Annotated in this window: 102 protein-coding genes and 11 tRNA genes (2 of these 113 only partly in view); 104 read left to right on the forward strand and 9 right to left on the reverse strand. The window is 63.6% G+C overall.

Going from position 1 to position 115,343, the window contains the following annotated elements; genetic code table 11:
• The 58 genes from flgK to DFS21_RS16440 form a co-directional block, all read left to right on the forward strand.
• Positions 1-1,488 carry the 3' portion of a flagellar hook-associated protein FlgK gene (gene flgK / locus DFS21_RS16155; RefSeq protein WP_110702410.1) on the forward strand. The gene continues 552 nt to the left of window position 1, outside the view, so 1,488 of the gene's 2,040 nt are visible here — the last part of the coding sequence; its start codon lies off the left edge, out of view; the stop codon is at positions 1,486-1,488.
• A 12-nt stretch (positions 1,489-1,500) separates the two neighbouring features.
• Positions 1,501-3,063: a flagellar hook-associated protein 3 gene (locus tag DFS21_RS16160; RefSeq protein WP_110702412.1), complete on the forward strand. Its 1,563-nt coding sequence runs from the start codon at positions 1,501-1,503 to the stop codon at positions 3,061-3,063.
• Positions 3,064-3,347: 284 nt separating this feature from the next.
• A complete protein-coding gene (locus DFS21_RS16165; protein WP_110702414.1) occupies positions 3,348-4,277 on the forward strand; it encodes a ketoacyl-ACP synthase III in 930 nt (309 codons plus the stop codon).
• 300 nt (positions 4,278-4,577) lie between these two features.
• A complete protein-coding gene (locus DFS21_RS16170) occupies positions 4,578-5,990 on the forward strand; it encodes a flagellin (protein ID WP_111532655.1) in 1,413 nt (470 codons plus the stop codon).
• Positions 5,991-6,065: 75 nt separating this feature from the next.
• Positions 6,066-6,416 (forward strand): flagellar protein FlaG, encoded by a 351-nt coding sequence (locus DFS21_RS16175; RefSeq protein WP_110702418.1) that lies wholly within the window; start codon positions 6,066-6,068, stop codon positions 6,414-6,416.
• Between the two features lie 83 nt (positions 6,417-6,499).
• On the forward strand, positions 6,500-7,888 hold the full coding sequence (gene fliD, locus DFS21_RS16180; RefSeq protein ID WP_111532675.1) for a flagellar filament capping protein FliD: 1,389 nt from the start codon (positions 6,500-6,502) through the stop codon (positions 7,886-7,888).
• Positions 7,889-8,016: 128 nt separating this feature from the next.
• On the forward strand, positions 8,017-8,418 hold the full coding sequence (fliS, locus tag DFS21_RS16185) for a flagellar export chaperone FliS (RefSeq protein ID WP_028692784.1): 402 nt from the start codon (positions 8,017-8,019) through the stop codon (positions 8,416-8,418).
• Positions 8,419-8,437: 19 nt separating this feature from the next.
• Positions 8,438-8,734, forward strand: coding sequence for a flagellar protein FliT (gene fliT / locus DFS21_RS16190; RefSeq protein ID WP_110702422.1), 297 nt, complete (start codon positions 8,438-8,440; stop codon positions 8,732-8,734).
• A 166-nt stretch (positions 8,735-8,900) separates the two neighbouring features.
• Positions 8,901-10,376, forward strand: coding sequence for a transcriptional regulator FleQ (gene fleQ / locus DFS21_RS16195; protein WP_110702424.1), 1,476 nt, complete (start codon positions 8,901-8,903; stop codon positions 10,374-10,376).
• Between the two features lie 435 nt (positions 10,377-10,811).
• On the forward strand, positions 10,812-11,582 hold the full coding sequence (rfbF, locus tag DFS21_RS16200) for a glucose-1-phosphate cytidylyltransferase (RefSeq protein ID WP_110702426.1): 771 nt from the start codon (positions 10,812-10,814) through the stop codon (positions 11,580-11,582).
• Positions 11,573-12,640, forward strand: a complete 1,068-nt coding sequence (gene rfbG / locus DFS21_RS16205) for a CDP-glucose 4,6-dehydratase (protein WP_110702428.1) — start codon at positions 11,573-11,575, stop codon at positions 12,638-12,640. Before rfbF ends, rfbG begins: the two co-directional genes overlap by 10 nt.
• Positions 12,633-13,955, forward strand: a complete 1,323-nt coding sequence (gene rfbH / locus DFS21_RS16210; protein ID WP_110702430.1) for a lipopolysaccharide biosynthesis protein RfbH — start codon at positions 12,633-12,635, stop codon at positions 13,953-13,955. Before rfbG ends, rfbH begins: the two co-directional genes overlap by 8 nt.
• On the forward strand, positions 13,955-14,647 hold the full coding sequence (locus tag DFS21_RS16215) for a sugar phosphate nucleotidyltransferase (RefSeq protein ID WP_110702432.1): 693 nt from the start codon (positions 13,955-13,957) through the stop codon (positions 14,645-14,647). The genes rfbH and DFS21_RS16215 overlap by 1 nt, the downstream gene beginning before the upstream one ends.
• Positions 14,644-16,008 (forward strand): CBS domain-containing protein, encoded by a 1,365-nt coding sequence (locus tag DFS21_RS16220; RefSeq protein ID WP_110702434.1) that lies wholly within the window; start codon positions 14,644-14,646, stop codon positions 16,006-16,008. The genes DFS21_RS16215 and DFS21_RS16220 overlap by 4 nt, the downstream gene beginning before the upstream one ends.
• Positions 16,005-17,900 carry an N-acetylneuraminate synthase family protein gene (locus DFS21_RS16225; protein WP_110702436.1) on the forward strand — a complete coding sequence of 632 codons (1,896 nt, stop codon included), beginning with the start codon at positions 16,005-16,007 and terminating at the stop codon, positions 17,898-17,900. The genes DFS21_RS16220 and DFS21_RS16225 overlap by 4 nt, the downstream gene beginning before the upstream one ends.
• 11 nt (positions 17,901-17,911) lie before the next feature.
• Positions 17,912-19,114: an FkbM family methyltransferase gene (locus tag DFS21_RS16230; protein ID WP_158539553.1), complete on the forward strand. Its 1,203-nt coding sequence runs from the start codon at positions 17,912-17,914 to the stop codon at positions 19,112-19,114.
• A complete protein-coding gene (locus DFS21_RS16235; RefSeq protein WP_214500415.1) occupies positions 19,068-20,912 on the forward strand; it encodes a thiamine pyrophosphate-binding protein in 1,845 nt (614 codons plus the stop codon). The genes DFS21_RS16230 and DFS21_RS16235 overlap by 47 nt, the downstream gene beginning before the upstream one ends.
• Position 20,913: 1 nt before the next feature.
• Positions 20,914-21,795, forward strand: coding sequence for a sugar phosphate isomerase/epimerase (locus DFS21_RS16240; protein ID WP_111532656.1), 882 nt, complete (start codon positions 20,914-20,916; stop codon positions 21,793-21,795).
• Entirely contained in the window at positions 21,792-22,847 is a 1,056-nt protein-coding gene (locus DFS21_RS16245) for a Gfo/Idh/MocA family protein (RefSeq protein ID WP_110702442.1), read from the forward strand. Before DFS21_RS16240 ends, DFS21_RS16245 begins: the two co-directional genes overlap by 4 nt.
• On the forward strand, positions 22,840-23,670 hold the full coding sequence (locus DFS21_RS16250) for an SDR family oxidoreductase (RefSeq protein WP_111532657.1): 831 nt from the start codon (positions 22,840-22,842) through the stop codon (positions 23,668-23,670). Before DFS21_RS16245 ends, DFS21_RS16250 begins: the two co-directional genes overlap by 8 nt.
• Positions 23,664-24,533: a class I SAM-dependent methyltransferase gene (locus DFS21_RS16255; RefSeq protein ID WP_110702446.1), complete on the forward strand. Its 870-nt coding sequence runs from the start codon at positions 23,664-23,666 to the stop codon at positions 24,531-24,533. Before DFS21_RS16250 ends, DFS21_RS16255 begins: the two co-directional genes overlap by 7 nt.
• Positions 24,534-24,571: 38 nt before the next feature.
• Positions 24,572-25,600 (forward strand): NAD-dependent epimerase/dehydratase family protein, encoded by a 1,029-nt coding sequence (locus tag DFS21_RS16260; RefSeq protein WP_158539554.1) that lies wholly within the window; start codon positions 24,572-24,574, stop codon positions 25,598-25,600.
• A 12-nt stretch (positions 25,601-25,612) separates the two neighbouring features.
• Complete coding sequence (locus DFS21_RS16265; protein WP_110702476.1) at positions 25,613-26,566, forward strand: FkbM family methyltransferase; 954 nt, start codon at positions 25,613-25,615, stop codon at positions 26,564-26,566.
• An 81-nt stretch (positions 26,567-26,647) separates the two neighbouring features.
• Positions 26,648-30,178 carry a glycosyltransferase gene (locus DFS21_RS16270; protein ID WP_111532658.1) on the forward strand — a complete coding sequence of 1,177 codons (3,531 nt, stop codon included), beginning with the start codon at positions 26,648-26,650 and terminating at the stop codon, positions 30,176-30,178.
• A gap of 165 nt (positions 30,179-30,343) precedes the next feature.
• Entirely contained in the window at positions 30,344-31,561 is a 1,218-nt protein-coding gene (locus DFS21_RS16275) for a PAS domain-containing sensor histidine kinase (protein ID WP_110702452.1), read from the forward strand.
• Positions 31,558-32,934 (forward strand): sigma-54 dependent transcriptional regulator, encoded by a 1,377-nt coding sequence (locus tag DFS21_RS16280; RefSeq protein ID WP_110702454.1) that lies wholly within the window; start codon positions 31,558-31,560, stop codon positions 32,932-32,934. The genes DFS21_RS16275 and DFS21_RS16280 overlap by 4 nt, the downstream gene beginning before the upstream one ends.
• 107 nt (positions 32,935-33,041) lie before the next feature.
• Positions 33,042-33,374 (forward strand): flagellar hook-basal body complex protein FliE, encoded by a 333-nt coding sequence (gene fliE, locus DFS21_RS16285; protein ID WP_023630998.1) that lies wholly within the window; start codon positions 33,042-33,044, stop codon positions 33,372-33,374.
• A 15-nt stretch (positions 33,375-33,389) separates the two neighbouring features.
• Entirely contained in the window at positions 33,390-35,168 is a 1,779-nt protein-coding gene (gene fliF / locus DFS21_RS16290; protein WP_110702456.1) for a flagellar basal-body MS-ring/collar protein FliF, read from the forward strand.
• Positions 35,161-36,180 carry a flagellar motor switch protein FliG gene (fliG, locus tag DFS21_RS16295; protein WP_023631000.1) on the forward strand — a complete coding sequence of 340 codons (1,020 nt, stop codon included), beginning with the start codon at positions 35,161-35,163 and terminating at the stop codon, positions 36,178-36,180. Before fliF ends, fliG begins: the two co-directional genes overlap by 8 nt.
• Before the next feature lie 105 nt (positions 36,181-36,285).
• Positions 36,286-37,059, forward strand: coding sequence for a flagellar assembly protein FliH (gene fliH / locus DFS21_RS16300; RefSeq protein ID WP_110702458.1), 774 nt, complete (start codon positions 36,286-36,288; stop codon positions 37,057-37,059).
• On the forward strand, positions 37,049-38,404 hold the full coding sequence (fliI, locus tag DFS21_RS16305) for a flagellar protein export ATPase FliI (protein WP_038706560.1): 1,356 nt from the start codon (positions 37,049-37,051) through the stop codon (positions 38,402-38,404). Before fliH ends, fliI begins: the two co-directional genes overlap by 11 nt.
• A 6-nt stretch (positions 38,405-38,410) precedes the next feature.
• A complete protein-coding gene (gene fliJ, locus DFS21_RS16310) occupies positions 38,411-38,863 on the forward strand; it encodes a flagellar export protein FliJ (RefSeq protein ID WP_110605508.1) in 453 nt (150 codons plus the stop codon).
• A gap of 79 nt (positions 38,864-38,942) precedes the next feature.
• Complete coding sequence (locus tag DFS21_RS16315) at positions 38,943-39,248, forward strand: STAS domain-containing protein (RefSeq protein WP_104445088.1); 306 nt, start codon at positions 38,943-38,945, stop codon at positions 39,246-39,248.
• Positions 39,249-39,256: 8 nt separating this feature from the next.
• The gene (locus tag DFS21_RS16320) at positions 39,257-40,948 is read left to right on the forward strand and encodes a fused response regulator/phosphatase (RefSeq protein WP_110702460.1); all 1,692 of its coding nucleotides are present in this window, start codon (positions 39,257-39,259) and stop codon (positions 40,946-40,948) included.
• Between the two features lie 69 nt (positions 40,949-41,017).
• Positions 41,018-41,356, forward strand: a complete 339-nt coding sequence (locus DFS21_RS16325; RefSeq protein ID WP_110702478.1) for an Hpt domain-containing protein — start codon at positions 41,018-41,020, stop codon at positions 41,354-41,356.
• Positions 41,357-41,424: 68 nt separating this feature from the next.
• Positions 41,425-42,759: a flagellar hook-length control protein FliK gene (locus tag DFS21_RS16330; RefSeq protein WP_110702462.1), complete on the forward strand. Its 1,335-nt coding sequence runs from the start codon at positions 41,425-41,427 to the stop codon at positions 42,757-42,759.
• Between the two features lie 146 nt (positions 42,760-42,905).
• On the forward strand, positions 42,906-43,403 hold the full coding sequence (gene fliL / locus DFS21_RS16335) for a flagellar basal body-associated protein FliL (protein ID WP_110702464.1): 498 nt from the start codon (positions 42,906-42,908) through the stop codon (positions 43,401-43,403).
• A gap of 10 nt (positions 43,404-43,413) precedes the next feature.
• Positions 43,414-44,382: a flagellar motor switch protein FliM gene (gene fliM, locus DFS21_RS16340; RefSeq protein WP_023630491.1), complete on the forward strand. Its 969-nt coding sequence runs from the start codon at positions 43,414-43,416 to the stop codon at positions 44,380-44,382.
• 46 nt (positions 44,383-44,428) lie between these two features.
• Positions 44,429-44,893, forward strand: a complete 465-nt coding sequence (gene fliN, locus DFS21_RS16345; protein WP_110702480.1) for a flagellar motor switch protein FliN — start codon at positions 44,429-44,431, stop codon at positions 44,891-44,893.
• A gap of 12 nt (positions 44,894-44,905) precedes the next feature.
• The gene (fliO, locus tag DFS21_RS16350) at positions 44,906-45,349 is read left to right on the forward strand and encodes a flagellar biosynthetic protein FliO (RefSeq protein ID WP_110702482.1); all 444 of its coding nucleotides are present in this window, start codon (positions 44,906-44,908) and stop codon (positions 45,347-45,349) included.
• Positions 45,349-46,104, forward strand: a complete 756-nt coding sequence (fliP, locus tag DFS21_RS16355) for a flagellar type III secretion system pore protein FliP (protein ID WP_038706557.1) — start codon at positions 45,349-45,351, stop codon at positions 46,102-46,104. Before fliO ends, fliP begins: the two co-directional genes overlap by 1 nt.
• Before the next feature lie 21 nt (positions 46,105-46,125).
• Positions 46,126-46,395, forward strand: a complete 270-nt coding sequence (gene fliQ / locus DFS21_RS16360; protein WP_023630488.1) for a flagellar biosynthesis protein FliQ — start codon at positions 46,126-46,128, stop codon at positions 46,393-46,395.
• Positions 46,396-46,402: 7 nt separating this feature from the next.
• Positions 46,403-47,179 carry a flagellar biosynthetic protein FliR gene (gene fliR, locus DFS21_RS16365; RefSeq protein WP_110702466.1) on the forward strand — a complete coding sequence of 259 codons (777 nt, stop codon included), beginning with the start codon at positions 46,403-46,405 and terminating at the stop codon, positions 47,177-47,179.
• A 2-nt stretch (positions 47,180-47,181) separates the two neighbouring features.
• Entirely contained in the window at positions 47,182-48,324 is a 1,143-nt protein-coding gene (gene flhB / locus DFS21_RS16370; protein ID WP_110702468.1) for a flagellar biosynthesis protein FlhB, read from the forward strand.
• A 964-nt stretch (positions 48,325-49,288) separates the two neighbouring features.
• Entirely contained in the window at positions 49,289-51,418 is a 2,130-nt protein-coding gene (flhA, locus tag DFS21_RS16375) for a flagellar biosynthesis protein FlhA (protein ID WP_110704101.1), read from the forward strand.
• Between the two features lie 11 nt (positions 51,419-51,429).
• Complete coding sequence (gene flhF, locus DFS21_RS16380) at positions 51,430-52,743, forward strand: flagellar biosynthesis protein FlhF (protein ID WP_111532659.1); 1,314 nt, start codon at positions 51,430-51,432, stop codon at positions 52,741-52,743.
• 114 nt (positions 52,744-52,857) lie between these two features.
• On the forward strand, positions 52,858-53,691 hold the full coding sequence (fleN, locus tag DFS21_RS16385) for a flagellar synthesis regulator FleN (RefSeq protein WP_023630864.1): 834 nt from the start codon (positions 52,858-52,860) through the stop codon (positions 53,689-53,691).
• Positions 53,688-54,428, forward strand: a complete 741-nt coding sequence (fliA, locus tag DFS21_RS16390; RefSeq protein WP_038706555.1) for an RNA polymerase sigma factor FliA — start codon at positions 53,688-53,690, stop codon at positions 54,426-54,428. Before fleN ends, fliA begins: the two co-directional genes overlap by 4 nt.
• 104 nt (positions 54,429-54,532) lie before the next feature.
• A complete protein-coding gene (locus tag DFS21_RS16395) occupies positions 54,533-54,907 on the forward strand; it encodes a chemotaxis response regulator CheY (RefSeq protein WP_023630863.1) in 375 nt (124 codons plus the stop codon).
• Positions 54,908-54,926: 19 nt separating this feature from the next.
• Positions 54,927-55,715: a protein phosphatase CheZ gene (locus DFS21_RS16400; RefSeq protein WP_046854691.1), complete on the forward strand. Its 789-nt coding sequence runs from the start codon at positions 54,927-54,929 to the stop codon at positions 55,713-55,715.
• Between the two features lie 12 nt (positions 55,716-55,727).
• Positions 55,728-57,932: a chemotaxis protein CheA gene (locus DFS21_RS16405; protein ID WP_110704105.1), complete on the forward strand. Its 2,205-nt coding sequence runs from the start codon at positions 55,728-55,730 to the stop codon at positions 57,930-57,932.
• A gap of 45 nt (positions 57,933-57,977) precedes the next feature.
• A complete protein-coding gene (locus DFS21_RS16410; protein ID WP_110704107.1) occupies positions 57,978-59,102 on the forward strand; it encodes a chemotaxis response regulator protein-glutamate methylesterase in 1,125 nt (374 codons plus the stop codon).
• Complete coding sequence (locus tag DFS21_RS16415) at positions 59,102-59,842, forward strand: flagellar motor protein (protein WP_023631606.1); 741 nt, start codon at positions 59,102-59,104, stop codon at positions 59,840-59,842. The genes DFS21_RS16410 and DFS21_RS16415 overlap by 1 nt, the downstream gene beginning before the upstream one ends.
• 3 nt (positions 59,843-59,845) lie before the next feature.
• Complete coding sequence (motD, locus tag DFS21_RS16420) at positions 59,846-60,703, forward strand: flagellar motor protein MotD (RefSeq protein WP_111532660.1); 858 nt, start codon at positions 59,846-59,848, stop codon at positions 60,701-60,703.
• A 78-nt stretch (positions 60,704-60,781) separates the two neighbouring features.
• On the forward strand, positions 60,782-61,570 hold the full coding sequence (locus tag DFS21_RS16425) for a ParA family protein (RefSeq protein WP_046854695.1): 789 nt from the start codon (positions 60,782-60,784) through the stop codon (positions 61,568-61,570).
• Complete coding sequence (locus DFS21_RS16430) at positions 61,570-62,490, forward strand: CheW domain-containing protein (protein ID WP_110704112.1); 921 nt, start codon at positions 61,570-61,572, stop codon at positions 62,488-62,490. Before DFS21_RS16425 ends, DFS21_RS16430 begins: the two co-directional genes overlap by 1 nt.
• Positions 62,491-62,557: 67 nt before the next feature.
• Positions 62,558-63,037, forward strand: a complete 480-nt coding sequence (locus tag DFS21_RS16435) for a chemotaxis protein CheW (protein WP_023630607.1) — start codon at positions 62,558-62,560, stop codon at positions 63,035-63,037.
• Between the two features lies 1 nt (position 63,038).
• Entirely contained in the window at positions 63,039-63,434 is a 396-nt protein-coding gene (locus DFS21_RS16440) for a DUF2802 domain-containing protein (RefSeq protein ID WP_110704114.1), read from the forward strand.
• 131 nt (positions 63,435-63,565) lie between these two features.
• On the opposite strand, the gene DFS21_RS16445 is transcribed toward DFS21_RS16440, so the two are convergent.
• The 3 genes from DFS21_RS16445 to DFS21_RS16455 form a co-directional block, all read right to left on the reverse strand.
• A complete protein-coding gene (locus tag DFS21_RS16445; RefSeq protein WP_111532661.1) occupies positions 63,566-66,277 on the reverse strand; it encodes a dermonecrotic toxin domain-containing protein in 2,712 nt (903 codons plus the stop codon).
• A gap of 70 nt (positions 66,278-66,347) precedes the next feature.
• Positions 66,348-66,689, reverse strand: coding sequence for an EscU/YscU/HrcU family type III secretion system export apparatus switch protein (locus tag DFS21_RS16450; protein ID WP_110704118.1), 342 nt, complete (start codon positions 66,687-66,689; stop codon positions 66,348-66,350).
• Positions 66,686-68,254, reverse strand: coding sequence for a flagellar hook-length control protein FliK (locus tag DFS21_RS16455; protein WP_110704120.1), 1,569 nt, complete (start codon positions 68,252-68,254; stop codon positions 66,686-66,688). Before DFS21_RS16455 ends, DFS21_RS16450 begins: the two co-directional genes overlap by 4 nt.
• Before the next feature lie 133 nt (positions 68,255-68,387).
• Here DFS21_RS16455 and ccmA point away from each other — a divergent pair, with 133 nt between their 5' ends.
• The 13 genes from ccmA (at position 68,388) to DFS21_RS16520 (ending at position 78,090) form a co-directional block, all read left to right on the forward strand.
• On the forward strand, positions 68,388-69,020 hold the full coding sequence (ccmA, locus tag DFS21_RS16460) for a cytochrome c biogenesis heme-transporting ATPase CcmA (RefSeq protein WP_110704122.1): 633 nt from the start codon (positions 68,388-68,390) through the stop codon (positions 69,018-69,020).
• On the forward strand, positions 69,017-69,685 hold the full coding sequence (ccmB, locus tag DFS21_RS16465) for a heme exporter protein CcmB (RefSeq protein WP_111532677.1): 669 nt from the start codon (positions 69,017-69,019) through the stop codon (positions 69,683-69,685). Before ccmA ends, ccmB begins: the two co-directional genes overlap by 4 nt.
• 46 nt (positions 69,686-69,731) lie before the next feature.
• Positions 69,732-70,499: a heme ABC transporter permease gene (locus tag DFS21_RS16470; protein ID WP_102685090.1), complete on the forward strand. Its 768-nt coding sequence runs from the start codon at positions 69,732-69,734 to the stop codon at positions 70,497-70,499.
• A complete protein-coding gene (gene ccmD / locus DFS21_RS16475) occupies positions 70,496-70,672 on the forward strand; it encodes a heme exporter protein CcmD (RefSeq protein ID WP_046854700.1) in 177 nt (58 codons plus the stop codon). Before DFS21_RS16470 ends, ccmD begins: the two co-directional genes overlap by 4 nt.
• A complete protein-coding gene (gene ccmE / locus DFS21_RS16480) occupies positions 70,669-71,124 on the forward strand; it encodes a cytochrome c maturation protein CcmE (protein ID WP_023632021.1) in 456 nt (151 codons plus the stop codon). Before ccmD ends, ccmE begins: the two co-directional genes overlap by 4 nt.
• A gap of 11 nt (positions 71,125-71,135) precedes the next feature.
• A complete protein-coding gene (locus DFS21_RS16485; RefSeq protein ID WP_178082034.1) occupies positions 71,136-73,109 on the forward strand; it encodes a heme lyase CcmF/NrfE family subunit in 1,974 nt (657 codons plus the stop codon).
• Positions 73,106-73,642 (forward strand): DsbE family thiol:disulfide interchange protein, encoded by a 537-nt coding sequence (locus tag DFS21_RS16490; RefSeq protein WP_110704126.1) that lies wholly within the window; start codon positions 73,106-73,108, stop codon positions 73,640-73,642. The genes DFS21_RS16485 and DFS21_RS16490 overlap by 4 nt, the downstream gene beginning before the upstream one ends.
• Entirely contained in the window at positions 73,639-74,115 is a 477-nt protein-coding gene (locus tag DFS21_RS16495; RefSeq protein ID WP_110704128.1) for a cytochrome c-type biogenesis protein, read from the forward strand. The genes DFS21_RS16490 and DFS21_RS16495 overlap by 4 nt, the downstream gene beginning before the upstream one ends.
• Entirely contained in the window at positions 74,108-75,295 is a 1,188-nt protein-coding gene (gene ccmI / locus DFS21_RS16500) for a c-type cytochrome biogenesis protein CcmI (protein ID WP_110704130.1), read from the forward strand. The genes DFS21_RS16495 and ccmI overlap by 8 nt, the downstream gene beginning before the upstream one ends.
• Positions 75,296-75,308: 13 nt before the next feature.
• Positions 75,309-75,734, forward strand: a complete 426-nt coding sequence (locus DFS21_RS16505) for a hypothetical protein (protein WP_038706546.1) — start codon at positions 75,309-75,311, stop codon at positions 75,732-75,734.
• A gap of 53 nt (positions 75,735-75,787) precedes the next feature.
• Positions 75,788-76,726 (forward strand): 2-hydroxyacid dehydrogenase, encoded by a 939-nt coding sequence (locus DFS21_RS16510; RefSeq protein WP_111532662.1) that lies wholly within the window; start codon positions 75,788-75,790, stop codon positions 76,724-76,726.
• Positions 76,727-76,775: 49 nt separating this feature from the next.
• Entirely contained in the window at positions 76,776-77,564 is a 789-nt protein-coding gene (locus DFS21_RS16515) for a PhzF family phenazine biosynthesis protein (RefSeq protein ID WP_111532663.1), read from the forward strand.
• Positions 77,565-77,673: 109 nt separating this feature from the next.
• Entirely contained in the window at positions 77,674-78,090 is a 417-nt protein-coding gene (locus DFS21_RS16520) for a cupin domain-containing protein (protein ID WP_110704134.1), read from the forward strand.
• Positions 78,091-78,144: 54 nt separating this feature from the next.
• Here the strand turns inward: DFS21_RS16520 and DFS21_RS16525 are convergent.
• Together DFS21_RS16525 and DFS21_RS16530 are read right to left on the reverse strand one after the other, a co-directional pair.
• Positions 78,145-78,220, reverse strand: a tRNA-Asn gene (locus DFS21_RS16525).
• A 61-nt stretch (positions 78,221-78,281) separates the two neighbouring features.
• Complete coding sequence (locus DFS21_RS16530; protein WP_094012465.1) at positions 78,282-79,478, reverse strand: amino acid aminotransferase; 1,197 nt, start codon at positions 79,476-79,478, stop codon at positions 78,282-78,284.
• 288 nt (positions 79,479-79,766) lie between these two features.
• Here DFS21_RS16530 and uvrB point away from each other — a divergent pair, with 288 nt between their 5' ends.
• Entirely contained in the window at positions 79,767-81,782 is a 2,016-nt protein-coding gene (gene uvrB, locus DFS21_RS16535; protein WP_110704136.1) for an excinuclease ABC subunit UvrB, read from the forward strand.
• Positions 81,783-81,943: 161 nt separating this feature from the next.
• Here uvrB and DFS21_RS16540 read toward each other — a convergent pair whose 3' ends face one another.
• Entirely contained in the window at positions 81,944-83,434 is a 1,491-nt protein-coding gene (locus DFS21_RS16540; protein WP_178082035.1) for an MDR family MFS transporter, read from the reverse strand.
• Between the two features lie 49 nt (positions 83,435-83,483).
• Positions 83,484-84,539, reverse strand: coding sequence for an HlyD family secretion protein (locus DFS21_RS16545; protein WP_111532664.1), 1,056 nt, complete (start codon positions 84,537-84,539; stop codon positions 83,484-83,486).
• A 141-nt stretch (positions 84,540-84,680) separates the two neighbouring features.
• Here DFS21_RS16545 and gltX point away from each other — a divergent pair, with 141 nt between their 5' ends.
• The 12 genes from gltX to DFS21_RS16605 all read left to right on the forward strand — a co-directional run bounded on the left by gltX (position 84,681) and on the right by DFS21_RS16605 (position 90,832).
• Positions 84,681-86,162 carry a glutamate--tRNA ligase gene (gene gltX / locus DFS21_RS16550; protein WP_046854712.1) on the forward strand — a complete coding sequence of 494 codons (1,482 nt, stop codon included), beginning with the start codon at positions 84,681-84,683 and terminating at the stop codon, positions 86,160-86,162.
• A 292-nt stretch (positions 86,163-86,454) separates the two neighbouring features.
• A tRNA-Ala gene (locus tag DFS21_RS16555) sits at positions 86,455-86,530 on the forward strand.
• 72 nt (positions 86,531-86,602) lie between these two features.
• A tRNA-Glu gene (locus DFS21_RS16560) sits at positions 86,603-86,678 on the forward strand.
• Between the two features lie 53 nt (positions 86,679-86,731).
• Positions 86,732-86,807, forward strand: a tRNA-Ala gene (locus DFS21_RS16565).
• A gap of 42 nt (positions 86,808-86,849) precedes the next feature.
• Positions 86,850-86,925, forward strand: a tRNA-Glu gene (locus DFS21_RS16570).
• A 67-nt stretch (positions 86,926-86,992) separates the two neighbouring features.
• Positions 86,993-87,068: transfer RNA gene (locus DFS21_RS16575), tRNA-Ala, on the forward strand.
• Between the two features lie 42 nt (positions 87,069-87,110).
• Positions 87,111-87,186: transfer RNA gene (locus tag DFS21_RS16580), tRNA-Glu, on the forward strand.
• 170 nt (positions 87,187-87,356) lie between these two features.
• Entirely contained in the window at positions 87,357-87,896 is a 540-nt protein-coding gene (locus DFS21_RS16585; RefSeq protein ID WP_102685389.1) for a TetR/AcrR family transcriptional regulator, read from the forward strand.
• A 24-nt stretch (positions 87,897-87,920) separates the two neighbouring features.
• Positions 87,921-88,754: an alpha/beta fold hydrolase gene (locus DFS21_RS16590; protein ID WP_102685390.1), complete on the forward strand. Its 834-nt coding sequence runs from the start codon at positions 87,921-87,923 to the stop codon at positions 88,752-88,754.
• Between the two features lie 44 nt (positions 88,755-88,798).
• Positions 88,799-89,233: a thioesterase family protein gene (locus tag DFS21_RS16595; protein WP_110704142.1), complete on the forward strand. Its 435-nt coding sequence runs from the start codon at positions 88,799-88,801 to the stop codon at positions 89,231-89,233.
• Between the two features lie 52 nt (positions 89,234-89,285).
• The gene (locus tag DFS21_RS16600) at positions 89,286-90,257 is read left to right on the forward strand and encodes a tRNA-dihydrouridine synthase (RefSeq protein WP_110704144.1); all 972 of its coding nucleotides are present in this window, start codon (positions 89,286-89,288) and stop codon (positions 90,255-90,257) included.
• Between the two features lie 131 nt (positions 90,258-90,388).
• Entirely contained in the window at positions 90,389-90,832 is a 444-nt protein-coding gene (locus DFS21_RS16605; protein ID WP_031315058.1) for an Hsp20 family protein, read from the forward strand.
• A 75-nt stretch (positions 90,833-90,907) separates the two neighbouring features.
• Here DFS21_RS16605 and DFS21_RS16610 read toward each other — a convergent pair whose 3' ends face one another.
• Together DFS21_RS16610 and DFS21_RS16615 are read right to left on the reverse strand one after the other, a co-directional pair.
• Complete coding sequence (locus DFS21_RS16610) at positions 90,908-94,204, reverse strand: PAS domain S-box protein (RefSeq protein ID WP_102685393.1); 3,297 nt, start codon at positions 94,202-94,204, stop codon at positions 90,908-90,910.
• A gap of 62 nt (positions 94,205-94,266) precedes the next feature.
• The gene (locus tag DFS21_RS16615) at positions 94,267-95,145 is read right to left on the reverse strand and encodes a LysR family transcriptional regulator (protein WP_110704146.1); all 879 of its coding nucleotides are present in this window, start codon (positions 95,143-95,145) and stop codon (positions 94,267-94,269) included.
• A 130-nt stretch (positions 95,146-95,275) separates the two neighbouring features.
• Between DFS21_RS16615 and leuC the strand changes: the two genes are divergently transcribed.
• From leuC to DFS21_RS16715, 20 genes are all read left to right on the forward strand, one after another.
• A complete protein-coding gene (gene leuC / locus DFS21_RS16620) occupies positions 95,276-96,709 on the forward strand; it encodes a 3-isopropylmalate dehydratase large subunit (RefSeq protein WP_110704148.1) in 1,434 nt (477 codons plus the stop codon).
• Positions 96,706-97,347: a 3-isopropylmalate dehydratase small subunit gene (gene leuD / locus DFS21_RS16625; RefSeq protein ID WP_110704150.1), complete on the forward strand. Its 642-nt coding sequence runs from the start codon at positions 96,706-96,708 to the stop codon at positions 97,345-97,347. Before leuC ends, leuD begins: the two co-directional genes overlap by 4 nt.
• Before the next feature lie 114 nt (positions 97,348-97,461).
• On the forward strand, positions 97,462-98,544 hold the full coding sequence (gene leuB, locus DFS21_RS16630) for a 3-isopropylmalate dehydrogenase (RefSeq protein ID WP_110704152.1): 1,083 nt from the start codon (positions 97,462-97,464) through the stop codon (positions 98,542-98,544).
• A gap of 63 nt (positions 98,545-98,607) precedes the next feature.
• On the forward strand, positions 98,608-99,720 hold the full coding sequence (gene asd / locus DFS21_RS16635; protein WP_110704154.1) for an aspartate-semialdehyde dehydrogenase: 1,113 nt from the start codon (positions 98,608-98,610) through the stop codon (positions 99,718-99,720).
• 1,027 nt (positions 99,721-100,747) lie between these two features.
• Positions 100,748-101,755 (forward strand): aspartate-semialdehyde dehydrogenase, encoded by a 1,008-nt coding sequence (locus tag DFS21_RS16640; RefSeq protein ID WP_110704550.1) that lies wholly within the window; start codon positions 100,748-100,750, stop codon positions 101,753-101,755.
• A 71-nt stretch (positions 101,756-101,826) separates the two neighbouring features.
• Complete coding sequence (locus tag DFS21_RS16645; protein WP_110704552.1) at positions 101,827-104,463, forward strand: FimV/HubP family polar landmark protein; 2,637 nt, start codon at positions 101,827-101,829, stop codon at positions 104,461-104,463.
• A gap of 135 nt (positions 104,464-104,598) precedes the next feature.
• Positions 104,599-105,453 carry a tRNA pseudouridine(38-40) synthase TruA gene (gene truA / locus DFS21_RS16650; protein ID WP_110704554.1) on the forward strand — a complete coding sequence of 285 codons (855 nt, stop codon included), beginning with the start codon at positions 104,599-104,601 and terminating at the stop codon, positions 105,451-105,453.
• Between the two features lie 59 nt (positions 105,454-105,512).
• Positions 105,513-106,133, forward strand: a complete 621-nt coding sequence (locus DFS21_RS16655) for a phosphoribosylanthranilate isomerase (RefSeq protein WP_110704556.1) — start codon at positions 105,513-105,515, stop codon at positions 106,131-106,133.
• 207 nt (positions 106,134-106,340) lie between these two features.
• Complete coding sequence (gene accD / locus DFS21_RS16660) at positions 106,341-107,234, forward strand: acetyl-CoA carboxylase, carboxyltransferase subunit beta (protein ID WP_028690439.1); 894 nt, start codon at positions 106,341-106,343, stop codon at positions 107,232-107,234.
• Positions 107,234-108,541: a bifunctional tetrahydrofolate synthase/dihydrofolate synthase gene (gene folC / locus DFS21_RS16665; RefSeq protein ID WP_111532665.1), complete on the forward strand. Its 1,308-nt coding sequence runs from the start codon at positions 107,234-107,236 to the stop codon at positions 108,539-108,541. Before accD ends, folC begins: the two co-directional genes overlap by 1 nt.
• Positions 108,525-109,205, forward strand: a complete 681-nt coding sequence (locus DFS21_RS16670; RefSeq protein ID WP_111532666.1) for an SPOR domain-containing protein — start codon at positions 108,525-108,527, stop codon at positions 109,203-109,205. Before folC ends, DFS21_RS16670 begins: the two co-directional genes overlap by 17 nt.
• A gap of 178 nt (positions 109,206-109,383) precedes the next feature.
• A complete protein-coding gene (locus DFS21_RS16675) occupies positions 109,384-109,938 on the forward strand; it encodes a CvpA family protein (RefSeq protein WP_038706536.1) in 555 nt (184 codons plus the stop codon).
• Positions 109,939-109,980: 42 nt separating this feature from the next.
• Positions 109,981-111,486, forward strand: coding sequence for an amidophosphoribosyltransferase (purF, locus tag DFS21_RS16680; RefSeq protein WP_102685386.1), 1,506 nt, complete (start codon positions 109,981-109,983; stop codon positions 111,484-111,486).
• A 15-nt stretch (positions 111,487-111,501) separates the two neighbouring features.
• On the forward strand, positions 111,502-112,713 hold the full coding sequence (locus tag DFS21_RS16685; protein ID WP_111532667.1) for an O-succinylhomoserine sulfhydrylase: 1,212 nt from the start codon (positions 111,502-111,504) through the stop codon (positions 112,711-112,713).
• A complete protein-coding gene (locus DFS21_RS16690; RefSeq protein WP_111532668.1) occupies positions 112,710-113,483 on the forward strand; it encodes an SDR family oxidoreductase in 774 nt (257 codons plus the stop codon). The genes DFS21_RS16685 and DFS21_RS16690 overlap by 4 nt, the downstream gene beginning before the upstream one ends.
• A 235-nt stretch (positions 113,484-113,718) precedes the next feature.
• Positions 113,719-113,794: transfer RNA gene (locus DFS21_RS16695), tRNA-Val, on the forward strand.
• Between the two features lie 81 nt (positions 113,795-113,875).
• Positions 113,876-113,952: transfer RNA gene (locus tag DFS21_RS16700), tRNA-Asp, on the forward strand.
• A gap of 83 nt (positions 113,953-114,035) precedes the next feature.
• Positions 114,036-114,112 (forward strand) — tRNA-Asp (locus DFS21_RS16705).
• A 139-nt stretch (positions 114,113-114,251) separates the two neighbouring features.
• Positions 114,252-114,328, forward strand: a tRNA-Asp gene (locus DFS21_RS16710).
• A 197-nt stretch (positions 114,329-114,525) separates the two neighbouring features.
• Positions 114,526-115,343, forward strand: the 5' portion of a protein-coding gene (locus DFS21_RS16715) for a DUF2242 domain-containing protein (protein ID WP_110704568.1). Its footprint extends 70 nt past the window's final position; 818 of the gene's 888 nt are visible here — the first part of the coding sequence; its start codon is at positions 114,526-114,528; its stop codon lies beyond the right edge, outside the window.

Genomic DNA, 115,343 nt, shown 5'->3' on the forward strand with positions numbered 1-115,343 from the left:
CTGTCGGCGTCCGGCGCCTCGCCGAACAACCTGCTGGATGCGCGCAGCGAAGCGGTACGCCAGCTCAATGAGCTGGTCGGCGTCACCGTGCAGGAGCGCGACGGCAACTACGACGTGTACCTGGGCAATGGCCAGTCGCTGGTTACCGGCAACCGCGCCAACACCCTGAGCGCGGTGCCGAGCGCTGCGGACAACAGCCAGTACAGCCTGCAGATCAACTACCCGACCTTCTCCTCCGACGTCACGTCGGTGGTCGCCGGCGGGCAGATGGGCGGCCTGCTGCGCTATCGTCAGGACGTGCTCAATCCGTCGATGAACGAGTTGGGCCGTGTAGCCCTGGTGGTGGCCGACAGCATCAACAGCCAGTTGGGGCAGGGCCTGGATGCCAACGGGCAGTTCGGCAGCGCGCTGTTCTCCAGCATCAACAGCGCCATGGCGGTCAGCCAGCGCAGCCTGGCGGCTGCGGGCAACAGCGCAGGCTCCGGCAATCTGGATGTGACCATCGCCAACAGTGGCGCGCTCACAACCTACGATTACGAAGTCAAGTTCACCGGCCCCAACCAGTACAGCGTGCGCCGTTCCGACGGCACCGACATGGGCAATTTCGACCTGACCACCACGCCACCACCGGTGATCGATGGCTTCACCCTCAAGCTCAATGGCGGCGGCCTCGCCGCCGGTGACAGCTTCAAGGTAAGCCCGACCCGCACGGCGGCGGGCTCGATCAATACCGTGCTCACCGATGCCAACAAGCTGGCGTTCGCCGGCCCGATCAATGGCGTCGTCGGCAGCGGCAATAAAGGTTCCGGCACCATCACCCCGCCGAATCTCGGTGCCAATCTGGATATCTACGGTGGCGCCGACACTGCGCTGATCCAGGATTCGATCAAGCATTCGATGCCGGTGCGCATGGTGTTCCAGGCGGCCAGCGGTGGCACGCAGGCTTACGAGCTGTTCGATGCCAAGGGCAACTCCATCGGTACCGGCACCATCGTGCCGGGCCAGGACAACAAGCTGACGATCAATGTGCCGATGCTAGATGCCGCCGGCGCGCCGATCCTCGATGGCAGCGGCAACCCGCGTACCTTCAGTGTCGAGACCTCGGTGGGCGGAAGCCCGGCCGCCAATGACAGTTTCAGCTTCGGCTTCAATGCCGACGGCAAGTCCGATAACCGCAACGCCCAGGCGCTGCTGGGCCTGCAAACCAAATCCACGGTCGGCATGAACTCTGGTAGCGGTACCAGCTTCACATCGTCCTACGCCTCGCTGGTCGAGCGCGTCGGTGCCAAGGCCAACCAGGCCAAAATCGATACCGTTGCGACCACGGCCGTGCTCAATGCGGCCAAGGAGAGCCGCAACGGGGTTTCCGGTGTCAACCTGGACGATGAGGCGGCCAACCTGATCAAGTTCCAGCACTACTACACCGCGTCGTCGCAGATCATCAAGGCGGCGCAGGAAACCTTCAGCATTCTGATCAACGCCCTTTAAGGAGTAGCCATCGTGCGTATTTCCACCGCTCAGTTCTATGAGTCGAGCGCCAGTAGCTACACCAAGAACTTCGCCGACCTGATGAAGAGCAAGACGCAGATCGACAGCGGCGTGCGCATCCAGACCGCCGCCGATGATCCGGTCGGTGCCGCACGCCTGTTGCTGCTGCAACAACAGCAGGCACTGCTCAAGCAGTACGACGGCAACATGACCACGGTGAACAACGCGCTGCTGCAGGAAGAGAGCGTGCTCTCTACCATCAACGATGCCATGCAGCGCGCTAGCGACCTGGCCATCCGCGCCGGTGGCGCCGGGGTGAGCGATGCCGATCGCGTGTCCATCAGCAGCGAGCTGAAAGAGATCGAGGCCAATATCTTCGGCCTGCTCAACTCGCGCGATGCCAACGGCGACTACATGTTCGGTGGCACCAAGACTTCGTCGCCACCCTATGTGCGTAATGCTGATGGCAGCTACAGCTACCAGGGCGACCAGACCCAGTTGAGCCTGCAGGTGTCCGACACCTTGAGCCTGGCGACCAACGACACTGGTTTCAGCATCTTCGATTCGGCCAAGAACAAGAGCCGTACCGAATCCACTCTGGTGGCGCCGGCGGTCGATGATGGCAAGGTTGCGCTGTCGCCGGGGCTGATGACCTCGAACAACACGTTCAACAGCAGTTTTACCGCCGGCCAGCCGTACAAGATCACCTTCACCAGCGCCACCCAGTACACGGTGACCGATGCCCTGGGCAACGACATCACCGCCGAAACAGCGACCAATGGCACTTTCGACAGTAAGACCGAGGGCAGTAACCGTATCGCCTTGCGTGGCGTCGAGTTCGAAGTCACGGCATCGCTTAAAGAAGGCGATGATGCCAATGCCGTCTTCGCCGGTCGTGAGTTCAGCGTACAGGCGCGTCCCGATTCGCTGACCAGTGTGCGTGGCGCCGGCAACCCGTCGAGCGCACAGGTGACCGGCAGCGCCGTGACCGACCAGGCAGCCTACAGCAGCACCTTCCCGAGCAATGGCGCGGTGATCAAGTTCACCGGGGCCAACACCTACGAGTTCTATGCCCAGCCATTGACCGCAGACAGCAAGCCGGTTGCCAGTGGTACCTTCACCGCGCCGGCGTTGACGGTGGCAGGGGTGACCTATCAGGTGTCCGGTGCGCCGCAGGCGGGTGACCAGTTCGCCATCAATGCCAACAACCACCAGAACCAGAGCGTGCTGGAAACCCTCAGCCAGCTGCGTTCCGCGCTGGATGCGCCGCCTGGCAATGACGGCAACAACAATGCGATCAAGAACGCCGTTGCCTCGGCGGTCGCCAACCTAGCCAGTGCTCGCGAGCAGGTAGATATCACTCGCGGTTCCATTGGTGCGCGAGGCAATTCGATCGATATCCAGCGCCAGGAAAACACTAGCCTGACCACGGCCAACAAGATCACCCAGGACGCCATCGGCAACACCGACATGGCCGAGGCGTCGATCATGCTGACCCTGCAGCAAGCCATGCTCGAAGCTTCGCAGCTGGCCTTCTCGCGCATCTCGCAGCTGAGCCTGTTCAACAAGCTCTGAGTACGCGTCCACCCAAAAGCCCCGGCCAGCGCCTCGCTGCCGGGGCTTTTTCGTGCCTGGCCGCTTGCTGCGAGAGGTGTCTGGCGAGAATTGACTGTGACTAATGAGTCAAATCGTGCATCTTCCCTGTATTCTATGCGGCAGCTGCTGCAGCATTTTGTTACCGGTGCGCAGAAGGGCAGGCCAGATGTCGGCCTGGCCAAGGCCTGTTGCCCTCGTCCCGGTAGTTGGCGCCCTCAATTCATCGAGTGGCGGTCTTTGGCTGTTTTCATTGGGAAGCCAGAATGATTGGCATCAAAAGTATCGCGAGTTACGTGCCCACCGCTGGCCTGGACAACTATGTCCAGGGTGCGAAGTTCGGCAAGGACGAAGAGTTCATGTTCGGCAAGATCGGCGCCTCCTTCCTGCCGCGCAAGGCCGAGGAGCAGGAAACCTCCGACCTGTGCGTGGAGGCGGCCCGGGCGCTGTTCGCCAACAACCCCGAGCTCGATCCGCAGTCGATCGATGTGTTGATCGTGGTCACCCAGAACGGTGACGAAGAAGGGCTGCCGCACACCGCGGCTATCGTCCAGAACAAGTTGGGCCTGTCGACTCGCGTGGCGGCCTTCGATGTTTCGCTGGGCTGCTCCGGCTATGTGTACGGCCTGTACGCCATCAAGGGCTTCATGCAGGCGGCAGGGCTCAAGAACGGCCTGCTGATCACCGCCGACCCGTATTCGAAGATCGTCGACCCGGAAGATCGCAACACCACCATGCTGTTCGGCGATGCCGCCACCGCCACGTGGATGGGCGAAGACGCCGTGTGGCAGTTGGGCGAGGCGCGTTTCGGCACTGACGGCTCGGGTGCCGAGCACCTGAAGGTCAGTGATGGTACCTTCTTCATGAACGGTCGCCAGGTATTCAACTTCGCCTTGGTCAAGGTGCCGGCGCACCTGCATGAGTTGCTCGCGGCCAGTGGCCTGCAGTCCGCGGATATCGATGCCTTCTGCATTCACCAGGGCAGCGCGGCGATCGTCGATGCCGTGGCGCGAAGGTTTGAGGAGCAACACCCGGAGAAGTTCGTCAAGGACATGCTCGAGACCGGCAATACCGTGTCTTCCAGCGTGCCGCTGCTGCTGCAGAAGCACATGTTCGACAGCAGCTGGCAGCGTGTGGCCATCAGTGGTTTCGGTGTTGGGCTGTCGTGGGGTTCGGCGATTCTCTATCGCGCTTGATTAGAGATGGCCGCGAAAAGAACGCCTGGCGTACTCCGCCAGGCGTTTTTTTATGCGTGGAAGGTGGGGTGGTTCCTGTGGGGCTGAGTCGCGATGGGCTGCACGGCAGACCATGATCGTCCACCGCCGAATCGATAAACCCCTGATTTCATAGGGGTGGCGGGGTGATGGCATTTTTTTTTCGAAAATGCCCTCAAGCAACCCACGCAGACGACGATAACCATTACGAAGGTTCTCTAGGCCATACCCGGCGGATGCCAGGGCCGGAAGCCGCAGTACCCATCCAACGAGGATTTCGTCATGGCTTTAACTGTAAACACCAACATTGCTTCGGTTACTACTCAGGTTAACCTGAACAAGGCCAGCACTGCCCAGACCACTTCGATGCAGCGCCTGTCTTCCGGCCTGCGCATCAACAGCGCCAAAGACGACGCTGCCGGCCTGCAGATCGCCAACCGTCTGACCAGCCAGATCAACGGCCTGGGCCAGGCAGTTAAGAACGCCAACGACGGTATCTCGATCGCCCAGACCGCCGAAGGCGCGATGCAGGCTTCGACCGACATCCTGCAGAAAATGCGTACCCTGGCCCTGTCCTCGGCCACTGGCTCCCTGAGCCCCGACGACCGTAAGTCGAACAACGACGAATACCAGGCTCTGACCGCCGAACTGAACCGTATCTCGGAAACCACCACCTTCGGCGGCCAGAAGCTGCTGGACGGCTCGTACGGCACCAAGGCCATCCAGGTCGGCGCCAACGCCAACGAAACCATCAACCTGAGCCTGGAAAACGTTGCTGCCAGCAACATCGGTTCCCAGCAGGTCAAGAGCACCGCGATCGTCCCATCCTCGGGTGGTCTGGCTTCTGGCAGCCTGGCTGTTACCGGTAACGGCCAGACCGCCACTGTCAACTACGCTGCTGGTGCTTCCGCCAAGCAAATCGCCAGCAACCTGAATGGCTCGATCGGTGGTCTGAGTGCAACCGCCAGCACTGAAGTCAAGCTGGACGTTACCGCTGCCACTCCATCCAACTTCAAGCTGGCTGTCGGTTCCAGCGGTACTGTTGACATCGTTGGTGTGACCGACCAGAAAGGCCTGGCTGAGCAGCTGAAATCCAACGCCGCCAAACTGGGCATCAGCGTCAACTACGACGAAGCCAAAGGCACCCTGAGCATCAAGTCGGACACCGGCGAGAACATCAAGTTCTCGGCTGCTGACACCAACGCCCAGGCGAACATCTCGATCGCCGCCAAAGACGGCTCCGGCAACTTCGCTACTGGTGCTGCTCTGGGTGGTGCTGCCATTCAGGTCACCGGCCAGGTCTCGCTGGACTCGGCCAAGGGCTTCTCGCTGGGCGGCGCTACTGCTCTGTTCGGTGCTGCGACCGTTACCTCCGCCAAGACCACCATCTCGGAAACCGACGTTACCGATGCCACCAAGGCCCAGAACGCCCTGGCCGTTATCGACAAGGCCATCGGTTCGATCGACAGCGTCCGTTCGGGCCTGGGTGCTACCCAGAACCGTCTGACCACCACCGTTGACAACCTGCAGAACATCCAGAAGAACTCCACCGCTGCCCGTTCGACCGTGCAGGACGTGGACTTCGCTTCGGAAACTGCAGAGCTGACCAAGCAGCAGACCCTGCAGCAGGCTTCGACCGCGATCCTGTCGCAGGCCAACCAGCTGCCGTCCTCGGTCCTGAAACTGCTCCAGTAATTCAGGCGCCTGAGTAAGAGGTGGAAGGGCGCGTTTACGTGCCCTTTCGCTTTTTTGACATGAGGAGTTCGAAGCATGGACATGAGTGTCAAGCTGAGCCAGGTGTATCCTCCGGTGCAGCCCCAGGCAGTGGCGACCGCCAAGGATCCGCTGGTGCCTGCCAAGGTGCCGGAAGCCGCAGCTGTCGATGACAAGCCGCACACCCGCGAGGACCTGGAGAAGGCGGTTGGCGAAATCCGCGATTTCGTCCAGTCGAGCCAGCGCAAGCTGGATTTTTCAATTGATGATTCCACTGGCCGGGTCGTAGTCAAGGTGATCGCCACCGAATCCGGTGATGTCATCCGCCAGCTCCCGTCGGAAACGGCGCTGAAGCTGGCACAAAGCCTCAGCGAAGCTGGCAGCCTGCTGTTTGACGGCAAGGCTTAAGCTGGCATGATTTTTGTTGCTGTCGGTCATTTGATGCGTGTAGTCGTCAAGGACCCGGCAGCTACCGAACAAGGAGAGCAATGATGGCAGGTTCAACAGTCAGCGGTATCGGTTCGGGCATCGATACCCAGGCGATTGTGAAGTCCCTGGTGGACGCGCAGAAGGCGCCGAAACAGGCACAGATCAACACCCAGACACTGAAGGCAACCACCACGTTGTCCTCGATCGGCAAGATCCAGGCGGCCCTGGATGCCTTCCGTGGCGCGTTGGCCACCATGGGCAAGGACAACAGCTTCGGTGGTCTGGCGTTGAAGTCGTCGGATGAAAAGGTTGCGACCATCACCGCGGGCGCGGGCGCGGCCAATGGCTCGTTCAACCTGCAGGTGGAGCAGTTGGCTTCTGCGTCCAAAGTGTCCACCCGGGTATATGCCGGTGGTGCGAATGCCGTGGTCAATCCCGGGACCACCAGTACCAAACTGACCATTACCCAGGACGGCAAGGCTCACGATGTCAGCATCCCGCCGGGCGCTACGCTGCAGCAGGTGCGCGAGGCGATCAACAGTCAGTTCGGCACCGCGGGCCTGAGTGCCAACGTCATGACTGATGCCTCGGGTTCGCGTCTGGTGATCACTTCCACCAAGATGGGTGTGGGGTCCGATATCACCTTGTCGGGGAATTCGGGCATCGATACCGGGTACACGGTTGTGGATCCGCCCAAGAATGCCAAGTACGTGCTCGATGGCATCTCCATGGAGTCCAAGAGCAACGATATCAGCGATGCGATCAGCGGGTTGAATATCAAGCTGGTGGGGGTTTCCGCCAAGGACAAGGATGGCGGCGACTTCATCAAGACCAACCTGTCGTTGACCACCAGCGCCACCGCGTTGAAGTCGGGCCTGAAAGGCTTCATCGACACCTACAACGCGCTGATCACGACAGTCAATGCCGAGACCAAGGTGACAAAGAACGCCAACGGCACCATGACTGCCGCTGCGCTCACTGGTGATGCGTCCATGCGCGCATTGATGTCTTCGATTCGTGAAGAAATGAATGCGCTTTCTGGCAGCGGCACGATGAAGTCGCTCGCCGCGTTTGGCGTCACATCGTCCCAGGATGGCGGCACGCTCAGCCTGGACGACAAGAAGTGGGACAAGGCTGCGGCCACCAACGCCGCCGACCTGACCAGCATCTTCAATGGCAAGGATGGCCTGCTGGCACGCCTGCAGACCGCGACCGAGCCTTATGCCAAGGCAGCCACCGGCACCCTGGCCGAGCGCTCCAAGGTGTTGAGCGAGAGCCTGACCAAGCTCAAGGCCGAGCAGGACACCCTGGATACGCGTATGGAAGCCCTGCGCGTCAGCCTGCAGGACAAGTACAACAGCATGGATACCCTGGTCTCTCAGCTGCGCCAGCAGCAGAACAACGTGCTGGGCACGCTCAACGCGCTGAACAATGCCAAGAACGACAAATAATCCGTGAAGGTCCCGTGAAGTCCGGGCATGATGTCCGGCTTCACGTCGGCGACAGGTAAAGTTTTCCGCCGCCGGCCCGATACAAGGACTATGAAACCAGTCGTTTTTGCCCGCTACGAGGTCGCAAGATGAATCCCATGAGAGCCCTTCGGCAGTACCAGAAGGTCAATTCCCATGCCCAGATTTCCGAAGCAACGCCCCATCGTCTGGTGCAGATGCTGATGGAGGGTGGGCTCGATCGCATGGCCCAGGCCAAAGGTGCGCTGGCCCGCGGCGATATCGCCGAAAAAGGCCTGATGCTGGGCAAGGCCATCGACATCATCATCGGCCTGAACGATGGCCTGGATGCGCAGAAGAGCGCGGACCCTGCCTATATCGAGCAGCTGTCGAGCCTCTACGCCTACATGACCAATCGCCTGATGCAGGCCAATATCGACAACGACCCGGCGATCATTGACGAGGTCGCGCAATTGCTGATCACCGTCAAGAGCGGCTGGGACGCGATCGCCGAAGCGCAACAAGCCGGCTGAGCCGGGCAGGGAGAGCAAGGTGAGCAGCGAACTGCAACGATTCGACGAGACCCGCGACGCACTGCTGAGCGCCCTGAGTGCCAAGGACTGGGATGCCATCGGCAGGCTCGACGAGAACTGCCGCACCTGCATCGACGACATGCTTGGCGCGCCGACGCTGGACGAGGATGTGGTCAAGGAGCGCCTGGAAGGGTTGCTGCAGGTCTACCGCGAGCTGCTCGACGCGACCATCGGCGAGCGCCAGGCCATCGCCGATGAAATGACCCAGATCAATCAAGCAAAGAATGCTTCGAAGGTTTACCATTTGTTCAGTTAAGATGCACCGGACTGAGCAAAAGGCGCCATAAATTTGACTGTGCAGGCCTTTTTGACTTTACTAGTGGCTGTTTTCGAAATTCAGACGTCCGAACACTGACCATTCAGTCGGAATGATGTCGTGCACGCCCTCTGGGCGCCGATATGACTAGGGAAGTTGCTATTGCATGTGGCGTGAAACCAAGATTCTCCTGATCGATGACGACAGCGAACGCCGCCGCGATCTGGCGGTGGTCCTGAATTTTCTCGGCGAAGAAAACCTTTCTTGCTCCAGCCAGGACTGGCAGCAGGTGGTCGAGGGTTTGTCTTCCAGCCGTGAAGTGCTGTGTGTCCTCATCGGCACAGTAAATGCCCCGGCAAGTGTGCTGGGGCTCCTTAAGACAGTGGCTGGGTGGGATGAGTTCCTTCCGGTTCTGCTCTTGGGCGAAATTTCTTCCGCGGAGTTCCCCGAGGACTTGCGTCGTCGCGTGCTCTCCAACCTGGAGATGCCGCCGAGCTACAGCCAGCTGCTCGACTCCCTGCACCGTGCCCAGGTCTATCGCGAGATGTACGACCAGGCCCGCGAGCGCGGTCGCCAGCGCGAGCCCAACCTGTTCCGCAGCCTGGTGGGCACCAGCCGTGCCATCCAGCATGTGCGGCAGATGATGCAGCAGGTGGCTGACACCGACGCCAGCGTGCTGATCCTCGGTGAGTCCGGCACCGGCAAGGAGGTGGTGGCGCGTAACCTGCACTACCACTCCAAGCGTCGCGAAGCGCCGTTCGTGCCAGTCAACTGCGGGGCGATCCCGGCTGAGCTACTGGAGAGCGAGCTGTTCGGACACGAGAAGGGCGCCTTCACCGGGGCTATCACCAGCCGTGCCGGGCGTTTCGAGCTGGCCAACGGCGGCACGCTGTTCCTCGACGAGATCGGCGACATGCCGTTGCCGATGCAGGTCAAGCTGCTGCGCGTGTTGCAGGAGCGCACCTTCGAGCGCGTCGGAAGCAACAAGACCCAGAGCATCGATGTGCGCATCATCGCCGCGACGCACAAGAACCTGGAGACCATGATCGAGGACGGGACCTTCCGTGAGGACCTGTACTACCGCCTCAACGTCTTCCCTATCGAGATGGCGCCACTGCGCGAGCGGGTGGAAGACATCCCGCTGCTGATGAACGAGCTGATCTCGCGCATGGAGCACGAGAAGCGCGGTTCGATCCGCTTCAACTCCGCCTCGATCATGTCGCTTTGCCGTCACGGCTGGCCGGGCAACGTCCGCGAGCTGGCCAACCTGGTGGAGCGCATGGCGATCATGCATCCCTACGGTGTGATTGGCGTCGCGGAGTTGCCGAAGAAGTTCCGTTATGTGGACGACGAAGACGAGCAGCTGGTCGACAGCCTGCGTAGCGACCTCGAGGAGCGCGTGGCGATCAACGGGCATGCGCCGAGTTTCGCCAGTCATGCCATGCTGCCGCCTGAAGGCCTGGACCTGAAAGACTACCTCGGCAGCCTCGAGCAAGGGCTGATCCAGCAGGCGCTGGATGACGCCAACGGCATCGTTGCGCGCGCGGCCGAGCGTTTGCGCATTCGCCGTACCACTCTGGTCGAGAAAATGCGCAAGTACGGCATGAGCCGCCAGGGCGGCGAGGATCAGGCGGAGGATTGACGCCTGGTGCTAGGCCTGTGCCGGCCTGTTCGCGGGTAAACCCGCTCCCGCAAAGGGCGGCGGGTTTCGAGCTTTGCATTAACCCTGTAGGGGCAGGTATTGCGGCGAACATGTCAGCGCAGGCGGCCCAATCCACGGCTATTGCGCAAAGTTTGAGCCTTGCGCCAATCCCTGTGGGAGCGGGTTTACCCGCGAAGAGGTCGGTACCGTCAATCCAAGTCCTCGGTTGCTGAACAGGCTCGAGCTCCGCGCTGGTCCTGCGTTGGGGCTTTGCTCGCCAATCGGCCAAGGCAAGTGTCGAGAGCAATCCCCAGCGACAAGGCCGTTTGCGCAGGAGCGCCTTCATAAAGCAGGCATGCGTTTTGCTTTGTCCAGCATAAAGGGCCAGGGGCCAGTTTTTTGTCGCTCCTCCGACCAATGCGGACAAACAGCACAATGAAAGCAGTCATTCTGGCCGGTGGGCTGGGCACGCGCATCAGCGAAGAATCCCACCTGCGCCCCAAGCCGATGATCGAGATAGGCGGCAAGCCGATCATCTGGCACATCATGAAGATCTACTCGCACTACGGCATCAACGACTTCGTCATCTGCCTGGGTTACAAGGGCTACGTGATCAAGGAGTACTTCGCGAACTACTTTCTGCATATGTCGGACGTGACCTTCGACATGGCGGAAAACCGCATGGATATCCACAACCGCCACGCCGAGCCTTGGCGAGTGACGCTGGTGGATACCGGGGAAAACACCGCCACGGGTGGTCGCTTGAAGCGTGTCCGCGATTATGTCGGCAATGAAACCTTCTGCCTGACTTATGGCGACGGTGTGTCCGATGTCGATATTCCGCGCCTGATCGATTTCCACCGCCAGCACGGCAAGATGGCCACGGTTACCGCCGTGCAACCGCCGGGCCGTTATGGCGCGCTGGACGTGCAGGGCAACCAGGTTTGCGGCTTTCAGGAAAAGCCGGCGGGCGACGGTGGCTGGATCAATGGCGGCTTCTTCGTGCTGGAGCCGGCTGTGCTTGAGTACATCGAGGGCGATGCCACTACCTGGGAGGACGAGCCCCTGCGCCGCCTGGCCGAGGACGGCCAGCTCATGAGCCATCTGCACCGTGGTTTCTGGCAGCCGATGGATACACTGCGTGATCGCAACCTGCTCGAGGCACACTGGAAAAACGGCGAAGCAGCATGGCAGCTATGGCGCTGACTCCGGCATTCTGGGCGGGGCGCCGCGTCCTGCTGACCGGGCATACCGGCTTCAAGGGTGGTTGGCTGGCCGTATGGCTGCGTCAGCTTGGCGCCGACCTGCGTGGTTTCGCCTTGCCTGCCGCAACCACGCCATCGCTGTGGCAGGTCGCGCAGTTGCAACAGCAGGTCCCCGGCGATTTCGCCGATATCCGCGATGCCTCGGCCCTGACCCGTGCCCTGCATGATTTCCAGCCCGAACTGGTGCTGCATCTGGCGGCTCAGCCGCTGGTGCGCGAATCTTACCGTGCGCCAGGCGACACTTACGCAACCAACGTCATGGGTACGCTCAACCTGCTGGAGGCGGTGCGTGCCACGCCTTCGGTACGCGCGGTGCTGGTGGTGACCACTGACAAGTGCTACGACAACCGCGAGTGGCCCTGGCCCTACCGCGAGCAAGATGCCTTGGGCGGCTTCGATCCCTATAGCAGCAGCAAGGCCTGTGTCGAACTGCTGTGCGCGAGCTACCGCGATTCGTTCCTGCGCGCCGCCGGTGTGGCCTTGGCCACGGCGCGCGCTGGTAACGTGCTGGGGGGCGGGGACTGGTCCGCCGAGCGCTTGCTGCCGGATATCTTTCGCGCCTGGCAGGACGGCCAGGAGGTGATCCTGCGCTATCCCGATGCGACGCGTCCCTGGCAGCACGTGCTCGATCCGCTGATGGGCTACCTGCAACTGGCGCAGGGCTTGCTCACCGACCCCGAGCAACACGCCACCGCCTGGAACTTCGGCCCTGACAGCGCAGGGTTGGCCACCGTCGGCGAGATCGTACGACGCCTTGCCGAACGCTGGCCAGGCGAGGCGCGCTGGTCGGTTGCCGGCGATGCCCAGCCGCACGAAGCCGGTCTGCTGGCGCTGGACTCCAGCAAGGCGCGGCACAAGCTTGGCTGGACGCCACGCTGGTCTTTGGATGACACCCTGAAACATACCCTGGACTGGCATCTGGCTTGGCGTGCAGGGCGTGACATGAAACTCGTTACCCGCGAACAGATCGCGGTTCATCAAGGCGAAACCCATGAGTGACAGTACGGCGCAGCAGTTGCGCCAACAGATTGCCGAGCTGGTCGGACGCTATGCCGAGCTGCAGATGGCGCCTAAACCCTTCGTGGTGGGGCAGAGCAGCGTTCCGCCTTCCGGCAAGGTGATCGGTGCCGGTGAGTTGCAGGCGATGACCGAGGCCGTGCTGGATGGCTGGCTGACCACCGGACGCTTCAACGAAGCATTCGAGAAGCGCCTGGCCAAGTACCTGGGCCGTCGCTGCGTACTCACCACCAACTCCGGCTCTTCGGCCAACCTGCTGGCGTTTTCCGCCTTGACTTCGCCCCGCCTCGGCGACCGGGCAATCAAGCCAGGCGACGAGGTGATCGGCGTCGCCGCCGGTTTCCCGACCACCGTCAACCCGATCCTGCAGTTCGGCGCGGTACCGGTGTTCGTTGATGTCGAGATGGGTACCTACAACATCGATCCGGCGCTGATCGAAGCGGCCATCGGGCCGAAGACCAAGGCCATCATGCTGGCCCACACCTTGGGCAACCCCTTCGACCTGGGCGCGATCCGTGCCCTGTGCGACAAGTACGGCCTGTGGTTGATCGAGGACTGCTGCGATGCCCTGGGCTCCACCTACCAAGGACGCATGGTCGGCACCTTCGGCGATATCGGCACCCTCAGCTTCTACCCGGCACATCACATCACCATGGGTGAGGGCGGTGCCGTGTTTACCGACTCGCCGTTACTCAAGCGCATCATCGAGTCGTTTCGCGACTGGGGCCGCGACTGCTACTGCGCGCCCGGCGAGGACAACACCTGCAGCAAGCGCTTCTGCTGGCAAATGGGTGATCTGCCGCAAGGCTACGATCACAAGTACACCTACTCGCACCTGGGCTACAACCTGAAGATCACCGATATGCAGGCGGCCTGCGCGCTGGCGCAGATGGACCGGGTCGATGATTTCGTTGCCGCGCGCAAGCGCAACTTTGCCTGGCTCAGTGAGCGGCTGGCCGGTTGCGCGGACAAACTGATCCTGCCGCAGGCCACCCCCAACAGTGACCCTTCCTGGTTCGGCTACCCGATCACCCTGCACGATGGCTGCGGAGTAAGTCGCGTGGAGCTGGTGCGCTACCTGGACGAACAGGGCGTGGGTACGCGTCTGCTGTTCGCCGGCAACCTGACCCGCCAGCCCTACATGCAGGGGCTGAACTATCGGGTTTCCGGCGAGCTGCCAGTCACCGACAAGATCATGAACGACACGTTCTGGATCGGCCTGTGGCCAGGCTTGAGCGACGACCATCTGGAGCATGCGGCACGCAGCCTGGAAACCTACCTGCAGAGGCTGTGCTGATGCGCGCTTATGTCCTGTGTGGCGGTTTCGGCACGCGGCTGCGCAGTGTCACGGACTCGCAGAAGGCTCTGGTTCCCGTTCACGGTGAACCCTTTCTGGCACGTGTCCTGAGCCAGTTGGCCGCTGCAGGTATCAGCGAAGGTGTGCTTTGCGCGCATTACCGCGCCGAGCAGGTGGCCGAGCAGCTTGCCGAGCTGTCGCGTCAATCCGGCCTGCCACTGTCGATGGTGGTGGAGGAGAGCCCATTGGGTACGGGCGGTGCACTGCTCAATGCACTGCGCGAGCAACCTGCACATGGGCGCTATCTGGTCCTTAATGCCGACACCTTTGTGGACGCGCAAGGTTATCGGCAGATGGTGCTGGGCGCGGGCAATGCCGTGCTGGCAGCGCGGGTCGATGACCGCAGCCGTTATGGCAGCCTAGCGCTGAATACCAGCGGGCACCTGGCTGCGCTGCAGGAAAAGGGCGTGCAGGGACCAGGCCTGATCAACGCGGGGGTTTATGCTTTCACCGCGTCGGCCTTTACCGCCACCCCCGTTCGCGCATGCTCGATGGAGCACGACCTGTTGCCCGCGTTGCTCCAGCAAGAGGTAGTTACCGTGGTCGATTACAGCGGGCGCTTTATCGATATCGGCACGCCAGAGTCGCTTGCGCGCTACACCCACGAATTTCTTCCGGATACTTCACTATGAACCTGCTTGTGCAGACCCTCAGCATTGGCGAGCGCCAGAGCATTCTCGATGCGGTCAAGTGTATCGAGGCGGGCGCATTGCAGATCGCCTTCGTGATTGCCGACGACCGCCGTCTGCTGGGGGTGGTGACCAACGGCGATGTACGTCGCCACCTGTTGCAGGGGGGGCAGACAGACCTGCCGGTAACGACCTGCATGAACAGCCAGTACCGCTGCGTTGAGGCCGGGGCGTCGCGAGAGGAGTTGCTCAAGGCTTTCGATCTTGGATTCAACGCCATCCCGGCCGTGGACGAGCAGGGGCGCCTGGTAGAGGTCTATACCCGGCTGATGGCGGCCAGTCCGGAGGTGCCAGTGCTGGCACGGGCCCGCGCACCGGTGCGCATGAGCTTCTGTGGCGGCGGTGCCGACCTGACCTACTTCTTTATCGACCATCCGGCAGCGGTGCTCAGCTGTACCGTCGGGCTTTATGCCCATGCCACGCTGGTGCCACGGGATGACCGAGGCATCCGCATTTTCTCCGAGGATCTGGGGCGCGAGGAGGAATACGACTCCCTGGCGGACCTGCTGGCCGCCAGTGACAAAAGCTTGCTGGCGACCATCGTTTCGGTGATCAAGCCAGGGTACGGCTTTGATCTTTACCTACGTTCGGACTTCCCCGTGGGGTCCGGGCTGGGCGGCTCTTCCGCTGCAACCACGGCTACCATCGCGGCATTCAACGAGCTGCGCCAGGACCGCTGGAGCACCTATGAAATTGCCGAACTGGCGTTCCAGGCCGAGCGCCTGTGCTTCGGCATCGCCGGTGGCTGGCAGGATCAGTACGCCTCGGCCTTCGGCGGCTTCAACCTGATCGAATTCGAGAACCAGCGCAACCTGGTGCACCCGATTCGTCTGGAAGAGGCGATCCGCAATGAGCTGGAGTCCTGCCTGGTGTTATGCGATACCGGCATTTCTCACGACTCTGGCCGCCTGCACGAACTGCAGCGCGAGGAGATGCAGGCCGAGTCTTCGCAAACCGACCTGCTTCACGCCAGCGTGGCGCTTTGCCGACGCATGCACCGCTATCTGATTCGCGGCGAGCTGCGTGATTTCGGCCTGTGCATGGACGAAGCCTGGCGCCTGAAAAAGCGTTTTTCCTCGGCCATCAGCCATGGCCACCTCGACCAGATCTATGCCGCGGCGCTGGCAGCCGGCGCGCTTGGCGGCAAGCTGCTGGGCGCTGGTGGCGGTGGTTTCTTCCTGTTCTACGTACAGCCTCAGCATCGCCAGCGCGTGGTGCAGGCGGTGCGCGCACTGGGCTGCCAGACTCAAGGCTTCCGCTTTGAGTCCTGCGGTGTAACTTCCTGGCGGACAAAAATCCAATGACTCCGATTCTTCTCGACGGCATCGCCCTGGGTGGCGAGCGTGTCTATGTCATTGCCGAAGTCGGCAACAACCACAACGGCTCGCTGGCATTGGCCAGGCAACTGGTGGATGCCGCCATTGCGGCGGGCGCCGACTGCGTCAAGTTCCAGCTGCGCAATCGCGAAGCGCTGTACCGGCGCAAAGCCGATGGCTCGCGCGCCGAAGACCTTGGCGTGGAGTACATCCAGGACCTGCTGGACAAGGTCGAGCTGAGCCTCGACGAGCACCGTCAGGTGCGCGCCTACTGCGCGCAGAAAGGCATCACCTACCTGTGCACCCCCTGGGATGAGCCCAGTGTCGACGCCTTGGCGGAGTTCGACGTGGCGGCCTTGAAAATCGCCTCGGCGGACCTGTGCAACCCCTACCTGATCGCCAAGGCCGCCAGCCTGGGCAAGCCGCTGATCCTGTCCACCGGCATGTCCTTCGAGCACGAAATCATCCGGGCAATCGAACAGCTCGATGCGCTGGGTACGCCCTTCGCATTGCTGCACTGCAACAGCGCCTACCCGGCGCCGGAAGGGGATATCCAGCTTGGCTACTTGCGCCGCCTGCAGCAGTTGCACGGCCTGATCGGCTACTCCGGCCATGAGCGCGGTACTGCCATCACCCTCGGCGCCGTGGCCCTGGGTGCCAAGCTTGTTGAGCGCCACATCACCCTGGATCGCAACATGGAAGGCCCGGATCACCTGGCCAGCCTGGAACCTGCCGAATTCCGCCAACTGGTGGATGGCATCCGCCAACTGGAACTGGCGCTGCCCTGGCAAGGTCCCGGCCGCCATGCCAGCCAGGGTGAATTGCTGAACCGCGAGAACCTTGGCAAAAGCGTGATCGCTGCCCGCGATATCCCCCGTGGCGCGGTATTGGAGCAGGGCATGCTGCGCATCGCCAGCCCTGGCCAGGGACTGGCGCCGTACCGCCTGCCGGAGCTGCTGGGCAAGCCGGCCCAACGCGACATCGCCCAGGGTGACTTCCTGTTCGAGAGTGACCTGCAGGAGCAGCAAGCCGAGCAGAAGCTGGCGTTCGACATGCCGATCCGCTGGGGTGTGCCGGTGCGCTACCACGACTTCCGTGACTACCATCGGCGCATCGGGCCGGACCTTTTCGAGTTCCATCTGTCGTACCGCGACCTCAGTCTGAAGCCACAGCCATTCCTGGCCGAGGTGGCGTGTTCGCGCCTGGTGGTGCACGCCCCGGAGCTGTTCGAGAGCAGCGAGTTGCTGGACCTGGTTGCGGACGATCCGGCCTACCGCCGGCGCTCCATCGACAACCTGCAGCGCGTGGTCGATGCCACCCTGCAGATCGGCGAGTTCTTCCCCGCAGCCGATGCCCGGCTGATCGTCGCCAACATCGGTGGTTTTTCTGCCGACGCGCCACGCCCGCTGGCCATGCGCCCCGAACTCTACGAGCGTTTCCATGACGCCTGCCGCCAGGTGGATTTCGCCGGCACCGAGCTGATCCCGCAGAACATGGCGCCGTTCCCCTGGCACTTCGGCGGCCAGCGCCACCAGAACATTTTCATGATGCCCGACGAACTGGCGGCCCAGGCCCGCGAGCACGGCCTGCGCTTGTGCCTGGACCTGTCGCACCTGCAGATGACTTGCTTCCACTTCGGCCTCGACTTCCAGGCCGCGCTGGCGCTGCTGCTGCCGCATTCGGCGCACCTGCACGTGGCCGACGCCAAGGGCACCAACGGCGAAGGCGTGCTGATGGGCACCGGCGACATCGACTGGCCGGCCGCCTGGGCACAGATTCGCCAACATCCCGAGGTCAGCTTCATTCCTGAAGTCTGGCAAGGGCACAAGGATCATGGTGCCGGCTTCTGGTCGGCGCTGACCTATCTGCAGTCACTATGAGGAATCCGGCCATGACCAATTCGAGCCTGAGTAATCGGCTGGAAACCCTGCTGGGCGAGCCGTTGGCATCCATTCGAGAGCGTCAGAACCATACACTGGAGCGGCTGATCGGTGGGCTGGAGCAACCCTTCGCTTTGTTTGGTGCCAGCCATCTAGGGCGCAAGACGCAAACCGTGCTGAAGCAAATGGGTTTTTCGCCTTGCGCGTTTATCGACAACAATCCGGCATCCTGGGGAACCCATATCGATGCGGTGCCGGTCATGAGTCCTGCTCAACTGGCGGAGCAGTACGACGGCAAGCTGCCTTCGATCATTTGTACCATCTGGAGTGGACACATCAGTGACCGGATGACCGATCGCCTGGCGCCTCTGCGCAAACTGGGGTTTGAGCGTATCGCACTGTTCGGCCATCTGGCCTGGCGCTATCCCGAGCATTTCCTCCCGCACTATTCCCTGGATCTGCCGGAGAAAGCCGCCGCCGAGGCCAAGGATATTCGCCGGGCGTTTGCCCTGATCGACGATGAGGCCTCGCGTCAGCTGTTCGTTGATCATGTCGAATGGCGTCTTACCCTGGACCACGACCTGTTGCCTCCCGCATCGCCCTTGTCCATCTATTTCGACGCTCATTTCAGCAGCGACTGCGCGGACGAAGTGCTCTATGACATTGGCGCATTCAATGGCGACTCGGTAGTGGAGTATCTCGAAAGTGGGCGAAGCTATCGCGAGATCCATTCCTTCGAGCCCTCTCCAGCCAACTTTGCCGAATTGAGCAGCAACCTCAGCCAACTTGAGGCAGATCAGGGCCGAAAGCTGTTCGCTCATGCCCTGGCGGTCGGCGACAGCAACGGCGAGATTCTCATCGAAGATGGCAGCGGCGCAGCAAGTCGTGTGGGGCGCGGCAGCCAGCAGGTGATGATCACGACGATTGACGATCTGGCCTGCCGGATCGCTCCGGCGAGTTTCATCAAGATCGACATCGAAGGCTTCGAGCCACAGTGCCTGGCGGGTGGGCGCAAGCTGATCAGCGAGCGTCATCCGGTGGTCGCCGTTTGCGTCTACCACGAGCAGAACCATCTGTGGAGTGTTTTGCTGCAGTTGCACGAGTATTACCCGCATTACCACTTCACGCTCTGTCCGCATCTGGCCGAGGGCTGGGATCTGGTGCTCTATGCCGTCCCTGCCGATCGCCTTCCCCAGCATTCCATCGCCGAGTAACGACTTCATGCGTGTCGCCGACTATATCTTTGAGTTCATCGCCAACCAGGGCGTCGGGCATGTGTTCTTCCTGCCCGGCGGCGGAGCCATGCACCTGAACAACGCGCTGTTCCGCCAGCCGCGGCTGAGCGCCGTAAGCATGCTCCATGAGCAGGGCGCAGCCATTGCGGCGGAGGGCTATGCGCGCACCTCCGGCAAGTTCGGCGCCTGCCTGGTGACCTCCGGCCCTGGCGCTACCAACGCCATCACCGGCCTGGCCGGCGCCTGGTTCGAGTCCACCCCGGCGCTGTTCGTCTCCGGCCAGGTCAAGCGCGCCGACCTCAAGGGCGAGAGTGGCCTGCGCCAGCTGGGTACCCAGGAGCTAGACATTGTCAGTGTGGTCACGCCGCTGACCAAGTACGCCGTTTGCCTGCTGGACCCGCAGCGAGTGCGCTATGAGCTCGAGAAGGCTCTCTATCTGATGCTCACCGGCCGCAAAGGCCCGGTGTGGATCGACGTACCGCTGGATGTGCAGGCGACCGAGGTCGACCCCAGCGAACTGGAAGGCTATGTGCCGCAAGCCACTGACCTGCCGGTCGTACCAGATGCCGAGGCTCTCGATGTGCTGGTAACGCGGTTGCGCCAGGCCGAGCGCCCGGTGCTGCTGGTGGGCAACGGCGTACACGCCGCAGGGGGCGAGGCGGCGATGCGCGAGCTGATCGAGGCTTTGGGTATTCCTACACTGACCACCTGGATCGGCGCAGACTTGCTGGAACATGAGCATCCGCTCTATGTCGGACGCTGCGGCACGGTCGCCCAGCGCGGCGCCAATTTCAGTGTGCAGAACGCCGACCTGGTGCTAGCCATCGGTTGTCGGATGGACTTTTCCATCACTGGGTTCAATCGCACGCACTTTGCCCGCAAGGCCGACATCGTGGTGGTGGATATCGACCCGGCAGAGGTCGCCAAGCTTGGCGACATGCCGGATCAGCATTTCATTTGCGATGCTCGGGTGTTCATGGAGCAACTGCTTGCCGCCTGCGGCGATCAGGTTCTGGGTTGCCAGGCGTGGCGAGAGCGTTGCCGCGCCTGGAAAGCGGCCTACCCGGTGGTGCTACCGGAATATCGACAGCCTGGCGACTACGTCAACACCTATGTGTTCAGCGAATCCCTGTCCGAGGCGTTGGCTGAAGGCGACCAGATCATCCCGGGCAGCTCCGGCGCGGCGCTCGATACCTTCTGGCTATCGGTGCGCCTCAAGCGGGGCCAGCGCGCAGTAGCCACCGGTGGCCTGGGCTCCATGGGCTACGGTCTGCCAGCTTCGATTGGCGGCTGCCTTGGCAGCGGCGGCCGACGTACCGTGTCGGTGGATGGCGACGGTGGCTTCGTGATGAATATCCAGGAGCTGGAAGTGGTTCGCCGGTTGCACCTACCGATCAAATACTTCGTCCTGAACAACAACGGATATGCCTCGATTCGTGCGTCTCAGGGGGGGTACTTCAAGCAAACCATTGGTTGCGACCCGGATTCCGGCCTGACGCTTCCAGACATTAGCGCCTTGGGCGCAGCTTTTGGTCTGCCAGTACGGCGTATCGACGGCAAGAGCGACCTGCGTCAGGCCATCGACGAGGCGCTGGCACTGGATGGCCCGGTACTGTGCGAGGTGATGGTGGAGTTTGACCAGGCCATCGGCCCGCGCATCACTTCGAAAATCGGCCAGAACGGTGCAATGGTCTCCAGCCCCCTGGAAGATCTCTTCCCCTTCCTCGAGCGCGACGAATTGCGCGCAAATATGCTGATTCCGCTGTTGGATGATTGATATGAGTGACTACCTGAGCCAATACGCCGATGCCGGCTTGTACACCATGCAGGGCCGTTTGGGTGCGCCGCAGGATGGCCGCTTCCAATCCTTCCCGCGCCAAGGCTGGCGCCTCGAGATAGAGCGCGCAGCAGAAATCGGCCTGCGCGGCATCGAGTGGATCTACGACCTCTTCGGCGAAGGAGCCAACCCTCTGGAGACCCCTGCCGGTCGTGAGGAGCTGCGCGGGCTGCTGGCGCAGCACGGCGTATCAGTGGTGTCCATCTGCGCGGACTACTTCATGGATCGTCCGCTGTTGCGGTGTAGTGCAGCCGAGAACGCAGAGCTGCTCCAGCGACTGAAGTGGCTGCTGGAGCTATGCCCGCAGATGGGCGTGGGCCGAGTCGTGCTGCCGTTCGTTGATGCTTCGCGCATGCGTGACGCTGCCGAGATGGACCAGGTGGTGGACAACCTTCGTCAGGTGCTGCCTACGGCCGAGCTTCACGGCGTCGAACTGCATCTGGAGACCGACCTGGCGCCGCAGGCCTTCCGTGAGTTGCTTGAGCGCCTTGAGCATCCCTTGGTGAAGGTCAACTACGACGCCGGCAACAGCGCTTCCCTGGGCTACTGCCCGCAAGAGGAATTTGCCGCCTACGGAGAACGCATCGGCAGTTTCCACATCAAGGATCGCCGCCTGGGTGCAGGTACCGTGCCCCTGGGGCAGGGCGATACCGATTTTTGCAGCTTGCGCGAACAGTTGCTGCGCGTTGGCTACCGGGGCGACTTCGTGCTGCAGGTCGCCCGTGGCGAGGCTGGCGATGAGCCGCGTTGGCTCGCCGGCATGGCTGCGTTGGCAGCCGACTGGCTGCGTGGTGGTGCACTCAACGGGAGAAAAGCATCGTGAAAATCCTGTTCTGCGGTCTGGGCGGCATCGGCCAGCGGCATCTGCGTAACCTGCGCCAACTGCTCGGCGATGAGCTGGAGGTGCATGCCTACCGGGTACGCGGCCAGCGTATCAAGCTACGTGACAATCTCACCGTCGACGAAGGCGCCGACCTTGAGCAGGCGTATGGGATACGGGTTCACCACGACCTGGACGAGGCGCTCGCCGAGAGTCCGGCAGCGGCCTTCATCTGCAACCCCAACGCGCTGCATGTGCCGGTGGCACTGAAATGTGTGCGTGCCGGGGTGCCGGTGTTCATGGAGAAGCCGCTGGCCAGCGATCTGGCAGGCATTGACCAACTGCTCAGCGAAGTGCAAGCACGCAACCTGCCGTTTCACGTGGGCTACAACTTCCGTTTCCACCCCGGCCTGCAACGCCTGAAGGTGCTACTGGAGGAGGGCTTCTTCGGCCGTCTGCTGAGCGTTCGTTCGGAGATCGGTGAATACCTGCCCAACTGGCACCGTTATGAGGATTACCGGCAGATGTATGCCGCCCGTGCCGACCAGGGCGGCGGCGTGATTCTGTCGCAGATCCACGAGATGGACCTGATCTACTGGTTCTTTGGTTTGCCACGCAGCATCGTCACCCACGGAGGTCAGCTCAGCAAGCTGGAGATCGACGTCGAAGACACTGCTTCCTCATTGATGCGTTGCGATGGTGCTGACGGCAGTTTCCCCATTCTGCTGCATCAGGACTATCTGCAACGTCCGCCGGTGCGTCGCTTCAAGATCGTCGGTGACAGTGGCTACGCTGAGATCGATCTGCTGGCCAATCACTTGAGCATCTATGGCGCCGAGGGCGAATTGCACGAGCAGAACGACTATCCCGACTTCGCCCGTAATGACATGTTCCTGGCTCAGGCCCGCCACTTCCTCGACTGCCTGGATGGCAGCGCCAGACCGGCGGTGAGCCTGCACGACGGGCTGCAGAGCCTGCGCCTGGCCTTGGCTGCATTGCGTTCCCTGAAAGAGGGGCGAGAGGTCGCACTCGACGAGGTGAATGTGCATGGCTAGTGTGCAATCCCTGTTTCGTCTGGACGGCCGGGTGGCGGTCATTACCGGCGGTGCCGGTCTGTTGGGCTACCAGCACGCGGCCACCATCGCCGGGCTCGGTGGCGTGCCGGTGCTGTTGGATATCGATGCGCAAGCCCTGGCGAGCAACGCCGCGACGCTGGCTGCAGAAACCGGCTGCCAAGCGTTGACCCTGGTGGCTGACATCACTGATCTGGCTGCCCTGACGGCGGCCTTCGAGCAACTGATGGCCCGCTACGGTCGGGTGGATATTCTGATCAACAATGCCGCGCGCAACCCCAAGATGGAAAGTGCCGGCGACAAGGATTTCTCCCGCCTCGAACATTTCCCCTGGGAGCAATGGCGGCTGGACCTGGACGTGGGCCTGGGCGGCGCGTTCAACTGCGCCAAGGTGTTCGGAGCGCAGATGGCCCGGCAGGGAGGCGGGGTGATCGTCAATATTGCCTCGGACCTGGGCGTGATCGCTCCGGACCAGCGTCTGTACCGGGTGGAGGGCCGTGAGGCCGAGCAGCAGCCGGTCAAACCGGTGACCTATTCGGTGGTCAAGCATGGCCTGATCGGACTGACCAAGTACCTGGCTACCTACTGGTGCGAACAAGGTGTGCGCTGCAATGCCTTGTCTCCTGGCGGCGTCTATGCGGGGCAGAATGACGTGTTCGTCAGCAAGCTGGCCCAATTGATCCCGCTCGGGCGGATGGCCGACGCCGATGAGTACCGTGGCGCCATCGCCTTCCTCTGTTCGGATGCTTCGTCCTATATGAACGGTTCCAACCTGATAGTGGACGGGGGGCGTAGTACATGGTGAGTCACGAACTGATCGCCAGGCGTTGCATCTGCTGTGATGGTGATCAACTGCAGCGCTCGCCCGCTGTGCTGATGCCTTTTGTTGCCCTGCGCGTATTCGGCCATGAACCGGTGGAAATCACGGCAGATTGGGGGCTGCGTGACTTGCGTCAGGGTATGGCATATACCCTGTGCAACTCGCTGCAGTGCCAGGAATGTGGTGGCCTGTTCCTCGACTACCGCTTTACCGACGAGCAGATGGCTGCCCTCTACCACAACTATCGTGATGAGCTGTACAACACCCAGCGCACCCGTTTCGAACCGGGCTATGCCAACGTCGTGGGGCATTATCACCAGCGTGCCGCCTACCTGGACGAGGTTGAGCAATGGCTGGCGCCACATCTGCCCGAGGCTCCGGCGGTACTGGATTGGGGGGGGGACAGCGGTATCAATAGCCTCTTCCGAGCGCGCAATCGCCTGCTGCATATCCACGATATTTCGGGTGTGGAGTTGGTGCCTGGTGCCGAGCGTGTCGATCTCCAGCGGGTAGGCCAGACCCATTACGACCTGGTGTGCTGTAGCCAGGTATTGGAGCATGTGTCTTACCCCCGGCAATTGGTGGAGCGGATGCTGCCTGCCGTCGGCACTGACACACTGCTGTATCTGGAGGTTCCACACGAGGCTCTGGTTCGTGAGCATCCAGGCAGCCTGGAACTGGCGCCCCTCAAGCGACACTGGCACGAGCATGTCAACTTCTTCACCGACACCGCCATGCGCCGCCTGCTGCAGCGCGTGGGTCTGGAGGTTGTTGATATCCTGCGACTACCCGTGGAACTGGGATGGACGCGCAGTGAGGTACTGGGCGTGCTGGCGAGGCGAGTTTGAGAATGGCTCATCCTATTGGCGACTCGCGTCGCAATCCCGTGATCAGCGAAGACCTGGAGCTGATTTTTTCCCGCCCTGAAGACTGGCAGCGCTTTGCCGGCAGGCATGTGCTTATTGCCGGTGCGACCAGTTTTCTGGCGGCCTACCTGGTTGAGTTCTTTGCTTCGTTGAGCGAGCGCTGGCCAGAGCAGCCGGTGGTTATCCACGCCCTGGCGCGTGACCCGCAGAAGCTGCAATTGCGCTTTCCCCATCTGTTCGGGCGCGACTGGTTCCGGCCAATCATCCAGGATGTCTGTGATCCGCTGCCTGCGCTGGAACAGGTTGACTTCATTGTCCATGCGGCGGGCGCCGGCAGCCCCAGGCAGTACCTTGCCGACCCTATAGGCACTGTGCGCTCCAACGTGCTGGGCATGTTCAACCTTCTGGAGTTGGCCAGGCAGCAACGGGCGCGGCTGCTGTTCATGAGTAGCGGCGCGGTTTATGGCCATGGCGAGAGTGACAAGGCTATCGCCGAAAGCGATTACGGCACCCTTGACCCGCTGGATGTTTCTGCCTGCTATGGCGAAGCAAAGCGGATGGCCGAAACCTTGTGTGCCGACTATTACCGGCAGCATGGTGTGGCAGCGATCATGGCGCGGATTTCCCATACCTACGGGCCGGGTATCGCGCTGGACGATGGCCGTTCGTTTGCTGATTTCGTTGCCGATGCCTTGGCTGGACGGGACATTGTGCTCAATAGCGATGGTTCGGGCAGTCGTCCCTTCTGCTACGTGGCTGACACCACCGCGGCTTTCCTGATCCTGTTGCTCAGAGGAGAGGGCGGGAACGCCTACAATGTGGGGCTCGATCAGGAAATTACCATTCTTGAACTGGCGAAGTTGATCGCGCGGCTTTCTCCGAAACCGGGTCTGCAAGTCAAACACCTGCCACCCAACCCTGAGCGGCAAGCCCTGTTCCGCGCAGGTGGCCATTTTGACCTTGCCAAGATGGAATGCCTGGGCTGGCGGCCGACCATCCTGCCCGAAGCGGGGTTCGAGCGGACCTTGCGCTATTTCCTCCAGCCCTGAACGGTAATGACCATGGAAAAAAATCAACAGAATCGTCTCATTCTGGCCCGAGAAAAGTTCAAGGCCGGTGAGATCGACAAGTTCCAGTACGCCGAATACCTGAATGAGCAGCACCGTGGGTTGTTCGACTACCCGGCGTTGCTGGCAGGCACGGATGTAGCAGAAGTTCGCCTCACCGGCGAGGGCGTTTCGGTACGCTCTGCGGCCCATGATATTTCCATGCTGATAGACGCAGTAGATCTGCATGCAACGCCCTACGCGTTGCTGGACTTTGGTAGCTACGAAACTGCTGAAACAGACTTCCTCAAGTCGGTGTTCCGAGAGGGTGATGTGTTCATCGATGTAGGTGCCAATCTTGGTTGGTATTCCCTGGTGCTGGGGCGTAGCTGTCCGAGCGCGCAGATCTACGCCTTTGAGCCGATCCCGTCTACCGTCGAGACGCTGAAGAAAAATATCGGCCTTAACCGCTTGGTCAATGTCGAGGCTATTTGCATGGGCATGTTCGACAAGGAGGGAGAGTTCGACTTCCTCTTTGCGCCTGATGTTTCAGGGGCAACATCCCTGAAGATGGTGGGGCAGTCCAGAGGCGAGGGGACAGTTCGCAATGTGGCGTGCAAGGTTACAACGCTGGACGCGTTTTGCAGCAGTCGCAGTATTACGCCTGCATTGATCAAGATTGACGTTGAAGGTGCAGAGTTGATGGTGGCTCAAGGGGCCGAGCGCGTCTTGAATAGCACGCCGATCATCCTGATGGAGTTGCTGCGCAAATGGTCTAGAGCATTCGGTTATCACCCGAATGATGTGCTGGATTTGCTCAGTGGCTACGGTTACAGCGCCTGGGCTTTCAATGAACAAGGCAAACTTGAGGCGTGCGCCCGAATTACCGAAGAAACCACGCAGACCAATTTTGTTTTCATGCATCCGCTTAAGCATGCGGATGCCATTCAGCAGTGGCAGCAGTCGTGAGCATGGGTCTTTCTATTCAAGGATATATGCTGCAATTGCTTGTGCAAAAGACATGGCCTAATGAAGCCGGAGACAGAGTCAATGCGTGAACTGCTCGCCAAACGCCCGCAGCCTTATTACATCTATGCACCGGACTATCGGCGTAGTTCCTCCGGCATTCGTGTTCTGCACATGCTGTGTGATGCGCTTATTCGCTCTGGGCATGAAGCCTATGTTACCGCCCGGCAGCTGTGCCCGGAGTTCATGACGCCGCGCCTGACGGATGATGTCATCGATGCGCATCGATCTCAGGGTGTTGAACCTATCGTCGTGTATCCGGAAATTGTGGATGGAAACCCCTTGCAAGGGGGCGTGGTGGTTCGTTATATCCTGAATCGGCCTGGTTTTATCGAGGGGGAAGGGCGCTTTGCTGAGGATGATATCCTCTACGCTTATTCACGCGATCTCGTGCAGGAGAACATGCCTGGTGATCGCGTCATGCTCTTGCCGCCCTTTGATCGTCGGGTTTTCTGTTTGCCGGATAATCCTGAAAAACGCATTCCCGGCAAAGTCTGTTATTACCAGGGGCGACGAGGCGAGCTTTCGGTAGATCTTTCCTTGTTGCCGCCGGATGCAGTGGAAATCACTCCGCAATGGCCTGCGTCCTGGGCCGATCTGGCCGATCTGTTCCAGCAGTGTGAAACCTTCTATTGCTGTGGCTCGTCCGCCCTGGCGACCGAGGCGGGCCTGTGTGGCTGTCTGACCGTGGTTGTCGTCGAGAAGGATGCGCCAAGGATTGGAATCACCGAGACACAGAGCCCTGGCGCCGCGTGGGGAACTTCACCGGAAGAACTCGACAGGGCACGTCAGACGTTGCCTTTCGTTCACGATACATGGCAACAGCTCGAAGACAATTTCTGGCCTGCACTGGATCACTTCATTGAGGTCACCCAAGCTGCCGCCACTATACGTGCCGCCCAGAGCGGCCGGCGCCAATTGCTCCCATGGCTGGCCGAGCGTGTTCCCAGTGGCGTTCAGCAGCGTCTGATCGCCGAACATCTGGCCGTCAGTGGCGAACCTGCATTCACGGTGCTGGTGCTGGACCGTGAAGGTGACAGCAAGCTTCTGGCCCGGACGATCAAGAGCCTGGGCAAGGAGCACAACCGCTATGCCCCTGTGCATGTCCTGGTGCTTACTACTAATGCGGTGGCGCCGACCGCCAGCGATGCCGCGATACGTAGCCTGAGCCTGGATCCCGCTCAGCCTTTGCGCAGCATCGAGCAGGCGTTGCGGGGGGTTGAGACTGATTGGTTCATGCTGGTCGAGGCAGGGGGCGAGTTCACTCAGAGCGGGCTGCTGACGACTGCGCTGGATCTGCTGGCAGCGCCTGGCTGCCGGGCAGTGTATAGCGATGAGGTGGTGCGTGAGCAGAGTGGTGAGATGGGCGCAGTGCTGCGTCCGGACCTCAATCTCGACCTGCTGCTGAGCCTTCCTGCCGTTTTATCGCGCCATTGGCTGTTCAACCGGCAGATGTGGCTGGATATGGGCGGCTTCCGACAGGAGGCGGGTCGAGCTTTCGAGCTGGATTACATCTTGCGCCTGATTGAGTCCAACGGTTTCGAGGGGCTGGGGCATATCAGCGAGCCGTTGTTGATCAGCGATGCCCGGCCGATGCGTGACTGCTCGGACGAGCGCGGGGTCATTCAGCGCCATCTGCATGCGCGCGGCTTTGCGCAGGCTCGCGTCGAGTCTCGTCTTCCTGGGCGTTATGAGTTGATTTATGGCGCTCCTGACAACGTTCCCATCAGCATCCTGATCCTGCTCCAGGGCGAAAGCACGGAACGGGCGCAGCGTTGCATGGAAACCATTCTGGAGAAGACCAGCTATCGAAACTACGAGGTGGTGTTGCTAGCGTCGGCGAATGCCGGCCCGGCAGTGAGCTCCTGGTTCGACGGCGTTGCCCAGCTCGGCACCGATGCCATTCGTTGCATGCGCTTCCCTGCCGGCATGTCGCCAGCGCACATGCGCAACCAGGCCGCCGAGCAGGCCCGTGGTGATTTCCTGCTGTGGCTGGACGAAGGCGCTGCCGTACTCGATAACGACTGGTTGCAGCAGATGCTCAACCACGGCATGCGCCAAGAAGTCGGCGTAGTAGGAGCCAAACTGGTGACGGGGCACGCTACCATCGGCCATGCCGGTTTCGTGCTCGGCCTGAACGGCCCTGTTGGCGAGGCCTTTGCCGGTCAATCTATGGATGCGTCCGGTTATATGCAGCGCCTGCAGATCGACCAGAACTATGTCGCAGTGAGCGGCAAGTGTCTGCTGGTGAGCAAAGTCCTGTTCCTGGAGGTGGGCGGTTTCGACGAGACGCCTGAGCTGCAGCGTTGGACGGATGTTGATCTGTGCCTGCGTTTACACCGTGCCGGCTACCTGAACGTATGGACACCGCGCGTGCAATTGCTGCTCAGCGAGGATGCCGCGACGCCAGCCAGCGCCGAGGAAGAAGACGCCTTGTATGCCCGCTGGCTGCCTGCACTGGCACGAGATCCGTATTACAACCCGAACTTCTCGCTGTCTTGCGCCAATGGCTTCGGCCTGGAGTGCGTAGGGCTGAGCTGGCGACCGTTGTCGTCCTGGAAGCCGCTGCCGACGATCCTGGCCCATGCGGCGGATGGGCAGGGTTGTGGCAACTACCGGGTCATCCAGCCGTTCGATGCGCTCAGGCGAGAGGGGCTGGCCGAAGGGCACTTGTCGTGGACTCACCTGACGCCTGCAGAACTTGAACGTTACCAGCCGGACAGCATCGTGTTGCAGCGCCAGATCGGCGAACAGCAGCTCGAGAACATGCGCCGGATGCACGCGTTTTCGCGGGCCTTCAAGGTCTTCGAGTTGGACGACTATCTGCCCAACCTGCCACTCAAGAGTGTGCACCGGGCCGAAATGCCCAAGGACATTGTGCGTTCCCTGCGTCGCGCTCTGGGCTACGTGGACCGGTTTGTCGTCTCGACGCAGCCGTTGGCCGAAGCATTCGCCGGCCTTCATGACGATATCCGGGTTGTGCACAACACGCTGGATTCGCGCTACTGGAAAGATCTCAAGGCCCTGCGCCGACAGTCGCGCAAGCCTCGTGTCGGCTGGGCGGGAGGGGCGAGTCACACCGGTGACCTGGAAGTGATCGCGGACGTAGTCAGGGAGTTGGCCAACGAGGTGGAGTGGGTGTTCGTTGGCATGTGTCCGGACAAGTTACGGCCTTATGTACACGAGTTCCATGAGGGCGTTTCGATTGAGCATTACCCCGCGTTCCTGGCCGGAATGAACCTGGACCTGGCCCTGGCTCCCGTCGAGCAGAACCTGTTCAACGAGTGCAAGAGCAACTTGCGCCTGCTGGAGTACGGCGCCTGCGGCTTCCCGGTGATCGCCAGCGACGTCCGTTGCTACCAGGGCTACAACGACCTGCCGGTCACGCTGGTGAAAAACCGCTTCCGTGGCTGGGTAGACGCCATCCGCATGCACATCAGTGATCTGGATGCCACTGCGAAGGCGGGCGATGCACTGCGCAACGCGGTGCTGGAGGGCTGGATGCTCGAAGGCGACAACCTGAGCAACTGGCGCAAGGCCTGGCTGGCGGATTGAGCCTGGCTCGACTCCCTCGCGCTTCTATCAGGCGAGGGAGTCTGTCGGTATTTCTGCTCCGGCCTCTTCGCGGGCAGCCCCTCAAACCCCCATCTTCGGCACGGCTATTGCTACACCGCTGGCAACATACCGTTTTTATGACGGTCAGCCATGCGAGAGAGCACGATGCCCCAGGCCGCCCACCGTTCCCCAGCCCACGATCCGCGCGGGCACACCCCGCTCGAGCAGGAAAGCCGGCAGGGTCTTGAGCAGGCATTCGCCCTGTTCGATCAGGTCTCCAGCCAGCTGAGCCAGTCCTACAACATGCTCGAGGCCCGCGTCAGCGAGCTCAAGGGCGAGCTGGCGGTGGTCAGTGCGCAGCGTATGGCTGAGCTTGATGAAAAGGAGCGCCTGGCCAATCGGCTGCAGAACCTGTTGGACCTGCTGCCGGGCGGAGTGATCGTGATCGACGCCGAGGGCTTCGTGCGCGAGGCCAATCCGGCAGCCTGCGAACTGCTCGGCGAGCCGTTGGTGGGCGTGCTCTGGCGCCAGGTGATCGCCCGCAGTTTCGCTCCGCGCGAGGACGACGGCCATGAAGTCTCGCTGCGCGACGGGCGGCGCCTGTCCATCGCCACGCGCTCGCTGGACGCCGAGCCAGGGCAGTTGGTGTTACTCAATGACCTGACCGAAACCCGTCGCATGCAGGACCAGCTGGCGCGGCACGAGCGCCTATCGTCGCTGGGGCGCATGGTCGCATCCCTGGCCCATCAGATCCGTACGCCGCTCTCGGCGGCGATGCTGTACGCCAGCCATCTGGCCGACCCGGAGCAGGTGTTGGCAGACGAGACTCGCCAGCGCTTCGCCGGCAATCTCAAGGAGCGCCTGCACGAGCTCGAGCATCAGGTGCGCGACATGCTGGTGTTTGCCCGTGGCGAGCTGCCACTCAATGACCGGATCAGCCCGAAGGCGCTGTTCCAGGCCTTGCAGCAGGCGGCCCATGCCCATGTCCAGGGGCATGCGGTGCGCTGGCAGTGTGACAGTCACCTCGGTGAGTTGCTGTGCAATCGCGACACCTTGGTCGGCGCACTGCTCAACCTGATAGAGAATGCCCTGCAGGCCAGCAGCGGGCCGGCGAAGCTCAAGGTTCACCTGTCGCGTCGCGAGGACAGCCTGCGTGTATGTGTCAGCGACGCCGGCAGCGGCATCGACGCCGCGTTGCTGGCGCGGCTGGGAGAGCCCTTCCTGACCACCAAGGCCACCGGCACCGGCCTCGGCGTGGCGGTAGTGCAGGCTGTGGTGCGAGCGCACCGCGGCACCCTGAGCCTGCGTTCGAAGCTTGGCCGTGGCACCTGTGTCAGTGTCGTGTTGCCCTTGATCGATGGGCGTTTGGAGGCGAGTCAATGAGCGTCAAGGTTCTGCTGGTGGAGGATGACCGGGTCCTGCGCCAGGCACTGGTCGATACCCTGGAGCTTGGCGGGTTCTGCCAGCGCTCCGTCGGCAGTGCGGAGGATGCGTTGCTGGCGGTGGCCGAGGAGCCGTTCAGCCTGGTGATCAGTGACGTGAACATGCCGGGCATGGATGGTCATCAGTTGCTGGCGCAGTTGCGCCGCCATCATCCGCAGCTTCCGGTGTTGCTGATGACTGCCCACGCGGCGGTGGAGCGGGCCGTGGAGGCCATGCGCCAAGGGGCGGTCGATTACCTGGTCAAGCCCTTCGAGCCCAAGGCCCTGCTCAGCCTGGTGGCGCGGCATGCCGCCGGGAGTAGCGCATCTGCCGATGATGAGGGGCCGGTGGCTTGCGAGCCGGCCAGCCGGCAATTGCTCGAGCTGGCGGCCAGGGTTGCGCGAAGTGATTCCACGGTGCTGATCTCCGGCGAGTCGGGGACGGGCAAGGAGGTGCTGGCGCGTTACATCCACCAGCAGTCGCAGCGGGCCGATGGGCCGTTCGTGGCGATCAATTGCGCGGCGATTCCGGACAACATGCTCGAGGCGACCCTGTTCGGTCACGAGAAAGGCGCCTTCACCGGGGCGATTGCCGCCCAGGCCGGCAAGTTCGAACAGGCCGACGGTGGCACCCTGCTGCTTGACGAGATCTCTGAAATGCCCCTGGGGCTGCAGGCCAAGCTGCTGCGTGTGCTGCAGGAGCGCGAGGTCGAGCGCGTCGGTGGGCGCAAGCCCATCGCCCTGGATATCCGCATTCTCGCCACGACCAACCGTGACCTGGTAGGCGAGGTGGCGGCCGGGCGCTTCCGCGAGGATCTGTATTACCGCCTTTCGGTGTTTCCTATGGCCTGGCAGGCCCTGCGCGAGCGCCCCGCCGATATCCTGCCGCTGGCCGAGCGCCTGCTGGCGCGCCATGTGGCGAAGATGCGGCATGCCCAGGTGCGGTTGTCCGCCGAGGCGCAAGCCTGTCTGCGGGCCTACGCCTGGCCGGGCAATGTGCGTGAGCTGGACAACGCCATGCAGCGGGCGCTGATTCTCCAGCAGGGCGGAGTGATCGAGGCGGCGGATTTTTGTCTGGCTGGCGCCATTCCGTTGTCGGCGTCAAGAGTAGCCACTATTGAGCCATTATCTTCCGATTCCAGTGTCGAAGTCGGCGGCCTGGGTGATGACATGCGCCGCCACGAGTATCAGATGATCATCGATACCTTGCGGGCTGAGCGCGGCCGCCGCAAGGAGGCCGCCGAGCGACTGGGCATCAGCCCGCGCACCTTGCGCTACAAGCTGGCGCAGATGCGTGACGCGGGCTTGGATGTCGAGGCCAGCCTGTTCGGTTGATACGTCGTTTTGAATGATTTTCGGGTTGGCTGGCACTCCTCTTGCTAGCTCCAACCCATTCGCTGCACGAGTGTCAAAAAAAGTGCGGCAGCCGGAGAGAGAAGTCCATGACCCAAGGTGTTGAATTCAATCGTCTGATGTTGGACATGCGCGCCATGCAGGCCGAAGCCATGTCCCAGCCCAAGGTTGCCGCCGCGCCTGAGCTGGCGCCTGGCCAGAGCAGCTTCGCCGACATGCTCGGCCAGGCCATTGGCAAGGTGCATGAGACGCAGCAGGCGTCCTCCCAGCTGGCCAACGCCTTCGAGATCGGCAAGAGCGGTGTCGACCTGACTGACGTGATGATTGCCTCGCAAAAGGCCTCGGTATCGTTCCAGGCCATGACCCAGGTACGCAACAAGCTGGTACAGGCGTACCAGGACATCATGCAGATGCCGGTATAAGGGCGAGAGTGAGTCATGGCCGAAGCAGTCGTCGATAACGCCCCCGCCAAGAGTGGCCCGCCAGTCGCCAAGCCGCCGCTGTTCGGCATGGCGTTCCTGGAAAACATCTCGCAGATGCCCATGCTGCGTCAGGTCGGCCTGCTGGTCGGCCTGGCCGCCAGCGTGGCCATCGGCTTTGCCGTGGTGCTCTGGTCGCAGCAGCCGGACTATCGGCCGCTGTACGGCAGCCTGGCGGGCATGGACACCAAGCAGGTAGTGGACGCGCTGGCCGCGGCCGACATTCCCTACAAGGTGGAGCCGAACTCCGGCGCGTTGCTGGTCAAGGCCGACGACCTCTCCCGTGCGCGCCTCAAGCTGGCCGCCGCCGGCGTGGCGCCAAGCGATGGCAATGTCGGCTTCGAGCTGCTCGACAAGGATCAGGGCCTAGGTACCAGCCAGTTCATGGAAGCCACCCGCTACCGTCGCGGCCTGGAGGGCGAGCTGGCGCGCACCGTGTCGAGCCTGAACAACGTCAAGGCTGCCCGTGTGCACCTGGCGATTCCGAAAAGTTCGGTGTTCGTGCGTGATGAACGCAAGCCCAGTGCTTCGGTACTGGTCGAGCTGTACCCGGGGCGCAACCTCGAGGCTGGCCAGGTCATGGCCATCGTCAACCTTGTGGCCACCAGTGTTCCGGAGCTGGACAAGTCCCAGGTGACCGTGGTCGACCAGAAGGGCAACCTGCTCTCCGACCAGTTGCAGGACACCGCCCTGACCATGGCTGGCAAGCAGTTTGACTACAGTCGCCGGATGGAAGGCATGCTCACCCAGCGTGTGCACAACATCCTGCAACCGGTGCTGGGCAACGACCGCTACAAGGCCGAAGTGTCGACCGATGTCGACTTCAGCGCCGTCGAGTCCACCTCCGAGCAGTTCAACCCCGACCAGCCTGCGCTGCGCAGCGAGCAGTCGGTCAACGAGCAACGTGCCAGCAGCCAGGGCCCGCAGGGTGTCCCGGGGGCGCTGAGCAACCAGCCGCCGTCCGGCGCGTCCGCGCCTGAGAACGCCACCGCCGCCGCGACGCCGGCCGGCGCGATCCAGCCGGGCCAGCCGCTGCTGGATGCCAACGGCCAACAGGTGATGGACCCGGCCACCGGCCAGCCGATGCTGGCGCCGTACCCGAGCGACAAGCGCCAGCAAAGCACCAAGAACTTCGAGCTGGACCGCTCCATCAGCCACACCCGCCAGCAGCAAGGTCGCCTGACCCGCTTGTCGGTGGCCGTGGTGGTGGATGACCAGGTCAAGCTGGACGCCGCCACCGGCGAAGCCACTCGTACCCCGTGGGGCGCCGAGGACCTGGCGCGCTTCACTCGCCTGGTGCAGGACGCGGTGGGCTTCGATGCCAGCCGTGGCGACAGCGTCACCGTGATCAACGTGCCGTTCGCCGCCGACCGTGGCGATGAACTGGTCGACATTCCGTTCTACTCGCAGCCGTGGTTCTGGGACATCGTCAAGCAAGTGCTGGGTGTGCTGTTCATCCTGGTGCTGGTGTTCGGCGTGCTGCGTCCGGTGCTCAACAACATTACAGGTGGCGGCAAGCAGGCGGCCACGGACAGCGACATGGAGCTGGGCGGCATGATCGGTCTGGATGGCGAACTGGCCAACGACCGCGTCAGCCTGGGTGGCCCGACAAGCATTCTGTTGCCGAGCCCGAGCGAGGGTTACGAGGCACAGCTCAACGCAATCAAGGGCCTGGTGGCCGAAGACCCGGGCCGTGTGGCCCAGGTCGTGAAAGAGTGGATCAACGCCGATGAGTGACAATCGAGCCATTACCGCCAAGCTGAGCCGCGTCGACAAGGCGGCCATCCTCCTGCTCTCGCTCGGCGAGACCGATGCCGCGCAAGTCCTGCGCCACATGGGGCCCAAGGAAGTGCAGCGGGTCGGTGTGGCCATGGCGCAGATGGGCAACGTCCATCGCGAGCAGGTCGAGCAGGTGATGAGCGAGTTCGTCGAGATCGTCGGCGACCAGACCAGCCTGGGTGTCGGCTCCGACGGCTACATCCGCAAGATGCTCAACCAGGCCCTCGGCGAGGACAAGGCCAACGGCCTGATCGACCGCATCCTGCTCGGTGGCAACACCAGCGGCCTGGACAGCCTCAAGTGGATGGAGCCGCGCGCCGTGGCCGATGTCATCCGCTACGAGCACCCGCAGATCCAGGCCATCGTGGTCGCCTACCTCGACCCCGACCAGGCCGGCGAGGTGCTGAGCAACTTCGATCACAAGGTGCGCCTGGACATCGTCCTGCGCGTGTCGTCGCTCAACACCGTGCAGCCGGCGGCGCTCAAGGAACTCAACCAGATCCTCGAGAAGCAGTTCTCCGGCAACTCCAATGCCGCGCGTACCACCCTGGGTGGCATCAAGCGCGCCGCCGATATCATGAACTTCCTCGACAGCTCTGTGGAAGGTGCGCTGATGGACTCGATCCGCGAGATCGACAGCGACCTGTCGGAGCAGATCGAAGACTTGATGTTCGTCTTCAACAACCTGGCCGACGTCGACGACCGTGGTATCCAGGCGCTGTTGCGCGAAGTGTCGTCCGACGTGCTGGTGGTGTCGCTCAAGGGCGCCGACGAGCGGGTCAAGGACAAGATCTTCAAGAACATGTCCAAGCGTGCGTCCGAGCTGCTGCGCGACGACCTGGAGGCCAAGGGGCCGGTACGGGTCAGCGACGTGGAAACGGCGCAGAAGGAAATCCTCACCATCGCCCGCCGCATGGCCGAGGCCGGCGAGATCGTGCTTGGCGGCAAGGGCGCCGAGGAAATGATTTAAGCGGCAAGTCTCAAGCGGCAAGCGACAAGAAACGGCGGACCGAGCGAGGGCTGCCTTTTCTTGCTGCTCGAAGCTTGATGCTTGCCGCTAAAGAGGTTTTTGAGCATGTCCACCACCGAACACCCCAGCGACCTGATCCGTGCCCGCGACCTCGAGGGCGTCGACGTCTGGGCGCTGCCCAGCTTCGACCCGGAGCCGGAACCCGAGCCGGAACCTGAGCCGGAAGTCATCGAGGAAGAAGTCGAGGAAGTGCCGCTGGAGGAAGTCCAGCCGCTGACCCTCGAGGAGCTCGAGGCCATTCGCCAGGAGGCCTACAACGAGGGCTTCGCCACCGGCGAACGCGAAGGTTTCCACAGCACCCAGCTGAAAGTGCGCCAGGAGGCCGAAGTGGCCCTGGCAGCCAAGCTGGCCAGCCTCGAGCAGATCATGGGGCATCTGCTCGAGCCGATCGCCGAGCAGGATACCCAGATCGAAAAGGCCTTGGTGCAACTGGTCGCCAACATGACCCGTCAGGTCATTGGTCGCGAATTGCGCAGCGATTCGAGCCAGATCACCCACGTGCTGCGCGAAGCGCTGAAGCTGCTGCCGATGGGCGCCGACAACATTCGCATCCACCTCAACCCCCAGGATTTCGAGCTGGCCAAGGCCTTGCGCGAGCGCCACGAGGAAAGCTGGAAGCTGCTCGAGGACGAGTCGCTGTTGCCGGGTGGTTGCCGTATCGAAACCGCCCATAGCCGTATCGATGCCACCATGGAAACACGTATCGAAAAGGCCGTGGCGCAACTGTTCGACCAGTCCCACGACCAGGCCCTGCACCCGGCGGCGGCGGATATTTCCGTTGAGCTGGACGTCCCGGCAGGTGAACCCGATGCGCCTTGACCGCACCAGTTTCGGCAAGCGCCTGGAGGGCTACGCCGATGCGGTGAAGCTGCCCGACCAGCCGATAGTCGAGGGGCGCCTGCTGCGCATGGTCGGCCTCACCCTTGAAGCCGAGGGGCTGCGCGCGGCGGTGGGCAGCCGCTGCCTGGTGATCAACGACGACAGCTACCACCCGGTGCAGGTGGAGGCCGAAGTCATGGGCTTTGCCGGCAGCAAGGTGTTCCTGATGCCGGTGGGCAGTATCGTCGGCCTGGCGCCCGGTGCTCGCGTGGTACCGCTGGACGACAGCGGTCGCCTGCCCATGGGCATGAGCATGCTCGGCCGGGTGCTTGACGGCGCCGGTCGTGCGCTGGACGGCAAGGGCGGGATGAAGGCCGAGGACTGGGTGCCGATGGACGGCCCGATCATCAACCCGCTCAACCGTGACCCGATCAGCCAGCCGCTGGATGTCGGTATCCGCAGCATCAACGGCTTGCTCACGGTAGGTCGTGGCCAGCGCCTGGGCCTGTTCGCCGGTACCGGTGTCGGTAAATCGGTGCTGCTGGGCATGATGACCCGTTTCACCGAGGCCGAGATCATCGTGGTCGGCCTGATCGGCGAACGGGGCCGGGAAGTGAAGGAGTTCATTGAGCACATCCTCGGCGAGGAGGGGCTCAAGCGCTCGGTGGTGGTGGCCTCTCCGGCGGACGACGCGCCCTTGATGCGTCTGCGTGCGGCGATGTACTGCACGCGTATTGCCGAGTATTTCCGCGACAAGGGCAAGAATGTCCTTCTGCTGATGGATTCGCTGACCCGTTTCGCCCAGGCCCAGCGCGAGATCGCCCTGGCCATCGGCGAGCCGCCCGCCACCCGTGGCTATCCACCCTCGGTGTTCGCCAAGCTGCCCAAGCTGGTGGAGCGTGCCGGCAACGGTGAGCCGGGTGGCGGCTCGATCACTGCGTTCTACACGGTGCTGTCCGAAGGTGACGACCAGCAGGACCCGATCGCCGACTCGGCGCGCGGCGTGCTCGATGGCCACTTCGTGCTGTCCCGGCGCCTGGCCGAGGAGGGGCACTACCCGGCCATCGATATCGAGGCCTCGATCAGCCGGGTCATGCCGCAGGTGGTCGACCCCGACCATTTGCGCCAGGCGCAGAAGTTCAAGCAGCTGTGGTCGCGCCTGTCGCAGAGCCGTGACCTGATCAGCGTCGGCGCCTACGTGGCTGGTGGCGATCCGGAAACCGACCTGGCCATTGCCCTGCAGCCCAAGCTGGTGGACTTCCTGCGCCAGCGCCTGGACGAGAACGTCGGCATGGCGCAGAGCCGCGAAGAACTGGCGGCGGTATTCGCGCCGCCAGCGGGCTGATAGACCATGGCCCAGCCCAGCCGAGCCGCACGCCTGGTGCCGGTGGTCGAGATGGCCGAGGAGGCCGAACGCAAGGCCGCCCAGCGCCTGGGGCATTTCCAGAAGTTGCTCAGCGATGCCCAGGCCAAGCAGGCCGAGCTCGAGAGCTTTCGCGAGGCCTATCAGCAGCAGTGGATCAATCGCGGCAGCCAGGGCGTCGACGGCAACTGGCTGGTCAACTACCAGCGCTTCCTCGGCCAGCTGGAAACGGCGATGACCCAACAGCGCCAGAGCATGGCCTGGCATCAGAACAACCTGAACAACGCCCGCAACACCTGGCAGCAGGCCTATGCCCGGGTGGAAGGCTTGCGCAAGCTGGTGCAGCGCTATCTGGACGAAGCGCGCCGGGCCGAGGACAAGCGCGAGCAGAAGCTGCTCGACGAGCTGTCCCAGCGTCTGCCGCGCCAGAGCCACCCCTGATCGACCTGACTGGCGCCTGTCGCCAGCGCCTGCTAAACCTTCAGAAGTCGCATTCGCCATCATCGAAGGAATCGCTCGCATGGCAGTCGAAACTGATTTTTCACAGGACGGGAAAAAGCTGACGATCAAGGTCAAGGGTCGTTTCGATTTCGGCAAGCATCAGGAATTCCGGGATGCCTACGAGCGGCAGCGTCCGCGCCCGGACTCCGTGGTGGTCGACCTGAAGGAGGCCACTTATCTCGACAGCTCGGCGCTGGGCATGTTGCTGTTGCTGCGCGACCATGTCGGCGGTGAGGAGTCGGATATCCGCGTGGTTCATGCGAGCCCGGATGTGCGCAAGATCCTCGCCATCTCCAATTTCGAAAAACTGTTCGACATCAGTTGAGTGCCGTCATGTCCGCCGAGCAGGCGTTGACCGTGCTGGTGGCCGAAGACGGCGCTGCGGATCGCCTGTTGCTGGCGCAGATCGTCCGGCGCCAGGGGCATGAGGTGCTCACCGCCGAAAACGGTGAGCAGGCCGTGGCAATGTTCGCCGAACGGCGGCCGCAACTGGTGCTGCTCGATGCCCTGATGCCGGTGATGGATGGTTTCGAGGCGGCGCGACGGATCAAGGCGTTGGCCGGCGAGGCGCTGGTGCCGATCATCTTCCTGACCTCGCTCAACGAGGAAGAGGGCTTGGTGCGCTGCCTCGAGGCCGGCGGCGACGACTTCATGGCCAAGCCTTACAGCGCCGTCATCCTGGCGGCGAAGATCCGCGCCATGGACCGTTTGCGCCGGTTGCAGGCGACGGTGCTCGAGCAGCGTGACCAGATCACCCGGCATCATCATCACCTGCTCAACGAGCAGCGGGTGGCCAAGGCGGTGTTCGACAAGGTTGCCCATGCCGGCTGCCTGAATGCGCCGAACATACGTTACCTGCAATCGCCGTACGCGCTGTTCAATGGCGACCTGTTGCTGGCGGCGTTCACGCCTTCGGGCGACATGCATGTGTTGCTGGGTGACTTCACCGGCCACGGCCTGCCGGCGGCGGTCGGCGCGATGCCGTTGGCGGAGGTGTTCTATGGCATGACCGCCAAGGGTTATGGCCTGGTCGAAACACTGCGGGAGATGAATGCCAAGCTAAAGCGTATCTTGCCCGTGGACATGTTCTGCTGTGCGCTGCTGCTCAAGCTGAGCTTCCAGCAGGCGACGGTGGAGGTGTGGAACGGCGGCATGCCGGATGGCTACCGATTGTCCGCGGCAGGCGAGGTGCTCGAAGTGCTGCCTTCCCGCCACCTGCCACTGGGGATCTTGCCTCCCGAGCAGTTCGACGATACCACCGAGGTGATCCCGCTCGCGGCGGGGGAGCGCTTGTTCTTGCTGTCCGATGGCGTGGTCGATACCGGAGATGCGCAGGATTGCCTGTTCGGTGTGCAACGCTTGCGCCAGGTATTGGCCGCCAATCGAGACCCGGCTGTGCTGTTCGATGAGGTCATGCAGGCGCTGGCGCGCTTCGGTGGCCAGTCCCGTGACGACATCAGCCTGTGTGATATCCGCATGCTGGAGCCCGATCACGGGATGGCCCAAGCCGTGGTGTATTCCGACAGCGGTCGTTCCAGCCCGTTGGACTGGTCGATGCAGTTCGAACTGCGTGGCGAGAGCCTGAGACGTTTCAACCCGGTCCCTTACCTGGTACAGCTGTTGCAGGAAATACATGGGCTGCGCCCCAGCAGCGGCAGACTGCACAGCGTGCTCAGCGAGCTGTATTCCAACGCGCTGGAGCACGGCGTGCTTGGCCTCGACTCGGGGCTCAAATGCGACGCCGAGGGCTTCTCCGAGTACTATCGCCAGCGCGCCGAGCGCCTGGCACGGCAGGTGCAAGGGGTTGTCGGCATTGCCCTGCGGGTGGAACCGCAGGGGGCGGGTGGGCGTCTGACGATAGAGGTTCGCGACAGTGGGGCGGGCTTCGATGTGGCGGGCATGCTTGCTGGCGAGCCTGCGGCGCAGGGGTTCAGTGGGCGTGGAGTAAGCCTGGTACGGCGGCTGGCAGGCAACGCCCAGTGGTTGGAAGGTGGTCGTCTGGCGCGTGTGGAGTTCCAATGGTGAGCCGGCGGCGTCGGGAGGCCACGGCTCGGGCTTAATCAGGCTTGATCAGGGAGTGAGCAAGTGGTGGACATGCATATCGATCAGAAGGTGTTGAGTGACTTGCGGGAGGTCATGGAAGATGGCTACCTGCAGTTGCTGGAAACCTTCCTGGAAGACTCCGAGCGACGCCTGAGCCAGCTCCATGAGGCCAAGGATGCCGATGAGCTTGGCCTGGCCGCACACAGCTTCAAAGGGAGCAGCAGCAACATGGGGGCCGTTGGCCTGGCCGAGCTGTGCCGGGAGCTGGAAGAGCGGGTGCGCCAGCAGCCTTTGTACGGTATCGAGGATCTGATCAACCGCATCGATCTGGAGTACATCGAAGTCCGGCGCTTTTACCGTGACGAGTGGCAAAGAGTAGACACGGAGTAAAAGCTGGCGCGAGTTTTGCTTTTCTTCGCACAGACGCACTTTACCAGTTCTGCCGCGGAGACCTTTCAATGCCTGTCGCATCCAATCCCTTGCTGCAAGCCAGCCTCGTCAACAAGACGTCGCGCCCGGCTGCCAGTGTGCCGGACAAATCGCTGCAGGGCCCGGCCAGCCAGGGCGCAGGCTTCGACCAGGTCATGGCCCGGCAGGGGCGCGACAGCGTTCCAGCGCGCGACGACAAGGTTGCCAGGGGCGCCGACCAGGTCAAGCCCAAGGAGGAGGCCGGCCCGGCCACCGATGGCAAGCCGGAGGAAAGCAGCAAGCCGACGGTTGCCGATGACGGCAAGAACTTGCCAGTGGCCACGGCCCCCAAGCCGGCCGAGGAAGCGGACGAATCTGCCGACAGCGGCAATACCACGCCTATCGATGCCAGCCTGGTAGCAGGGCAGGTCACCGATGCCCAGCCGGGAGCGCAGTTGATCCAGGCCCAGGCCGAAGCGGTTGCCCCGGTGTTGCAGGCGGCAGCGCAGGTTCCGCAGCCTGTGTTGCCGCCGGCGGCGGTCGATGAGGCCGCCAAGGATGCCGCGTTCGATCCCGAGGCCGATCCTCTGGCCAACATGCCGACCTTGCGCCTGGCGTTGGAGCAGGATGCCCAGGCCAAGGGCACCACGTCCGCCCATGCGGCCGCCCGTTCCGACAGCAGCCAGGCACCTGCCGACCCGGCTGCCACGGCCGTCAATACCTTGGCGAATGTGGTGCAGAAGGCCGAATCGGAGGCCGGGCATGCCGAGCGCGGCGACAAGGCCTTCGCCGGGCTGATCGACGATGGCCTCAAGGATATCAAGGGGGCCAGCAGCGATACGCGCGTGGATGACTTCGCCGATCGCCTGGCCAGCCTCACCCAGGCGGCGACGCCCAAGACTGCCAATGCCGTGCCGGTGACTCCAAGCCCGCTGCAGCAACCCCTGGCCATGAACCAGGGTGCCTGGACCGAGGGGCTGGTGAACCGGGTCATGTACCTGTCGAGCCAGAACCTCAAGTCGGCGGATATCCAGCTTGAGCCCGCAGAGCTTGGCCGTCTGGATATTCGCGTCAATGTTGCGGCGGACCAGCCTGCACAGATTCATTTCGTCAGCGGTCATGCCGGCGTGCGTGATGCGCTCGACAGCCAGCTGCATCGCTTGCGCGAGTTGTTCGCCCAGCAGGGCCTGGCGCAGCCGGACGTCAGCGTCGCTGACCAGTCCCGTGGTCAGCAGCAACAGCAGGCGCAGCAGGGTGGGTCGAGCCTGTCCGGGGTTGCGGCGCGCCGTGCCGAGGCTGCCGGCGAGGGTGGTGAAGTTGACGCCGGGCGTCCCGTCGAGCATCAGGCGGTGGTCGGCGACAGCATGGTCGACTACTACGCCTGACAATTGCCGGCCTAGCCGACGTGCCTGCGACAGCAGGCGCGTCCCGCCCCGAGGCCGCTACATTGTCACTCTGGCAAATCTGGCATAACACTTGCTCAAGCCACGTCATCCTTCTTTGAAACCCCGATGGACGACGGATTATTGGCATGGCGAAGAGTGACGCAGTGAAAGACCCCGCCGCTAAAGGCAAACTCAAGTTGATCCTGCTGCTGGTGCTGGCCCTGCTCCTGGCGGTTGGCCTGTCGGTAGGTGCTACCTGGTTCTTCATGCACAAGAGCGGGTCGCAACCGGCACCCGAGGCGGCACAGAGCAACGTCAAGCCGGCGGCGATCTACGAACCCCTGGCTCCGGCCTTCGTGGTCAACTTCAACCAGAATGGCCGGCAGCGCTACATGCAGGTGAGCATCACCATGCAGGGCCGCAGCCAGGCGGACCTGGAAGCGCTGAAAGTACACATGCCGGTGATTCGCAACAACCTGGTGATGATGTTCTCCGGGCAGGGTTTCGACACCCTCGCCGCGAGCCCGGTCGGCCAGGAAATGCTGCGCCAGAAGGCCACTGCGGTGGTCCAGGAAGTGGCGCAGAAGGAAGTCGGCAGGCCGGTCGTCGACCAGCTGCTGTTCACCAATTTCGTATTGCAGTAGGAGCCCATAGATGGCCGTGCAGGACCTGCTGTCCCAGGATGAGATCGACGCCCTGCTGCATGGGGTGGACGATGGGCTGGTACAAACCGAGAGCACCGGCGAACCCGGCAGCATCAAGAGCTACGACCTGACCAGTCAGGACCGTATCGTCCGGGGGCGCATGCCGACCCTGGAAATGATCAACGAGCGTTTCGCCCGCTACACCCGCATCAGCATGTTCAACCTGCTACGGCGCTCCGCCGATGTGGCGGTGGGCGGCGTGCAGGTGATGAAATTCGGCGAGTACGTGCACTCGCTGTACGTGCCGACCAGCCTGAACCTGGTCAAGATCAAGCCGTTGCGCGGTACCGCGCTGTTCATCCTCGACGCCAAGCTGGTGTTCAAGCTGGTGGACAACTTCTTCGGTGGCGACGGCCGCCACGCAAAGATCGAGGGGCGAGAGTTCACCCCGACCGAGCTGCGCGTGGTACGCATGGTCCTGGATCAGTGCTTCGTCGACCTCAAGGAGGCCTGGCAGGCGATCATGCCGGTCAACTTCGAGTACATCAACTCCGAGGTCAACCCGGCCATGGCCAACATCGTCGGCCCCAGCGAGGCAGTGGTGGTCTCGACCTTCCACATCGAGCTCGATGGCGGCGGCGGCGACCTGCACGTGACCATGCCGTACTCGATGATCGAGCCGGTGCGCGAAATGCTCGACGCGGGCTTCCAATCCGACCTGGACGACCAGGACGAGCGTTGGGTCAAGGCCCTGCGCGAGGATGTGCTGGACGTCAATGTCCCGGTTTCGGCCACGGTTGCCCGTCGCCAGCTGAAGCTGCGCGACATCCTGCACATGCAGCCCGGTGACGTGATCCCGGTGGAACTACCGGAACATCTGGTGCTGCGCGCCAACGGCGTGCCGTCGTTCAAGGCGCGGCTGGGGTCGCACAAAGGCACCCTGTCGCTGCAGATCATCGACCCGATCGAGCGCCGCTAAAGGCGTGCCGGTCGCTCCAACGTATTGAATGCCTGTCGAGGAAATCATGGCTAACGAAAACGAGATCAATTCTCCAGAGGACCAGGCCCTGGCCGATGAGTGGGCTGCCGCCCTGGAGGAAACCGGCGATGCCGGCCAGTCCGACATCGATGCGCTGCTGGCCGCCGATGCCGCGGGTTCTGGTGCCGGCCGCCTGCCGATGGAAGAGTTCGCCAGTTCGCCCAAGCCCAACGAGCACGTAAGCCTCGAAGGTCCGAACCTGGACGTGATCCTGGACATTCCGGTGAGCATCTCCATGGAAGTGGGCAGTACCGAGATCAGCATCCGCAACCTGTTGCAGCTCAATCAGGGCTCGGTAATCGAACTGGATCGCCTGGCCGGCGAGCCGCTGGACGTGCTGGTCAACGGTACCCTGATCGCCCATGGCGAGGTGGTCGTGGTCAACGAGAAGTTCGGCATCCGCCTGACCGACGTGATCAGCCCCAGCGAACGTATCAAGAAGCTGCGCTGAGTGAAGCGCATGATGCGGGGCGTCACGGCCCTCGGTGCCTTGCTGGCCAGCGAGGTGGTGATCGCCGCCGCCGAGCCCGCCGCCGCGCCGGCAGCAGGCTCGCCGCTGCCGGGCGGGTTGGGGGCGCAGCTGGCACAGATGGTGTTCGGCCTGCTGCTGGTGGTGGGCTTGATCTTCTTCCTGGCATGGTTGCTGCGGCGCATGCAGGGTAACGCCCAGCGCGGTGCCCAGGTCATCGAAATCGTCGGCAGCCGGGCCATCGGCCCGCGTGACCGGCTGTTGCTGGTGCAGGTCGGCAAGGAGCAGATCCTCATCGGCCATACTCCCGGCAGCATCGAAGCGCTGCATGTGCTGGCCGAACCCGTGGCCGTACCCGCCACGGCGCGCCAGGCCGCACCGGAATTCGCCCAGCGGCTGCTCGAGCTGATGGGCAAGGATCATAAGGACAAGACGTGATGAGCGGCGCAGTGCGCTTTCTGTTGACCTTGGCGCTGCTGCTGGCCGCGCCGCTGGCCCTGGCCGCCGACCCGCTGTCGATCCCGGCCATCACCCTGTCCAGTGGGGCGGACGGGCAGCAGGAGTATTCGGTCAGCCTGCAGATCCTGCTGATCATGACGGCGCTGAGCTTCATTCCGGCGTTCGTCATCCTGATGACCAGCTTCACCCGTATCATCATCGTCTTCTCCATCCTGCGCCAGGCCCTGGGGCTGCAGCAGACACCCTCGAACCAGGTGCTCACCGGCATGGCGCTGTTCTTGACCATGTTCATCATGGCGCCGGTGTTCGAGCGCGTGAACAAAGATGCGCTGCAGCCGTACCTGGCTGAGCAGATGACCGCCCAGCAGGCCATCGACAAGGCCCAGGGGCCCTTGAAGGACTTCATGCTGGCGCAGACCCGGCAGAGCGACCTCGACCTGTTCATGCGTTTGTCCAAGCGCACCGACATCGCCGGGCCTGACCAGGTGCCGCTGACGATCCTGGTGCCGGCGTTCGTCACGTCCGAGCTCAAGACCGCGTTCCAGATCGGTTTCATGATCTTCATTCCGTTCCTGATCATCGACATGGTGGTCGCCAGCGTGCTGATGGCCATGGGTATGATGATGCTGTCGCCGTTGATCATCTCGCTGCCGTTCAAGATCATGTTGTTCGTGCTGGTCGATGGCTGGGCGCTGATCATGGGTACCCTGGCCGGCAGTTTCGGCGGTGTCTGACGCCGCCAAGGAGAGCCTTGCATGACACCTGAAGTCGCAGTCGACCTGTTCCGTGACGCCTTGTGGCTGACCACCCTGATGGTTGCCGTGCTGGTGGTGCCGAGCCTGCTGATCGGCCTGGTGGTGGCGATGTTCCAGGCGGCCACGCAGATCAACGAACAGACGCTGAGCTTCCTGCCGCGCCTGCTGGTCATGCTGATCACCTTGATCGTCGCCGGGCCCTGGCTGGTGCAGAAGTTCATGGAGTACTTCATCGGCCTGTACACCAGCATTCCGCAGTTGATCGGTTGAGACTGCCATGCTCGAGCTGACCGACACGCAGATTGGCACCTGGGTCGCCACCTTCATCCTGCCGCTGTTCCGGGTGGCGGCGGTGCTGATGACCATGCCGATCTTCGGCACCAAGATGCTGCCGGCGCGGGTGCGCCTGTACGCCGCCGTGGCCATTACCGTGGTCATCGTGCCGGGTCTGCCGCCGCTTCCCGAGATCGACCCTTTGAGTTTGCGGGGCATGTTGCTGTGTGCCGAGCAGATCATCGTCGGGGCGCTGTTCGGGTTTTCCCTGCAGCTGTTGTTCCAGGCCTTCGTCATCGCCGGGCAGATCGTCGCCGTGCAGATGGGTATGGCCTTCGCCTCCATGGTCGACCCGGCCAACGGGGTCAACGTGGCGGTGATCAGCCAGTTCCTGACCATGCTGGTGAGCGTGCTGTTCCTGTTGATGAACGGCCACCTCGTGGTGTTCGAGGTGCTGACCGAGAGTTTCACCACGTTGCCGGTGGGCAACGCCCTGGTGGTCAATCATTTCTGGGAGATGGCCGGGCGCCTGAGCTGGGTGCTGGGCGCGGCGCTGTTGTTGATCCTGCCGGCGATCGCCGCCTTGTTGGTGGTCAACATCGCCTTCGGCGTGATGACCCGCGCCGCGCCGCAGCTGAACATCTTCTCCATCGGTTTCCCGCTGACCCTGGTGTTGGGCATGGGGATTTTCTGGGTCGGCCTGGCCGACATCCTTCCGCACTACCAGGCACTGGCCAGCGAAGCGCTGCAGTGGCTGCGTGAGCTGGCACGGGCGCGCTGAGCATGGCAGAGAGCGAAAGCGGTCAGGACAAGACAGAGGAACCCACCGATAAGCGCAAGCGCGACTCACGGGAGAAGGGTGAGGTTGCCCGCTCCAAGGAACTGAACACCGTCGCGGTGACCCTGGCGGGCGCGGGTGGCTTGCTGGCGTTCGGCGGTTATCTGGCGGAAACGCTGATGACCCTGATGCGCATGAACTTTAGCCTGACGCGCGAGGTGATCGTCGACGAGCGCAGCATGGGTACGTTCCTGCTGGCCTCGGGCAAGATGGCGATCTGGTCGGTGCAGCCGATCCTGATCCTGCTGTTCGTGATTTCCTTCGTTGCGCCGATCGCCCTGGGCGGCTTCCTGTTCTCCGGGAGCCTGCTGCAGCCGAAGTTCAGTCGGATGAATCCGTTGTCGGGGATCAAGCGCATGTTCTCGATGAACGCGCTGACCGAACTGCTCAAGGCGGTGGCCAAGTTCGTCATGATCCTGATGGTGGCGTTGCTGGTACTGGCCAGTGACCGCGAGGCACTGCTGGCCATCGCCAACGAGCCGCTGGAACAGGCGATCATCCATGCGGTTCAGGTGGTGGGCTGGAGCGCCTTGTGGATGGCAGCGGGGTTGTTGCTGATTGCCGGGCTCGATGTGCCGTACCAGCTGTTCCAGACGAACAAGAAGATGAAAATGACCAAGCAGGAGGTCAAGGACGAGTACAAGGACAGTGAAGGCAAGCCTGAGGTCAAGCAGCGGATTCGCCAGTTGCAGCGGGAGATGTCGCAGCGGCGGATGATGGCGGCGGTGCCGGATGCCGATGTGATCATCACCAACCCGACCCATTACGCGGTGGCGTTGCAGTACGATCCCGAGAAGGGGGGCTCGGCGCCGTTGCTGCTGGCCAAGGGGACAGACTTCCTGGCCTTGAAGATTCGAGAGATCGGGGTTGAGCACAAGGTGCAGATCCTTGAATCGCCGGCCCTGGCGCGGGCTATCTACTACTCTACCGAGATCGAGCAGGAGATTCCGGCGGGGCTTTACCTGGCGGTGGCGCAGGTGTTGGCCTATGTGTTCCAGATTCGGCAGTATCGGGCGGGCAGGGGGAAGGCGCCGGAGCCGTTGAAGAAGGATTTGCCTATTCCTGAGGATCTGCGGCGGGATAGCTGAGCTTGTTGTTTGTTGTTTGTTGTTTGTTGTTTGTGTTGGTTATTGTCTTGTCGGGTTTATGCGCATTCATTGGCGATGTCGACGCATAATCACCTTTCCGCCCTTACGGCGGGTCCCTTTTTGAAGCATCAAAAAGGAACCAAAAAATGCTCGCTCCATTCATCCGGCCCTCCGCTTCGCTCCGGGTTCCCTCACTCCGGCCTTGCTCCCGGGAGGACCGCGCTGAACGCCCCATCCTGGGGCGCAGCGCTTGACGGGCATCCATGCCCGTCACCTCCCTCCGCAAGACCTTCGCTCGGCCTCCTGAAGTCGCGAAGTTACGGGCGGCGCCTGCACTAACGCAGCTAGTCGCTAGTTGCCATCGTGGGAACTCTAGATCAACATCGCGGGGCAAGCCCGCTCCCACCATAGTTTGACTACGTGATTCAACGTGGGAGCGGGCTTGCCCCGCGATAGCGTAATGAAGAACAACATAACAGCCACTAACAAAACCAACATATCTGCTCTTGATCTGCTCTTGATCTTGCTTCTAAGCGCGCGATAGTTCAGGCGACACAAATTGCGACTTCAGGAGGCCGAACGGAGGGCTTGCGCAGGGAGGTGACGGGCATGGATGCCCGTCAAGCGCCGATCAGGCCATGGATGGCCCGTCGGCGCGTCCTCCCGGAGCAAGCCCGGAGTGAGGGGACCCCGGAGCGAAGCGTAGGGGCCGTATGAACGGAGCCGAACGGTTTTGCCTCCTTTTCCCAAGAGAAAAGGAGGTCGCCGTAAAGGCGAAAAGGTGACTATGCGTCGACATGGCGAATGAATGCGCATACAAGAATCAAAACACACACTGTTAAGCCCGAACCCGAACCCGAGAACCCCTCAAAATCCCCACCCCTCAGAAAAGTTGGAAGGCTTCTTGCAGAGGCAGCGCCAGCCGCCACACAGGCGTCAAAGTTTTGCTTGAAGAGGAATCGCGGTGGATCGCACTCAGTTAATCAGCAGCGCCCGTAACAACCTGGCCGGCCTCGGTCGGGGCAACCTGGGCGTGCCTCTGCTGCTGCTGGTGATGTTGGCAATGATGATGTTGCCGATACCGCCGTTCCTGCTCGATGTGTTCTTCACCTTCAACATCGCCCTGTCGATCGTGGTCCTGCTAGTCTGCGTCTACGCCCTGCGGCCGCTGGATTTCGCCGCGTTCCCGACGATCCTGCTGGTGGCGACCCTGCTGCGTCTGGCGCTCAACGTCGCCTCCACCCGCGTGGTCATGCTCCACGGCCAGGAAGGCCATGGTGCCGCGGGCAAGGTGATCCAGGCCTTCGGTGAAGTGGTGATCGGCGGCAACTACGTCGTCGGTGCGGTGGTGTTCGCCATCCTCATGATCATCAACTTCGTGGTGGTCACCAAGGGTGCCGGGCGCATCTCCGAAGTGAGCGCGCGTTTCACCCTCGACGCCATGCCAGGCAAGCAGATGGCCATCGACGCCGACCTCAACGCCGGCCTGATCGACCAGGTCCAGGCCAAGTCGCGCCGTGCCGAGGTCGCGCAGGAGGCTGAGTTCTACGGCTCCATGGACGGTGCCAGCAAGTTCGTCCGCGGTGACGCCATCGCCGGCCTGCTGATCCTGTTCATCAACCTCATCGGCGGCATGCTCATCGGCATGCTCCAGCACGGCATGAGCTTCGGCGACGCCGGCAAGGTCTATGCCTTGCTGACCATCGGTGACGGTTTGGTGGCGCAACTGCCCTCGTTGCTGCTGTCCACCGCCGCCGCGATCATGGTCACCCGCGCCTCGGGCTCCGAGGACATGGGCAAGCTGATCAACCGTCAGATGTTCGATTCACCCAAGGCGCTGGCGGTGTCTGGCGGGTTGATGATTGTCATGGGGTTGGTGCCGGGCATGCCGCACATGGCCTTCCTGGGCCTGGGTGGGGTGGCCTGTGGTGGCGCCTACCTGCTCTGGAAAAAACAGCAAAAGGCCAAGGTTGTGGCCCAGCAGGAAGCCCAGCGCCAGCAGGACCTGCTGCCTTCGCCGCAGCGTGCCACGGAAACCAAGGAGTTGGGCTGGGACGACGTCACTCCCATTGACATGATCGGCCTGGAAGTCGGTTACCGCCTGATTCCGCTGGTCGACCGCAACCAGGGCGGCCAGTTGCTGGCGCGAATCAAGGGCGTGCGCAAGAAGCTCTCGCAGGATCTGGGTTTCCTCATGCCCACTGTGCACATCCGCGACAACCTTGACCTGCAGCCCAGCGCCTATCGCCTGACGCTGATGGGGGTGATCCTGGCCGAGGCCGAGATCTACCCCGACCGGGAGCTCGCGATCAACCCGGGCCAGGTGTTCGGTGCACTCAACGGTATCGCCTCGCGAGACCCGGCGTTTGGCCTGGAAGCAGTGTGGATCGATGTCGGTCAGCGCGCCCAGGCGCAATCGCTGGGCTACACGGTGGTGGACGCCAGCACCGTGGTCGCCACCCACCTCAACCAGATACTGCAGAAGCACTGTCACGAGCTGATCGGGCACGAGGAGGTGGTGCAACTGCTGCAGGTGCTGGCCAAGGTCTCGCCGAAACTGGCCGAAGAGGTGGTGCCGGGTGTCATTTCCTTGTCGGGCCTGCTCAAGGTCCTGCAGGCATTGCTCGCCGAACAGGTGCCGGTGCGTGACATCCGCAGCATTGCCGAAGCCATCGCCAACAACGCGGCGAAGAGTCAAGATACCGCCGCGCTGGTGGCGTTGGTGCGCGTCGGATTGTCCCGCGCCATCGTGCAAAGCATTGTCGGCGTTGAGTCCGAGCTGCCTGTGATCACCTTGGAGCCAAGGTTGGAACAGATCTTGCTCAATAGTCTGCAAAGGGCCGGGCAGGGTCAGGAAGATGGTGTTCTTCTTGAGCCGAGCATGGCCGAAAAGCTTCAGCGTTCGTTGATCGAGGCAGCCCAGCGCCAGGAAATGCAGGGCCAGCCGGCCATCCTTCTGGTAGCCGGCCCGATCCGTGCCATGCTGTCGCGCTTCGGCCGCCTGGCTGTACCGAATTTGCATGTTTTGGCGTATCAGGAAATACCTGACAACAAGCAAGTCACCATCGTTGCCACCGTGGGCCCCAACGGCTGAGGTAGTGGGTTATGCAAGTTAAGCGTTTTTTTGCCGCCGATATGCGTCAGGCCATGAAGCTGGTCCGGGATGAGCTCGGCTCCGATGCCGCCATCATCGGCAACCGGCGCATCGCCGGCGGTGTCGAGCTGACGGCTGCGCTGGACTACAAGCTGTCCGCCCTGGCCCCGCGCGTGCCCAACGCAGAGCTCGAAGACGAGCTGCGCAAGACCCAGTCGCGCATCGTTACCGCCCAGGCCGAACTGACCGGGCGTGGCGATGCCGTCGAAGGCGGCAACCGGCAATTGTTCGCCGGGCAGCCGCTGACCGCCTCGGAGCCGCTGATCGAGCCCCATGTCGACCAGCCTGCGCCGGTTGCCGCGCCAGCATCGGCACCCGTTGATCCGCGCCTGTTCGATGCCATGCGTTTCGAGCTGACCGGCTTGCGCGAGCTGCTTGAAGTCCAGCTCGGTTCGCTCGCCTGGAGCCAGCTGCAAGGCAGCAAGCCGCAGCAGGCCAACCTCTGGCGCCGGCTTCAGCGCCTCGGCCTTTCCGGTGGCCTGGCCCGCGAACTGCTCGACCTCACGGCCGGGATCGAAGAACCACGCCATGCCTGGCGCATGGTCCTGGCGCACCTGGCGCGGATGATCGACGTGCCCGAGATCGAACCGATCGAGGAGGGCGGAGTGATCGCCATGGTCGGCCCGGCCGGCATGGGCAAGACCACCACGCTGGCCAAGCTGGCCGCGCGCTACGTGCTCAAGTACGGCGCGAACAACCTGGCGCTGGTGAGCATGGACAGCTTCCGCATTGGCGCCCAGGAACAGCTCAAGACGCTGGGCCGCATCCTCAATGTGCCGGTCACCTACGTCGACCCGGGCGAGTCACTGGCCCAGGCCCTGGAGCCGCTGCTGCGCAAACGTGTGGTGCTGATCGACACCGCCGGCCTGCAGGCCAGCGACCCGGCGCTGCGCATGCAGCTCGAGACCCTGGCCGGGCGCGGCATCGCCGCGAAGAATTACCTGGTGCTGGCGACCACCAGCCAGAAGCAGGTGCTCACCGCTGCCTACCACAGCTACAAGCGCTGCGGTCTGGCCGGGTGCATCCTGACCAAGCTCGACGAAACGGCCTGCCTCGGCGAAGTGCTGAGCCTGGCCATCAGTCATGAATTGCCGGTGGCCTATCTGACCGATGGGCCGCGCATTCCCGACGACCTGCAGCTACCGCGCAAGCACCAGTTGGTAAGCCGCGCCGTCAGTGTGCAATTGCAAGAAGAGCCCAGCGACGAGGCCATGGCCGACATGTTCGCTGATCTGTACCACAGCCCTGGCAAGCGCGTGGGTTGAGGGTGAATACTGTGCAAAGTACCTACATCATGGGGTTGCCCGGCCGGACCGTGGCCTTGAATGTTCAGCCCCTCATGTGGCCTGGGTCCAAGCGAGACAAGGTAAAGAACAGACATGGGTAGCATGCATCCCGTACAGGTGATCGCCGTGACCGGTGGCAAAGGTGGCGTCGGCAAGACTAACGTTTCAGTGAACCTGTCCCTGGCGCTGGCCGAGCTCGGCCGCCGGGTGATGTTGCTGGACGCCGACCTGGGCCTGGCCAATGTCGACGTTCTGCTGGGGCTCACGCCCAAGCGCACCCTCGCCGACGTGATCGAAGGCCGTTGCGAGCTGCGGGATGTGCTGTTGCAAGGCCCGGGCGGTGTGCGCATCGTCCCGGCGGCCTCCGGCACGCAGAGCATGGTGCACCTGGCGCCCGCGCAACACGCCGGCCTGATCCAGGCCTTCAGCGACATCGGCGACAACCTTGATGTGCTGGTGATCGACACGGCTGCGGGTATCGGTGACTCGGTGGTCAGCTTCGTCCGTGCCGCCCAGGAAGTGTTGCTGGTGGTGTGCGACGAGCCGACCTCGATCACCGACGCCTACGCGCTGATCAAGCTGCTCAACCGCGATTACGGGATGAATCGGTTCCGTGTGCTGGCCAACATGGCCCAGAGCCCGCAGGAAGGCCGCAACCTTTTCGCCAAGTTGACCAAGGTCACGGACCGCTTCCTCGACGTCGCCCTACAATACGTCGGTGCCGTGCCTTACGACGAATGCGTGCGCAAGGCCGTGCAGAAGCAGCGGGCTGTCTATGAGGCCTTCCCTCGGTCCAAGTGTGCGCTGGCGTTCAAGGCCATCGCGCAGAAGGTCGACAGCTGGCCGCTGCCTGCCAACCCGCGCGGGCACCTGGAATTCTTTGTCGAGCGCCTGGTGCAGCCCACCAGTGCAGGGCCGGTGCTATGAACGCGAGCGGTTTCAAGATGTACAGCAAGGCCGCCAAGGATGCGCAGTACGAGCTGATCGAACGCTATGCGCCGTTGGTCAAGCGTATCGCCTACCACCTGCTGGCGCGCCTGCCAGCCAACGTCCAGGTCGAGGATCTGATCCAGGCCGGGATGATCGGCTTGCTGGAAGTGGCCAACAAATACGATGCCAGCAAGGGTGCCAGTTTCGAAACCTACGCCGGTATCCGTATTCGCGGTGCCATGCTCGACGAGGTGCGCAAGGGCGATTGGGCGCCACGTTCGGTACACCGCAATACGCGCATGGTCAGTGACGCGATCCGCTGTGTCGAAGCAAAGACTGGCCGCGACGCTAAAGATCACGAGGTTGCTGCCGAACTCCAATTGAGTCTCGATGATTACTACGGGATTTTGAATGACACCTTGGGCAGCCGCCTGTTCAGTTTCGACGACCTGCTGCAGGACGGCGAACATGAAGGGCTGCACGAGGACGGAGCCAGCGGCCAGCTGGAGCCGGCGCGTGATCTGGAAGACGAGCGCTTCCAGGCTGCGCTGGCCGATGCGATCGCCAACCTGCCGGAGCGCGAACGCCTGGTCCTGGCGCTGTACTACGACGAAGAGCTGAACCTCAAGGAAATCGGTGAGGTGCTGGGGGTCAGCGAATCGCGTGTCAGCCAGTTGCACAGCCAGTGCGCCGCGCGTTTGCGCAGCCGCCTTGGGGAGTGGCGGGCACGTTGAACCCGGGTTCAGTGCAGTCGTTTTTTTGTAGTGCCGAATTGATTGAGCGCGCGCTCGGCGCCGAGCGCGTTAAAGACTGCTTGGAGGTCTAATTGAACAAAGACATGAAAATCCTCATCGTTGACGACTTTTCGACGATGCGGCGGATCATCAAGAACCTGTTGCGTGACCTGGGCTTCACCAACGTCAAGGAAGCTGATGACGGCAACACGGCACTGCCGATGCTCACCAGCGAGCATTTTGACTTTCTGGTGACCGACTGGAACATGCCGGGCATGACCGGTATCGATCTGTTGCGCGCCGTTCGCGCCGACGAGCGCCTCAAGCACCTGCCAGTGTTGATGGTCACTGCGGAAGCCAAGCGCGAGCAGATCATCGAAGCTGCCCAGGCCGGCGTGAACGGCTATGTGGTCAAGCCTTTCACTGCCCTGGCGCTGAAAGAAAAGATCGAAAAGATCTTCGAACGCGTCAACGGCTGAGTCACGTCTGGGGGGCGCAATGGAGTCAACCAACAACTCTTTGGGTGAGTTCGAATCAACCCTGAAGAAGCATGCCCAGGAGCTGGTCGAGAGCCTCGAGCGCGGCCGGTTCGGTGAGGCGGTGCAGCTGATCCACCAACTGAACCAGACCCGCGACCGCGGGCTGTACCAGGAAGTCGGCAAGCTCACCCGCGAACTGCACAGTGCAATCGTCAACTTCCAGATCGACCCGGCCATGCCGCAGGCCGAGGAAGTGTCGCAGATTACCGATGCCGCCGAGCGCCTCTCCTACGTGGTCCGCCTCACCGAAGGTGCGGCCAACCGCACCATGGACCTGGCGGAGGCGTGCACCCCGGTGCTCAATGACCTCGCCACCGAGGCCCAGAGTCTGTCCGCCGACTGGCAGCGCTTCATGCGCCGCGAGGTGGCGGCGCCGGAATTCCGTGAGCTGGTCAAGCGTGTGGATAGTTTCCTGACGCACAGCGCCGAAGGTAATCAGAAGGTCGCGGGCCATATCAACGATATCGTCCTGGCCCAGGATTATCAGGATCTCACCGGCCAGGTGATCAAACGGGTGACCACGCTGGTCACCGAAGTCGAAAGCAATCTGCTCAAGCTCGTGCTGATGGCAAGCCAGGTCGACCGCTTTGCCGGTATCGAACATGACCACCAGCAGCTGCGTGCTGAAAAAGATCAAGAAAAACATCCGACTCGGGGTGAAGGTCCGCAGATTCATGCCGATAAGCGTGAAGACGTCGTGTCCAGCCAGGACGATGTCGACGATCTGTTGTCCAGCCTGGGTTTTTAAGGAGCACGTTTAATGAGCTTCGGCGCCGATGAAGAAATCCTTCAGGATTTCCTGGTAGAAGCCGGCGAAATCCTCGAGCAACTGTCCGAGCAATTGGTCGAGCTGGAAAGCCGGCCCGATGATGCGGACCTGCTCAACGCGATTTTCCGCGGTTTCCACACTGTAAAAGGGGGCGCCGGCTTCCTTCAGCTCAATGAGTTGGTGGAGTGCTGCCACATTGCCGAGAACGTGTTCGACATCCTGCGCAAAGGTGAGCGCCGGGTCGACGCGGAGCTGATGGACGTGGTGCTCGAAGCACTCGACACGGTCAACAGCATGTTCGGCCAGGTACGTGAGCGCACCGACGTCACGCCGGCCACCCGCGAGCTGCTGGCGGCGCTGTCGCGCCTGGCCGAGCCCGCTGGCGCCGAAGAGCCGGCTCCGGTCGAGGTGGCCGTTGTCGCCGAAGCGCCGGCTGCCGAGCCCGACATCACCGACACCGAGTTCGAGCAACTGCTCGACTCGCTCGATGCAGTCAAGGCCGAAGCCGAGGTTCACGAGCAACTGCAGGGTGAACAGGTCAGCGCGGGTGGTGACGAGATTACCGACGCCGAATTCGAGTCGTTGCTCGACCAGCTGCACGGCAAAGGCCAGTTTTCACCCGATACCGCTGCCAGTGAGCCAGCGGCCGTTGCCCCTGCCAGTGATGAGATCACCGACGACGAGTTCGAGTCGCTGCTCGATCAGTTGCACGGCAAGGGCACCTTCGCCGTCGACGCATTGCCTGGCGTTGCTGCGCCTGTAGCCAGTGCGGCACCAGCGGCGACTGACGAGAGCATCACCGAACACGAATTCGAGGCGCTGCTCGACCAGTTGCACGGCAAGGGCAAGTTCTCTGGCGAGGCGGTTGTTGCCGAGGCGCCTGCCGCCGTCGCCGCGCCTGTCGCAGCCAAGGCCGAAGCCAAGCCGGTTGCCAAGCCTGCGCCTGCTCCCGCGCCAGCCGCTGCCAAGCCTGCCGCTCCGGCCCGCGCGCCAGCGCCTGCCGCCGACAAGCATGGCGCCAGCGAGGCGGAGACCACCGTACGGGTCGACACCGCGCGCCTGGACGAGATCATGAACATGGTCGGCGAGCTGGTGCTGGTGCGTAATCGCCTGGTGCGCCTGGGGCTCAACAGCGGCGACGAGGCCATGTCCAAGGCCGTGTCCAACCTCGATGTGGTCACCGCCGACCTGCAGACCGCAGTCATGAAGACGCGCATGCAGCCGATCAAGAAGGTCTTCGGGCGTTTCCCGCGCCTGGTTCGCGACCTGGCCCGTCAGCTCAAGAAAGAGATTAACCTGGAGCTGGTCGGCGAAGAAACCGACCTGGACAAGAACCTTGTCGAGGCTTTGGCCGACCCGTTGGTGCACTTGGTGCGCAACGCCGTCGACCATGGCGTCGAGATGCCCGACGAGCGCGAGGCCTCCGGCAAGTCGCGCATGGGCCGGGTGGTACTGTCCGCCGAGCAGGAAGGTGATCACATCCTGCTGTCGATTTCCGACGACGGTAAGGGCATGGACCCGAGCATCCTTCGCGCCAAGGCCGTGGAAAAGGGCCTGATGGACAAGGACGCGGCCGACCGCCTGAGCGAGTCGGACTGCTACAACCTGATCTTCGCCCCGGGTTTCTCGACCAAGACCGAGATCTCCGACGTGTCCGGCCGCGGTGTCGGCATGGACGTGGTGAAGACCAAGATTTCCCAGCTCAACGGCTCGATCAACATCTTCTCGGCCAAGGGCCAGGGTTCGAAGATCGTCATCAAGGTGCCGCTGACCCTGGCGATCATGCCGACGCTGATGGTGATGCTGGCCAACCAGGCGTTCGCCTTCCCGCTGGTCAACGTCAACGAGATCTTCCACCTCGACCTGTCGCGCACCAACGTGGTCGATGGCCAGGAAGTGGTGATCGTGCGCGACAAGGCGCTGCCGCTGTTCTACCTCAAGCGCTGGCTGGTCCAGGACCACGAGCACGAGGAGCAGCACGAAGGTCACGTGGTGATCCTCTCGGTCGGCACCCAGCGCATCGGTTTCGTGGTCGACCAGTTGGTCGGCCAGGAAGAGGTGGTGATCAAGCCGCTGGGCAAGATGCTGCAGGGAACCCCGGGCATGTCCGGTGCGACCATCACCGGTGACGGCCGTATCGCGCTGATCCTCGACGTCCCGAGCATGCTCAAGCGTTACGCCGCCCGGCGTATTTGATTTCGGTGGCGCGCCCAGGCGGGTGCGCCGCCTAACGGAGTGTTTATGGCAGTCAAGGTCCTGGTGGTGGATGATTCCGGTTTCTTCCGCCGCCGTGTCTCGGAAATTCTCGCGTCCGACCCGACGATCCAGGTCGTGGGTACCGCGACCAACGGCAAGGAAGCGATCGACCAGGCGCTGGCGCTCAAGCCCGATGTCATCACCATGGACTATGAAATGCCCATGATGGACGGCATCACCGCAGTGCGTCACATCATGCAGCGCTGCCCGACGCCGGTATTGATGTTCTCCTCGCTGACCCACGAAGGCGCCCGCGTCACCCTCGACGCCCTGGATGCCGGTGCGGTCGACTACCTGCCGAAGAATTTCGAAGACATCTCGCGTAACCCGGAGAAGGTCAAGCAGATGCTGTGCGAGAAGGTCCACACCATCTCGCGCAGCAACCGCCGTTTCAGTGCCTATTCCAGCCCGGCACCGGCCGCAGTGCCGGCACCGGCCAGCAGCCATGCCCCAGCCAGCAGCTTCGCCGGTACCGCGCCTGCGCGCACTGCCGCCCCGGCCCGCGCCGCGGCACCGGCTGCCACGCATTCGCCGGCACCCAAGCGCAAGCCGTACAAACTGGTCGCCATCGGCACCTCCACGGGCGGCCCGGTGGCGCTGCAGCGGGTGCTGACCCAGCTGCCCGCCGGTTTCCCAGCGCCGATCGTGCTGATCCAGCACATGCCGGCTGCCTTCACCAAGGCCTTCGCCGAGCGCCTGGACAAACTGTGCAAGATCAGCGTCAAGGAGGCCGAGGACGGCGACGTGCTGCGCCCGGGCCTGGCCCTGTTGGCCCCGGGTGGCAAGCAGATGATGGTCGACGGCCGTGGCACGGTGAAGATCCTGCCGGGCGACGAACGCCTGAACTACAAGCCCTGCGTGGATATCACCTTCGGCTCCGCCGCCAAGTCCTACGGCGACAAGGTGCTCTCGGTGGTCCTCACCGGCATGGGCGCCGATGGCCGCGAAGGCGCACGCCTGCTCAAGCAGGGTGGCAGCACCGTGTGGGCGCAGGATGAAGCCAGCTGCGTGATCTATGGCATGCCCATGGCCATCGTCAAGGCCAACCTCGCCGACGCCGTCTACAGCCTGGACGAGATTGGCAAGCACCTGGTCGAGGCGTGCGTCTGATGGATGTGTTGAGCCTGATCGGCCTGATCCTCGCCTTTGTCGCCATCGTCGGCGGCAACTTCATGGAGGGTGGCCACGTCGGTGCGCTGATCAACGGCCCGGCGGCGCTGATCGTGCTGGGCGGTACCCTGGCGGCGGCATTGCTGCAGTCGCCGCTGTCGTCGTTCAAGCGTGCCCTGCAGATCATTCGCTGGATCTTCTTCCCGCCACGGGTCGACTTGGCTGGAGGCATCGACCGGGTGGTGAACTGGAGCCTGACGGCGCGCAAGGAGGGCTTGCTGGGCCTGGAGGGCGTGGCCGACGCCGAGCCCGATCCCTACGCGCGCAAAGGCTTGCAGTTGCTGGTCGACGGCGCCGAGCCGGAAGCCATCCGCAGCATTCTCGAAGTCGACTTTTTGACCCAGGAGTCCCGTGACATCCAGGCCGCCAAGGTGTTCGAGAGCATGGGCGGCTACGCACCGACCATCGGTATCATCGGCGCGGTAATGGGCCTGATTCATGTGATGGGCAACCTCGCCGATCCGTCGCAGCTGGGCAACGGTATCGCCGTGGCCTTTGTCGCCACCATTTATGGCGTGGCCAGTGCCAACCTGATCCTGTTGCCGGTCGCCAACAAGCTCAAGGCCATCACCCTGCGCCAGTCGCGTTACCGCGAGATGCTGCTCGAAGGCCTGCTGTCGATCGCCGAAGGCGAGAACCCACGCTCGATCGAGCTGAAGCTGCAAGGCTTCATGGAGTAAGCCATGGCCCGTCGTCGCAAGATCGAAGAGCATGAGAATCACGAGCGTTGGCTGGTCTCGTATGCCGACTTCATTACCCTGTTGTTCGCCTTCTTCGTGGTCATGTACTCGATTTCGTCGATCAACGAGGGCAAGTACAAGCAGATCTCCCAGGCGCTGATCGGGGTGTTCAACGACCCCGAGCGCAGCATGAAACCGATCCCCATCGGCGATGAGCGCCCGCTGAGCGTCAAGCCGGCCGAGCCTTTGATCAAGGACAGCGAGCAAACCGACGCGGGCCTGGCGCAGACCAGCGTCGACCCGCTCAAGACCATCACCGACGATGTGCGTGACGCCTTCGGCGACCTGATCAAGTCCAACCAGATGACCGTTCGCGGTAATGAACTGTGGGTGGAGATCGAGCTCAACTCCTCGCTGTTGTTCGCCAGCGCCGATGCCATGCCCAGTGATGTCGCCTTCGAAATCATCGAGAAGGTGGCGACGATCCTCAGGCCGTTCGCCAACCCGGTGCACGTCGAGGGTTTCACCGACAACCTGCCGATCCGTACTGCCCAGTACCCGACCAACTGGGAGCTGTCGTCGGCGCGGGCGGCGAGCATCGTTCGCTTGCTGGCCATGGAAGGGGTCAGCCCTGCGCGCATGGCCTCGGTGGGGTACGGCGAGTACCAGCCGGTGGCCAGCAACGACACTGCCGACGGCCGTGCGCGCAACCGTCGCGTGGTACTGGTGATCTCGCGCAACCTGGAGGTGCGTCGCAGCCTGACCGGCAGCGGCAGCGCCAACGCCACCCCGGATGCGGCGATGCGCCGGGCTGGCACACAAAGTGCACCAGCCTCGCCAGCACCGAGGACCGGGGGCTGATTTCGTCAAATCCCCGTCACTGAACTTCATACCGTTCCCGGCAGGGCAGGCGGCCATACCGGGAGGAAGCAACGCACGATGAGAGTCTGGGCAGTAGCCAATCAAAAAGGTGGCGTCGGCAAGACCACCACCACCATCGCCCTGGCCGGCCTGCTGGCCGAGGCGGGCAAGCGCGTGGTCGTGGTCGACCTCGACCCGCACGGCTCGATGACCAGCTATTTCGGGCACAACCCCGATGCGCTGGAGCACAGCTGCTACGACCTGTTCCTGCACAAGGGCACGGTGCCCGAGGGGCTGCCGGGCCAGTTGCTGCTACCCACCAGTGACGAGCGTATCTCGCTGCTGCCGTCGAGCACCGCGTTGGCGGTGCTCGAGCGTCAGTCGCCGGGCCAGAGTGGCCTGGGCCTGGTGATCGCCAAGAGTCTGGCGCAGCTGTGGCAGGATTTCGACTTCGCCCTGATCGACAGCCCCCCCTTGCTGGGCGTGCTGATGGTCAACGCCCTGGCCGCCAGCCAGCAGTTGGTGATCCCGGTGCAGACCGAGTTTCTCGCGGTCAAGGGCCTGGAGCGCATGGTCGGCACGCTGGGCATGATCAACCGTTCGCGCAAGCAGGCGTTGCCGTACCAGATCGTGCCGACCCTGTTCGACCGCCGCACCCAAGCTTCGCTGGGTACCTTGAAAGTGTTGCGCGACACCTATGGCGATCAAGTCTGGCAGGGCTACATCCCGGTGGATACGCGCCTGCGCGATGCCAGCCGCAACGGTGTCACGCCCTCGCAGTTCGATGGCAAGAGCCGAGGCGTGGTGGCCTACCGGGCGCTGCTCAAGCATCTGCTTACCTATCGCTCCGCGCTGCAGGTGGCCTGATGAACCAGGCACCTCACATCACCAGCAAACCGCAGATGGCCTTGCAGTCCTACCTTGATGGTTTGCTGCAGGAAGCCACCGAGCCGTTCGAGTTGCCGCCCGAGCGGGATCTGCCCGTCGCGCAGCCCGTGGAGCAGGCTCCCGGCGATGAGTTCGAGGCGGCGGTCCGCGAGGAGCAGGCCCGCGATGCTCAGCGCCAGGTCATGCCAGCCGCGCCTGCGTCCCGGCCTTTCGCCGAACCGCAGGCCAAGGTCCTGCCAACCGTGCTGCCGCCCGCCACGCCTGTCATGGAGCCGGTGGTGGCGGTGGTCGAGCGCGAGGTGGTGGCTGAGGCCAGCATTCCGCTGTTGACCGAGCCCCCGGCCATCGAGCCGGCGACGCCACTGGTGGAGCTGCACGTGCCGGCGGCGCCTGCCGCGCCAACACCTCCGGCGACGGTCGACGGGCGTCCTGAATGGGCCGCCGAGCCATTCGAATGCCTGCTGTTCGATGTCGCCGGGCTGACCCTGGCGGTACCGCTGGTGTGCCTGGGCTCGATCTATACCCTGGCCGGCCAGGAGCTGACGCCGCTGTTCGGCCAGCCGGACTGGTTCCTTGGCATCCTCACCTGCCAGGCGGGCAACCTCAAGGTGCTGGATACTGCCCGCTGGGTCATGCCTGACCGCTACCGGGACGATTTCCGCCAGGGCCTGCAATACGTCATTTCGGTCCAGGGCTACGAATGGGGGCTGGCCGTGCACCAGGTCAGCCGCTCGCTGCGCCTGGACCCGAACGAGATCAAATGGCGCAGCCAGCGTGGCCAGCGCCCGTGGCTGGCCGGCACGGTGATCGAACACATGTGCGCGCTGCTCGACGTCGCCGAACTGGCCGAGCTGATTGCCAGTGGCGCGGTCAAGCAGATGAACACCAAACACAACTGAATCAACGCCGCTACTGCCGCGGCAATACAGAGCACACCGCCAATGGCGGATTTTGAGGGCTAGGGGAATGAAAAAGTCGTCTGCACAAGGTTCCGAAGATCCGATCCTGCAGTGGGTAACCTTCCGTCTGGACAACGAGTCCTACGGCATCAATGTCATGCAGGTGCAGGAAGTACTGCGCTACACCGAGATCGCCCCGGTACCGGGCGCCCCCAGCTATGTGCTGGGCATCATCAACCTGCGCGGCAACGTGGTGACGGTGATCGACACCCGCCAGCGCTTCGGCCTGATGTCGAGCGAAGTCACCGACAACACCCGTATCGTCATCATCGAGGCGGACAAGCAGGTGGTCGGCATCCTCGTCGACAGCGTCGCTGAAGTGGTGTACCTGCGCCAGTCGGAGATCGAGACCGCGCCGAACGTCGGCAACGAAGAGTCGGCCAAGTTCATCCAGGGCGTGTGCAACAAGAACGGCGAGCTGCTGATCCTGGTCGAGCTGGACAAGATGATGACCGAGGAAGAGTGGTCCGAGCTGGAGAACATCTGAGTTGATCTTCGAGGTTGCTGTCATCTTCCTGGCGCTGCTGTGGGCGCTGAGCCTGTGGTTCTTCCTCAACTACAGCAAGCGCCAGCGCGAGCTGGCCGCCCAGCAGGCCCAGGGCGATGCGCTGCGTGACCAGCGCATCAAGGACCTCGCCAAACGCCTGGACGACTACCAGAACGGCACCGTGCGCATGGGCGAAGCGATCCATGAATTGCGCGCGGTGGTGGCGCCGCTGCCCGAGAAGCTGCAGCAACTCGAGCAGCGCGACCCCCACAGCGTCACCTTCGCCCAGGCCGCCAAGCTGGTGGGGATGGGCGCCAGCGTCGAGGAGCTGACCCAGACCTGCGGGTTGACCCAGGCCGAGGCGCAGTTGATGAGCAAGCTGCACCGCGGCGAGTGATGAACAGGGCGACGCAAGTCGCCTTGTTTTTTCATGGGTTTTGTCCCAATCACGATGATTGGCGATCTCCCGTTCGCGGTAAAAGACCACTCAGCGACCTTGCGAGGTACTTTCCTGCACCTTGCTACTGGTTATTTGCTCCATGAATGATTACCACCGACCTTGGCGAAGCGGTTCAGCGGCAGCAGCGTGTGCACGGCGTCCTTGCCACGCTGCATGTCGATGAACTGGTAGGCGTTGATCCGTGGCATGGCGTACAGATTTACGATCTGGCGCAAGGTGCGCAGCGCCGGCAGGTGGCGGTCGACCACATCGCTTAGCAAGGCCGGGCCGGTCATTTGGCTGAGGCGGTTGGCATAGCGGTAGAAGTTGGCTGGATCCTCGGCCAGGCTGGGCTTGCTGTCGTAGAAGTCCGGGTTTGTCTGGAAGCGAGCATGCATTTCTTCAGAAATAGCCTCCAGGATGGGGTTGCCGGGATGGCTGCCGATCAGGCTGGTGTTGTACAGGCAGTTCATCCCCATCTTCTCGTTGGACATGGGGGGCGCGAGCAGCAGGCTATTGGGGGGCGTGCACAGCTCAACATGGTCGATGGTTTCGTTTTCCCCCTGGGCCAGCAGGGTGTCGTCCACATCCATGTACAAGCCCCCCTCGTGATGCAACATAGGGTAGCGCAACACGTCGGATGCCGAGGCGTAGTTGGTGGCGGTACCGCCATTGCCATCCAGCGCTGCATCATATTGGGCGAAGTACTTGCTCTGGCGAAATACTCTGAAGAAGGCTTGCTCTTCCAGCGGCAGAACCTGCAGCCCTGGTGCTTGCGCAGCGAGCAGCCACTGGTTTTCGGCATAGACGTCGGGGTTGGCATGCGAAAGGAACAGGCGCAGAGAATAGTCACTGTCCTTGAGCCGTGCGGCATTCTTGCCCAGGTTGGTGAGCAGTTCAGGGTTGATCACCTTGTCGCCTACCCAGAGGCAATTGACCGTCTTGGGGATGGGGTAGCTGTCAGCGGCTGGCGTGGGCACTTCCACCGGCAATGGAAGATCGACCCCTAGCGCACGCAGGCTTCGGGTGCGCATGGCGTTGGTGACTAGGCGGGTGGTGGGCGCCGGCACCAGGTCCTTTCTTCCGGCCTGGGCTATGTAACCGACTGGATCTATCTCGTTGAGGTCCTCCTCACGAATAAACACATCGCGCTCCACGTCATAAACGACATGATAGTTGTAGCCTGCGATGCTCACCCCGAGATGGTCGGGATCGGCGTTGTAGAGCGGCACTCGAACAACGGAGTCGGCGATGGCCTGGTCGCCATCCGGTAGGGGGGAGATCGACTCGGGTGTGTGGAAATAGCGCGCACCTTCAGGTTCCGGAAAGCGGGGTGGGGTACTCGGGCTGAATGGGTAGCCAATCTGCTCGTTCAGCCGCGTTGGCGAGACGAAACCCTCACTTTTGAACTCGAACAGCGCCTTGGCTCCTCGGGCGCCAACGATTGCCAATGGCACGGCATTGAACAGGCCCCAGGTGATGTTCCCGAGACCATCTTCCTTCTCTTGCAGTGTCCGACCGTTGATCGCCTGGTCGAGCCCCAGGCTCAACTGTACGACACCGCCCAGGGCCAGCAGGGGAGCAAGGCCCGGCACCACGAGACAAAACGGTGCCAGCAGGTTGAGTGTGGCGGTCAGATAGCCGATCCAGCGGGCTTTGCTGACCTGGCTGTCGCGGGTGATGAGAAAGTCGGCATCGTCATAACTGCGTTGGCGCTGGCGCTCGGCCAATGCGAGGAAAAGATCGCCTTCAAGCCTGGGGTTGTATTTGCCGGGCCGATAGTTGACGTAGGTGCGTGGCGGCCAGGTACCGTCATCGTTGAAATAGCCGTGTTCAGGGGGCAGCGAGTGGCGGGCCGGGTAGTCGGCCAGGCCGTCTAGGGCCGTTTGCAGGCCGCTGAAGTCAAGGCCTTGCGGGCAGTCGGCCAGGCGGAAGTACTGTTTCAAGGCTTGCCGCTTTGCCGGGTCCTTGCACTGCTGGCCGACCCAGTCTTTCATAAGCGCCTTGCTGTTGAACTCCAGCAATGGCGAGCTGTTACCGGGCATGTAAAGTACGGTCAGGTCGCTGGCAGGGTCGTTCAGATACAACAGGTCGGTAGCAGCGTAGCCGTAGATGTTCAGCGTACTCCTGTGCAGCTGCGTGCCGCAGGGCATCAACCCGGCGGCTTGCCAGATGAGCTTCCTGGCCGGCTCGCTGAGGCTACCTTCGCCAACCTGCTTATTGCAGGCTGCTATGAAATTGAGCTTGCAAGCAAGTCTGTGGTCTTGCAGATGTTCGTTCCAGTAGCGGTCCAACTGGGCCTTGAAGGGCGTATGGAAGTCCAGGTCTTCTATGAACCGCTGGAAGGCTTCTGCGGCTATCGGCAGGTGAGTCGAGGTGTCATAGCGTTGTGGCGTGGTACGGCGGAACAAACCGTTGAACACCTCGAAGGCGGCACCGTTGTGATTGAGGCCGGGGGCTGGCAGTGTTTCCACCAGGCGTAGCGGACGATCAGGCAGGGTGCCGGCCCAGGGGTTGCGAAACAGGCTGCCGAACAGGTTGTTGTTGGCTTCACCTTGCCAGTTGCTCAGTACCGCCTGGGGCAAACTCATGCGCTTGGTAACTGCGGCGAGATAGCGATCCGGTCCATCGGGGCGGTAGTGCAGGGTGACGACGTCGATCTGCTCAGCGGCCAGGTCATGGCCCTGTTGTGCCAGCCATTGCTGGATTGCCCGGCTGGCTTCGAGATCCGGGCGCGGTACGTGGTTCAGGTGGTCGACGACGTACTGAACGCCGGCGGCGTTGATGCGGCTTGTAGACATGTTGCTCACCTTGCTCATTTGTGGGAATGGCAAGGCTGAATGGCTTTTGCAGGCTGGGGGCGGTAGCTAATTACCCGTTGCCGCCCGGTGGCAATAGCGCGGCTACCGGTGTCACGTCCCGTGGTGCGCTGGGCTCATCGCTGAACCCCGCCGGTACCTTGCCACGTAGCTGCCAGGCAAAGGCGATGATTTCGGCGATGGTCAGGTACAGCGCCTCCGGTATCTGTTCGCCCAATTCCAGGCGCGCCAGCAGGCGCACCAGCTCGGCGTTCTCGTAGATCGGTACTTCGTGCTCGCGGGCCAGGGCGAGGATGGCTTCGGCCAGTTCGTCGTCACCCTTTGCGCTCAGGGTTGGAGCCTGCTGGCCATCGTAGCTCAGGGCAATGGCCTGGCGCGGTTGCTTGCTGCTCATGCGTTCTCGTCCACCCAGCGTTGTTCCAGGCGCGTACGCGGGCCTTGAGGAGGAGTGCCGGGGTGGCATTCCAGGTCGCCGACGTCCAGGCCGCGGGCCACCAGGCGTTCGCGCAAGGCGCCCAACTGGCTGTCGATCAGGCGCGCGGTTTGTTCCTGCTGTGCCCACAGCTGGCCGGACAGCCGACCCTGGGCCAGTTGCGCCTGGACCTGCAGCGGGCCGAGCGGCGACAGGTCGAAAGCCAGCTCAATGCGCCATAAAGCTTTCATTGGATCATCCTGTTCGCGTTCACGGTCGGCCTGTTGTTCCGGGGTTTCTTCGCGTTGCAGCTTCACTTGCAGGGGAATGAACTCCTGGCCATGGCGAACCGGGATCTCGGTCTGCCAGGTGGTTTGCTGGTTGCCATTGTCGAGCGTGCCGCTCTGCTGCAGGCTGGACAGCGAATGGCTCTGCAGCCGGGAGATCGCCGCGGCGGCCAGGCGCAGCAGTTGCTGCAGGTCGCCTTCACTCTCCAGCTTCTGCAGCAGCCGCGAGGGCAGGGGAAAAGCGCTCGGCAGCGGTCGTGGGCTGATTTGGACGAGCATGCCCAGGGCGCTGCGCGCCAGGCCAGGCAGGGCCTGGGCGAGGGTACCGGTGGCCAGCGCGGTGGCCATCGGTGGATGGCCGGGCACGCTGGGCAGCGCCTGGGCCACCAGCTTGACCAGTTGTGCCTTGAGGTCGGGCGCGATCCCGCTGGCCAGCCCGCCCAGTAGCTTGGATTCGAAGAACGTGCCGCTGTTGTTCAGTGCCTGGGCCAGGCTCTTCGCATCGCCAAGTTGCCGCGCTTCAGGCAGGCTGGCGAGCAGGCGCTCGGCACTGGCGCGCAGTTCGGGGGCCATGTCGGGGCTGCTGGCGATCTGCTGGAGGCTGTTGAGCACACCTGGCAATGAGGCCTGGAGGCTTTGCTGGGTCGACAGGTGCTGGGTAACGGCCAATTGGTCCTGGCGGCCGCTCAGGGGCACGAAGCGCAGTGTTTGTTCGCCCTGCACCAGCGCGCTGAGCAGGCTGCCCACGGGAAGCCTGCGCGGGCTGTCGATGGCCAGCGTGGCACCGGCCTGGCTGCTGGTGAGCAGGCTCACCAACGAGCGGAAGGTAACGGCTGAGCCGGGATTTTGCGGCAGTGCCTGGCTGGTCAGCACCTTGGCCTGCAGCAAGGTGCCGACCGGGAGCTGCCGGGTATCCAGTTGAGTCAGGGTGGCGATGTTGCCGGCACTGGCCTGCTGCACCATCACCGCCAGGCGGCTGCTTTCGGTCTGGCTGACGGTGATCAGGCTGCCGGGAGGCATCGGCTGGCTGGCGGTGGTCAGTACCTGGATCTGGTTGCCATTGGCCTGGGTGAGCCGCAGCAGCATCTGGAATTCCTGGCCGATCTGGCGCAGGGTGACGACCTCGGCTTCGGCGGTTTCTCCAGGCGGCAGCAGACCAGGCTGGGCCTGCAGCAGGCGCAGCAGTTCGCCGGTCATCGCGGCCCGGGTCGCTTGGGCGCTTACCGCGCTTTGTGTGCTGAGACTATTGATTTCAGTCATGATTGTATACAACCTGTCGAACCAGCCCTCTTGGCAGCGCGGTGGCGCGTGCAATAATGCCGCTCGCTCGCCATTGCCAGTATAACGGCAAGGGTTGGAGCGACTTGAGACACAGACTGCATAAGGCGATACCGTGACCCTTCACCTCCAAGCTGCGGGCCTGGCCTGCGAGCGCGACTGGCGGCTGCTGTTCGAGCACCTGCACTTCGAGCTGCACCCTGGCGACATGCTGCAGGTCGCCGGCCCCAACGGCAGCGGCAAGACCAGCTTGCTGCGCCTGCTGGCAGGGCTCATGCAACCCACTGCCGGGCAGATCCTGCTAGGGGGCGAGCCGCTGGCCGCACAACGCCATGCCCTGGCCAGCATCCTGTTGTGGATCGGCCATGCCGCAGGGATCAAGGACCTGCTCACCGCTGAAGAGAACCTTGCCTGGCTCTGCGCATTGCACCGCCCGGCCAACCGCGAGGCGATCTGGAAGGCGCTGGAGGCCGTCGGCCTGCGCGGTTTCGAGGACGTGCCCTGCCATACGCTGTCCGCCGGCCAGCAGCGCCGCGTGGCGCTGGCCCGGCTGTACCTGGACTGTCCGCCGCTGTGGATCCTCGATGAACCGTTCACCGCTCTCGACAAGCAGGGCGTGGCGCAACTGGAAGCGCACCTTGCAGCGCACTGCGAGCACGGTGGTACCGTGGTGCTGACCACCCACCACACGCTCGAGCGCAAGCCGTCCGGCTACCGCGAGCTGAACCTGGGGCAGTGGGCAGCATGAGTGTATTCCTTCTTCTGTTGCGCCGTGAGGCGCAGCTGTTGTTCCGCCGCCCGGCGGAACTGGCCAACCCGCTGGTGTTCTTCGCCATCGTTGTCGCCCTGTTCCCGCTGGCGGTAGGGCCCGAGACACAATTGTTGCAAACCTTGTCGCCGGGGCTGGTCTGGGTCGCGGCCTTGCTGGCGGTATTGTTGTCGCTGGACGGGTTGTTTCGCAGTGATTTCGAGGACGGCTCGCTCGAGCAGTGGGTGCTTTCGCCGCATCCGCTGGCCATGCTGGTGCTGGCCAAGGTGCTGGCGCACTGGATCTTTTCCGGGTTGGCGCTGGTATTGTTGGCACCATTGCTGGCGCTGATGCTGGGCCTGCCGCCCAGTTGCCTGCCGGTGCTGCTCGCCTCCTTGCTGCTGGGCACCCCGGTGCTGAGCCTGCTGGGCGCGGTGGGGGCGGCGCTGACGGTCGGTCTCAAGCGCGGCGGCCTGCTGCTGGCGTTGCTGATTCTGCCGTTGTATATCCCTGTATTGATCCTGGGCAGTGGTGCGTTGCAGGCGGCGTTGCAGAATATGCCCGCCACCGGTCATCTGCTCTGGCTCGCCAGCCTGACGGCACTGGCGGTGACACTGGCACCCTTTGCGATCGCGGCCGGCCTGAAGATCAGCGTCGGCGAATAACGAGTGCCGGGCATTGCAGCCCGGCCAACACCCTGGATGTACCCTGATGAAAATAAGCTGGACGTGGTTCCACAAGCTGGGTTCCCCCAAATGGTTCTATGCCATCAGCGGCCGCATGCTGCCATGGCTGACCGTTTGCGCCATCGTGCTAATGCTGGTCGGCATCACCTGGGGCCTGGCCTTTGCCCCCCAGGACTACCAGCAGGGCAACAGCTTCCGCATCATCTATATCCATGTGCCGACCGCCATGCTGGCGCAGTCGTGCTATGTGATGCTCGCCGTGGCAGGCGTGGTGGGGCTGGTGTGGAAGATGAAACTGGCCGATGTCGCGCTGCAGTGCGCGGCGCCCATCGGTGCCTGGATGACCGCGGTGGCGCTGGTCACCGGGGCGATCTGGGGCAAGCCCACCTGGGGCAGTTGGTGGGTCTGGGATGCGCGCCTGACCTCCATGCTTATCCTGCTGTTCCTGTACTTCGGCATCATTGCCCTGGGCCAGGCCATCAGCAACCGCGACAGCGCGGCCAAGGCCTGTGCGGTACTGGCGATCGTCGGTGTGATCAACATCCCGATCATCAAGTACTCGGTGGAGTGGTGGAATACCCTGCACCAGGGCGCCACCTTCACCCTCACCGAAAAGCCGGCAATGCCGGTGGAAATGTGGGCGCCGCTGCTGATCACCGCGTTGGGCTTCTATTGCTTCTTCGGCGCCGTGCTGTTGCTGCGCATGCGTCTGGAAGTGCTCAAGCGCGAAGCGCGGGCCAGTTGGGTCAAGGATGAAGTGCTGAGCCAGCTTGGCCGGGAGGCGGCACGATGAGCTTTGCCTCCTTCAGTGATTTCCTCGCCATGGGCCACCATGGCCTGTACGTCTGGTCGGCCTACGGCATCTGCTTGGCGGTGCTGGCGCTGAATGTCGCCGCGCCCCTGCTGGCCCGCCGTCGCTACCTGCAAGAAGAGGCGCGTCGTCTGCGCCGGGAGAACAAACCGTGAATCCGCAGCGCAAGAAACGCCTGTTCATCATCCTCGGCCTGCTGGCCGGTGTCGGCGTCGCCGTGGGCTTCGCCCTGAGTGCGCTGCAGCAGAACATCAACCTGTTCTATACCCCGACGCAGATCGCCAACGGCGAGGCGCCCCTGGACACCCGTATCCGCGCCGGCGGCATGGTCGAGAAGGGCTCGGTGCAGCGCTCGGCCGATTCGCTCGACGTACGTTTCGTGGTCACCGACTACAGCAAGTCGGTACCGATCACCTACCGCGGCATCCTCCCTGACCTGTTCCGCGAAGGGCAGGGCATCGTCGCCCTTGGCAAGCTCAATGCCGATGGCGTGGTGGTGGCCGATGAGGTTTTGGCCAAGCACGATGAGAAGTACATGCCGCCGGAAGTCACCAAGGCCCTGAAAGAAAGCGGCCAGGCCGCCAGTGATGCGGGAGCCAAGCCATGAACGCGGCCCTGGTGATCCCCGAACTGGGCCAGCTGGCGATGATCCTGGCCATCTGCTTCGCCGCCGTGCAGGCCAGCGTACCGCTGCTCGGCGCCTGGCGCGGCGACAGCCTGTGGATGGGCCTGGCGCGGCCGGCTGCCTGGGGGCAGTTCGCCTTCCTGGCCTTCGCCTTTGCCTGCCTTACCCACGCCTTCATGACCGATAACTTCTCGGTTGCCTATGTGGCCAGCAACTCCAACAGCGCCTTGCCTTGGTACTACAAGTTCAGTGCCGTTTGGGGCGCCCACGAAGGCTCGCTGCTGCTGTGGGCATTGATCCTCGGCGGCTGGACCTTCGCCGTGTCGATCTTCTCGCGCCAGCTGCCCCAGGTGATGCTGGCCCGGGTGCTGGCGGTCATGGGCATGATCAGCGTGGGCTTCCTGAGTTTCCTGATCATCACTTCCAATCCGTTCCAGCGCCTGCTGCCGCAGGTACCGGGCGACGGTCGCGACCTCAACCCACTGCTGCAGGACTTCGGCCTGATCGTCCACCCACCGATGCTGTACATGGGTTATGTGGGCTTCTCGGTGGCCTTCGCCTTCGCCATCGCTGCCTTGCTCGGCGGGCGCCTGGACGCGGCCTGGGCGCGCTGGTCGCGGCCCTGGACTATCGTCGCCTGGGCTTTCCTGGGCGTCGGCATCACCCTCGGCTCGTGGTGGGCCTACTACGAACTGGGCTGGGGCGGCTGGTGGTTCTGGGACCCGGTCGAAAACGCCTCGTTCATGCCTTGGCTGGTGGGCACGGCGCTGATCCACTCGCTGGCGGTCACCGAAAAGCGCGGGGTGTTCAAGAGCTGGACCGTGCTGCTGGCCATCGCCGCGTTCTCCCTGAGTCTGCTGGGTACATTCCTGGTGCGTTCCGGTGTACTGACCTCGGTGCACGCGTTCGCCGCCGACCCTTCGCGCGGCATCTTCATCCTGTTCTTCCTGTTGTTCGTGGTCGGCGGCTCGCTGACCCTGTTCGCCCTGCGCGCCCCGGTGGTCAAGAGCCAGGTGGGCTTTGCGCTGTGGTCCCGTGAAACCTTGCTGCTGGCCAACAACCTGGTGCTGGTGGTGGCGGCGTCGATGATCCTGCTCGGCACGCTGTACCCGCTGGTGCTCGATGCCCTGACCGGGGCCAAGCTGTCGGTCGGCCCGCCGTACTTCGACGCCTTGTTCCTGCCGCTGATGGCGCTGCTGATGGTGGTGCTGGGTATCGGTGTGCTGGTGCGTTGGAAGGATACCCCCGGCAAGTGGCTGGCCGGCATGTTGACCCCGGTGCTGGTTGGCAGCGCGGTGCTCGCGCCGGTCGCCGGGCTGATCGTCGATGATTTCGACTGGCCGGCCCTCAGCGTGTTCGCCCTGGCCGCCTGGGTAGTCCTGAGCGGCGTGCGCGACATTCTCGACAAGACCCGTCACAAGGGCCTGGTCAAAGGCCTGGGTGGGCTCAACCGCAGCTACTGGGGCATGCACCTGGCGCACCTGGGGCTGGTGGTCTGTGCCCTGGGCGTGGTGTTGTCGAGCAATAACAGCGCCGAGCGCGACCTGCGCATGGCGCCGGGCGAGACCGTCGAGCTGGGCGGTTACCACTTCCTGTTCGAGGGCGCCAAACACTTTGAAGGGCCGAACTTCATTTCTGACAAGGGCACTATCCGCGTCTCGCGCAATGGCCGCGAAGTGTCCGTGCTGCACCCGGAAAAACGCCTGTACACCGTGCAGCAGTCGATGATGACCGAGGCCGGCATCGATGCCGGTTTCACCCGAGACCTGTATGTCGCCTTGGGCGAGCCGCTGGAAAACGGCGCCTGGGCGGTGCGGGTGCATATCAAACCTTATGTCCGCTGGATCTGGCTGGGCGGTCTGCTGACCGGCCTGGGCGGCTTGCTGGCGGCCCTCGACCGGCGCTACCGCGTCAAGGTCAAGACCCGGGTGCGTGAGGCCCTGGGCGTGTCTGGAGCAACGGCATGAAGCGTTGGATCATGGTCGTGCCACTGGCGGTGTTCCTGCTGGTGGCGGTCTTTCTCTACAAGGGGTTGTTCCTCAAGCCCGACGAACTGCCTTCGGCAATGATCGGCAAGCCATTCCCGGCGTTCTCGCTGGCGACGGTGCAGGATGACCGCACCCTGACCCAGGCCGACCTGCTCGGGCGTCCGGCGCTGGTCAACGTGTGGGGTACCTGGTGCCCGTCATGCAAGGTCGAGCACCCGTACCTGAACCAGCTGGCCGAGCAGGGTGTGGTGATCCACGGGGTCAACTACAAGGACGACAATGCCGCCGCGCTGAAGTGGCTGGCCGAGTTCCACAACCCTTACCAGCTGAACATTGCCGACCAGCAAGGCACGCTGGGCCTGGACCTGGGGGTGTACGGCGCGCCGGAAACCTTCCTGATCGACGCCAAGGGCATCATCCGCTACAAGCATGTCGGTGTGGTCGATGCCACGGTGTGGCGCGAGCAGCTGGCGCCGCTGTACCAGGGCCTGGTCGACGAGGCCAAGCCATGAGGCGCTGGTTTACGGCTGCCGTGCTTGGCCTGAGCCTGGCCGGCGTGGCCAAGGCCGCCATCGACACCTATCAGTTCCGCGACGAAGCCGAGCGCGAGCGCTACCAGCAACTGACCAAGGAACTGCGCTGCCCCAAGTGCCAGAACCAGGACATCGCCGACTCCAACGCACCGATCGCCGCCGACCTGCGCCGCGAGATCTTCCGCATGCTGGGCGAAGGCAAGAACAACCAGCAGATCGTCGATTTCATGGTCGATCGCTACGGCGACTTCGTGCGCTACAAGCCGGCGCTCAGCGGGCGCACCTGGTTGCTGTGGTTCGGCCCGGGTATCCTCCTGGCCAGTGGTTTCGTGGTGTTGGCGGTGATCGTCCGCCGTCGCCGCGGGCAGGCTGTGGCCGGCAACACCGAACTGTCCGCCGACGAACGCGAGCGTCTGGCCAAACTGCTGGATAAAGAACGTACCCATGACTGAATTCTGGCTTAGCGCGGGCCTGCTGCTGCTCGCCGCCCTGGCTTTCCTGCTGTTGCCGATCCTGCGTGGCCACCGCCGCCAGCAGGCCGAACAAGACCGTACCGCACTCAATGTGGCGCTGTACGAGGAGCGGGTCGCCGAGCTGGCTGCCCAGCAGGCGGCCGGGGTGCTCGATGATCGACAGCTGGCCACGGGACGTGACGAAGCCGCCCGCGAGCTGCTGGCCGACACCGAACGCGACGAGGCCGTGCGCCAGGGCCGCCTGGGCAAGGCCATCCCGCTGCTGGCGGCGGTGCTGGTGCCGGTGATGGCCCTGGGGCTCTACCTGCACTTCGGCGCAGCCGACAAGGTCGAGCTGACCCAGGAGTTCGCCAGTGCGCCGCAGTCGATGACTGAAATGACCACGCGCCTGGAGCGCGCAGTGCAGGCCCAGCCGGACTCGGCGGAGGGTCTGTACTTCCTTGGCCGAGCGTACATGGCCGAGCAGCGGCCGGCCGATGCGGCCAAGGCCTTCGAGCGTGCCGTGGCCCTTGCCGGGCGCCAACCCGAGCTGCTCGGGCAATGGGCCCAAGCGCTGTACTTCGCCGCCGACAAACAGTGGTCGGCGCAACTGCAGACGCTCACCGATGAAGCGCTGAAAGCGGACCCACGGGAAGTCACCAGCCTTGGCCTGCGTGGCATCGCTGCATTCGAGGGCGAACGCTTCCAGGAAGCCATCGACTACTGGCAGCGCCTGTTGGCGCAATTGCCGGAGGGCGATGCCTCTCGTGCCGCGCTGCAGGGTGGTATCGATCGTGCCGCCGACAGGCTCAAGGCCGGCGGCGGCAAGGTCGCCGAGGCTGCGCGCCTGAAAGTACGGGTCGAGCTGGGCGCGGCGCTCAAGGACAAGGTGCGCCTGGATGACACCGTGTTCATCTTCGCCCGCGCCAGCAATGGCCCGCCCATGCCGCTGGCGGCCAAGCGGGTGACGGTGGCGCAGTTGCCGATCGAAGTGGAGCTGTCGGATGCCGACGCGATGATGCCGCAGATGAAACTGTCGGACTTCACCGAAGTCCAACTGGTTGCCCGAGTCTCGCGCGCAGGCGTGCCGACCCGCGGCGAGTGGAAGGGCCAGAGTGCGCCACTGGCCACCACCACCCAGGCCACCCAGCACCTGACCATCGACAGCCCCGATCCGTAAGAGAGTAACCGTCATGAACAGCACCGTCCGCCTGACCCTGATCACCCTGGCCCTGGGTCTTTCCGCGTGTACGGTGCACCAGCCGGGGGAGCGTGAACCGCTGCCGCCGATCGAGACCACGCCGCCACCGCACCAGGGGCCGGTGGTCAAGCCACTGCCAGGTGGCCAGCCGGGTACCCAGCCGAGCAAGCCGGCGGCGATTCCCAAGCCCATGCCACGCACTTCTGCCAGCTTCGCGCCGCCGCCCGGTGGCGCCAGCCATTGGGACCCGAAGCTGGGGGTCTATGTGCTGGAGAAGCAACCCAACACCTTCTACCGTCAGCGCACCTATTATCGCTGGAACAATGGCTGGAGCTGGTCGCTCAGTCCTAGCGGGCCTTGGCAGGAAACCGACAGCAGTGGCGTGCCGGGCGGCCTGGGCAGGGCGTTCGCGCAGTAGCGATTGTCTGGTGGGCTGGCATAATCCCTCTTCGCATACAACCGGAGGGTGGCATGAGCAAGACAGTCCTGGTGCTGGTGGAAACCGTCGATGACTACCTGCCGCTATTGGAACAGGCCGGCTACCGGCTGATTCGCGCACCGTCGCCGCAGATGCGCGCCGACGCCATCGCTCGCCATGCAGGCGAGATCGACGCCGTGCTCACCCGCGGTCCGCTGGGCCTCACGGCCGAAGAAATTGCCACGTTGACCCAACTCCAGATCATCTGCGTGATCGGCGCCGGCTACGAGCAGGTCGACCTCGAGGCCGCCGCAGCGCGCGGTATTACCGTTACCAATGGCGCTGGTGCAAACGCCGGTCCCGTTGCCGACCACGCCATGGCGCTGCTGCTGGCTTTGTTGCGCGATATCCCGCGTGCCGATGCCAGTACCCGGCGCGGCGAGTGGAACCGGGTGATCAGCCCCTCGGTCAGCGGCAAGCGCCTGGGTATCATCGGCCTGGGCGCGGTCGGCCAGGCCATCGCCCGCCGTGCGAGCCAGGGCTTCGACATGAATGTCAGCTACCACAGCCGCACGCCCCGCCAGGACCAACCGTACACCTGGTACGACAGCCCGTTGCACCTGGCCGATGCCGTGGACATCCTGGTGGTCGCCACGCCCGGCGGCGCTGCTACCCGGCAGCTGGTCGATGCCCCGGTGCTGGCGGCCCTGGGCGCCGAGGGCTATCTGGTGAATATCGCCCGCGCCAGCGTCGTGGACACCCCGGCGCTGATCGCAGCGTTGGAACAGGGCGTGATCGCGGGCGCCGCGCTGGATGTATTCGATGATGAACCGGCAGTGCCCGCTGCGCTGAAGGCGCTGGGCAACACGGTGCTGACCCCGCATGTGGCCGGGCAGTCGCCGGAAGCGGCGCGCGACACCGTGACCCTGGTGCTGCGTAACCTGCAGGCGTTCTTTGCCGGCGAGCCGGTGTTGACCCCGGTTCTCGGTTGAACCCTTTTCGAGTCCGCCCGGCATTGCGCCGGGCTTGAGGAGCCTTTGCATGCAACTAGAGATCTTCCAGGTCGATGCCTTTTCGTCCACGCCTTTCGGCGGCAACCCTGCGGCGGTGATTCCCCTGCAGCAGTGGCTGGCCGACGACGTTCTGCAGCGCATCGCCGAAGAGAACAACCTGTCCGAAACGGCTTACTTCGTGCGAAATGGCGAAGCGTTCGACCTGCGCTGGTTCACCCCGGCGGTGGAAGTCGATCTGTGCGGGCATGCGACATTGGCCGCGGCCTGGGTGCTGTTCGAGCAACTGGGGGAGCAGGCCGAGGTGCTGCGCTTCAATACCCGCAGCGGGGAGTTGCGGGTGAGCCGCAATGCCGATGGTCTGCTGGCGATGGATTTCCCGGCCAAGCAGCCGGTTGCCGTCGAGATTGCGCCGGGGTTGCTCGAGGCGTTGGGGTTGAGCGAGGCCCGGGCGTTGTATCGGACGGACGATTATGTGCTGGTGATCGACGATGCTTCGCTGATCGAAGGGCTCAAGCCGGATTTCGTGGCGTTGTCGTCATTCGATGTGCGGGGGATTGCAGTGACGGCGGCGGGGCGTGGGTTCGATTTCGTCACGCGGTGGTTCGGGCCGAGGGTGGGCGTCAATGAAGATCCGGTAACCGGGTCGGCCCACACTTCCCTGGCGCCTTATTGGGCTGAGCGGCTGGGCAAAAACAGCTTGCGCTGTGAGCAGGGTGGGGCGCGCAAGGGGCAGTTGCAGTGTGATGTGCCGGGCAATGGGCGAGTGATCATCAGTGGGCGGGGGGCGCTGTATCTGCGGGGTGTTATTTTTATTTGAGTGCCGCTGGCGGGCGGCCAATCGGCCTCCCGCTTTTTCCGTGAATTGGCCGTTTGCCCATGGTGACGCCGGGCTTAACCTGCAGGCAGATCCCTACAGGAGAAGCCCCATGCGATCTGTCCATTTCCCCGCGGCCCTGCTGACGCTCGGCCTGCTCGCCCCACTGTCCCTGGCCTGGGCCCATGGCGAAAAGCCTGATCAGGTCAGAATCCTCCAGGAGCAGCTCCCCACCAATGCCCCCGGCAACAAAGCCGTGATGCTCACGGTGAGCTATGCCCCTGGCGAGGCATCGCCCGGCCACTGGCATCCGGGTGCGGTCATGGCCTATGTGCTGGAAGGGGCGGTGACATCCAAGCTCAATGACGAACCGGAGAAGACCTACAAGGCCGGCGAATTCTGGTACGAGGCCCCGGGGACGGTGCACAGCGTCTCACGCAATGCCAGCAAAAGTGCGCCAGCCAAGCTTCTGGTATGGAGCCTGGTGGAGGAGGGCAAGCCGGTGACCGAGCCGTTGCCAAAGCGCTGAACCGCAGGCAATAAAAAACCTCCAGTGCTTGCGCCTCTGGAGGTTTTCAGTGTTTGGCTCCGCGACCTGGACTCGAACCAGGGACCCAATGATTAACAGTCATTTGCTCTACCGACTGAGCTATCGCGGAATCTGCGCGTATCTTACTGCGTGTCTTGGGGAAGTCAAGCTTCCCCAAGACAATCAAGCAGTTACAGCACTTCTACGATGGCCTTGGTGACCACGTGGATGTTGCTCTGGTTCAGCGCGGCGACCGCGATGCGGCCAGTGTCCAGCGCGTAGATGCCGAACTCGTTCTTCAGGCGTGCCACTTGTTCAACGGTCAGGCCCGAGTAGGAGAACATGCCGCACTGGCGGCCGACAAAGCTGAAGTCACGCTTGGCGCCGTACTCGGCCAGCAGCTCGACCATCTGCTTGCGCATGCCGTGGATACGCTCGCGCATCTCGGCCAGCTCGGTTTCCCACATCTGGCGCAACTCGGGGCTGTTGAGCACTGCGGCGACGATGCTGGCGCCGTGGGTCGGCGGGTTGGAGTAGGTGGTGCGGATAACCCGCTTGACTTGCGACAGCACGCGGGTGCTCTCGTCCTTCGAGGCGGTGACGATCGACAGTGCCCCGACACGCTCGCCGTACAACGAGAACGACTTGGAGAACGAGCTGGAGACGAAGAACTCCAGGCCCGATTCGGCGAACAGGCGCACGGCGAAGGCGTCTTCGTCGATGCCGGCACCGAAGCCTTGGTAGGCCATGTCGAGGAACGGGATGTGGCCTTTGGCCTTGACCACTTCCAGCACGTTCTTCCAGTCGTCCAGCGACAGGTCGACGCCGGTCGGGTTGTGGCAGCAGGCGTGCAGCACGATGACCGAGCCCGATGGCAGGCTATTCAGGTCTTCGAGCATGCCGGCGCGGTTGACGTCCTGGCTGGCGGCATCGTAGTAGCGGTAGGTCTGTACCGGGAAGCCGGCGCTCTCGAACAGGGCGCGGTGGTTTTCCCAGCTCGGGTCGCTGATGGCGACCACGGCGCCCGGCTGCAGGCGCTTGAGGAAGTCGGCGCCGATCTTCAGCGCGCCGGTACCGCCGACAGCCTGCACGGTGACCACGCGGCCTGCGGCCAGCAACGGCGATTCGGCGCCGAAGATCAGCTTCTGCACGGCCTGGTCGTACTGGGCGATGCCGTCGATCGGCAGGTAGCCGCGGGAGGCGTGCTGGGCGGCACGGGCGGTCTCGGCTGCGATCACCGCGCGCAGCAGCGGGATGCGGCCCTCCTCATTGCAGTAGACGCCCACGCCCAGGTTCACCTTGTCGGTGCGTGGGTCGGCGTTGAATGCTTCGTTGAGGCCCAGGATAGGGTCGCGGGGTGCCAGCTCGACAGCGGAAAACAGGCTCATTGTTACCTTGGCTCTGATAGGAGAGTGATAGGGTCGCCACGCTCCAGCCGAAGGCACTGAAGCGGTGCACAAACGGGGAGTCAGTATAGTGATACCCACCGGTCACTGCGACAGTCTGGCGCAGCTTTTCCGGCTGTTTGCGCAAATATTTTTCGACCATTGGTCGAATTGCCCGGTCCATTGCCTTGAAGGGGCGAGGGTCGCACTTGAATCTGGCGCCCCGGGGGCGCATTTGGGTATAGACTACTGGCTAAATTTACAGTTGCCGCGACATCCACGAGGTCCGTCATGTCCGAGTTCCAGCTCGTCACCCGCTTCCAGCCGGCCGGCGATCAGCCCGAGGCCATCCGCCAGATGGTCGAGGGCATCGACGCCGGCCTTTCGCACCAGACCCTGCTCGGGGTGACCGGCTCGGGCAAGACCTTCAGTATCGCCAACGTCATCCAGCAGGTGCAGCGCCCGACCATGGTGCTGGCGCCGAACAAGACCCTGGCCGCCCAGCTCTACGGCGAGTTCAAGGCATTCTTCCCGAACAACGCCGTCGAATACTTCGTCTCCTATTACGACTACTACCAGCCGGAAGCCTATGTGCCGTCGTCGGACACCTTCATCGAGAAGGACGCCTCGATCAACGACCATATCGAACAGATGCGCCTGTCGGCGACCAAGGCGCTGCTGGAGCGGCGCGACGCGATCATCGTCACCACCGTATCGTGCATCTACGGCCTGGGCAGCCCCGAGACGTACCTGAAGATGGTCCTGCACGTCGACCGTGGCGACAAGCTCGACCAGCGCGCCCTGCTGCGGCGCCTGGCCGATCTGCAATACACCCGCAACGAGATGGATTTCGCCCGCGCCACCTTCCGCGTGCGCGGCGACGTGATCGACATCTTCCCGGCCGAATCGGACCTGGAGGCCATCCGCATCGAGTTGTTCGATGACGAAGTGGAGAACATCGCCGCCTTCGACCCGCTCACCGGCGAGGTCATCCGCAAGCTGCCGCGGTTCACCTTTTACCCCAAGAGCCACTACGTGACCCCACGGGAAACCCTGGTCGAGGCGGTGGACGGCATCAAGGAAGAACTCAAGCAGCGCCTTGAGTACTTGAACTCGAGCAACAAGCTGGTCGAGGCGCAGCGCCTGGAGCAGCGCACCCGTTTCGACCTGGAGATGATCCTCGAGCTGGGCTACTGCAACGGCATCGAGAACTACTCGCGCTACCTCTCCGGCCGCCCGGCCGGCGCGCCGCCGCCCACGCTCTACGACTACCTGCCGGATGACGCGCTGCTGGTGATCGACGAATCCCACGTCAGCGTTCCCCAGGTCGGCGCCATGTACAAGGGCGACCGTTCGCGCAAGGAAACCCTGGTGGAGTACGGCTTCCGCCTGCCGTCGGCCCTCGACAACCGGCCCATGCGTTTCGATGAGTGGGAGGCGGTCAGCCCGCAGACCATCTTCGTCTCCGCTACTCCCGGCCCCTACGAGGCCGAGCACGCCGGGCGGGTGGTGGAGCAGGTGGTGCGGCCGACCGGCCTGGTCGACCCGCAGGTCGAGGTGCGCCCGGCGCTGACCCAGGTCGACGACCTGCTCTCGGAGATCGGCAAGCGCGTCGCCCTGGGCGAGCGGGTGCTGGCCACCACGCTGACCAAGCGCATGGCCGAGGACCTCACCGACTACCTGGCTGACCATGATGTGCGGGTGCGCTACCTGCACTCGGACATCGACACCGTCGAACGGGTCGAGATCATCCGCGACCTGCGCCTGGGGACTTTCGACGTGCTGGTGGGGATCAACCTGCTGCGCGAGGGCCTGGACATGCCCGAGGTGTCGCTGGTGGCGATCCTCGACGCCGACAAGGAAGGTTTCCTGCGCTCGGAGCGCTCGCTGATCCAGACCATCGGCCGCGCTGCGCGTAACCTCAACGGCAGGGCGATTCTATACGCCGACAACATCACCGGCTCCATGCAGCGCGCCATCGACGAGACCGAGCGACGCCGCGAGAAGCAGGTCGCCTTCAACCAGGCCAACGGCATCGTGCCCAAGGGCGTGGTCAAGGACATCACCGACATCCTTGAAGGCGCCACCGTGCCCGGAGCCCGCAGCAAGAAGCGCAAGGGCATGGCCAAGGCGGCGGAAGAGGCCGGGCGCTACGAGGTCGAGCTGCAGACCCCGGCACAGATCACCAAGCGCATCAAGCAACTGGAAGAGAAGATGTTCCAGTTTGCCCGCGACCTGGAGTTCGAGGCGGCGGCGCAATTGCGCGACGAGATCGGACAGTTGCGCGAACGCTTGCTGGCCAGTTGATGGATCAGGGTGTTATCTCTGTGGGAGACAGGGGCCGCTTCGCAGCCCATTCGCCGGCAAGCCGGCTCCCACAGTGTTTGCGCAAGTTTGGGTAAATACCTTGAAATCGACGCGGTCGGTGTGGGAGCCGGCTTGCCGGCGATGGGGCGGGTAGCGCCCCCTCAATGTGCTTCCCCGGCCTTCAACCCCTGTGGCAGCTTGCGCGTCAACAGCACCGCCAGCATGCTCACCACCAGGCCGATGCCGACAAAGTGGAAGGCATCGTTGTAGGCCATGATCAAGGCCTGCTGGTGGGTGATCTCGGACAGTTTGCCCAGTGCCGCATTGTCGCTGCCCAGGCGTTCGGCCAGTTGCGCCAGGCGTTCGGCGACCTGCGGATTGTTCGGCACCACCGCCTCGCGCAAATAGTCGAAGTACACCTTGGTCCGCGCATCCAGTAGCGTCGCCAGCAGGGCGATGCCGATGGCGCCTCCCAGGTTGCGCAGGATATTGAACAGGCTCGAAGCCGACCCTGCGTCCTGCGGCTGGATGTAGGCGGTGGCGATCAGCGAGATGGTCACCATGATCATCGGCTGGCCGAGGGCGCGGATCACCTGGATCTGGTTGAACTGCGGGCCGGCAAAATCCGGGTTGAGCACGCCGGAGCCGAAACTGGCCGCGCCGAACAGGCAGAAGCCCAGGGCGCACAGCACCTTCGGCGGGATCACCTTCATCAGTTGCGGTACCAGCGGGATCAGGAACAGCTGCGGTACGCCCATCCACATGATCACCTTGCCGATCTGCAGGGCGTTATAGCCCTGCACCTGCGCCAGGTAGAGCGGCAGCAGGTAGATCGAGCCATACAGGCCGACACCCATGCCCAGGCTGGCGATGCTCGACAGGCCGAAGTTGCGGTTGCCGAGGATGCGCAGGTTGATCAACGGGTGCGGCCGGGAGAACTGCAGGATCACGAACAGGATCAGGGCGAGGAGGGCGACGGTGCCCAGGCTGACGATCAGGCCCGACTCCAGCCAGTCCTTGCGATGGCCTTCCTCGAGAAACACCTGCAGGCAACCCAGGCCCAGGCCGAGGGTGACGATGCCGGCGTAGTCGGTGCTCTTGAGCAGTTCCCAGTGGGCTTCCTGCTTTTCCAGCCCGTAGAGCAGCCCGGCGATCATCAGCAGCCCCGGCGGGATGTTGATGTAGAAGATGTATTCCCAGCCCCAGTTCTCGGTCAGCCAGCCGCCCAGGGCCGGGCCGATGGACGGGGCGAAGGTGGCGGTCATGGCGAACATGGCCATGCCCTTGGCGCGGTGGTGCTCGGGTAGTTTGATGAGCGTCAGGGTGAAGGCCAGCGGGATCAGCGCGCCGCCGGTGAAGCCCTGCAGGGCGCGGAACACGATCATGCTCTCGAGGTTCCAGGCCATCGAGCACAGCAGCGACGACAGCAGAAATCCCAGCGATACCCACACCGCCAGGCGTCGGGCCGAGAGCAACTGCACCAGCCAGGCGGTCAGCGGGATCATGATGATCTCGGCCACCAAGTAGGAGGTGGAGATCCATGAGCCTTCCTCCAGGGTCGCCGACAGCGCGCCCTGAATGTCCTTGAGCGAGGAGTTGGTGATCTGGATGTCCAGCACCGCCATGAAGGCGCCGAGCATCACGCTCATCACCGCGATCCAGTCACGCCGGGTCGGCTCGGCGGTGGGGCGCAGCAGCGCGTCACCGGCCATGCTGGTCGTCGTCTTCGCCACGCAGGTCGACGGTGACGGTAACCGACATGCCTGGACGGATGCGACCGTGCAGGGGGGTGTCCGCGGCGAAGGTCAGCTTGACCGGAAGGCGCTGTACGACCTTGGTGAAGTTGCCGGTGGCGTTGTCCGGCGGCAGCAGGCTGAACTGCGCGCCGGAGGCGGCGAACAGGCTGTCGACACGGCCTTCGACCGGTGTATCGGGGTAGCTGTCGAACACCAGCTCGGCGCGTTGGCCGGGGTGCATCCTGCCGATCTGGGTTTCCTTGAAGTTGGCCTGTACCCAGATGTCTTCGTCGGGGACGATAGACAGCAGGTAGGCGCCGGCCTGCACCACCTGGCCGTTGCGTGCGTTGCGCTGGCCGATGGTGCCGCTGATCGGCGCGTGGATCGCGCAGCGGGTCAGGTTCAGCTCGGCCTGGGCCAGGTCGGCGTGGGCATTGGCGATCTGTGCGTCGAGGCGCTTGAGTTCGGCGGCCAGGGCGTCGACCTGTTGGCGCTGGCCCTTGAGGTCGGCCTGGGCCTTGTCCACCTGGGAGCGGGCGACATGGCTTTCGGCCGACAGGGTTGTCACTCGCTCTTCGGAGACGAACCCAGGTTTGCGCAGGGCTTGGGCGCGGTTGAGGTCCAGTTGCGAGCGGTCGAGGGTGGCCTGGTTGGCGGCAACCTGGGCCTGGCCCGCCGCGATCAGGCTGCCTTGCTGGGTCAGGCGGCTGCGCGCCTGGGCGAGTTCGGCTTCCCGGCTGGCCAGGGCGGCGCGAGCACGCTCGACGGCCAGCTCGAAGTCAGCGGCCTCCAGGCGCACCAGCACGTCGCCTTTGCTCACGTGCTGGTTGTCCTCGACGCGCACCTCGTCGATACGCGCCCCCAGCTGGCTGGAGATACGCGTGATCTCGCCCTGCACATAGGCGTTGTCGGTGCTCTCGTAGAAGCGTCCCTTGAAGTACCAGTGGGCCAGGAAGGCGAGGCCGACCAGCAGCACCAGGGTGATGAAGACCAGCAAGCGACGTTTGAGTGGGCTAGGCATGGGGGCATTCATTGCAAAAGTGTAAGTAAATTTAACAGCGGCCGATGGCAAGGTCACAAGTGACGATAGCGCCATTGCTGGAGCCCGATGCCCGCTCCCTGCTAACATCGCGCCTTTGTTTCTCTTCGTTCGAGACTCTCAATGACCACCGTTCGCACGCGTATTGCGCCATCGCCCACCGGCGACCCCCATGTCGGCACCGCCTACATCGCCCTGTTCAACTACTGCTTCGCCAAGCAGCATGGCGGTGAGTTCATCCTGCGTATCGAAGACACCGACCAGTTGCGCTCCACCCGTGAGTCGGAGCAGCAGATCTTCGACGCACTGCGCTGGCTCGGCATCGAATGGAACGAAGGCCCGGACGTCGGCGGCCCGCATGGCCCGTACCGGCAGAGCGAGCGCGGCGAGATCTACGCCAGATATGCCAAGGAGCTGGTCGATGCAGGCCATGCCTTCTACTGCTTCTGCACCGCCGAAGAGCTGGAGCAGATGCGTGCCGAGCAGATGGCTCGCGGCGAAACCCCGCGCTATGACGGCCGCGCGCTGCTGCTGAGCGACGAGGAAGTGCAGCGGCGTCTGGCCGCTGGCGAGCCCCACGTGATTCGCATGAAGGTGCCGAGCGAAGGCATCTGCGTGGTCCCGGACATGCTGCGTGGCGATGTCGAGATTCCATGGGATCGCATGGACATGCAGGTGCTGATGAAGAACGACGGCCTGCCGACGTACTTCCTGGCCAACGTGGTCGACGACCACCTGATGGGCATCACCCATGTGCTGCGTGGTGAAGAGTGGCTGCCATCGGCGCCCAAGCTGATCAAGCTGTACGAGTACTTCGGCTGGGAGCAGCCCAAGCTGTGCTACATGCCGCTGCTGCGCAACCCGGACAAGAGCAAGCTGTCCAAGCGCAAGAACCCGACCTCGGTGACCTTCTACGAGCGCATGGGCTTCATGCCCGAAGCCATGCTCAACTACCTGGGGCGCATGGGCTGGTCGATGCCGGACGAGCGCGAGAAGTTCTCGCTGGCCGAGATGGTCGAGCACTTCGACCTGTCGCGCATCTCCCTCGGCGGGCCGATTTTCGATATCGAGAAACTGTCGTGGCTCAACGGCCAATGGCTGCGTGAACTGCCGGTGGAAGAGTTCGCCGCGCGCGTGCAGAAGTGGGCGTTCAACAGCGACTACATGATGAAGATCGCCCCGCATGTTCAGGGCCGGGTCGAAACCTTCAGCCAGGTTGCCCCGCTGGGCGGCTTCTTCTTCGAAGGCGCGCTGAAGCTCGATGCCAAGCTGTTCGAGAGCAAGAAACTGTCGGCCGACCAGGTACGCCAGGTGATGCAGCTGATCCTGTGGAAGCTGGAAAGCCTGCGCCAGTGGGAAAAGGACCGCATCACCGCCTGCATCCAGGCCGTGGTCGAGTCGCTGGAGCTCAAGTTGCGCGACGCCATGCCGCTGATGTTCGCCGCCATCACCGGCCAGGCCAGCTCGGTGTCGGTGCTCGACGCCATGGAAATCCTCGGCCCCGACCTGACCCGCTACCGTCTGCGCCAGGCCATCGACCTGCTCGGCGGCGTGTCGAAGAAGGAAAACAAGGAGTGGGAAAAGCTGCTGGCGAACATCGCCTGATTGCTTTCCAGCCACGTGGGAGCGGCGATGCGGCGACCCGATTTGCCCCGCGATTGCGATGTCGGATTCATGACCGCCATCGCGGGTCAAGCCCGCTCCCACGGGCCGCACTCCTCGCAGAGGGGCAGGGCAGGGCGGTAAGTGATTGTTATCTGTGAAAAAATTTTTGAATATTTTCGAAAATTCGTTTGACAGCCTTGCAATCCGATCTTAATATGCGCCCCGTCCACAGCGATGAACGAAAACGAAACGCCAGGCACCCAGCCAGCGATTCGGTTCAAAGCGACATTGTGGGGCTATAGCTCAGCTGGGAGAGCGCCTGCATGGCATGCAGGAGGTCAGCGGTTCGATCCCGCTTAGCTCCACCAAATTCCGCTTGATGGCCAAGGCCGTCAGGCAAGACCGGTTCCAGCGAACGGGTCTTGAAGGTAAGAAGGTTAGTCCCCTTCGTCTAGTGGCCTAGGACACCGCCCTTTCACGGCGGTAACAGGGGTTCGAGTCCCCTAGGGGACGCCAGTTTTGCACAAGCGATGTTGCATGATGTCGCTGGGCCGAGAGGCTAGAAATCCGGGGCTATAGCTCAGCTGGGAGAGCGCCTGCATGGCATGCAGGAGGTCAGCGGTTCGATCCCGCTTAGCTCCACCAATTTTGCCGCGATTCGCGAGAGCGGATCGGCACGAAGGTTACGTCCCCTTCGTCTAGTGGCCTAGGACACCGCCCTTTCACGGCGGTAACAGGGGTTCGAGTCCCCTAGGGGACGCCACTTTTACCCGCGTTTTGCGGGAGTTGAAAGGCTCATCATCCAGATCGATGAGTCTTTTGTTTTACTCGGGGCTATAGCTCAGCTGGGAGAGCGCCTGCATGGCATGCAGGAGGTCAGCGGTTCGATCCCGCTTAGCTCCACCAATTCGCCACGATTCGCAGCAGTGAGTCGGCACGAAGGTTAAAGTCCCCTTCGTCTAGTGGCCTAGGACACCGCCCTTTCACGGCGGTAACAGGGGTTCGAGTCCCCTAGGGGACGCCAATTTTTTACCTGCGTTTTGCAGGACTTATAAGGCTCATTCGCTTATTGAATGGGCCTTTTGTTTTTCTGCCTTTCAAAAAATCCAGCTGTGCCGATCAATGGCGGCAGATTCAGCTTGCCAGAAAATATTATGAGCATAATATGTTGATCATAATATTTAGAGGTGAGCCATGAGCGACAAGAAGAGCAAGACCCGCCAACGCATCCTCGATGCGGCGCGCAGCGCACTGGTCCAGCAGGGGCCGGCCGATCCGAGCGTCAGCCAGGTCATGGGCGCCGCGGGGCTGACGGTCGGCGGCTTCTATGCCCACTTCGACAGCAAGGACGAGCTCATGCTCGAAGCCTTCAGCCAGCTGCTAGCCGAACGCCGTGCCTTGCTCGCCCAGCTTGATCCAGCCCTTGACGGTACTGAGCGGCGTGCCTTGGTCGCGGCCTTCTACCTGTCGCGCAAGCACCGCGATGCCGAGGTGCAGGCCTGCCCGATTCCCAATGCGCTGAGCGAAATGCAGCGCCTGCCGGACGCCTTCCGTGACGTGCTGGCCGAACACATCGAGCTGATGACCGCGCAAATGGTCGACCGCCCCGAGGACATCGACAAGGCGCTCGCCGATTTCGCCCTGATGGTTGGCGGCCTCGCCGTGGCCCGCGCCCTGGGCGATGGCGAGCTGTCCGACCGGATACTGCGTGCCGCCAAGTCGGCGGTGATCTGAGCAACCTGACCCTGGAGCAAGGCGATGACTACCCTGAGCTGGATTCGTGGCGTCAATGGCACCCTCGGCCACCTGGCCCCTGAACATGTTGCCGGCAAGATGCGCCGCGCCTTCATGACCCCGCGCAACCTGCCGCCCAAGCCATGGGAGCTGCCGCTGCTGGCCAGGGCCGAGCGCATCACCTTGCGCTTCGGGTTGTCGGCATTGCGCTGGGGGCAGGGGCCGACGGTATTGCTGATGCATGGCTGGGAAGGTCGCCCCACCCAGTTCGCGGCACTGATCGAGCGGCTGGTGGACAGCGGCCATACCGTGGTGTCGCTGGAAGGGCCGGCACACGGGCGCTCGCCGGGCGAGCAAGCGCATGTGGTGGCGTTTGCCCGCGCGTTGCTCGAGGCCGCCGCCGAACTGCCGCCACTGCGCGCGGTGATCGGACACTCGATGGGGGGCGCAAGCCTGTTGCTGGCGCTGCAGTGGGGGCTGCGTACCGATGCGGCGGTGAGTATTGCCGCCCCGGCCCGCTTGCTCGGCGTGCTGCGGGGCTTTGCCCGGCGGCTTGGGTTGCCGGCCCGTGCCCGAGCGGCGTTTATCCGCCAGGTGGAGCGCGATGTCGGCGTCCAGGTGGCGCGCCTGGATGTCAGTGCCTATCAACTGGATGTGCCGGGCCTGGTGGTGCATGCCGAGGACGATCCCGTAGTGCTCGCCAGCGAGGCACCGCTGATTCACCAGGCTTGGTTCGACAGCCGCCTGCTGCTGCTCGAGGAGGGCGGCCATCAGCGGGTGCTAGCCGATCCGCGCCTGGGCCAGGCGGTGATCGAGCTGCTCGCACGCTCCACCGAGCGGGCGCGGCAAAGCGCCTGAGCATCCGGTACACTCTGCCCGTTCACTGAAAATCAGGAGCAGGCATGAGCTGGGATCTGGCGGCACCATTCATCATCGACCTTCGCGTTGGCAACGAGGATATCGACGGCCTCGGCCACGCCAACAACGCCGTCTACGTCACCTGGCTGGAGCGCTGCGCCTGGCGCCACTCCCAGCGCCTGGGGCTGGACCTGGCCGAGTATCGCCGGCTGGACCGGGCGATGGCGGTGGTCCGCCATGAGATCGACTACCTCGCCGCCGCCTATGAGGACGACGAGCTGCAACTGGCCACCTGGATCATCGACTGGGACCAGCGCCTGCGCATGACCCGGCGCTTCCAGCTCAAGCGCCCGAGCGACGGCATGACCTTGCTGCGGGCGCAGACCACCTTTGCCTGCATCGAGCTGTCCAGCGGCAAGCCCAGGCGCATGCCGGCGGAATTCATCGACGGCTACGGCCCGGCGCTGACCGGCAGCTGACGGCTGGCGGAAGTTTGTTAGACTGCCGCCTTTTTCATGGCGAGACCCTGAAATGCAAATTGCCCTGGCCCCCATGGAGGGGCTGGTCGACAACATCCTGCGCGACGTCCTGACCCGTGTGGGTGGTATCGATTGGTGCGTCACCGAGTTCATTCGTGTCTGCGACCGCCTGCTGCCGGCCTCTTCGTTCGAAAAGCTGGCGCCGGAGCTGCGCCAGGGCGCCCGCACCGCCGCCGGGGTGCCGATGCGTGTGCAATTGCTCGGCTCCGACCCGGTATGCCTGGCCGAGAACGCGGCGCTGGCCTGCGAGCTTGGCGCGCCGGTGATCGACCTGAACTTCGGCTGCCCGGCCAAGACCGTCAACAAGTCGCGGGGCGGGGCGGTGTTGCTCAAGGAGCCGGAGCTGTTGCATGCCATCGTCCGCGAAGTGCGCCGAGCGGTGCCGGCGCATATCCCGGTGACCTCGAAGATGCGCCTGGGCTACGACAGCCCCGACGGCGCCCTGGACTGCGCCACGGCACTGGCCGAGGGCGGCTCGGCACACCTGGTGGTGCATGCGCGGACCAAGGTAGAGGGCTACAAGCCGCCGGCCCACTGGGAATGGGTGGCGCGGGTGCAGGATGTGGTCAAGGTGCCGGTGTTCGCCAATGGCGAGATCTGGACCGTCGATGACTGGCGGCGTTGCCGCGAGGTCAGCGGTGCGAAAGACATCATGCTGGGGCGTGGGCTGGTGTCGCGCCCGGACCTGGCCCTGCAGATCGCTGCGGCCCGCGATGGCGTCGAGTACCAGCCGATGAGCTGGGAAGAACTGCTGCCGCTGCTGCGCGAGTTCTGGCGCCAGGCCCAGGACAAGCTGTCGCCACGCTACGCCCCGGGGCGGATGAAACAGTGGCTGGCGATGCTGACCCGCGGCTACCCCGAAGCGGTGACGCTGTTTGCCGAGCTGCGTCGTGAGGATGACTGTCAGCGGATCAGCGGGTTGCTGGGGATGGAAATCCACGCTGTCGAGGCTTGTGTTGCCTGAGCCGGCTTGATCGCAAAATTTTTTCATGCCAGCCCTTGAAAGCTCTTCGCCAGGACATATCTCTTGAGTACGCGATGCCGAAGTCGGGTCGCGTAGTGACTTAACTTGCTGAATCTCAGGAGTTCATGACCATGACTACCGCTTTCTCTCTCGCACCACTTTTCCGCAACTCCGTCGGTTTCGACCGCTTCAACGACCTGTTCGAAGCCGCCGCCCGTAACGAGGCGGGTAGCAGCTACCCACCCTACAACGTGGAAAAGCATGGCGATGATCACTACCGCATCGTGGTCGCCGCCGCCGGCTTCCAGGAGCAGGACCTCGACCTGCAGGTCGAAAAAGGTGTTCTTACCGTGACCGGCGGCAAGCGCGACGGCAGCAGCGAAGGCGTCACCTTCCTGCACCAGGGCATCGCCCAGCGCGCCTTCAAGCTGTCGTTCCGCCTGGCCGACCACATCGAGGTCAAGGGCGCGGGCCTGGCCAATGGCCTGCTCAGCATCGAACTGCTGCGCATCGTGCCGGAAGAAGCCAAGGCCAAGCGTATCCCGATCAACGGCGACAAACCGGCGTTGAACTGATTTCAGCGCAGTGAAGAAAGGGCACCTTCGGGTGCCCTTTTTGCATTCTGCGGCGCCTCCAGCCGGGTTAGCGCCTCAGTAATCCGCCGGTGCCTCCAGCAGTATCTGGCGAAACTCCGGTAACGGCAGTGGTCGGCTGTGCAGATAGCCCTGGTACAGATGGCAACCCAGCCGCTCGAGGAACTCCAGCTGCTCGGTCAGTTCCACGCCCTCGGCAATCACCGCCAGCTCCAGGCTGCGGGCCATGGCGACAATGGCGCGGACGATCTCGGCGTCGTTGGGGTCGACCGGTGCGTCGCGTACGAAGGTCTGGTCGATCTTCAACGCATCCACCGGCAGACGCTTTAGGTAGGTGAGCGACGAATAGCCCGTGCCGAAGTCGTCCATGGCGAAGCTGACGCCGTGGTGCTTGAGTTCGCGCATCTTGCTGATGGTGTCCTCGAGGTTCTGGATGACGATGCCTTCGGTGATCTCCAGTGTGAGCATGCGCCGGGGCAGGCGGTAGTCGTCGAGGCTGCGCAGCACCCGCTCGACGAAGTCGTTCTGGCGGAACTGCCGTGGGCTGATGTTGACGCACAGGCTGAAGTCGTCGGCGTCGATCAGCCCGTCTGCGAGCATGCGCGCGCAGGCGTCGCAGGCTTCGTCGAGGATCCAGCTGCCGACCTCGAGGATCAGGCCACTTTCCTCCAGAACCTGGATGAACTGCGCCGGAGGCTGCTGGCCCAGTTGCGGGTGGTGCCAGCGCAGCAGGACTTCGGCGCCGACGATACGGTTGTCGCGGGCGTCGACCTGGGGTTGGAAGTGCAAGGCCAGTTCACCGCGGGCCAGGGCCAGGCGCAGGTCGCTCTCCATGCGCAGGCGCTCGCTGGCGGCCTTCTGCATGGTGGTGTGGAACAACTGCGTGGTGTTGCGCCCGGAGTCCTTGGCGCGGTACAGGGCGATGTCGGCACGCTTGAGCAGGTCGGCGGGGGTGGCGCCATGGTCGGGGATCAACGCCACGCCGATGCTCGGCGTGACCTGCAGGCGCTGGCCGTCCAGCGACATCGGTTCGGCCAGCAGCTCGCGCAGGGTGTCGGCCAGTTCGCGAACCTTGTTTTCCACCTGCTCGCGGCTGCCTTCCAGGCCGCTGAGCAGCACCACGAACTCGTCGCCGCCCAAGCGCGCCACAGTGTCCTCCAGCCGCACGCTGGCCTCGAGACGGGCAGTGATGATCTTCAGTACCGTGTCGCCCACCGGGTGGCCGAGCGAGTCGTTGATGTGCTTGAAGTGGTCCAGGTCGAGGAACAGCAGGGCGCCGCGCAGGTTGTGGCGCTTGAGCAGGGCGATCTGCTGGCTCAGGCGGTCCATCAGCAGGGCGCGGTTGGGCAGGTTGGTCAGCGGGTCGTGGTACGCCAGGTGGCGGATCTGCGCCTGGGCGTTCTTCAGCAGGCTGACATCGCGAGCGGTAAGCAGCAGGCAGTCGGTTTCGTTGAGGCTGATCGGCTCCACCGACACTTCCACGGTAAGGATGTCGCCGCGCTTGTTGCGGCCCAGCATCTCCCGGTGATGCACCCGGCCGCGCTCGCGCAGCTCGTTGAGCAGGGCGGCGCGCTGCTTCTCGTCGGCCCAGATGCCGATTTCGTAGACCGTGCGACCGACCACCTCTTCGGGGCTGTAGCCGGTCAACCGGCTGAAACCGTCGTTGACCTCCACATAGCGCCCGCTGTGGCGCTCGGTGATGGTGATGGCGTCGGGGCTGGAATGGAACGCCTTGGCAAATTTCTCCTCGCTGGCCTTGAGCGCCGCCTCGGCGCGCTGCTGCTGGGTGATGTCGCGCAGGGTGGTGACGCTGCATGGCTGGCTGTCGACGCTGATCAGGCGGCTGGAGATCACGCAGGTCAGCGGCGTGCCGTTGCGGTGGTTGACCACCACCGCCACATTGCTCAAGGCCTGGTCGCGGATCACCCGTTCGATGCGTTGGGCGCGTTCGGCCGACTCGGCCCACAGGCCGATTTCCTCGGCGGTGTGGCCGAGGATCTGCTCCGGGGCCCAGCCAAAGGTCTGGCTGAACGCCGGGTTGATCTCGATGAACTGGCCACTGTCCTGCCGGGTCACGCAGATCGGGTCGGGGCTGACCTGGAACAGGCTGGCGAACTTTTCCTCCGAGGCCGTCAGGCGCTGCTCGCGCTCCACCTGGTCGGTGATGTCGAGCAGGGTGCCGGCCATACGCAGCGGGTTGCCCTGGTCGTCGCGGTACAGGCGGGCGCGGCTTTCGATGTAGCGCGAGGCGCCGTTGTCGAGTTGTACCCGGTAGGTGATCTGGTAGTTGCCGGCCGGCCCTTCGCGCAGGCTGCGGTAGGCCTGGCGCATGACGCTGCGCTCATGCTCGGGCACACCTTCGAAAAAGGCCTCGAACGATTCGTGGAAGGGCACCGGGTCCAGCCCGTGCAGTTGCGCGGCGCGGGCCGAGCCGTAGAGCATGCCGCTGGGGATGTGCCAGTCCCAAGTGCCCAGCTGGGCCGAGTCCAGGGCCAGGTCGAGGCGCTCCTGACTGTCCTTGAGCGCCTGTTCGGCGCGTTTGCGCTCGGTGGTGTCGACGAAGGTGCTGATCAGGTAGGTGACGCCTTCGAGCTCGATGCCCTGGGTGCAGAGGATGCCGTCGTGAATCTTGCCGTTGGTGGCGCGGAACTGCACCTCGAGGGTCAACGGACCGCTACCTGCGCGGGTGGCGTCCAACACCTGGTGACGTTGCTCGGGGTTGACCCACAGGCCCAGTTCCACGCTGGTCTTGCCAACTACTTGAGCGCCTGGCCAGCCAAACATGTGCTCGAAGTGCTGGTTGACCTCGATGATCAGGCCGTCGTGGCGGCGGGTCAGGAGAATGGCGTTGGGGCTGAGATGGAACAGGGTGGCGAAGCGCTTCTCCGAATTGATCAGTGCAGTTTCCCGCTCGCGCTGGCGGGTGATCTCGCGGATCACCCCGATCATCTGCGGGCGGCCATGGGGGTCGTGGGTCAGGCTGCCGTTGATCTCCAGCCAGTGCACGCTGCCATCGGGCCAGCGGATGCGATGGCGCATGGCCTGCTCGACCGGTTCGCCGTTGACCACGGCCTGGAACGCCTGGCGTGTGCGAGCGCGGTCCTCCTCGGGCAGCAGGTCGAGGTAGTCGACGTCGTTGGGCAGCGGGCGTTGCGGGTCGAAGCCGAACAGCGCCTGGGTACCCCGAGACCAGCTCACCCGGCCACTCTCGATGTCCCACAGCCAGGCGCCCAGGCGTGCGGCGTTGAGCGCGGCCAGCAACTGGGGAGCGTTCTGCCAGGCCTGTTCCGACTCCTGGGGGTCGGCCGCGGGAATACGGGGCAGGCGCGGAAAGCGGTTTGCTGATTTGGGCATCGATACCAGACCTTTGGCAGAGAACGCGTCCTTGTGGAGAGAAATGCCGTGCCTGCGACCGGTCAGGCAGCCCCGGCGTGGCTGTCGAGCAGCGCCATGAAGGCCCTGGCCGCATTCGATAGCGTGCGCTCCGTGTGCAATATGTAGCCTAGCTGGCGTGACAGCTGTATGCCGGGCAGGGCGATGGGCGCAACCTGCTCATCGAGCATAGTACGTGGCAGCACACTCCAGGCCAGGCCGATCGACACCATCATCTTGATGGTTTCCAGATAGTTGGTGCTCATGGCGATGTTCGGCACCAGGCCCTGGCTTTCGAACAGGCGCTGGACGATGTGGTGGGTGAAGGTATTGCCGCCGGGAAACACCGCTGGGTGGCGCGCAACGTCGGCCAGGCTGACCCGCTGGTTGCTGGCCAGCGGGTGTTCGGGGGCGGCGACGAAATCCAGGGCGTCGTCCCACACCGCCACGGCCTTGACCAGGTGATGGGGCTCGGGCGCGAGGGTGATGACGGCAATTTCGGCGCGGCCATGGAGGATTTCATCGTAGGCCGCTTCCGAATCGAGGAACTGAATATCCAACGCCACCGAGGGGTACTGTCGAGTAAAAGCCCGTAATAGTGGGGGCAAGCGGTGCAAGCCGATGTGATGGCTGGTGGCCAGCGTCAGGCGACCCGCCACCTCTCCGGTCAAATTGGTCAATGCGCGACGTGTATCATCGAGGACGTTGAGGATCTGATAGGCGCGCGGCAACAGGGCCCGGCCAGCTTCGGTCAGGGTCACTTCGCGGCCCAGGCGGTCGAACAGGCGTACATCCAGTTGCTGCTCCAGCCCGGCGATGCGTTTGCTGATGGCGGGCTGGGTCAGGAACAGGCGTTCGCCGGCTCCGGAAAAGCTGCCGGTTTCGGCAATGGCGATAAAGGCGCTGAGGTTGGCCAGGTCCACGGCTCGAATTCCTGTTGGTTATCCAAAGCATGAAAATTATGAATTTGAGTTATTCAATCTATCGCCATAGCATCGTCCGTACAAGCCAAGGGGTCTTTGGCATAGAAAGACGCTGATGAGGAACAGTCTGATGGCTGGCAAAACGCTCTACGACAAACTCTGGGAAGCTCATGAGGTCAAGCGCCGCGATGACGGCTCGTCCTTGATCTACATCGATCGCCACATCATCCACGAAGTGACTTCGCCCCAGGCTTTCGAAGGCCTGCGCCTGGCCAGCCGCAAGCCCTGGCGTATCGATGCCAACATCGCCACTCCTGACCACAACGTACCGACCACGCCGGAGCGCAAGGGCGGTATCGAGGCCATCGCCGACCAGGTGTCGCGCCTGCAGGTGCAGACCCTCGATGAGAACTGTGACGAATATGGCATCGTCGAATTCAAGATGAATGACGAGCGTCAGGGTATCGTGCACGTCATCAGCCCGGAGCAGGGCGCGACCCTGCCCGGCATGACCGTGGTCTGCGGCGACTCGCACACTTCCACCCATGGCGCGTTTGGCGCCCTGGCCCATGGCATCGGCACTTCCGAGGTCGAGCATGTGCTCGCCACCCAGTGCCTGGTGGCCAAGAAAATGAAAAACATGCTGGTGCGCGTCGAGGGTCAATTGCCCGCTGGCGTCACCGCCAAGGACATCGTCCTGGCCGTGATCGGCAAGATCGGCACCGCCGGCGGCAATGGCCATGCCATGGAGTTCGCCGGCAGCGCGATCCGCGATTTGTCGATGGAAGGCCGCATGACCATCTGCAACATGTCCATCGAGGCCGGTGCGCGTGTGGGATTGGTCGCGGTCGACGAGACGACCGTCAACTACGTCGAGGGTCGTCCCTATGCGCCGAAGGGCGAGCAGTGGACGCAGGCCATCAAGGCCTGGAAAGGATTGGTCTCCGATGGCGACGCCGTGTTCGACACCGTGGTCGAGCTCGACGCCGCACAGATCAAGCCACAAGTCAGCTGGGGCACTTCGCCGGAGATGGTCCTGGCCGTCGACCAGCGCGTGCCGGACCCGGCCGCCGAGCCCGACCTGATCAAGCGCGGCTCGATCGAGCGCGCTCTCAAGTATATGGGCCTGGCCGCCAACCAGGCGATCACCGACATCCAGCTCGACCGCGTGTTCATCGGCTCGTGCACCAATTCGCGCATCGAAGACCTGCGTGCCGCCGCTGAGATCGCCAGGGGCCGCAAGGTCGCCGCCAACGTCAAGCAGGCGCTGGTGGTGCCAGGTTCGGGTCTGGTCAAGGCCCAGGCCGAGCGCGAAGGGCTGGACAAGATTTTCCTCGAGGCCGGCTTCGAGTGGCGTGAACCGGGCTGCTCGATGTGCCTGGCGATGAACCCGGACCGCCTGGAAAGCGGCGAGCACTGCGCGTCCACCTCCAACCGCAACTTCGAAGGCCGCCAGGGCGCCGGTGGCCGTACCCACCTGGTCAGCCCGGCCATGGCCGCCGCAGCGGCGGTGACCGGCCACTTCATCGATGTCCGCGAGTTGATCCAAGGGAGCGCAGCATGAAAGCCTTTACCCAGCACACTGGCCTCGTCGCGCCGTTGGACCGTGCCAACGTCGACACCGACCAGATCATCCCCAAGCAGTTCCTCAAGTCGATCAAGCGCACCGGCTTTGGTCCCAACCTGTTCGACGAGTGGCGCTACCTGGACGTCGGCCAGCCCTACCAGGACAACAGCAAGCGCCCGCTGAACCAGGAATTCGTGCTCAACCACGCGCGCTACCAGGGGGCCAGCGTGCTGCTGGCGCGGGAGAACTTCGGTTGCGGCTCGAGCCGCGAGCACGCCCCATGGGCGCTCGACGAGTACGGCTTCCGCAGCGTGATCGCGCCGAGCTTCGCCGATATTTTCTTCAACAACAGCTTCAAGAATGGCCTATTGCCGATCATTCTCGACGCCGCCGAAGTCGACGAGCTGTTCAGGCAAGTCGAGGCCAACCCGGGCTACCAGTTGACCATCGACCTCGACGCCCAGGCCGTGACTCGTCCGGACGGCAAAGTGCTGAAGTTCGAAATCGACGCCTTCCGCAAGCACTGCCTGCTCAATGGCCTGGACGACATCGGCCTGACCCTGCAGGACCGCGACGCGATCAAGGCGTTCGAGGGCAAGCACCGCGCCAGTCAGCCGTGGTTGTTCCGCGATTGATCGAAGGCCTCATCACCACGCGTGGAAGCGGGCCTGCCCCGCGATGAGGCCCGTTGGACACTGAGTTTATCGGCGCGCCGACAGGGCGCGCCGCTTGATTGGATAGAGGAAAGCATGAGCAAGCAGATTCTGATTCTCCCAGGTGATGGCATCGGTCCGGAAATCATGGCCGAGGCGGTCAAGGTGCTGGAGCTGGCCAACGACAAGTTCCAGCTCGGCTTCAGCCTCACCCACGACGTGATAGGTGGCGCGGCCATCGACAAGCACGGCGTGCCGCTGGCCGACGAGACCCTGGAGCGTGCCCGCCAGGCTGACGCCGTGCTGCTGGGCGCCGTGGGTGGCCCGAAGTGGGACAAGATCGAGCGTGACATCCGCCCGGAGCGCGGCTTGCTGAAGATCCGCTCGCAACTGGGCCTGTTCGCCAACCTGCGCCCGGCCATCCTCTATCCGCAACTGGCCGACGCCTCGTCGCTCAAACCAGAGATCGTCGCCGGCCTGGATATCCTCATCGTCCGCGAGCTGACCGGCGGCATCTATTTCGGCGCGCCACGCGGCCAGCGTGAGCTGGAAGGCGGCGAGCGCCAGGCGTACGACACCCTGCCGTACAGCGAAAGCGAAGTGCGCCGCATCGCCCGCGTCGGCTTCGACATGGCCCGTGTACGCGGCAAGAAACTGTGCTCGGTGGACAAGGCCAACGTCCTGGCTTCCAGCCAGCTGTGGCGTGAAGTGGTCGAGGAAGTGGCCAAGGACTACCCGGACGTCGAGCTGAGCCACATGTACGTCGACAACGCTGCCATGCAGTTGGTGCGCGCGCCCAAGCAGTTCGACGTGGTGGTGACCGACAACATGTTCGGCGACATCCTGTCGGATGAGGCTTCCATGCTCACCGGTTCCATCGGCATGCTGCCCTCGGCGTCGCTGGATGCCGACAACAAGGGCATGTACGAGCCGTGCCACGGCTCGGCGCCGGACATCGCCGGGCAGGGCATCGCCAACCCATTGGCAACCATTCTTTCGGTATCGATGATGCTGCGCTACAGCTTCAACCAGTCGGCCGCCGCCGAGGCGATCGAGCAGGCGGTGAGCCTGGTGCTGGACCAGGGCCTGCGCACAGGTGACATCTTCTCCGAAGGTTGCCGCAAGGTCGGTACGCAGGAAATGGGCGACGCAGTAGTCGCAGCGCTGCGGAATCTGTAATCTCTCTGGCCCGCCACCCAAAACTCCCGGTGGCGGCCCACTTTTAGCAAAGGTGTAGTTGCGATGAAACGTGTAGGTCTGATCGGTTGGCGTGGAATGGTCGGTTCCGTGCTCATGCAGCGGATGCTCGAAGAGCAGGACTTCGACCTGATCGAGCCGGTGTTCTTCACCACCTCCAATGTCGGTGGCCAGGGCCCGGCGGTGGGCAAGGACATTGCGCCGCTCAAGGATGCCTACAACATCGATGAGCTCAAGACCCTCGACGTCATCCTGACCTGCCAGGGCGGCGACTACACCAACGAAGTGTTCCCCAAGCTGCGTGAAGCTGGCTGGCAGGGCTACTGGATCGACGCGGCCTCGTCCCTGCGCATGCAGGATGACGCGGTGATCATCCTTGACCCGGTCAACCGTAAGGTCATCGACCAGCAGCTGGATGCGGGCACCAAGAACTACATCGGCGGCAACTGCACCGTCAGCCTGATGCTGATGGGCCTGGGCGGCCTGTTCGAAGCCGGCCTGGTCGAGTGGATGAGCGCCATGACCTATCAGGCGGCCTCCGGCGCCGGCGCGCAGAACATGCGTGAGTTGATCAAGCAGATGGGCGGTATTCACGCGGCGGTCGCCGATGACCTGGCCAACCCGGCCAGCGCCATCCTCGACATCGACCGCAAGGTGGCCGAGGCCATGCGCGGCGAGGGCTTCCCGACTGACAACTTCGGCGTGCCGCTGGCCGGCAGCCTGATCCCGTGGATCGACAAGGAGCTGCCGAACGGCCAGAGCCGCGAAGAGTGGAAGGCCCAGGCCGAAACCAACAAGATCCTCGGCCGCTTCAAGAGCCCGATTCCGGTCGACGGTATCTGCGTGCGGATTGGCGCCATGCGTTGCCACAGCCAGGCGCTGACCATCAAGCTGAACAAGGACGTGCCGCTGGCGGATATCGAAGGCATGATCAGCCAGCACAACCCTTGGGTGAAGCTGGTGCCGAACCAGCGTGAGATCAGCATGCAGGAGCTGAGCCCTACCCAGGTGACCGGGACCCTGAACGTGCCTGTCGGGCGTTTGCGCAAGCTGAACATGGGGTCGCAGTACCTCGGGGCCTTCACTGTTGGCGACCAGTTGCTGTGGGGGGCTGCGGAGCCGCTGCGGCGGATGTTGCGGATTCTGCTGGAGCGGTGATCCGGGTGGTTTGAGTTTGGATTTTGAAGGACCCGTGTTGCGAGAGTGATGCGGGTTTTTTTATTGGTGCTAGATTGGTTGTTGGTTGTTTTGATTTTTTTATGCGCATTCATTTGCGATGTCGACGCTTATTCACCTTTCCGCCCTTACGGCGGGTCCCTTTTTGAAGGATCAAAAAGGAACCAAAAAATCCTCGCTCCATTCATCCGGCCCTCCGCTTCGCTCCGGGTTCCCTCACTCCGGCCTTGCTCCCGGGAGGACCGCGCTGAACGCCCCATCCTGGGGCGCAGCGCTTGACGGGCATCCATGCCCGTCACCTCCCTCCGCAAGGCCTGCGTTCGGCCTCCTGAAGTCGCGAAGTTACGGGCGGCGCTTGCACTAACGCAGCTAGCCGCTAGTTGCCATCGTGGGAACTCTAGATCAACATCGCGGGACAAGCCCGCTCCCACCATAGTTGACTACGTGATTCAACGTGAGCGGGCTTGCCCCGCGATGGCGTAGTGAAGAACAACATAACAGCCACTAACAAAACCAACATATCTGCTCTTGATCTGCTCTTGATCTTGCTTCTAAGTGCGCGATAGTTCAGGCGCCACCGATTGCGACTTCAGGAGGCCGAGTGGAGTTCTTGCGTAGTGGGGCGACGGCCATGGATGGCCGTCGAGCGCTGCGCCCCAGGATGGGGCGTACAGCGCGGTACCCACGGGAGCAAGAACGGAGCGAGGGAACCCCGGAGCGAAGCGTAGGGGCCGTATGAACGGAGCCGAACGGTTTTGCCTACTTTTCCCACGAGAAAAGTAGGCCGCCGTAATGGCGGAAGGGTGATAATGCGTCGACATCGCCAATGAATGCGCATAAATAAATCAAAACCCACACTCTTGAACCCGAACCCGAACCCGAACCCGAACCCGAACCCGAACCCGAACCCGAACCCGAACCCGAACCCGAACCCGCCCCTACCTCCCACCCCACAATCCAAGTAAAGTGCCGCTCCCCCGCCGTACCCCCTGGAAAAGGAACCGATCTCATGACCCCCAACGCCCTGGACATAGCCGTAATCGGCGCCACCGGCACAGTAGGTGAATCCCTCGTCCAGATCCTCGAGGAAGTGGCCTTCCCGCTCTCCACCCTGTACCTGCTGGCCAGCATGGAATCCGCCGGCAGCAGCGTCATGTTCGCGGGCAAGAAACTGAAGGTCCGCGAAGTGGACAGCTTCGATTTCTCCCAGGTCAGGCTGGTCTTCTTCGCCGCCAGCCCTGCCGTAAGCCGCAGCTTCGTGCCCAAGGCCATCGCCGCCGGTTGCGCGGTGATCGACCTGTCCGGCGCCCTGGACGACGCCATCGCGGTGGTCCCGGAAGCCAACGCCGAGCGCATAGCCGAACTGTCGCAGCCCGCACTGATCACCAGCCCGAGCGCCGGCGCGGTAGCCTTGGCGGTGGCGCTGGCGCCGCTCAAGGGTTTGCTCGATATCGAGCGCGTTCAGGTCAATGCCTGCCTGGCAGTTTCGGAGCAGGGCAGGGAGGCCGTCAGCGAGCTCGCCCGGCAGACCGCCGAACTGCTCAACGCACGCCCTCTGGAGCCGCGCTTCTTCGATCGCCAGGTCGCCTTCAACCTGCTCCCCCAGGTCGGTACACCCGATGAACAGGGCCACACCAATGTAGAACGCCGTCTAGTCAATGAACTGCGTCAGGTATTGGACCTGCCGCAGCTGAAGATTTCCGTGACCTGCATTCAAGTCCCGGTGTTTTTCGGCGATAGCTTCAGTGTCGCCGTGCAAAGCCGTAATCCGGTCGACCTGGTGGCCGTTAACGCCGCGCTGGAGGCTGCCGACGGCATCGAGCTGGTCGAGCCGGGTGATTATCCGACGCCTGTGGGTGACGCGGTGGGCCAGGACGTGGTCTATGTTGGACGTGTACGCCACGGTGTCGATGAAGACCAGCAGCTCAATCTCTGGCTGACCACCGACAATGTGCGCAAGGGCGCGGCGCTGAACGCCGTGCAGGCGGCACAATTGTTGATAAAACACATGGCGTAAAAGATACTGCGAGCTATTTTGTCCTGCACCGCCCAAGGGTTTTCGGGACGTTTCATACAAGGGAAGAGTTCATGCTTCGAATTCGCAAACTGGTTCTGGCCATCGCGGCAGCCTCGGCGCTGTCGTCCGGGGTGGCGAACGCTCTGGGGTTGGGCGAGCTGACCCTCAAGTCGGCGCAGAACCAGCCGCTGGATGCCGAGATCGAACTGCTCGACGTGCGCGACCTCTCCGCGGCGGAAATGGCGCCAAGCCTGGCGTCGCCGGAAGAGTTCGCCAAGGCCGGGGTGGCCTTCCCGCCTTACCTCGAAGACCTCACCTTCACGCCAGTGATCAACCCCAACGGCAAGAGCGTGCTGCGGGTTACCTCCAGCAAGGCGCTGCCGGAGCCGGTGGTCAAGTTCCTGGTCCAGGTCATGTGGCCCCAGGGTCGCCTGCTGCGCGACTACAGTGTGCTGCTCGACCAGGCCCAGGCCCAGGGCAGCCAGCCGGCCCCGGCGGGCATCAACCCGGCTGTCAGTGCGGGCAGTTATACCACCAAGCGCCGTGACACCCTCTGGCAGATCGCTGCGCGCAACACCAACGGCGGCTCGATCCAGCAGACCATGCTGGCCATCCAGGCGCTTAACCCGGATGCCTTCATCGGCAACAACATCAACCAGCTCAAGACCGGCCAGGTACTGCGCCTGCCCGATCAGCAGCAGGTGCAGAGCATTCCACAGGCCCAGGCCAACCGCGAAGTCGCAGAGCAGTACGCCGCCTGGCGCGAAGGCCGTCGCCTCGGCCCGCGTGCGCGGCAACTGGACGCCACCCGCCGTGGCGAAGCTGGCGCGGCGCCCGCGCGCATTGCCCAGGGCGACAACCTGCGCCTGGTGGCGCCGGGCGGCAAGGGCGCGGCCGGCGAGGCCAAGGCGCTGGGCGACAAGCTGGCCATGGCCCAGGAAAGCCTCGACACCAGCCGCCGTGACAACGATGAACTCAAGAGCCGCATGGTCGACCTGCAGAGCCAGCTGGACAAGCTGCAGCGTCTGATCGAGCTGAAGAACGACCAGCTGGCGCGTCTGGAGGCCCAGGGCGCCGCGGCGCCACAGCCACCGGCAGCGTCGCTGCCGGGCGAGCCGGCTCCGGCGCAACCTGCGGTGAACGCGCAACTGACCCCTGCCGAACCGGTGGTCGCCCCGGCGCCTGCCGCAGCCGACACCGCACCACAGGATGCGGCAGCCGAGGCACCGGCCAGTGAAGAGCCCGGCATGCTCGACCAATTGTTGGGCAATCCGCTGTTGCTGGGCTTGATTGCCGGGTCCGCATTCCTGGTGCTGCTGTTGTTGCTGCTGCTTCTGGCTCGCAAGCGCAAGGCCCAGCAGGAAGCTGAGAAACACCTGCGCATGGCCCGTGCCCTGGCCGAGGATGGCGAGCGTGGCCCGGACCTGGACCTGCCGCCGAGCAGTTTTGAAGGCCTGGATGTGTCGGCGCCAAGCGTGACTCTGTCGCCTGCGGTAGTGGCTGCTTCGGCCGCTGCAGCCGTTGCGGCGGAAAAGCCTGCGGCGCCTGCCGACGTCGTCGCCCCGGCGGCTGATCCGCGCGCGGCGTTGCTGGCCGAGGTGGATGAAAGCCTGGCCCGTGGTCGCCTCAACCACGCCGCCGACCTGCTGGAAGCGGCGGTGGCCTCCGAGCCGCAGCGCAGCGATCTGCGCTTGAAGCTGATGGAAGTCTATGCCCGTCAGGGCGACCAGGACGCCTTTGTCGGCCAGGAGCGCAAGCTGGCGGTCAACGACGCGAACCAGGCCGAGGTCGCCGCGCTCAAGGAGCGCTTCCCGGCCATGCTGGGTGTCGCGGCGGTGGCGGCAGGCGCTGCCGGGGCCGCGGCCCTGGCCGCCGAGCTGGATGAGCAGTATGTCCAGGACCTGCTGCAGGACAAGGAGCTGGAACTGGACGAAAGTGCGCCGGAACTCGTCGTGGAGCCGGTTGTGGCGGCTGAGCCGGAATCTGAGCCTGTGGTCGAAGAGGCCGACTTGGACAGCGACTTCGACCTGAGTCTGGGCGATGACCTGCCGGTGGATGACCACCTCGACCTGGCCGGTCTCGAGGACCTGGTTGTCGAGACGCCCGAAGCCGAGGCTGCGCCCGCCGTTGCCGAAACCGATGCTGACGACGACTTCGAGGCATTGCTCGCCCAGGCGCAGGCGACGCCGCAGAACGTTGACGACTTGGCCGAATTCGACCTGGATGTCGCCGAAGAGCCGGTGGCCTCGGCCGACAGCGAGGAAGCCCCGGTGGATGTGGCGGCCGAGCTGGCGGCCTTCGAGGCGATTCCGGAGTTCGATCCGATTTCCGAGCTGGAACTGCCCGAGGACTTCGACCTGTCGCTGTCGCTGGACGACGACTCGCCGGCGGCGAAGAACTTCGCTTCGGAACTGGACGACGTCAACGCCGAGCTCGACAAACTGTCGCAGAACCTCGATGTGCCGGCAGCGGAGCCTGAGCCGCAGTTCACCGCCGAGGACGCGGCGCTGGAGCCCGAGCCGCTGGACGACCTGGACTTCGACTTCTTCTCCGGCGCCGACGAGGTGGCCACCAAGCTCGACCTGGCCCGTGCCTACATCGACATGGGCGACCATCAGGGCGCCCGTGACATCCTCGACGAAGTGGTCAAGGACGGTGACGACAACCAACGCCAGGAAGCCAACGAGATGCTTTCGCGCCTGGTCTGACGCGACGTTGCACAGCGCGGGGCAAGCCCATTCCCACGGTAGACGTGGGAGGGGGCTTGCCCCGCGATCATTTCGGCCCCTGCACGGTTTGCCGGTATACTTCCGCCTTTCGTTTCATCATCAGGTTTGCCGCTCTTGGACATCATCGACACCGCCGCCGCCGAATCGGCTGCCGAAGGCTACACCCGCATCGCTTTGGGCGTGGAATACAAAGGTTCGCGCTATCGCGGCTGGCAACGCCAGGCCAGCGGCGTGCCGAGTGTCCAGCAGGCCCTGGAACAGGCGCTGTCGACGGTGGCCAACGAACCTATCTCGGTGATCTGCGCCGGGCGCACCGATGCCGGCGTCCATGGCTGCGGGCAGATCGTGCATTTCGACACCCGCGCCGTGCGCGACGAGCGCGCCTGGACCCTGGGCACCAACTTCAACCTGCCCCACGACATCAGCGTGGTCTGGTCGGCGCCCATGCCTGCACACTTCCATGCCCGCTTCAAGGCCACCGCGCGGCGCTACCGCTACGTGATCTACAACGACCCGATCCGCCCGGCGCACCTGGCCGAGGAAGTCACCTGGAACCACCGCCCGCTGGACGTCGAGCGCATGGCCGAGGCCGCGCAGTACCTGCTGGGTACCCATGACTTCAGTGCCTTTCGCGCCAGCCAGTGCCAGGCCAAGTCGCCGATCAAGCACATCCACCACCTGCGTGTGACCCGGCATGGGCGGATGATCGTGCTGGATGTGCGTGCCACTGCGTTCCTGCACCACATGGTGCGCAACATCGCCGGCGTGCTGATGACCATCGGTGCCAGCGAGCGTCCGGTGGAGTGGGCCCGTCAGGTGCTGGAAGGGCGCAATCGCCGTGACGGCGGGGTGACCGCGCACCCTTACGGGCTCTATCTGGTGCAGGTGGAGTACCCGGAAGAATACGCGCTGCCGCAGCGTTACATCGGCCCACACTTTCTTACTGGCTACGAGGCGCTGGCGGACTGACGGGGCACGGGGCATTTGCTACCATCGGCGCTTTCCCGATCACTCAAGGTTCGCTGTCCATGAGCAATGTTCGCAGCAAGATCTGCGGGATTACCCGCATCGAGGATGCCCTGGCTGCGGTCGAGGCCGGCGCCGACGCCCTCGGTTTCGTCTTCTATGCGAAAAGCCCGCGGGCGGTGGACGTGCGTCAGGCGCGGGCGATCATCGACGCGCTGCCGCCGTTCGTGACCACCGTGGGGCTGTTCGTCAACGCCTCGCGCTGCGAGCTCAACGAGATCCTCGAAGTGGTTTCCCTGGACCTGCTACAGTTCCACGGCGATGAAACCCCCGCCGATTGCGAGGGCTACCACCGCCCCTGGATCAAGGCCCTGCGGGTGCGCCCGGGGGATGACCTGGAGGCCGCCTGCCGGCACTACGCTGGCGCTCGCGGCATCCTGCTGGATGCCTATGTACCAGGCGTGCCGGGAGGAACCGGCGAGGCGTTCGACTGGTCACTGATTCCGCAACACCTGAGCAAGCCGATCATCCTTGCCGGTGGCCTGTCGGCCGACAACGTCGCCGAGGCTATTCGCCAGGTGCGCCCGTACGCGGTGGATGTCAGCGGCGGCGTGGAGCAGGCCAAAGGCATCAAGGATGCGGCAAGGATCGAAGCCTTCATGCAGGCGGTCAAGCACGCGTGAACGCGGATGTGACGGCTGGCCGCGCGCCATCGTCCATAGCTTTCGCAGCCCGGTGCTGCCAGGCCGCGCCAGAGCGCGGGGCATGCCGGGGAAGAATTGGAGGTGGGGCGGCCCGGGTCGGCCCATCGTCGCTTTACAGAAGAATTTGAGCTCAAGGGCTGGGCGGGGCTGCAAAGGTCTCCCTGGCCAATACTGGAGAAAGCAAGCATGAGCAACTGGTTGGTAGACAAACTGATCCCTTCGATCATGCGTTCCGAGGTGAAGAAGAGCTCGGTACCGGAAGGGCTGTGGCACAAGTGCCCGTCCTGCGAAGCCGTGCTGTATCGCCCGGAGCTGGAAAAGACCCTCGACGTCTGCCCTAAGTGCAACCACCACATGCGTATCGGCGCGCGCGCGCGCATCGATATCTTCCTCGACCCAGAAGGTCGCGCAGAACTGGGCGCCGACCTGGAGCCGGTCGATCGCCTGAAGTTCCGTGACGGCAAGAAGTACAAGGACCGCCTGACCGCCGCGCAGAAGCAGACCGGTGAGAAGGACGCGCTGATCTCCATGAGCGGCACCCTGATGGGCATGCCGATCGTGGTCAGCGCCTTCGAGTTCTCCTTCATGGGCGGCTCGATGGGCGCCATCGTCGGCGAGCGTTTCGTGCGTGCTGCCAACTACGCCCTGGAAAATCGCTGCCCGATGGTCTGCTTCTCCGCTTCCGGCGGTGCGCGCATGCAGGAAGCACTGATCTCGCTGATGCAGATGGCCAAGACTTCCGCCGTGCTGGCGCGCCTGCGCGAAGAAGGCATTCCGTTCATCTCGGTGCTGACCGACCCGGTCTACGGCGGCGTTTCCGCCAGCCTGGCGATGCTTGGCGACGTGATCGTCGGCGAGCCGAAGGCGCTGATCGGCTTTGCCGGCCCGCGGGTAATCGAGCAGACCGTGCGCGAGAAGCTGCCGGAAGGCTTCCAGCGCAGCGAGTTCCTGCTGGAGCACGGTGCCATCGACCTGATCATTTCCCGTGACGAGCTGCGTCCGCGCCTGGCCCGCCTGCTGGCGCAGATGACCGGCCAGCCGACCCCGGAAGCGGCCAAAGAGGTCGCCGCGGTCGCGTGATGAACCAGCGCAGCCTGGGCGACTGGCTCGCCTACCTCGAACAGTTGCACCCCTCGGCCATCGACATGGGCCTGGAGCGCTCGCAACAGGTGCTTGCGCGCCTGGGCCTGGGCGCGCTGGCGCCCCGTGTGGTCACGGTGACCGGCACCAACGGCAAGGGCTCGACCTGCGCCTTCATGGCCGCGTTGCTGCGCTCGCAGGGGCTAAGGGTCGGGGTGTACAGTTCGCCGCATCTGCTGCGTTACAACGAACGGGTGCTGATCGACGGCCAGGAGGCCAGCGATGAGCGCCTGTGCGAAGCGTTCGCCGCCGTGGAAGCGGCGCGGGGCGAGATCTCGCTGACCTATTTCGAAATGGGCACCCTGGCGGCGTTCTGGTTGTTCAGGCAAGCCGCACTGGATGCCGTGGTGCTCGAGGTCGGTTTGGGTGGCCGGCTGGATGCGGTCAATCTGGTGGATGCCGACATCGCGCTGGTCACCAGCATTGGCGTCGACCACGTCGATTACCTGGGCGATAGCCGCGAGTCGGTAGCCTACGAGAAGGCGGGAATCTTCCGCCAGGGCAAGCCTGCGCTGTGCGGTGACCTTGATCCGCCGCAGCCTTTGTTGGACAAGGTGCGCGAGCTGGATTGCCCGTTCTTCCTGCGTGGACGTGATTTCGACCTGGATAGCAGCGTTGACCACTGGCATTGGCGTGGTCGCCAGCTCGACGGTTCGCCCGTTGAACTGCATGACCTGCCGTTGCTCGACCTGCCCATGGAGAATGCCGCCCTGGCCTTGCAGGCCTTCCTGCTGATGGGGCTGCCGTGGGATGCCGGCAAGGTTCGTCAGGCTTTGCTGGATACCCGTATCACCGGTCGCCTTGACCGGCGTGGGCTGTCATTCCAGGGTAAGCGTGTCGAGCTGTTGCTGGATGTCGGTCACAATCCGCACGCCGCCGAGTACCTGGCCTGCCGCCTGGCGGCACGCCCGGTGAGGGGGCGACGCCTGGCGGTCTTCAGCCTGTTGGCCGACAAGGACCTGCCCGGCGTGCTTGCGCCACTGCGCGGTCAGGTCGCCGACTGGGCGGTAGCGCCGCTGGACACGCCGCGCAGCCGCCCGGCCGCGGAACTGGCGGATGCCTTGACGAACCTCGGTGCGACGGTGAAGTCTTACGCCAGTGTTGCGGCTGCCCTCGAAGGGCAGTGCGCCCGGGCGACGGCGGATGACCAGATCCTGCTGTTCGGTTCGTTTTTCTGCGTCGGTGAGGCCCTGGCCTGGCTTGAGCGGCAGGTTTCCGAGGATGGAGTAGATGGCAGTGCTGGATAAAGGGATGAAGCAGCGCATGGTCGGTGCGCTGGTGCTGGTGGCGCTGGCGGTGATCTTCCTGCCGATGTTGTTCACCCGCGAGGACGAGATGCGCCAGGTGCGTGTCGAGGCGCCGGAAGCGCCGGCCATGCCCAATCTGCCCCAGGTGCAGGTGGAGCCTGTGCTGGTGCCGGAGCCACAACCGCTGCCGGAGCAGAGCGAGCAGCCTGTAGTGGTGGTCGACGAGTCCACGGCGCCGGTGGCTACGCCGAGCCAGCCGATCACTCCGGCACCGACTGCGGCGCAACCTCAGCCCAAACCGCAGACCCCGGTGCCCGCTCCGGCGGTAGCCAAGGTCGAGCCCCGTCCGGTGCCTGCACCGAGCGCGGCGCCTACCGCGCCCGCGGCCAAGCCCGCTACGCCGTCGAAGATCGACGTCAACGGCCTGCCGGTGAGCTGGTCGATCCAGTTGGCCAGCCTGTCCAATCGGACCGGTGCCGACAATCTGCAGAAGACCCTGCGCAGCCAGGGCTACAACGCCTATATTCGCTCGGCGGACGGCATGAACCGGGTATTCGTCGGACCGTTGATCGAGCGAGCGGAAGCCGAGCGCCTGCGTGATGTGATTAATCGCCAGCAGAACCTAAAGGGCATCGTGGTACGTTTCCAGCCGGAACGTGGTTAGCATCTATCGCGGGGCAAGTCGCATCGGCGCACCGAAGCGACTTGCCCCGCGATGGTTTTCAAACCTGTAAAGCTGTCCCCGGAGTCAGCCTGCAGCCCTTCAAACTCCTGACATTCCGCTTACCCCCAGCCCCTCGCTCTGGTAAAATGCGCCGCCTCAAACGTCGGCAGGCAACACCGTGGCATTTACCTGGGTTGATTGGGCGATCATCGCGATCATCGCCATTTCCTCACTGATCAGTCTCAAGCGCGGCTTCGTCAAGGAGGCCTTGTCCCTGCTCATCTGGATTGTCGCCGGTGCGGTGGCCTGGATGTTCGGCGGCTCGCTTGCGCAGTATCTTGAAAGCTATATCCAGATGCCGTCCGCACGAGTCATTGCCGGCTGCGCCATTCTTTTCGTCGCCACGCTGCTGGTCGGGGCGATGCTCAATTTCCTCATCGGCGAGCTGATCCGCGTGACCGGGCTGTCCGGCACCGATCGCTTCCTCGGCATGGCCTTCGGCGCCGCGCGCGGGGGCCTGCTGGTGGTGGTGGCGGTCGGGCTGCTGAGCCTGGGGCCGGTGCAACAGGATCCGTGGTGGCAGGAATCGCGCCTGATACCACAATTTCTATTGGTAGCCGACTGGTCGAAGAACCTCATACTCGGGTTCAGCGGCCAGTGGATGTCCAGTGGGGTCAGCGCACCCGTTGACCTTCCGTTCAAGGAGCAGTTGCTCGGGCCGACCAAGCCCTGAGCGCGCTTCACTCAAGTTTCATCAAAGTAGGGGTTGCGTCGCATGTGTGGCATCGTCGGTATCGTCGGTAAGTCGAACGTCAATCAGGCGCTGTATGACGCGCTAACCGTGCTTCAGCACCGCGGCCAGGACGCTGCCGGTATCGTGACCAGCCACGACGGCCGGTTGTTCCTGCGCAAGGATAACGGCCTGGTGCGCGACGTCTTCCAGCAGCGCCACATGCAGCGCCTGGTGGGCAGCATCGGCATCGGTCATGTGCGCTACCCGACCGCCGGCAGCTCCACCTCGGCCGAGGCCCAGCCGTTCTACGTCAACTCGCCGTACGGCATCACCCTGGCGCACAACGGCAACCTGACCAACGTCGAGCAGTTGGCCAAGGAGATCTACGAGTCCGACCTGCGCCACGTCAACACCAACTCCGACTCCGAAGTGCTGCTGAACGTGTTCGCTCACGAGCTGGCCGTGCGCGGCAAGCTGCAGCCGACCGAAGAAGACGTGTTCGCCGCCGTGTCCCACGTGCATAGCCGCTGCGTCGGTGGCTACGCGGTGGTGGCGATGATCACCGGCTACGGCATCGTCGGCTTCCGTGACCCCAACGGCATCCGTCCGGTGGTGTTTGGCCAGCGTCACACCGACGAAGGCGTCGAGTACATGATCGCCTCGGAAAGTGTCGCCCTGGACGTGCTCGGCTTCACCCTGATTCGCGACCTGGCGCCGGGCGAGGCGGTGTACATCACCGAAGGCGGCCAGCTGTTCACCAAACAGTGCGCCAAGAGCCCGAAACTGCAGCCGTGCATCTTCGAGCACGTGTACCTTGCCCGTCCGGATTCGATCATGGACGGCGTCTCGGTATACAAGGCGCGCCTGCGCATGGGCGAAAAGCTGGCCGAGAAGATCCAGCGCGAACGCCCCGAGCACGACATCGACGTGGTCATCCCGATCCCGGACACCAGCCGCACCGCGGCGTTGGAACTGGCCAACCACCTGGGCGTCAAGTTCCGCGAAGGCTTCGTCAAGAACCGTTACATCGGTCGTACCTTCATCATGCCCGGCCAGGCTGCGCGCAAGAAGTCGGTGCGCCAGAAGCTCAACGCCATCGAGCTGGAGTTCCGCGGCAAGAACGTGATGCTGGTGGACGACTCGATCGTGCGCGGCACCACCTGCAAGCAGATCATCCAGATGGCCCGCGAAGCCGGCGCCAAGAACGTCTATTTCTGCTCTGCGGCCCCAGCGGTACGCTACCCCAACGTCTACGGCATCGACATGCCGAGCGCTCACGAACTGATCGCCCACAACCGTACCACCGAACAAGTGGCCGAGTTGATCGGCGCCGATTGGCTGATCTACCAGGACCTGCCGGACCTGATCGAATCGGTCGGTGGCGGCAAGATCAAGATCGAGCATTTCGATTGCGCGGTGTTCAACGGTGAGTATGTCACCGGCGATATCGACGAAGCCTACCTCGACCGCATCGAGCAGGCTCGTAATGACCTGGCCAAGGTGAAGAACCAGGCGGTCAGCGCGATCATCGACCTGTACAACAACTGATTTGGGAGCGACGGCATGACCGAACAATGGGATGCCGGTCGACTGGACAGTGACCTCGAGGGTGTCGGTTTCGACACCCTGGCGGTGCGCGCCGGTCAGAACCGTACACCGGAGGCCGAGCACAGCGAAGCGCTGTTCCTGACCTCCAGCTATGTCTTCCGCACGGCTGCCGACGCTGCCGCGCGCTTTGCCGGCCAAACGCCGGGCAATGTCTATTCGCGCTACACCAACCCCACCGTGCGCGCCTTCGAGGAGCGCCTGGCGGCCATGGAAAGCGCCGAGCAGGCCGTGGCTACCTCCACCGGCATGGCGGCGATCCTCGCCGTGGTCATGTCGCTGTGCAGTGCCGGCGACCATGTGCTGGTGTCGCAGAGTGTGTTCGGCTCGACCATCAGCCTGTTCGAGAAGTATTTCAAGCGGTTCGGCGTGCAGGTGGACTACGTGCCGCTGGTCGACCTGGGCGGTTGGGAAAAAGCCATCAAGGCCAATACCAAGCTGCTGGTCGTCGAGTCGCCGTCCAACCCGCTGGCTGAGCTGGTGGACATCACTGCCCTGGCCGAAATCGCCCACGCCCGCGGCGCGCTGCTGGTGGTGGATAACTGCTTCAGCACCCCGGCCTTGCAGCAACCGCTCAAGCTCGGTGCCGATATCGTGTTCCACTCGGCGACCAAGTTCATCGACGGCCAGGGACGTTGCATGGGCGGCGTGGTGGCCGGGCGCAGCGAACAGATGAAGGAGGTCGTGGGCTTCCTGCGGACCGCCGGCCCAACCCTCAGCCCGTTCAACGCCTGGGTCTTCACCAAGGGGCTGGAAACCCTCAAGCTGCGCATGCGCGCCCACTGCGAGAGCGCCCAGGCGCTGGCCGAGTGGCTCGAGCGCCAGGACGGTATCGAGAAGGTCCACTACGCCGGCCTGTCGAGCCATCCGCAGCATGAACTGGCCAAGCGCCAGATGAGCGGCTTCGGCGCGGTGGTCAGCTTCGAGGTGAAGGGTGGCAAGGAAGGTGCCTGGCGCTTCATCGACGCCACCCGGGTGATCTCCATCACCACCAACCTCGGTGACAGCAAGACCACTATCGCCCACCCGGCCACCACCTCCCACGGGCGTCTGACGCCGCAGGAGCGTGAAGCGGCGGGTATCCGTGACAGCCTGGTGCGCGTGGCGGTTGGTCTGGAAGACGTGGCCGACCTGCAAGCCGATCTGGCTCGTGGCCTGGCGGCGCTGTGATCGACTGGAAGGGTGGCGAGCCCGGCCATAATGGTCGGGTGGCTTTGGTGACCGGTGCCGCCCGCGGCATCGGCCTGGGCATCGCCGCCTGGTTGATCTGCGAGGGCTGGCAGGTGGTGCTCAGCGACCTGGACCGTCCGCGTGGCGCCAAGGTCGCCAAGGCGCTGGGCGACAACGCCTGGTTCATCACCATGGATGTGGCCGACGAGGCCCAGGTCAGTGCCGGGGTGTCCGAGGTACTCGGGCAGTTTGGCCGACTGGACGCGCTGGTGTGCAACGCGGCGATCGCCAACCCGCACAACCAGACCTTGGAGAGCCTGTCCCTGGCCCAATGGAACCGGGTGCTGGCGGTCAACCTCAATGGCCCGATGCTGCTGGCCAAGCATTGCGCACCTTACCTGCGCGCCCATGGTGGTGCGATCGTCAACCTGGCTTCCACCCGTGCCCGGCAATCCGAGCCGGACACCGAGGCCTATGCCGCCAGTAAGGGCGGGCTGGTTGCCTTGACCCACGCCCTGGCCATGAGCCTGGCGCCGGAGATTCGCGTAAATGCCGTGAGCCCGGGCTGGATCGATGCCCGTGACCCCTCGCAGCGGCGCGCCGAGCCTCTGAGCGACGCCGACCATGCCCAGCATCCGGCTGGCCGGGTGGGGACGGTGGAGGACGTTGCGGCGCTGGTGGCGTGGCTGCTGTCGCGCCAGGCGGGGTTCGTCACCGGCCAGGAGTTCGTGGTCGATGGCGGGATGACCCGCAAGATGATCTATACCTGAGCGGCAAGCTATAAGCTCCAAGCTGCAAGAGGGGACCGTAAGGTCCCCTTTGTCTTTCTCCGGGTCGAATACGGTAGTGAGGGAGACGAGAGCTTTTGCTTGTCGCTTGCAGCTTCAAGCTTGCAGCTGTTTTTGCCCTTTTTGAAAAAAACTTCAATGGGGGTATTGACTTAGCATCGGTACCTGCGTAAATTTCGCGGCCTCAGCGAAGCAAACGCAACAAGCAACATCGCGGGGGTGATTAGCTCAGCCGGGAGAGCATCTGCCTTACAAGCAGAGGGTCGGCGGTTCGATCCCGTCATCACCCACCACTTCCTGAGGAGGTTTCTGGTCCAAGGTGCTTTGCAAGAAGCGCTCTGGCAGAGAGAAACAGGACGCAAGTCCAACACTGCGCGGCGGTAGTTCAGTCGGTTAGAATACCGGCCTGTCACGCCGGGGGTCGCGGGTTCGAGTCCCGTCCGCCGCGCCATTTTATCCCAGATGGGTGCTTGCACCGGTCTGAGGCCGCAAGGCCAGGTCCCAGTTTCAATCAGGCGCAAGCCTGAACGATACGCAGCGGTAGTTCAGTCGGTTAGAATACCGGCCTGTCACGCCGGGGGTCGCGGGTTCGAGTCCCGTCCGCTGCGCCATCTTTCGCCGAGAGCCCCATGAACGCTCAAAGCAAGCAGAAAAGGCGATGATAGGTCGCCTTTTTTGTTCCTGGCTTTCGCGCTGTAGCGCTTGAAAGCTCAGATCCCAGTTTCAATCGGGTGCAAACCTGAACGATACGCAGCGGTAGTTCAGTCGGTTAGAATACCGGCCTGTCACGCCGGGGGTCGCGGGTTCGAGTCCCGTCCGCTGCGCCATCTTCGCCTCGAGGCCCTCTGAACACCTCGAAGCAACGGAAAAGCGACCTTAGGGTCGCTTTTTTCGTTTCAGCAGCTTGCCCGGCCATGGGCAAGGATTTCCAATAATGCTGACAGACTCTTCACCGATCAAAGGTTTCAGCCGCTGATCGATGTGATGCACAATACGCCCCATTCGTTTCTTCCCGGAATTGGCAATGTCTAGATCAACCGTCTATGGCGCGCTCGGGCTGGCCCTCGTGCTGGCGGGCGTGTCCGGCTGTTCCTCGAAAAAGGCCGCCGTCTACGAGCACGAGAACTTCGATGACTCGGGCACCTTTTCCCGCACCTTCGCCAGCAGCGAGGCCGGCTCCTGCGAGGCAGCGCGGCGTGCGCTGCTCAGCCAGGGCTACATCATCACCAGCAGCGATGCCAACCAGGTCGCCGGCAACAAGAGCTTCCAGCAGAACGCCGAGAATCACCTGCAGATCAGCTTCAACATCACCTGCGTGCCGGACATGAGCGACAAGCAGCGCTCGACCATGTTCGCCAATGCCCTGCAGGATCGCTACGCCCTGAAGAAGTCCAACACTTCCGCCAGCCTTGGCGTTGGCGTGCTGGGTTCGGTGTCGATGCCGATCGGCTCCACCGACGACTCCATGGTCAAGGTGGCCAGCGAGACGGTTACCGCCGCGCAGTTCTACGATCGTTACTTCGCCCTGGTGGAAAGCTACCTGCCGAAACCGAAGAAGCCGGAGAAGTCCGAGCCTGCCGCCGAGCCGAAGGTGGAAAAACCTGCCGCCGACCTGGGTCTGCCGGAGCCTGCGCCCGCTGCCCTGGCGCCCGTACCGCAGCCCGTCACCCCGGTAGCCGAAAGCGTGGCAGAGACACCGGCCCCGGTATCGACACCGGTTGCAGCCGCCCCTGCCGCAGCGCCTGCGCCCGTTGCCACTCCAGCGCCTCCCGTGCCGTCCAGCGAGGCCCCGGCCGCGCCGGTGGTGGATGACAGCAAGGGTTCGCAACCCATCGCGCCGCC

This window comes from Pseudomonas sp. 2848, from assembly GCF_003253945.1.
Taxonomy (GTDB): domain Bacteria; phylum Pseudomonadota; class Gammaproteobacteria; order Pseudomonadales; family Pseudomonadaceae; genus Aquipseudomonas.

What these genes read in the sequence shown, in the direction of transcription:
- DFS21_RS16165 (WP_110702414.1), top strand. Translation starts at nt 3,348, where the DNA reads ATGATTGGCATCAAAAGTATCGCGAGTTACGTGCCCACCGCTGGCCTG.
- DFS21_RS16170 (WP_111532655.1), top strand. Translation starts at nt 4,578, where the DNA reads ATGGCTTTAACTGTAAACACCAACATTGCTTCGGTTACTACTCAGGTT.
- DFS21_RS16175 (WP_110702418.1), top strand. Translation starts at nt 6,066, where the DNA reads ATGGACATGAGTGTCAAGCTGAGCCAGGTGTATCCTCCGGTGCAGCCC.
- fliD (WP_111532675.1), top strand. Translation starts at nt 6,500, where the DNA reads ATGGCAGGTTCAACAGTCAGCGGTATCGGTTCGGGCATCGATACCCAG.
- fliS (WP_028692784.1), top strand. Translation starts at nt 8,017, where the DNA reads ATGAATCCCATGAGAGCCCTTCGGCAGTACCAGAAGGTCAATTCCCAT.
- fleQ (WP_110702424.1), top strand. Translation starts at nt 8,901, where the DNA reads ATGTGGCGTGAAACCAAGATTCTCCTGATCGATGACGACAGCGAACGC.
- rfbF (WP_110702426.1), top strand. Translation starts at nt 10,812, where the DNA reads ATGAAAGCAGTCATTCTGGCCGGTGGGCTGGGCACGCGCATCAGCGAA.
- rfbG (WP_110702428.1), top strand. Translation starts at nt 11,573, where the DNA reads ATGGCGCTGACTCCGGCATTCTGGGCGGGGCGCCGCGTCCTGCTGACC.
- rfbH (WP_110702430.1), top strand. Translation starts at nt 12,633, where the DNA reads ATGAGTGACAGTACGGCGCAGCAGTTGCGCCAACAGATTGCCGAGCTG.
- DFS21_RS16215 (WP_110702432.1), top strand. Translation starts at nt 13,955, where the DNA reads ATGCGCGCTTATGTCCTGTGTGGCGGTTTCGGCACGCGGCTGCGCAGT.
- DFS21_RS16220 (WP_110702434.1), top strand. Translation starts at nt 14,644, where the DNA reads ATGAACCTGCTTGTGCAGACCCTCAGCATTGGCGAGCGCCAGAGCATT.
- DFS21_RS16225 (WP_110702436.1), top strand. Translation starts at nt 16,005, where the DNA reads ATGACTCCGATTCTTCTCGACGGCATCGCCCTGGGTGGCGAGCGTGTC.
- DFS21_RS16230 (WP_158539553.1), top strand. Translation starts at nt 17,912, where the DNA reads ATGACCAATTCGAGCCTGAGTAATCGGCTGGAAACCCTGCTGGGCGAG.
- DFS21_RS16235 (WP_214500415.1), top strand. Translation starts at nt 19,068, where the DNA reads ATGCCGTCCCTGCCGATCGCCTTCCCCAGCATTCCATCGCCGAGTAAC.
- DFS21_RS16240 (WP_111532656.1), top strand. Translation starts at nt 20,914, where the DNA reads ATGAGTGACTACCTGAGCCAATACGCCGATGCCGGCTTGTACACCATG.
- DFS21_RS16250 (WP_111532657.1), top strand. Translation starts at nt 22,840, where the DNA reads ATGGCTAGTGTGCAATCCCTGTTTCGTCTGGACGGCCGGGTGGCGGTC.
- DFS21_RS16255 (WP_110702446.1), top strand. Translation starts at nt 23,664, where the DNA reads ATGGTGAGTCACGAACTGATCGCCAGGCGTTGCATCTGCTGTGATGGT.
- DFS21_RS16265 (WP_110702476.1), top strand. Translation starts at nt 25,613, where the DNA reads ATGGAAAAAAATCAACAGAATCGTCTCATTCTGGCCCGAGAAAAGTTC.
- DFS21_RS16270 (WP_111532658.1), top strand. Translation starts at nt 26,648, where the DNA reads ATGCGTGAACTGCTCGCCAAACGCCCGCAGCCTTATTACATCTATGCA.
- DFS21_RS16275 (WP_110702452.1), top strand. Translation starts at nt 30,344, where the DNA reads ATGCCCCAGGCCGCCCACCGTTCCCCAGCCCACGATCCGCGCGGGCAC.
- DFS21_RS16280 (WP_110702454.1), top strand. Translation starts at nt 31,558, where the DNA reads ATGAGCGTCAAGGTTCTGCTGGTGGAGGATGACCGGGTCCTGCGCCAG.
- fliE (WP_023630998.1), top strand. Translation starts at nt 33,042, where the DNA reads ATGACCCAAGGTGTTGAATTCAATCGTCTGATGTTGGACATGCGCGCC.
- fliF (WP_110702456.1), top strand. Translation starts at nt 33,390, where the DNA reads ATGGCCGAAGCAGTCGTCGATAACGCCCCCGCCAAGAGTGGCCCGCCA.
- fliG (WP_023631000.1), top strand. Translation starts at nt 35,161, where the DNA reads ATGAGTGACAATCGAGCCATTACCGCCAAGCTGAGCCGCGTCGACAAG.
- fliH (WP_110702458.1), top strand. Translation starts at nt 36,286, where the DNA reads ATGTCCACCACCGAACACCCCAGCGACCTGATCCGTGCCCGCGACCTC.
- fliI (WP_038706560.1), top strand. Translation starts at nt 37,049, where the DNA reads ATGCGCCTTGACCGCACCAGTTTCGGCAAGCGCCTGGAGGGCTACGCC.
- fliJ (WP_110605508.1), top strand. Translation starts at nt 38,411, where the DNA reads ATGGCCCAGCCCAGCCGAGCCGCACGCCTGGTGCCGGTGGTCGAGATG.
- DFS21_RS16315 (WP_104445088.1), top strand. Translation starts at nt 38,943, where the DNA reads ATGGCAGTCGAAACTGATTTTTCACAGGACGGGAAAAAGCTGACGATC.
- DFS21_RS16320 (WP_110702460.1), top strand. Translation starts at nt 39,257, where the DNA reads ATGTCCGCCGAGCAGGCGTTGACCGTGCTGGTGGCCGAAGACGGCGCT.
- DFS21_RS16325 (WP_110702478.1), top strand. Translation starts at nt 41,018, where the DNA reads ATGCATATCGATCAGAAGGTGTTGAGTGACTTGCGGGAGGTCATGGAA.
- DFS21_RS16330 (WP_110702462.1), top strand. Translation starts at nt 41,425, where the DNA reads ATGCCTGTCGCATCCAATCCCTTGCTGCAAGCCAGCCTCGTCAACAAG.
- fliL (WP_110702464.1), top strand. Translation starts at nt 42,906, where the DNA reads ATGGCGAAGAGTGACGCAGTGAAAGACCCCGCCGCTAAAGGCAAACTC.
- fliM (WP_023630491.1), top strand. Translation starts at nt 43,414, where the DNA reads ATGGCCGTGCAGGACCTGCTGTCCCAGGATGAGATCGACGCCCTGCTG.
- fliN (WP_110702480.1), top strand. Translation starts at nt 44,429, where the DNA reads ATGGCTAACGAAAACGAGATCAATTCTCCAGAGGACCAGGCCCTGGCC.
- fliO (WP_110702482.1), top strand. Translation starts at nt 44,906, where the DNA reads ATGCGGGGCGTCACGGCCCTCGGTGCCTTGCTGGCCAGCGAGGTGGTG.
- fliP (WP_038706557.1), top strand. Translation starts at nt 45,349, where the DNA reads ATGAGCGGCGCAGTGCGCTTTCTGTTGACCTTGGCGCTGCTGCTGGCC.
- fliQ (WP_023630488.1), top strand. Translation starts at nt 46,126, where the DNA reads ATGACACCTGAAGTCGCAGTCGACCTGTTCCGTGACGCCTTGTGGCTG.
- fliR (WP_110702466.1), top strand. Translation starts at nt 46,403, where the DNA reads ATGCTCGAGCTGACCGACACGCAGATTGGCACCTGGGTCGCCACCTTC.
- flhB (WP_110702468.1), top strand. Translation starts at nt 47,182, where the DNA reads ATGGCAGAGAGCGAAAGCGGTCAGGACAAGACAGAGGAACCCACCGAT.
- flhF (WP_111532659.1), top strand. Translation starts at nt 51,430, where the DNA reads ATGCAAGTTAAGCGTTTTTTTGCCGCCGATATGCGTCAGGCCATGAAG.
- fleN (WP_023630864.1), top strand. Translation starts at nt 52,858, where the DNA reads ATGGGTAGCATGCATCCCGTACAGGTGATCGCCGTGACCGGTGGCAAA.
- fliA (WP_038706555.1), top strand. Translation starts at nt 53,688, where the DNA reads ATGAACGCGAGCGGTTTCAAGATGTACAGCAAGGCCGCCAAGGATGCG.
- DFS21_RS16395 (WP_023630863.1), top strand. Translation starts at nt 54,533, where the DNA reads ATGAAAATCCTCATCGTTGACGACTTTTCGACGATGCGGCGGATCATC.
- DFS21_RS16400 (WP_046854691.1), top strand. Translation starts at nt 54,927, where the DNA reads ATGGAGTCAACCAACAACTCTTTGGGTGAGTTCGAATCAACCCTGAAG.
- DFS21_RS16405 (WP_110704105.1), top strand. Translation starts at nt 55,728, where the DNA reads ATGAGCTTCGGCGCCGATGAAGAAATCCTTCAGGATTTCCTGGTAGAA.
- DFS21_RS16410 (WP_110704107.1), top strand. Translation starts at nt 57,978, where the DNA reads ATGGCAGTCAAGGTCCTGGTGGTGGATGATTCCGGTTTCTTCCGCCGC.
- DFS21_RS16415 (WP_023631606.1), top strand. Translation starts at nt 59,102, where the DNA reads ATGGATGTGTTGAGCCTGATCGGCCTGATCCTCGCCTTTGTCGCCATC.
- motD (WP_111532660.1), top strand. Translation starts at nt 59,846, where the DNA reads ATGGCCCGTCGTCGCAAGATCGAAGAGCATGAGAATCACGAGCGTTGG.
- DFS21_RS16425 (WP_046854695.1), top strand. Translation starts at nt 60,782, where the DNA reads ATGAGAGTCTGGGCAGTAGCCAATCAAAAAGGTGGCGTCGGCAAGACC.
- DFS21_RS16430 (WP_110704112.1), top strand. Translation starts at nt 61,570, where the DNA reads ATGAACCAGGCACCTCACATCACCAGCAAACCGCAGATGGCCTTGCAG.
- DFS21_RS16435 (WP_023630607.1), top strand. Translation starts at nt 62,558, where the DNA reads ATGAAAAAGTCGTCTGCACAAGGTTCCGAAGATCCGATCCTGCAGTGG.
- DFS21_RS16445 (WP_111532661.1), bottom strand. Translation starts at nt 66,277, where the DNA reads ATGTCTACAAGCCGCATCAACGCCGCCGGCGTTCAGTACGTCGTCGAC.
- DFS21_RS16450 (WP_110704118.1), bottom strand. Translation starts at nt 66,689, where the DNA reads ATGAGCAGCAAGCAACCGCGCCAGGCCATTGCCCTGAGCTACGATGGC.
- DFS21_RS16455 (WP_110704120.1), bottom strand. Translation starts at nt 68,254, where the DNA reads ATGACTGAAATCAATAGTCTCAGCACACAAAGCGCGGTAAGCGCCCAA.
- ccmB (WP_111532677.1), top strand. Translation starts at nt 69,017, where the DNA reads ATGAGTGTATTCCTTCTTCTGTTGCGCCGTGAGGCGCAGCTGTTGTTC.
- DFS21_RS16470 (WP_102685090.1), top strand. Translation starts at nt 69,732, where the DNA reads ATGAAAATAAGCTGGACGTGGTTCCACAAGCTGGGTTCCCCCAAATGG.
- ccmD (WP_046854700.1), top strand. Translation starts at nt 70,496, where the DNA reads ATGAGCTTTGCCTCCTTCAGTGATTTCCTCGCCATGGGCCACCATGGC.
- DFS21_RS16490 (WP_110704126.1), top strand. Translation starts at nt 73,106, where the DNA reads ATGAAGCGTTGGATCATGGTCGTGCCACTGGCGGTGTTCCTGCTGGTG.
- DFS21_RS16495 (WP_110704128.1), top strand. Translation starts at nt 73,639, where the DNA reads ATGAGGCGCTGGTTTACGGCTGCCGTGCTTGGCCTGAGCCTGGCCGGC.
- ccmI (WP_110704130.1), top strand. Translation starts at nt 74,108, where the DNA reads ATGACTGAATTCTGGCTTAGCGCGGGCCTGCTGCTGCTCGCCGCCCTG.
- DFS21_RS16505 (WP_038706546.1), top strand. Translation starts at nt 75,309, where the DNA reads ATGAACAGCACCGTCCGCCTGACCCTGATCACCCTGGCCCTGGGTCTT.
- DFS21_RS16510 (WP_111532662.1), top strand. Translation starts at nt 75,788, where the DNA reads ATGAGCAAGACAGTCCTGGTGCTGGTGGAAACCGTCGATGACTACCTG.
- DFS21_RS16515 (WP_111532663.1), top strand. Translation starts at nt 76,776, where the DNA reads ATGCAACTAGAGATCTTCCAGGTCGATGCCTTTTCGTCCACGCCTTTC.
- DFS21_RS16520 (WP_110704134.1), top strand. Translation starts at nt 77,674, where the DNA reads ATGCGATCTGTCCATTTCCCCGCGGCCCTGCTGACGCTCGGCCTGCTC.
- DFS21_RS16530 (WP_094012465.1), bottom strand. Translation starts at nt 79,478, where the DNA reads ATGAGCCTGTTTTCCGCTGTCGAGCTGGCACCCCGCGACCCTATCCTG.
- uvrB (WP_110704136.1), top strand. Translation starts at nt 79,767, where the DNA reads ATGTCCGAGTTCCAGCTCGTCACCCGCTTCCAGCCGGCCGGCGATCAG.
- DFS21_RS16545 (WP_111532664.1), bottom strand. Translation starts at nt 84,539, where the DNA reads ATGCCTAGCCCACTCAAACGTCGCTTGCTGGTCTTCATCACCCTGGTG.
- gltX (WP_046854712.1), top strand. Translation starts at nt 84,681, where the DNA reads ATGACCACCGTTCGCACGCGTATTGCGCCATCGCCCACCGGCGACCCC.
- DFS21_RS16585 (WP_102685389.1), top strand. Translation starts at nt 87,357, where the DNA reads ATGAGCGACAAGAAGAGCAAGACCCGCCAACGCATCCTCGATGCGGCG.
- DFS21_RS16590 (WP_102685390.1), top strand. Translation starts at nt 87,921, where the DNA reads ATGACTACCCTGAGCTGGATTCGTGGCGTCAATGGCACCCTCGGCCAC.
- DFS21_RS16595 (WP_110704142.1), top strand. Translation starts at nt 88,799, where the DNA reads ATGAGCTGGGATCTGGCGGCACCATTCATCATCGACCTTCGCGTTGGC.
- DFS21_RS16600 (WP_110704144.1), top strand. Translation starts at nt 89,286, where the DNA reads ATGCAAATTGCCCTGGCCCCCATGGAGGGGCTGGTCGACAACATCCTG.
- DFS21_RS16605 (WP_031315058.1), top strand. Translation starts at nt 90,389, where the DNA reads ATGACTACCGCTTTCTCTCTCGCACCACTTTTCCGCAACTCCGTCGGT.
- DFS21_RS16610 (WP_102685393.1), bottom strand. Translation starts at nt 94,204, where the DNA reads ATGCCCAAATCAGCAAACCGCTTTCCGCGCCTGCCCCGTATTCCCGCG.
- leuC (WP_110704148.1), top strand. Translation starts at nt 95,276, where the DNA reads ATGGCTGGCAAAACGCTCTACGACAAACTCTGGGAAGCTCATGAGGTC.
- leuD (WP_110704150.1), top strand. Translation starts at nt 96,706, where the DNA reads ATGAAAGCCTTTACCCAGCACACTGGCCTCGTCGCGCCGTTGGACCGT.
- leuB (WP_110704152.1), top strand. Translation starts at nt 97,462, where the DNA reads ATGAGCAAGCAGATTCTGATTCTCCCAGGTGATGGCATCGGTCCGGAA.
- asd (WP_110704154.1), top strand. Translation starts at nt 98,608, where the DNA reads ATGAAACGTGTAGGTCTGATCGGTTGGCGTGGAATGGTCGGTTCCGTG.
- DFS21_RS16640 (WP_110704550.1), top strand. Translation starts at nt 100,748, where the DNA reads ATGACCCCCAACGCCCTGGACATAGCCGTAATCGGCGCCACCGGCACA.
- DFS21_RS16645 (WP_110704552.1), top strand. Translation starts at nt 101,827, where the DNA reads ATGCTTCGAATTCGCAAACTGGTTCTGGCCATCGCGGCAGCCTCGGCG.
- DFS21_RS16655 (WP_110704556.1), top strand. Translation starts at nt 105,513, where the DNA reads ATGAGCAATGTTCGCAGCAAGATCTGCGGGATTACCCGCATCGAGGAT.
- accD (WP_028690439.1), top strand. Translation starts at nt 106,341, where the DNA reads ATGAGCAACTGGTTGGTAGACAAACTGATCCCTTCGATCATGCGTTCC.
- folC (WP_111532665.1), top strand. Translation starts at nt 107,234, where the DNA reads ATGAACCAGCGCAGCCTGGGCGACTGGCTCGCCTACCTCGAACAGTTG.
- DFS21_RS16670 (WP_111532666.1), top strand. Translation starts at nt 108,525, where the DNA reads ATGGCAGTGCTGGATAAAGGGATGAAGCAGCGCATGGTCGGTGCGCTG.
- purF (WP_102685386.1), top strand. Translation starts at nt 109,981, where the DNA reads ATGTGTGGCATCGTCGGTATCGTCGGTAAGTCGAACGTCAATCAGGCG.
- DFS21_RS16685 (WP_111532667.1), top strand. Translation starts at nt 111,502, where the DNA reads ATGACCGAACAATGGGATGCCGGTCGACTGGACAGTGACCTCGAGGGT.